Here is a 111,899-nt window from a genome sequence, read left to right on the forward strand (position 1 = left end):
GGAGGTAAACGCCGGGCTAACCCGGCAAGTTTGCGATCAATCAAAGAAAGTGTCGATTTATGTGCATCTTCATCGACACCCGGTTGTGCTGCTCTTAACCTTGTCACTCCGCAACTCAGATTAAGAGACAGGCCCCTCCTCTGGCGAACCAATGGCGAACAGAGGCAAACCGGTTGTCTCCTGCCTCTTAGCTCAATGTTGTCGTCCTGATTCCTGGCTTGTAGTAAGAGGCAAGTGCGACCATGCAACTGACACGATTTACCGACTACGCCCTGCGTACCCTGACCTTCCTAGCGGTGCAGCCGGGCGATCGCCTGTCGACCATTACCGAAGTGGCCGATACCTTCGGCATCTCTCGCAACCACGTGGTCAAGATAGTGCACCAGCTCGGCATCAAGGGGTACATCGAGACGGTACGTGGCAAGCATGGCGGTATCCGCCTCGGTCGCTCCGCGGTCTCCATCAACCTGCGCGATGTGGTGATGGATATGGAGCACGTGCTCTGTCCGGTCGACTGCAAGCGCGAGAACTGCCGTCTCTCCGGTGGCTGCCGCATTCAGGGCATTTTGCGCCGCGCCATGAACGCCTTCCTCGAAGTGCTGGGTGAGTACACCCTGGCCGATGCGGTGCGCGATCCGAACCGTCTCTGCCATCTGCTGGGCATCGAGCAGGAGTCAATTCTGGCGATGGCCTGATGGGCAGGAAGCAAGAACAGATATAGAAGGGGCCTGATGGCCCCTTTTGTTTGTCAGCGATTGCCCGGCTGGCGGATCAGGGTGATGGCGCCGTGCAGACAGGCGAGGCCGCAGGCGCCGCAGCCATTGCAGGCATCCATGTTGACGTTGATGCCATCGGCTGTGGCCTTGATTGCCTGCTGGGGACAGGCATCTTCACAGAGCAGGCAGTAGAAGCCCTGCCGTGCCTGACAGCTCTCTTCAATCTGCACCCGGGTCTGCACCTGACGACCCAGCTGCAGGTCGAGGGCGCCGGTGGGACAGGCTCTGGCGCAGCTGCCGCAGTAGCTGCACTGGCCACAGGCGAGATCGAGTACCGGCGTACCGGCGATGGGGCTCCCCTCGTACTCCTCCTGGGTGGCCGGTTTGAGCAGACCGCGCGGGCAGGCCTTGAAACACTCGCCACAGCGGCTGCAGAGGGAGAGGTACTGGGACTCCTCGATGGCCCATGGCGGGCGCGCTTCATGGCAAACCACGGCGGGCTTGCGGGAAGCTTGCCAACCTTGTGTCAGCCAACGGAGGAAATAGTGAGTCATGCTCGCCCCTGATACCTATTAGGGGTTAATTTTATCGAAGTTTCGGGAAGCAGGCCAGAGAATAGCGGCCGTCAGGATCGCAAGCGCAGTTGCCCTTGTGTAAGCTAGGCGGGTCTTTTTACGTGGTTGAATGAAAACATATGTGGCTATTTCTCTGGCGTGCGTCCCTGCTCTATGTCTTTCCCCTGCTGATGTGGGCCTACTGCCGCATCAAGGATATCGAGTTCGCCGAGCTCGATACCGGCGTCAACACCCACAAGTGGGTGGTGCTCGCCGCCTACCTCATCTACGTGCTGCTCTGGCTGCTGGCCAACCGCTATCTCGAACTCTTCCTGCGCCAGCGGAGCCGTAAATGATCGAGCCCGGGCTCTGGGTCATCCTGCTGCCAGCCGCCCTGCTGGCACTCGGCACAGGCTGGCTGATTGGCCGGCGCAGCAGCACAGCGCAGACTCAGGAGCTGCTGCTGGCAGAGGAGCGTTATCAGGCGCTGCAGGAGCGTTTTGACGAGTTGCAGGATGAGCGGCAACAGGGGCAGCAGAAGCTGGATCAGCAGCAGACCCTGCTCATCAAGCTCACCGCCCGTCTCAAGGATGCGGAAGCAACCCTGCGCAGCGAGCGGCTGGCCGCCGCCGAGAAGCTGCAACTGCAACAGGAGGCGGAGCAGCGCCTCAGCCAGCAGTTCGAGAACCTTGCCAACCGGATCTTCGAGCAAAACTCCGGCAACTTCCGTGAACTCAACCAGAACAGCCTCGATCTGCTGCTCACTCCACTCAAGGAGCAGCTGGAGGGCTTCCGCCGTCAGGTAGGGGAGACCCACGCGCAGGAGACGGCCCAGCGCCACAGTCTCAAGTTCGAGCTGGAGCGCCTCGCCGAGCTCAATGCTCGTATGACCGAAGAGGCTGCGGCCCTGACCCGCGCCCTCAAGGGCGACAGCAAGCAGCAGGGCAACTGGGGGGAAGTGGTGCTGGCGCGGATCCTCAGCGAGTGCGGTCTGCGCGAAGGTCACGAGTACCACACCCAGGTCAATATCGAGGTGGAGAAGGGCAAGCGTTACCAACCTGACGTCATCGTCCACCTGCCGCAGGAGAAGGACATCATCATCGACGCCAAGGTGTCGCTGACCGCCTACGAGCGCTGGTACAACGCTGAGGACGAGCTGGAGAAGGCGGTGGCGCTCAAGGAACACGTCGCCTCGGTGCGCAACCATATCCGCGAGCTGGGTCGCAAGGATTACCAGCAGTTGCCCGGGGTGCGCACCCTCGACTATGTGCTGATGTTCGTGGCGGTGGAGCCGGCCTTCCTTACCGCGATGGAGGCCGATCCCTCGCTGGTGCGTTACGGTCTCGACAACAACATCCTGCTGGTGAGCCCCACCAACCTGATGGTGGCGCTGCGCACCATCGAAAACCTGTGGCGCTACGAGCGGCAGAACCAGAATGCTCGCCAGATCGCCGAGCGGGCCGGTCGCCTCTACGAAAAGCTGCGGCTGTTTGTTGAGGAGATGCAGCAGATGGGCGGCAGCCTGCACAAGGCGCAGGAGAGCTACGACAAGGCGATGGGACGGCTGGTCAACGGCCGTGGCAACCTGATTGCCCAGGTCGAGCGTTTCCGCGAGCTGGGGGTGGAGGTGACCAAGAGCCTGCCCGAGCCGCTGGTGGAACGGGCGCTGGAGCGTGACAAGGAGCGGTAGTAGTTTCTACCTGCGCCGACATCAACAAAAGACCCAAACACTGTTTGGGTCTTTTGCTATCTGCCAGCTGGCCCAGTGCTTACTCATCATCAGAAATCCGCAAATAGAAACGGCCCACCGAAGTGGGCCGTTTCTATTTGCAGTGCCGGTGTGGATCAGCGGCTGGCGGCGCGGGCGCTCAGCTCGGCTTTCTCGCTATCGCTCAGGAAGGCCAGGGTCAGGCCGTTCTGCTGGGCGGTGCGGATTTCGCTCGCGGTCATGCCGGCGGCCGGAGCGGCCACTTCATATTCGTGGGGCAGGTCGATCCCTTCCACCGCCGGGTCGTCGGTGTTGAGGCAAGCCAGCACGCCAGCAGCCAGGAACTGGCGGATCGGGTGTTCGGTCAGGCTCGCCACCGTGGTGGTCTGGACGTTGGAGGTGAGGCAGGATTCGATGCCGATGCGGTGCTCGGCCAGATAGGCCATCAGGGCCGGATCCTGAATCGCTTTGACGCCGTGGCCGATACGCTCGGCGCCCAGCTCGCGAATGGCTTGCCACATGCTCTCGGGGCCAGCGGCTTCACCGGCGTGTACGGTGACGCGCATGCCTGCATCGCGCACCTGACGGAAGTGATCGACAAAGAGTTCCCCCGGGAAGCCCAGCTCGTCACCGGCCAGATCGATGGCGACCAGCTTGTCGCGGTGGGCCAGACAGGCGGCCAGCTCCCGATTGCACTGCTCGGTGCCGAAGGTGCGGCTCATGATGCCGATCAGGTTGGTCTTGATACCGAAATCGCGGCTGCCCGCGGCCACGCCGTCGATGATGGCTTCTACCACGCCCTGCGGGTGCAGCTTGTGGACCATCGCCATATAGGCCGGACTGAAACGCAGTTCGGCATAGTCGATACCGGCGCGCAGCAGATCTTCCACGTTCTCGTAGGCGACCCGGCGGCAGGCATCATAGTCGGCCAGCACGGCAACACCCCAGTCCAGCTTCTTCAGGAAGGCGACCAGGCTCGGCTCGTTCTCGACAATCTGTACGTGGGGGCGCAGCGCCTCCAGCTCGAAGGCGGGCAACTGAATGTTGTGTTGGCGACCCAGCTCGAGGATGGTTTGCGGGCGGATGTTGCCGTCCAGATGGCGGTGCAGGTCGGTCAGGGGGAGAGATCTGTCAATCATGGGGGCGCCCTCGTCGAGTCAGGTTTGAAAGCCTGCCATTCTAGGCGGGGCTTTCAAAAAAGATACCCCGTTTATGGTTAAACGGGGTTCTGGCGGGCGGTGATTTGTCAGGGCGTGATGGGAATCGTTTTTCCCCGGGACTCAGGAGAGATCGAGTTCCTTCAGCTTGCGGGTCAGGGTGTTGCGACCCCAACCGAGCAGGCGCGCCGCCTCCTGCTTGTGGCCGTGGGTGTGTTCCAGCGCCGTTTCCAGCATGATCCGTTCGAACTGAGGCATGGCATCTGCCAAGATGTCTGTCTCTCCCAGCGCCAGCTTGCTGGCCACCCACTCTTGCAACTGTTGCTGCCAGCAACCGGGCAACGCCGGTTGGCCCGGTTCGGCGTTGTGGGTGATGGGAGTGAGCAGCTCGGCAGGCAGGTCGCCGACCAGCACTTCTTGCCCCGAGGCCATCACGGTAAGCCAGCGGCAGACGTTCTCCAGCTGGCGCACGTTGCCCGGCCAGGGCAGGCGGCTGATATAGGCCTGGGTATCCGGGTGCAGGCTCTTGGCCTCGACGTTCAGCTCTTTGGCGGCGCGCAGCAGGAAGTGACGTGCCAGCTGGGGGATGTCCTCACGGCGCTCCTTGAGGGCGGGGATGTGGATGCGGATGACGTTGAGACGGTGGAACAGATCCTCGCGAAACTCGCCATCGGCGACCCGTTTCTCCAGATTCTGGTGGGTGGCGGCGATGATCCGTACATCCACCTGCACCGGCTGGTGGCCACCGATCCGGTAGAACTGGCCATCGGCCAAGACCCGCAGCAGCCGAGTCTGCACATCCAGCGGCATGTCGCCGATCTCGTCGAGAAACAGGGTGCCGCCGTCGGCCTGCTCGAAGCGGCCGTGGCGGATGTTGTTGGCGCCGGTAAAGGCCCCCTTCTCGTGACCGAACAGCTCGGATTCGATGAGATCTTTGGGGATGGCCGCCATGTTGAGGGCGATAAAGTTCTTGTGGGCGCGCGGGCTGTGCTTGTGCAGCGCATGAGCGACCAGCTCCTTGCCGGTACCGCTTTGGCCGTTGATCAGCACCGAGATACTGGAGCGAGACAGGCGGCCGATGGCACGGAACACCTCCTGCATCGCTGGTGCTTCACCGATGATCTCGGGAGTGGCGGTGGTCTCTTGCTGACGAGACTTGCGCTTGGTGCGCTGCTCCTTGAGGTGATTCTCGGCGCGGCGCACCAGGGTCACCGCTTCGTCGATGTCGAACGGCTTGGGCAGGTACTCGAAGGCGCCTCGCTGGTAGGCGTTGACCGCGCTGTCGAGATCCGAGTGGGCGGTCATGATGATGATGGGCAGATCGGCCTGACGGCGGTGGATCTGCTCAAGCAGGCTCAGGCCGTCGATGCCCGGCATCCGGATATCGGAGAGGATCACATCGGGCGAGCGCAGCTCAAGGGCGTGCAGCAGGGCTTCGCCATCGGCAAAGCTCTCGCAGTTGAAGCCTTCGCTGCCGAGAGTGCGCTCCAGCACCCAGCGGATAGAACTGTCGTCATCGACGATCCACACTTTGGCGGTCATGGGGTTCCCTTACTTGCGAAGCGGTAGAAAAATGGTGAATTCGGTGTGACCCGGCCAGCTGATGCAGTCAATTCGCCCTTTGTGCTGGTCGATCAGGTTCTGGGCGATGGAGAGGCCGAGCCCGGTTCCCCCCTCCTTGCCGGTGATCATCGGGTAGAACAGGGTGTCGCGAATGGCATCGGGAATGCCGGGGCCGTTGTCGATGATCTTGATCTCCGCCGCCAGCCGGTAACGCTGGCCGTGGATGGTGATCTGGAACGCGGTGCGGGTCTTGATACGGATAAGCCCGGTCTGATCCCCCAGTGCTTCGGCGGCGTTGCGCACTATGTTGAGAAACGCCTGCTGCAGCTGATCCGGCTCCATCTCGAATTCGGGGATGCTGGGATCGTAATCCCGCTCGATGCGAACAGAGGGAGGGAGTTCGAGCTCCACCAGTCGGCGTACCTGTTCCAGTACCGAATGGACATTGTGCATCTGGTGACGGCCGGGGCGCTGGGGGCCGAGCAGCCGATCGACCAGTACCCGCAGCCGATCGGCCTGTTCGATGATGATGCCGGTATATTCGCGCAGCGCCGGGTCGGGCAGCTCTTTTTGCAGCAGCTGGGCCGCGCCACGCAGGCCGCCGAGGGGATTCTTGATTTCGTGTGCCAGGCCGCGCACCAGCTCCTTGGCCGCCAGCTGCTGGGCATGTTGCTGCTGCTCCTGACTGATCTTCTTCTGCTGGTCGATCTTGCGCAGCTCCACGACCAGCAGACGCTGTTCGTGGTCGGCCATGGGGGTAGCGCTCAGCTCCACCAGTCGCGGTTCTCCCTCTACCACCAGAGTCACTTCGCTATCGGTAAAGCCTTGCCCTGAAACGAGGCACTGCTTGAGCCGTTGCAAATCGAGGGAGATATGTTCCAGCAGATGAGGTAGTTCGATGCCGATCAGCCGGCGTTCACTGAGGGAGAGCAGCTGTTCAGCCGCCGGGTTGACGAATTGGATGCAGAGCCGTTCATCCATCAGGATCACGGCGGTCAGCAAATTATCCAAGAGTGTTTTGGCGTTGTCCGAGCGGGTTGGCACAGGTTTCTCCCTAAAACGGTGCTACACACCTATTATGCACCGATATGGTGCATAGAGTTTACCCGCATCGGTGCGCTATATCACCCTTGGTTGGCTTTGGGGGTGGGTTTGGGAGCCGGAGTCACGGTCGCTCTATGCAGGTAAAAGGTGACTGGTGTGGATTTAGCAAGGATCGTACCGTCTTTGGCGAGCAGTTCTAGCTGAGCTTCGTGGGCACCGCGATCGACATTTTCGACCCGGATAGAGAGGCTGTTGCTGACGATGGGGGCTGCCTTGCCATCCAGGGTCAGGCGCACATCATACTGGGTTGGCGGTTTGGGGCTGATTTGACCCTGAAAGACGATATTGCCTGTGTTGTCGCGCAGGGTGCTGCCCTGTTCCGGGGAGAGCAGCTCGATCACCAGTTTGGCCGCCTCCTGCTCCTTCTTGGCATCGGCGCCAGTCAGGCTGTTGAAGTTGTCTACCTGTACCGAGCTGGGGGCGCTACCCAGCAGGGGAGCAGCCCGCAGATCCACCTCCTTTACGTTTTTGCCGGGAGGAGGGGCATCCGTGTAGTGGGTAATGCCATTGCCATCGACCCAGGAGTAGACCTTGGCCGCATGAGTACTGAATGAGGTCAGTAACAGGAGGGTAATTGCTCCTATGCCATGTATCTTGTTCATCCATCTCTCCTTGACGGTATCTTGCTTAATCCTATCAGAGAAAAAACCCGCCATCTGGCGGGTTTTGTCACGATTCGGCAAGCTGCCCCAATCTAAATGGGCTGTCTGCTGCGACTTAGACGGAGTAGTACAGTTCGAACTCCAGCGGGTGCGGAGTCATGCGCACACGGTCAACATCCTGCTGTTTCAGTTCCAGATAGGAGTTGATGAAGTCATCGCTGAACACGCCGCCACGGGTCAGGAACTCGCGGTCAGCATCCAGAGCGGCCAGGGCTTCGTCCAGAGAACCGGCAACGGTCGGTACTTCTGCGGCTTCTTCCGGCGGCAGGTCGTACAAGTTCTTGTCCATGGCATCGCCCGGATGGATCTTGTTGATGATACCGTCCAGACCGGCCATCAGCTGGGCTGCGAAGGCCAGGTACGGGTTGGCAGCCGGATCCGGGAAGCGCACTTCGATACGACGGGCTTTCGGGCTCGGTACCACAGGGATACGGATGGAGGCAGAGCGGTTGCGGGCAGAGTAGGCCAGCATGACCGGTGCTTCATAACCCGGAACCAGACGCTTGTAAGAGTTGGTGGTCGGGTTGGCGAAGGCGTTGATGGCCTTGGCGTGCTTGATGATACCGCCGATGTAGTGCAGAGCCATCTCGGACAGACCGCCGTACAGGTCACCAGCGAACAGGTTGACGCCGTTCTTGGCCAGAGACTGGTGGCAGTGCATGCCGGAGCCGTTGTCACCGAACATGGGTTTCGGCATGAAGGTAACAGTCTTGTTGTAGGCGTGGGCCACGTTGTGGATCACGTACTTCAGTACCTGTACTTCGTCAGCTTTCAGTGTAAGAGTGTTGAAGCGGGTAGCGATCTCGTTCTGACCGGCAGTGGCCACTTCGTGGTGGTGAGCTTCTACGACCTGGCCCATCTCTTCCAGCACCAGACACATGGCGGCGCGGATATCCTGGGAGGAGTCGACCGGTGCAACCGGGAAGTAACCGCCTTTCACGAACGGACGGTGACCCTTGTTGCCATGCTCATAGGCAGTGCCGGAGTTCCATGCGGCTTCTTCAGATTCGATTTTCACGAAGCTGTGGCCCATGGTGTTGGAGAAAGTAATGTTGTCGAACATGAAGAATTCCGGCTCCGGCCCGAACAGCACGGTGTCAGCGATGCCGCTGGACTTCAGGAAATCTTCTGCACGCTTGGCGATGGAGCGCGGATCGCGGTCGTAGCCCTGCATGGTGGCAGGCTCCAGCACGTCACAAACGATGTTCAGGGTGGTCTCTTCGGTGAACGGGTCCAGCTTGGCGGAGGCTGCGTCCGGCATCAGTACCATGTCGGATTCGTTGATGCCCTTCCAGCCGCCGATGGAGGAACCATCGAACATCTTGCCGTCTTCGAAGAAATCTTCATCAACCTGGTGAGCAGGGATGGATACATGCTGCTCTTTACCCTTGGTGTCGGTAAAGCGCAGATCAACAAACTTGACTTCGTGTTCCTGGATCAGGGCCAAAACGTTCTGGGCTGACATGCTAAGTAACCTCCGGTGTTAAAACTCTCTGGGTGAATGCGTCGTCGTATTCACATAAGCCAGTATCGTGCCAAGTTTGTGACAGCTTGATTTCAGGGCAATCTCGCTGAAGAGGCTCCCCAAAATCAGGCGATCTCGACTCGTGTTGCATCAATTTAGTGCGATGGTGGATCGTTTTGGTGCGCTGTAATGGTGCGCGCAATACGGTCACCGCCCATCTAAGCAGGGTTTGTCAGAGAGGTCTATGATCCAGATCTGTTGTTATGCGCGAATGTACTGCAATTCTGCTAGGCAGATCACAAAGGCAAGAGTACAATTAGCGCCCAATTTTACCCGGTGATTGAGGCGAGAATGTTAGAGAATTTACGCAATATTGCGATTATTGCGCACGTTGACCACGGCAAAACGACTCTGGTTGATAAGCTGCTGCAGCAGTCCGGCACCCTGGACCGCTCCACGGAAGGCCAGGAACGGATCATGGACTCCAATGATCTGGAACGGGAACGTGGCATCACCATTCTCGCCAAGAACACTGCGATCCGCTGGAATGACTACCGCATCAACATCGTTGATACCCCGGGTCACGCCGACTTCGGTGGTGAAGTAGAGCGCGTACTGTCCATGGTTGACTCCGTGCTGCTGCTGGTTGACGCCGTAGACGGCCCGATGCCGCAAACCCGTTTCGTGACCCAGAAAGCGTTCGCTCAGGGTCTGAAGCCGATCGTGGTCATCAACAAGGTTGACCGTCCGGGTGCTCGTCCTGACTGGGTAATGGATCAGGTATTCGACCTGTTCGACAACCTGGGCGCGACTGACGAACAGCTGGATTTCAAAGTTGTTTACGCCTCTGCACTGAACGGTTGGGCCACCATGGATCAGGACGTCGAGTCCGAAAACATGGAGCCGCTGTTCCAGGCCATCGTTGACAACGTTGAAGCGCCGAAGGCTGATGCCGAAGGTGGTTTCCAGATGCAGATCTCCCAGCTGGACTACAACTCCTACGTGGGCGTTATCGGTATCGGCCGCATCACTCGTGGTCGCGTCAAGACCAACCAGCAAGTCACCATCGTTGGTGCTGACGGCAAGACCCGTAATGGTAAAGTCGGTCAGGTGCTGGGTTACCTGGGTCTGTCCCGTACTGAAGTTGCCGACGCGCAAGCGGGTGACATCATCGCTATCACCGGTCTGGGCGAGCTGAAAATCTCCGACACCATCTGTGACAACGGTGCCGTTGAGGCCCTGCCGCCGCTCTCCGTTGACGAGCCGACCGTGAACATGACCTTCCAGGTCAACACCTCGCCGTTCGCCGGTAAAGAGGGCAAGTTCGTGACCTCCCGCAACATTCTGGAGCGTCTGAACCAGGAGCTGGTCCACAACGTGGCCCTGCGCGTGGAAGAGACTGATGATCCGGACAAGTTCCGCGTATCCGGTCGTGGTGAACTGCACCTCTCCATCCTGATCGAAAACATGCGTCGCGAAGGTTACGAGCTGGCGGTATCCCGTCCGGAAGTAATCCTGCGTACTGTTGACGGCGAACTGCAAGAACCGTTCGAAACCGTAACTGTGGACGTTGAAGAAGCGCACCAGGGTTCCGTGATGGAGCAACTGGGTCTGCGTAAAGGCGAAATGACCAACATGACTCCGGATGGTAAGGGTCGTGTCCGTCTGGACTTCATGATCCCGAGCCGTGGCCTGATCGGTTTCCAGACCGAGTTCATGACCATGACCTCAGGTACCGGTCTGCTGTACCACACCTTCGACCACTATGGTCCGCACAAGGGTGGCAGCATCGGTGAGCGTCAGAACGGCGTGCTGATCTCCAACGCTACCGGTAAGGCACTGACTTACGCCCTGTTCGGTCTGCAAGACCGCGGTCGTCTGTTCATCGGTCACGCGACCGAAGTGTACGAAGGTCAGGTGATAGGTATCCACTCCCGTTCCAACGACCTGACTGTTAACTGCCTGAAAGGCAAACAGCTGACCAACATGCGTGCCTCCGGTACCGACGAAGCTCAGGTTCTGACTCCGCCGATCCGCATGACTCTGGAACAGGCTCTCGAGTTCATCGATAACGATGAACTGGTAGAAGTGACTCCGAAGAACATCCGTATCCGCAAGAAATTGCTGACCGAGCTGGATCGTAAGCGCTCTGGCCGTGGTTAATGCCATGTGCTGAGTCTCGGCAGCCCTCGCGGCCGCTGACGGTTCACTGATAAACGGACCCAAACCTCTGGTTTGGGTCCGTTTTTTTATGCTTGTGATCCGCTCTGGCCATGCCGATGAGGTCGTTCAGGCCACCGGTAATGGGGCTGATGAGCGTTGAGGGAAAGTCGTGGGGATGGACGAGATAAAAAAGCCGCAGCGGGTGAACGCTGCGGCTTTTTGCTTGCTTACGGTGAGCGTTACTGGCGCCAGAAGGAGGGGAAGAAGAGCACGGCGACCGTCAGGATCTCCAGTCGTCCCAGCAGCATGCCGAATGACAGCAGCCATTTGGCCGATTCCGGCAGGCTGGCAAAGTTGGTGCTGGGGCCGACCACCGGGCCCATGCCCGGGCCGACGTTGGCAACGGCGGTGATGGAGCTGGATATGGCTGTCAGGGGGTCAAGCCCGATGGCGCCCAGCAGTGCGGCTATCATCAGAATGATGGCGAAGTAGGCCAGCACGAAGGAGATCATTGAGCGGATGATGGCGTCATTGACTGTCCGGCCGTTGTACTTCTGGGGAAATACGCCGGAAGGGTGCATCAGTTGGCGCATCTGCTTCTTGAACAGGGCAAAGGCCACTTGTACCCGGAAGATCTTGAGGCCGCCCGCAGTGGAGCCAGAGCAGGCCCCAAGAGCCAGCAGCACGATGAAGACGATGCTGGCGAGCGGCCCCCAGGTGCCGAAGTCACCAAGACCATAGCCGGTGGTGGTGAGTACCGAGACGATGTTGAAGCAGCTGATGCGCAGGGCATCCCAGAAGCCGAACAGATCTCTCTCCCACAGATAGAAGGTCATGATGACTGTGACCCACACCACCAGCCAGAAGAAGCCGCGCACCTGGGCATCCTTGAGCAGGCTGTAGTCCCTGTGGTTCAGGCTCTGCACATAGAGTAGAAAGGGCAGGCCGCCGAGGAACATGAACAGGGTGCCAATCCAGTGTGCCGAGTTGGAGAAGTGGGACATGGATTGATCGGAGGTGGAGTAGCCGCCGGTACTGAGGGTGGTCATGGCGTGGTTGATCGCCTCGAACATATTCATGCCGCTGGCCCAGTAGGCCATGAAGCAGAGCATGGAGAGCACCAGATAGACCACAACGATGTTGTTGGCGACCGTCTTGGCACGCGGGGCGCTTTTGTCTGACCAGTCCGAGCTCTCGGTCTGGAACAGCTTCATGCCGCCGACGTTGAGATAGGGCAGTACGGCAACCGCCATCACGATAAAGCCGACCCCCCCCAGCCACTGTAGGATGGATCGCCACAACAGGATGCTGTGGGCCATGTTGTCGAGGCCGGAGAGCACGGTAGAGCCCGTGGTGGTCACCCCCGACATGGTCTCGAAGTAGGCGTCGGTAAAGTTGATGTGGGTGATGAAGACAAAGGGCAGCGCCCCGAAGATACAGGCAACCACCCAAACCGAGGTGGTGAGCAGGAACATCTCCCGCACCCCCAGATGAAACTCCGCCTTGCGGCCGTAATGGAGGCAGAGCAGGGCGGCGCCGTGGGTGATCAGCACGGACTTGAGAAACTCGACAAATCCCTCTGACCCGGTGAGCAGTGCCAGCAAGGTGGGCAGCCACATGAAGAGCGCCAGCTTGGAGAGCACCAGCCCGAGGGTGAAGATAATGGGACGCAGTTTGATCATGTTCGATAACCTGGTCGTTGATTAACAAAAGACCCGGACCATCCCCTTGGAGGAGCTGAGCCGGGTCTGGTTTGACAGCCTGTGCGCATGAAGACGTTACAGGAAGAAGGGGCTTGGCTGGAACAGCCGCTCCACTTCCGGGATGTACTTCTTGTCCACCAGGAACATGACCACGTGGTCATCCTGCTGGATCTTGGTACGATCGTGGGCGATCAGCACCTCATCCCCGCGCACTACGGCACCGATAGTGGTACCCGGCGGCAGCTTGAGCTCGCCCACCGTCTTGCCGACCACCTTGGAGGTGTTCTCGTCACCGTGGGCAATCGCTTCGATCGCCTCGGCAGCGCCGCGGCGCAGGCTGTAGACGTTGGCGATATCGGCCCGGCGCACATGGGTCAGCAGGGCCGAGATGGTGGCCTGTTGGGGCGAGATGGCGATATCGATGGAGCCACCCTGCACCAGATCGACGTAGGCGCCGCGCTGGATCAGCACCATGGTCTTCTTGGCGCCCATCTTCTTGGCGAGCAGCGCCGACATGATGTTGGCCTCATCCTCGTTAGTCACGGCGATGAAGACGTCAATTTGATCGATATGCTCCTCGGCCAGCAGCTCCTGATCCGCCGCATCGCCGCAGAAGACGATGGTGTTCTCCAGCAGTTCGGAGAGCTGCTCCGCCCGCTTCTGGTTGCGCTCGATAAGCTTGACGCTGTAGCGCTTCTCCAGCTGACGGGCGAGGCCTGCGCCGATGTTGCCACCACCGACGATCATGATGCGGCGGTAGGGGCTCTCGAGGCGCTGCAGCTCAGACATCACGGCACGGATATGGCCCGCGGCGGCGACGAAGAAGACCTCGTCATCCGCTTCGATGATGGTGGTGCCTTGCGGACGGATCGGGCGGCCCTGACGGAAGATGGCCGCTACCCGGGTCTCGATGTTGGGCATGTGCTCACGCAGGGTGGAGAGGGCATTACCCACCAGCGGGCCACCGTAGTAGGCCTTGACCGCCACCAGACCAACGCGGCCACCTGCAAAATCAACCACTTGCAGGGCGCCCGGGTATTCGATCAGGCGACGCACATAGTCGGTCACCAGCTGCTCCGGCGCGATCAGGTGATCAACCGGTACCGATTCCGGCAGGAACAGGCGATCCCGCTCGGTCAGATAGGCTGGCGAGCGGATCCGTGCCACCTTGTTCGGGGTGTTGAACAGGGAGTAGGCCACCTGACAGGCGATCATGTTGGTCTCGTCACTGTTGGTGACGGCGACCAGCATGTCGGCATCCTGAGCCCCCGCTTCGCGCAGCACCTTGGGGTGAGCGCCGTGCCCGTTGACCACCCGCAGGTCAAACTTGTCCTGCAGTTCGCGCAGGCGCTCACTGTCGGTATCGACGATGGTGATGTCGTTGTTCTCCCCGGCCAGGTTCTCGGCCAGGGTGCCGCCGACTTGGCCGGCTCCCAAAATGATGATCTTCATAGGGAACGTCTACTCACGTTGATGCTGTAAAGGGGAGCGCCAGAACGGAGCTGGCAGCTCTCCCGAATGAGGTTTGTCATGCCAGGTTCAGAGCTTGACCAGTTTGGCGTAGTAGAAGCCATCCATCTCGGCTTCACCCGGCAGGAACTGGCGACCCGGGCAGTCCGGGGTATCCTGTTCGTGCAACGGTACCAATTTGGCATCTTTGGTCGCGGCAAGGAAGGCGCGGATCTGGTCGCGGTTCTCTTCCGGCAGGACGGAGCAGGTAGCGTAGAGCAGGGTGCCGCCGCTTTTCAGCTTGCCCCAGAGGGCATTGAGAATGCGGCGTTGCAACTCGGCCAGCTCGCGAATGTCCTGATCACGGCGTAGCCACTTGATGTCGGGATGGCGGCGGATCACGCCGGTGGCAGAGCAGGGGGCATCCAGCAGAATGCGGTCGAACTGGCCCTCCGGCCACCACTGTTCCGGTGCCGCGGCATCGCCGTGGATCACTTTGGCGGTCAGGCCGATGCGATCCAGGTTCTCCTGCACCCGCTTGAGGCGGTTTTCATCGGCATCGACGGCAACCACGCCAGCCAGTTTGGGTTGCCGCTCCAGCAGGTGGGCAGTCTTGCCACCGGGGGCCGCGCAGGCATCCAGCACCCACTCGCCCGGTTGCGGGTCGAGCAGTGCCGCAGCCTGTTGTGCTGCTCCATCCTGTACCGAGCAGTCACCCACTTCAAAGCCGGGCAGTTTGGTCACATCGCAAGGACGCTCCAGCAGGATGCAATCCTCGCCCTCTTCACCGGCCACTGCATTGATGCCAGCTTCGGCCATGCGAGCCAGCATGGCATCGCGGCTCTGGCGCTGGCTGTTGTTGCGGATCCACATGGGGGGGCGCTGGTTGTTCGCCTCCATGATGAATTCCCACTCATCGTGATAGGCCTGACGCAGGCGCTTGGTGAGCCACTCCGGATGACCGAGGCGAATGCTGGGAACGCGGTCGATGCGCAGCAGAATGACTTCGGCGCTGCGCTGGAAGTTGCGCAGTACGCCGTTGATGAGGCCACGCAGTGAGGTGCCTTTGAGCAGTTTGACGGCGTTGACGGTCTCGGCCACCGCGGCGTGAGCCGGAATGCGGGTGTAGATGAGCTGATAGAGACCGACCAGAATGAGGTAGTGGAAAATGCGGCTCTTGTTCTTGAGCGGCTTGTCCATCATCTCGTTGACTGCCGCATCGAGGCGGGGCAGCCAGCGCAGGGTGCCGTAGCAGAGTTCTTGCAGGAGAGCGCGATCGCGAGGCGCGACCTTCTCCTGGGCAGCAGGCAGAACAGCGGAGAGGGATTGACCCTGATCCAGCACCTGTTGAATAACGAGAGCGGCCTGTGCACGTGTTTTCATAGAGTTACCTTAGATGCGCAAGTCGGGGCCTGGGCCCCGCTTGTGTCAATTCAATCCAGTTCAATTCAATTGCGTGCCGGGTTCAAACCAGTCGCGGCGAGAGTTGAGCAGATCCGAAACGGACATCGCCTTCTTGCCGGGCGGTTGCAGGGTCAGCAGGCGCAGTACCCCTTTGCCGGTCGCGATATCGATCCCCTGCTTGTCGGCCTTGAGCAGGGTGCCGGCGGGTTGGCCGTGGTCGATGTCGATGACGGCGGCTTGCCATACCTTGACGGTCTGGTCAGCTACTTCAAACCAGCTGATGGGCCAGGGGTTGAACGAGCGAATACAGCGTTCGATGGCAACAGCTTCCATCGACCAGTCTATGCGGGCCTCTTCCTTGGAGAGCTTTTCGGCGTAGTTGGCCAGCGCATCATCTTGCGCCTCGGCAGCGGTTTCACCGGCAGCCATGGCACCGATGGTGTCGACCAGCGCCTGCGGACCCAGCTCTGCCAGCTTGTCATAGAGGCTGGCGGAGGTCTCGTCGGCGGCGATGGGGCAGCTTACCTTGCGGATCATGGCGCCGGTATCCAGCCCCACATCCATCTGCATGATGGTGACACCTGTTTCGGCATCGCCCGCCCAGATGGAGCGCTGGATCGGTGCCGCGCCACGCCAGCGGGGCAGCAGGGAGCCATGGACGTTGATGCAGCCCAGACGCGGGGTATCGAGTACCGCCTTGGGCAGGATCAAGCCATAGGCCACCACGACCATCAGGTCTGCGCCAAGGGCGGCCAGTTCGGCTTGCGCCTCTTCCTTGCGCAGGGTAGCGGGCTGGTAAACCGGCAGGTTGTGGGCCAGTGCCAGCTCTTTGACCGGGCTGGCGGTGAGCTTCTGGCCACGGCCGGCGGGCTTGTCGGGTTGGGTATAAACGGCAACGACCTCGTGGTCGGAAGACAACAACGCCGCCAGGTGACGGGCGGCGAAGTCGGGAGTACCGGCAAAAATCAGTTTCAGCTTATTCAACGGGGCAGATCCTCAGAGGACTTTGCGATCTTCACGGGCCATCTTTTCCAGCTTCTGGCGAATGCGCTGGCGCTTGAGCGGGGACAGGTAATCCACGAACAACTTGCCCATCAGGTGGTCCATCTCATGCTGGATACAGATGGCGAGCAGGTCGTCCGCTTCCAGCTCGAACGGTTTGCCGTGGCGATCCAGGGCGCGGATCTTGATCTGCTCAGCGCGAGGCACCAGAGCGCGGCTGCCAGGCACGGAGAGACAACCCTCTTCAATGCCGGTGCTGCCACACTGGGAGATCACTTCCGGATTGATCAATACCAGAGGATCTTCACGGTTTTCAGAGACATCGATCACTATGATGCGTTGATGAATATCCACCTGCGTTGCGGCCAGGCCAATGCCTTCCTCCGCATACATGGTTTCGAACATATCATCTACAATTTGTTGTAACTCGGGTGTAAAGGTCTCGACAGGGGCTGCGATAGTACGCAGACGCTCATCGGGAAAACGCAATACATCTAGAATGGCCATAGTTTTTTCTTTAGTTTCGTATAAATGCAGTCAATATTGGCGTAATTCTAGTCATTTACGCCGACAAAAAACAGCAACACTTTGCGCGCAGAGGTAACAGGGAGTGTTATGTATCTGAAGCAAACCATCCTCACCTGCCTGCTGGTGACCATGAGCCAAGCCGCTCTGGCCGATCAGCTGAGGTTGAAAGCGGGTTATCCCGAAAGCTATGTAGTGCAAAAAGGCGATACCCTGTGGGATATCTCCGGCAAATATCTCTCTGAGCCATGGCTGTGGCCCCGGCTCTGGAACATCAATCCACAGATTTCCAATCCGCACTGGATCTACCCAGGGGACGTGCTGCACCTGAGCTGGGTCAATGGTGAGCCCCGGCTGGGCAAAGCGATGCAGGGGGGCAAACAGGTCATCCGTCTCGGCCCGAAAACCCGTTATGAGAGCAAGGCAAATCCTATCCCTACTCTGCCCTTCAGCGAGATAGGCCCCTTTTTGCAGACGGACCATATCTTGGCCGACAGTCAGCAGCAGAAAATGCTGCCCTATTTGCTGGGTTCCGACGAAAAGCACATTGGAATGCTTGAGGGGGACACCCTCTATGTGCAGGGAGCTCTGATACCGGGCAAGATGTATGGCATCTATCATCCCGGGGTGGTCTACAAGGATCGCGAGACAGGTGAGCTTTTGGGTCAGGAGGCCATCTTTGCAGGCGTGGTGCGTGCGGTAGCGCTGCTGGATGGTGATCGGACCGAAGTGACTCTCACCCACAACCAGCGTGAAGTATTGCAAGGTGACAAGATTATGGAGCTGCCCCCTCAGGAGAACATGCCTGCGGTTTTCATGCCCAAGGCTGCCCCGGCGATTGCCCCTGGCTACATCATCGACTTGCCGAGCAAAGCCAGGGGAGGGGGCAAGTTTGATGTGGTCTTGATTAACAAAGGCGCTAGGGATCAACTCTCCGCGGGCGATGTGCTCGATGTTCGGCGTCCGGGGGTTGCGCTGGTCACCAAGAATGGTGCAGTGCAATACAAGGAGTTCTCCTCTGTCTACGACAAGGTGTTCTACAGTAGTGGCAACCAGAAGGCACCACTGCCCTCTGAAGCTATTGCCCGCGTCATGTTGTTCAAGGTGTATGACAAGCTGAGTTATGGCCTCATCATGCAGAGCAAGGACATGGTGAGCTCGGGTTATCAGGTCACTCACTTCTGACGTGAACTACCCCGATGAGCGCTTGGCGCTCTGGTTAACCCTCAATGCGGTTACCGGAATCGGCCCTGTAACCGCAGTTCGACTGCTGGAGCAGAGCGGTGGTTCGATTGATGCCCTGTTTCAGAGCGATGAAGCGCAACTGTATGGTATGGGGCTGTCGTCAGAGCAGGTCAGGCAACTGCGCTGGCCCTCGCCGGTGGTTGAGCAGAGCCTGGCTTGGGCCGCTTTGCCTGACAATATCCTTATTCCGCAAGATCACCCGATTTATCCACCCTTGTTGCGGGAAATTCCCGCAGCTCCCCTGTTGCTCTACTGTCGTGGCGATCTTGCTGCGCTGTCGCTACCCCAGCTGGCAATGGTGGGGACACGCCATCCTACCTATGCAGGTAAAGATAATGCCTCCCGCCTCTGTAGCGAGCTGGTTGGATGCGGGTTAGCCATCACCTCGGGTCTTGCGCTCGGTATCGATGGTGTTTGCCATCACCAAGCGCTGGCTTGTGGCGGTATCACCCTTGCCGTGTTGGGTTCCGGGCTGGATTGCCTCTACCCCAAACGCCACCAGGGGCTGGCAGGCCAGATTCTGGAGAGCGGTGGCTTGCTTATCTCCGAGCTGGCACCGGATAAAGGACCGCTGGCTGAACATTTTCCTCGTCGCAACCGTATTATCAGTGGTCTGTCGCTGGGAACTCTGGTGGTGGAGGCGACCGAGCAGAGCGGTTCGCTGATCACCGCCCGTTATGCGCTTGAGCAGGGGCGCGAAGTGTTTGCGGTACCCGGTGCCCTGCAAAACGCCCAGGCGATAGGGTGCAACAGATTAATTCAGCAGGGGGCCAAACTTGTGCTGAGTGCGGCCGATATAGTGGAAGAGCTGCCAGAGTGGATCGCACGGCCACATCCGTCGGTCATACCATCTGAGCAACCGCATAATAGCGAATTGCCTTATGCCGATTTGTTGGATAACGTAGATTATGAGACCACGAGCGTGGATACCGTTGCCGAGCGGGCCCAGCTTCCTGTCGAAGTGGTATTGGGCAGGTTGGTAGAGCTGGAGCTGGCCGGTGCAGTGATGGCGGTAGCCGGTGGATACGTCAGAGCGAGGAGGGCGAATCATGTTTGATGTATTGATGTACCTTTTCGAGACCTACATCCACAGCGATGCAGATGTGATGGTCGAGCAGGATGAGCTCACCGACGAGTTGAGCCGGGCCGGTTTCGATAAAGAAGAGATCGACAAGGCGCTCGACTGGCTGGAGCGGCTGGCCAATCTGCACGACAGCGAGCGGGAGGTCTATGTCACCGCCAGCGCGCAAGGCTCGATGCGTATCTATGCTCCGCAAGAGCTAGCACGCCTCAGCACCGAGTGCCGCGGCTTCCTGCTCTTTCTGGAACAGGCCCAGGTGCTGAATGCCGAAACCCGCGAGATCTGTATCGAGCGCCTGCTCGAACTGGACAAGCCGGATATCGAGCTGGATGACCTCAAGTGGGTCGTCATGATGGTGCTGTTCAACGTGCCGGGCAGTGAAAATGCCTACCAGCAGATGGAAGAGCTGGTGTTTGATGAGTCAGACGGCGTCATTCACTGACAGTCCGGTGCCGCGCTGGTAGAATTCAGGCCATCTGGTTTTCAAGGCGCGGCCCATGTCAAAAATCGATCATCACCTCTTTTCAGCCCACGAACATGCCTTCGAGCGCGAGCCGTGCCCGCAGTGCGGGGCCGAGCTGGTGATCCGCCAGGGCAAACATGGCCCCTTTCTCGGCTGTTCTGCCTATCCTGCCTGTGATTACATCCGCTCCCTGACGCCATCCGGCCGCGACATCGAAAAGGTGCTCGAAGGCTCTGCCTGTCCCGATTGCGGAGAGCCGCTGGCGATCAAGAAGGGGCGTTACGGTCTCTTTGTCGGTTGTACCCAGTATCCGGCCTGTCAGCACATCGAATCCCTGCAGGAGAGTGACGATACCCAGATACTCTGCCCCGAGTGCGGCAAGGGTCATCTGGTGAGCCGCACCTCCCGCTACGGCAAGCAGTTTTACTCTTGTGATGGCTATCCACACTGCAAATATGTGGTGAACGACAAACCGATCCCCATGCCTTGTCCCGCGTGTGGTTGGGGCATCATGGTAGAGAAAAAAGTGAGGGGAACTCTGCGTTGGGTCTGTCCGCAAAAGAAATGCGGCCACCAAAGTGAGCAGGTATAATCCCGCCGCCGCAACCGGATTGAAACGTTTTCGGTGAACTTCAACCCCCCACTTGGAGTAAGGAAATTCCCACCATGAATAAACCCTTTGTTGCCGTATTGATGGGCTCTGATTCTGATTTCCCCGTGATGCAGACCACCCTCGAGGTGCTCAAGTCATTTGATATCGCAGTGGAAGTCAAAGTCACCTCCGCGCACCGCACGCCAGCTGCGACCCATCAGTATGTGACCGATGCCGAGGCCCGTGGCTGCAAGGTCTTTATCTGTGCTGCCGGTCTGGCTGCGCATCTGGCGGGTGCCGTAGCCGGCATCACGACTCGTCCCGTGATCGGGGTGCCCATCGACGGTGGTCCGCTCAAGGGGCTGGATGCGCTGCTCTCCACCGTGCAGATGCCGGGTGGTGTACCGGTAGCGACCGTGGCGATCGGCAAAGCCGGTGCCAAGAACGCAGGTTATCTGGCAGCCCAGATGCTGGCAGTAGCCGATGATGAACTGGCGGCCAAGGTTCGGGCCGAACGCCAGAAGAATGCCGAAGAGGTGATGGCTAAGGATGCCGCCCTGCAGGCTCAACTCAAGTAAGTGAATAGGTGGCGATCCGGATGTGTCGTATTTTTCCTGTGCAACAGCAACACGTCACTTTGCCATGGTCGCCGCCATACGGATTCAACTTGCTACTAAGTGACGAGGCGGCAGCGTGGCTGCCGCATTTTTCCTATGCCAAATGAATTTGAACAGGCAGTTGCCGCCCTCCAGCAGGAAGGGGTGATTGCCTATGCGACCGAGGCCGTGTTTGGTCTGGGATGTGATCCCGACTCCGAAGTGGCGGTGCAGCGACTGCTGGCCATCAAACAGCGTCCGGTAGAGAAAGGGTTGATCCTGATTGCTGCCGACGTGGCGCAATTGCAGGATTACATCGATCTGAGCCAACTTAGCGGTGAACAACTGGCTCGGGTTGAAGCCAGCTGGCCCGGTCCTTTTACCTGGATCATGCCTGCCCGTGCGACGACGCCGGTCTGGCTGACCGGGCAGTTCGAGACCCTGGCGGTACGCGTGACGGCTCATCCTCAGGTGCAGGCGTTGTGCCGTGCCTTTGGTAAGCCGCTGGTCTCTACCAGTGCCAACTTGACCGGTGAGGAGCCTGCCCGTCGGGTGGCCGATATTGGTGAGCGGCTGGCAAGCAAGTTAGCCTATATCCTGCCCGGGGAAGTGGGTGGTCAAGCCAACCCATCAGAGATCAAGGACGCCCGAACCGGCGCCATTATTCGCCCCTCCTGAGCAGGCGGATACGTCATGATTTGCTATCAATCCGCTGAGCGGTGAGCTCATCGGATTGATTCAACTATAAAAATGGACAGGGCGTTCACGATCCTGCCTGACTGGAGACAAGATGAGCAAACCGGATGTGGCCCAGGTCAAGGCCTTCCTGTTGCAGTTGCAGGACGAGATCTGCCGGGGTCTGGAGCAGGCCGATGGCAGTGGACACTTTGTGGAAGATGCCTGGAGCCGTGAAGGCGGTGGCGGTGGTCGCACCCGTGTGCTGCGCCACGGTGCGGTGATCGAGCAGGGGGGCGTCAACTTCTCCCATGTGTATGGCGATGCCATGCCTGCCTCTGCTACAGCCCATCGGCCAGAGTTGGCCGGTCGCAAGTTCGAGGCGATGGGCGTGTCGCTGGTGATCCATCCGCACAACCCCTATGTGCCGACCAGCCACGCCAACGTCCGTTTCTTCATCGCCGAGAAAGAGGGTGAAGAGCCCATTTGGTGGTTTGGCGGTGGTTTCGATTTGACGCCTTTCTACCCGTTTGCCGAGGATGTCCGGCACTGGCATCAGGTCTCCCGTGATCTCTGCCAGCCATTTGGTGATGATATCTACCCAGAGTTCAAATCCTGGTGCGATCGCTACTTCTTCCTCAAACACCGCAACGAGACGCGGGGGGTGGGCGGTCTCTTCTTCGACGATCTGAATCGCTGGCCCTTTGCCGACTGCTTTGCCTTTATGCAGGCGGTCGGTCGGGGTTATCTCGATGCCTACCTGCCGATCATCGAGCGACGCAAGGCACTGCCCTATGGTGAGCGGGAGCGGGAGTTCCAGCTCTATCGTCGCGGTCGTTATGTGGAGTTCAATCTGGTGTATGACCGTGGCACCCTGTTCGGGCTGCAGACCGGCGGACGTACCGAGTCGATCCTGATGTCGATGCCACCGCTGGCACGTTGGGAGTATGACTGGCAGCCGGAGGTGGGCACTCCTGAAGCCTTGCTCTATACCGACTATCTCACGCCGCGAGAATGGCTGTGACCCGAGGGGCCATGATGGCCCCTTTTTACTGGCCGATATTCGGCTTGTTCCCGAGTGCGAAAACCCGTTAAATCGGAATATTGCCCTCTGATGGAACTCTTTGATGGATCGTTATCTGGTTTTTGGCCACCCGGTGCGCCACAGCAAGTCCCCCTTCATTCACACCCTGTTTGCCAGACAAACCCAGCAAGAGCTGGAGTATGGGCTGGCTGAACCCGCCGTCGACGAGTTTGCCCAAGCCCTGCGCACCTTCTTTGACCAAGGGGGCAAGGGATGCAATGTCACCGTTCCCTTCAAGGAGCAGGCATTCACTCTGGTCGATCACTTGAGCCCAAGGGCCAAGCGGGCGGGCGCGGTCAATACCATCAAGCTGACCGATGATGGCGTGTTGCTGGGGGATAATACCGATGGCGCCGGTCTGGTCGCCGATCTCAAGTCCCATGGTGTGACGCTGGCGGATAGCCGGATCCTGCTGCTGGGTGCCGGTGGCGCGGCTCGCGGTGCATTGGCGCCGCTACTGGCCGAGTTGCCGAGCGAGCTGGTGATCGCCAACCGCACCCACGCAAAAGCGCAACAGTTGGCTGCCGAATTCTGCGATCTGGGGCATGTGACTGCCCAGACCTATGAGCAGTTGGCAGGGTCATTCGATCTCGTCATCAACTCTACCTCCGCCAGCCTGCAAGGGGAGCTGCCGCCGTTGGCTCCCGCCCTGATCCACACGGATATTGCCATCTACGACATGATGTATGGCGCCTCGGATACGGCCTTTATCAGTTGGGCCAAACAGCATGGGGCCCGTCAAACCATGGATGGACTCGGCATGCTGGTGGAACAGGCCGCCGAAGCGTTTACCGTGTGGCGCGGAATTCGTCCCGGGACTAAACAGGTATTGAGAGAGTTGAAGCGTAACTTGGGGGTGATATGAACCAGGGGATTCTGTTTCCCGACCTGATGGAGTGGCAGGCTGACGAACAGCGGGTGCGTTTTCCTGCCCAGCAGATGGGGGCGCTGATAGATTGTTACATCAGCCATCGGCGACTGGAGAGAATGACAGGTCTGGCGCTGACGAGAGAGGATGACATCGTCAGAGCCTTCGAAAGTGTGCGTTTTGATATTGAAGATATTGCTGAAAAACTCATTGAAGAACAAGAGTTTGCTGAAGATGGCGCTATCTATCTCTGATTTTTCAAAGTTTTTTTGTTTTGTAGCGGAACTACTTTGAAATGGCGCTGACTAACTAGATAGTTGAGGAAGTGCTAGCTAGTCACCTTTATAACTCCCCGGTATTCGTACTGGGGATTTTTTTATCTGTATGAAAATAAAAGATTTTTTCTTAATCTGTAAGTTGTGAAACTAAATTACATAAATTACTTTCACTTTCTGCTGCTTTGCTGTACAGTTGTCCGCGTAGGGTACAGAGGTAAGATGTTCTATCTTTCAGACCTTTTATTTCACGTAATTGAATGTGGCTGAATAGCTGCCCCGATGAGATTCTCGTCGGGGTGTTTTTTTTATGCGCATAATTTAGAGTAAATGCTTTAAATTAGCGATGCATTTGATAGAATGAGGCTGCTTCTTGAGGAATACCTGTCGTCTGGTACTCAAGATTCAGCTTCTTCCCAATTTTTTGAACTTATTATTTCAGGCTGGATGGCATCACTGTCGTCCGGCCTCATTTTTATCCCTTTTGGTTAGATCTTGTAATTAAATTTCATTTTTGTCTATTTTTGTAATTATTGTTCGTTTTGAAAGAACGAATTTGAAAACGCTCTCAACGTCTTTAGATGTTAATTCCTTGCGTGAATCAACTACCTATCTATATGAACTGTAAGCAGTAATGGATATAGCCGGGGAGGCGAATGCGGGGTGTTTGTCGTGAGGCAGGTGAAAGCGGCAATCTGAAACCCTTTCAATCAGCGGAGGAGTGCTCCGCCAATTGCAAGGAGAGCGAGGAGTAGATTACTCCTCGGCAGGTTGCTGTTCGTCAGCGTTCAGCAGGTCGGTATCGTCACCACTGACGTACCATTCGGTCAGGGTTTTCGCCAGCTTTTCCACACCGATATTGGTGAGGGAGGAGAACGCTTCGACCTGGATCTGGGAACCGAGGTTGGCAACGGCCTGGCGCACCTTGATCACTTGGTTGTTGCGTGGGCCTGGGCTCAATTTGTCAGCCTTGGTCAGCAGCAGCATGACGGGCAACTGACGGTGCGAGCTCCACTCCAGCATGTTCATGTCGGTATCTTTGAGCGGGTGGCGGATGTCCATCAGGATCACCAGACCTTTCAATGACTCACGGCGCTGCAGATACTCTGCCAGTGACTTTTGCCACTTGAGCTTCATTTCCAGCGGAACTTGCGCATAACCATAACCCGGCAAGTCGACCAGACGCTTGCCCGGTTCCAGCTCAAACAGGTTGATCAGCTGGGTACGACCGGGTGTCTTACTGGTGCGCGCCAAGTTCTTGTGTTTGGTTAAGGTGTTCAATGCAGATGACTTACCGGCGTTGGAACGGCCGGCAAACGCGATCTCGACACCTCCATCATTTGGCAGGTGACGGATGTCGGGTGCGCTGGTCACAAAATGCACCTTATTGAAATTCAGAGTTTGTGTATCCAACGTAAATTCCCCATGGAGATAGAGGGTTATAGAGTTACTTTTTTGTAAAATGGTGTAAAATAGCGTCGCTTAAACGCGTTTATTTTAACATGCCTTCAGCGGCATGGGATCTGGAAGCCTAATAACGAAAAGTTGGAACGCCATGAAGAACCTAGTCATTACTCTTGCTCTGATGGTTGGCGTAACGGGGATGGCACAAGCCAAGGGCGATGCCGCTGCGGGACAGACCAAGGCTGCCGTTTGTGCGGCTTGTCATGGACCGGACGGAAACAGCCTGGTTGATATGTACCCCAAAATTGCTGGTCAGCACGCATCATATATCAAAAAACAGTTAGTTGAACTGAAGGCTGCCGCTTCTGGTCAAATTGGCCGGGTTGCGCCAGTGATGGGGCCGATGGCGTTACCTTTGTCGGAACAGGACATGGATGACCTGGCGGCTTATTTCTCCAGCCTGAAGGTTACCCCTATCGCTGTCCCTGACGACGTGGTCGAAGCGGGCAAGGCACTCTATATGGGTGGTGACATGAGTCGCGGTCTGGCAGCTTGTACGGCTTGCCATGGTCCCCGTGGCTCGGGTGTCGAACAGGCGAAGTATCCCAACCTGTCCGGCCAGCATCCTGCCTATATCAAGGCTCAGCTCACCGCATTCCGTGCCGGGACGCGTGACAACGATCCGAATGGCATGATGCGGGACGTTGCCAAGAAACTGACTGATCAGGATATCGAAGCCCTCTCCAAATATGTGGCGGGTCTGCACTGATATAGTCGATACGGTCGATTTGAGTTGAAACGGGGAGCTTGGGCTCCCCGTTGTTTTTATGGCTTTCAGATAATTCTCGGTTTAATCCCCCCGTTCTGTAAGAGATCTCCCATTCTCAAGGCAGGCCAAGGCTCATAAAATTGCATAAAATATTAAATAATCATTATTTATCAATGAATTATATAAATATTGATATTTTTCGACATGTTGAGAATGTTTTGAGTGGATTGAGCTGCTTTATAGAGTTGGTACAGTAGGCTTAATGGATTCACCCACGGATTGGGTGGCGGTTTCACGACAGGGTGTTGTGAGCAGAGGATGGCTGGCGTGGCGGGATGCCATGGGCTCGGATGAGCTGGCAAAGGATTGAAGGATCAGGATGGTGACCATCTCCGGAGCGGGATGGGGTTGCGGGATGCAGACTCCCCGGCACGATGGCAGGATGCGGTCGAGACGGGTCAAACAGGCACACGCACATTCAGGAACGACCAATATAAGGTCAGGATGACCACACAATGATATGATGCGGCGACAAGTTGTCACGGAGAGGACGAAACAGATTGTTTTGCCATTCAGGATGGCGCACGCATGAACATATCAAGGCAGCTTCGGCTGCCTTTTTTCTTTTGGGTCATTAACCCGATTAGCCATTCTGTGTCAAAATACCAGCAACATGCCCAGAGGATACCGATCCTGCGGTGTTCAGTGGCCTGATTGGGCCGGATTGGTGCGGGATCCTGCTCTTGTTCCAGCCTTACTGTTCCTCGCATCGTATCCCACCGGGTGAAATCATCCCGGGTACGGGTCAAACCAGTTATTTTTCGGAGTTAGCCATTCATGTCTGCCAAACAACCCACTCGCAAGCCTACTGGCAAGCGCAAAGAATCTGATGTCAGTGCTCAGGAAGGCCGTGAGCGTAAACGGGCTGCCAAGCGCAAAGGCCTGAAGGCTGGTTCTCGTCAGCAAGTTGAACAGCCGAAGAACAAGTCTGGCAACAGCCAGTCCACAGATCCGCGTATCGGTTCCCGCAAGCCGGTAGTTCTGGTGGTGGATGACAAACAGAAGAAGCCGGCAGCACCCAAGGCGGTGAAAGAGAAGAAGCTGGTGATGACGCCCGAGCAGGAGCTGGCTTCCATCGAAAACGATGACCGCTTGAATGATCTGCTGGATCGTCTTGATGCCGGTGAAACCCTGGAAGCGGCCGAGCAGGCCTGGGTTGATCAGCGTGTCGACCGTTATCAGGAGCTGATGGATGAGCTGGGCATCATCGACAACGACGATGATGAAGATGATGAGCTGCCGTTTGATGATGGCGATGACGCCGAGTTCGACGAGCAGAAACCGGCCTCCGAAGAGGAGTTGTGGGACCGTTTCAACCAGGTCGATTTCAAGCCGGAACCCAAGCCTGAGCCGAAGAAAAAGTGATGAGTGGATGGATGCTGGCCGCCCTGTTGGGCGGCCTGATTTTGTCAGGGTTGGCCATCTATGCAGGCATGCTGCTGGCCAGGCTGAGACGGCAGCAAGCGATGCAGTGGCGGGCTATTACTGCTCGCAATGAACGAATTCTGGAGAGCGTACGGGTCATTGCTCATGCGGTGCAGGAGGGGCAGTGCGATTACTCCGAAGGCGCCATTCGGCTGACCAATCTGCTGGATGCGTTGCAGATCAAGGGGGGACGAGCGTTCGTTGCCGAGTTCCCGGGTCTGTACGGGCTGTATGAGAAGGTGAAAGATATGCCGACCCATGAGGCCAGACGCGCCCTCAAGCGCAATGAAGTGATGAAGATGGATCTCGAACGCAGCGGCTACGAGGCCGAGCTGGAGGCTCAGATCCTCAAGGATGTGGCCCAGCTGAAGGATTTTCAGTTAGGTCCGTGAGCCAACAATAACAACAAGAGAGGAAGCGAGCGTGCAAGCAGAACAGATTGTGTGGGATCAGGCCCTGATCGAAAAATATAACTACAGTGGCCCGCGATACACCTCTTATCCTACTGCGCTGGAGTTCAACGAGAGCTTCGGCTATCCGGATTTTGTCCGCGCTGCCGGCCAGTATCCCGAGCGCAATCTGTCGCTCTACGTGCATATCCCTTTCTGTCACAAGCTCTGCTACTACTGCGGCTGCAACAAGGTCATTACCCGCCATCAGCACAAGGCTGACGAGTACCTCGACTACCTGGAGCAGGAGATCAAGGCGCAAGCCCCGCTCTTCAAGCATCGTCTGGTCACCCAACTGCACTGGGGTGGCGGTACACCCACCTATCTGGATGAAGCGCAAACGCGCCGTCTGATGGCCATGCTGCGTGAGCACTTCCATTTCGCCGAAGAGGGGGAGTTCAGCATCGAGGTCGATCCGCGCGAGATTGCCATTACCATGCTGGATGTGCTGCGAGATGTCGGCTTCAACCGCATCAGCCTCGGGGTGCAGGACTTCAACAAGGATGTGCAGGTCGCAGTCAACCGCGAGCAGGACAACGACTTTATTAAAGCGATGCTGGAACGGGCCCGTGAACTTGGCTTCCGCTCGACCAACCTCGACCTTATCTATGGCCTGCCGCATCAGGATCGTGCCAGCTTCCACCATACGCTGGAAGAGGTGCTCAAGACGGATCCGGCGCGCCTCTCCATCTTCAACTATGCCCATCTGCCGAGCCGCTTTGCCGCCCAGCGCAAGTTGAAAGAGGTGGATATGCCTGCGCCGCAGGAGAAACTGGCCATGCTGCAGGACACCATCGCCTTCCTGACCGGTCAGGGTTACCAGTTCATCGGTATGGACCATTTTGCCAAACCCGATGACGAGCTGGCAGTGGCGCAGCGCGAGGGCAAGCTGCACCGCAACTTCCAGGGCTATACCACCCAGGGAGATTGTGATCTGCTGGGGCTGGGGGTCTCCTCCATCAGCATGATCGGTGATGCCTATTCCCAGAACCAGAAAGAGCTCAAGGCTTATTACGCACAGGTTGCAGAGCTGGGTCATGCCCAGTGGAAAGGCTGCTCGCTCAATCAGGATGACCTGATCCGCCGTGAGGTGATCAAGCGGCTTATCTGTGATTTCCGTCTGAACTTTGCGTCTGTCGAGCAGGCGCACGGTCTCAATTTCAGAGAGTATTTTGCCGACGATCTCAAGCTGCTGCAGACCTTCATCAACGATGGATTGGTGCGTATGACGGAGGATGGTCTGGAGGTCTCCTCCACGGGGCAGCTGCTGATCCGCAATATCTGCATGTGTTTCGACGTGTACTTGCGCAACAAGGCGCGCCAGCAACAGTTCTCTCGCGTGATATAAGCTTGTTTGCCGATTAGAAAACAGAAAAGGGCGCCATCGTGGCGCCCTTTTCATATGTATTTTTGCTTAAGCAGCGGGTCGGAAAGGTTCTGGTAAGAAGTCTCTGCGCTGAGGCAAGCAATTGAGAGCCAAGCAAGGGGACGGTGAAATGCAGATAAAAAGATGGGGGCGACTTGCGTCGCCCCCGGTAGTCGTATCGCTCAGATCCTTGAACGAAGTTGCTCCCTGCAATCCCTGACTGTTTACCTCTTCCTTTAGGTTTCCCCTTCCCAATCCTTTGGGGTGTCCTTTAGCCATCTTGGCCTGACGAGTCATCCTGTCCCGTCGCACTTTCTCCGTCCCGGGAGGTGTCCTTTACCACATCCTGTGGTGAGTCCATTTGCCCAACCCTGGCAGCCAGTCTTCCTGACCGACTTCATTGCGTCCGTGCATGAGTAACTATAAGGATTTTCTAACCGGCTACAACGTCAGAATGGAAAACGTTTTTTCTATTAGCTGTTTCGAAAGTGGTGTGTTTCGATTTATTCATTTATAAACAGATACTTAAGTTAATCGCCTTCACGTTTTAAGATCCTATCTTCCGATTATCTCGAGGATCTTTTAGGCTGTTTACTTACATGTGGAATGGCAGATCTCTTACACGGGATTTTGGTTACTTTGGAAACAGATTCTGTGCTCTGATGGTGATCACCCAATGTGGGTGTGACGGCAGGAAAAGAGCAGTGAATGGGGTATTTATAGGTGCTGGTTGAGGCGCTCATAGATGGTTTGGCGCTCTTCAGGGGTGAGCGAAGAGAAGTAGTGGGTAAAGAGGCGCAGTAGCAGGGACTTGTTCATGCCGTCTTGTTGGGTCAGATTACCCAGCTCATCGATGGCCACTGTACTCATGGAGAAGGTCGCTTTTTTAAAACTGGGCTTCAGATGCTCACCACTCTCGATAAAGGCCAGTGCCGACAAGGCTTCATCCCTATGCAGACTCAACTCAAGGCTGACAACCTTGGGTTTACCCTTGGCGTAGAACTCAGCATCTTCGATAAATTCATCGACAGTGAACTTCTTCTGGTGATGCAGCTGATGCTTTTTCTTCAGATCCGCCAAGCCCATCTCATACCCCCACTTTCAGGAACTCTTTGGCGATGGCCCGGATCTCTTCGGCAGATTTGCCATCCGGTTCTATCTCCATCACCGATAATCCCTTTTCCTCACTATCGTCGTAGACGTTGCGGCCATAGGTGATGGAATTCAGTACATCGACTCCGAACGAGGCACATACCTCTTTGGCCTCGAGAATCCGCTTTACCTGATTGGGCAAAGATGGACATTGGGTCAACACAACGGCTGCATTGAGGGTCGGATTGACCATCTTGCAGGTGGTGATCAGATCTTCCATATGGGGCAGGGTCTTGAGGTCGCGGCGTTTCGGGCGCAAGGGGATCAGGGCGTGGGTGGCGACAGCCATGGTGGAGCGCAGTGCCCGGTTGTCTTGCCCGCCGCAATCGACGATGACGTAGTCATAGCGATTTTTCAGGCTAAGCAGATCGTTGCGAATATTGCCATAGAGCTGAACGCAGTTGATTTGTGGCAGATCCGGGTTGTCGTTGCGTTCCTGAATCCAGTCCGAGGTAGTGCGTTGCGGGTCGCAGTCGACCAGTAACACCTCTCCCTGAAATTGGGATCTGAGGTAGACCGCCAGATTTTGCGCCAGGCAGCTCTTGCCACTGCCACCCTTCTCCCCACCGACCAACAAGATCATGACGTTCCCCTATCCATGAGAAAACCGCTGATTTCAGTATAGGAGGGGGTTGGCTCATCACAAGGCGAGAGGAGTGATGCTCCTCTCGTTCTGCAGGTTAATAGTGAACACTGCCGCCATGCCAGCGGCAGACATAGTCGGGCACCAGCATCTGGGGAGCCTTGTCGACATGGCAGACCACCATGGGTATGGCAGGGGCTCCTTCAGCCTGACTGAGGGTGGGGAGCGCAGAGAGCAGCAAAGTCGCGAGTAACAGCATGGGTTTCATCTTCATAACAACTCCTTGGTAGTGTCATTCCTGTGTGATCCGGATCACTTTCTGAGTTAAGTCGAGGTTGGCGCCAGCGCAAGGTGAGGTGAATAAATTCAATTAATGAAAAAAGTATCAAAAGGCGTTGTGGTGACCGACGAGGATGGCTGCCCACCTTGATGCGGACTTTGTGCATATTAAGTTGAACCGCAAAAAGAGGCGGTGACTTATGAGGCTGGGCCTGATGGGGTTGGCGTCAATGCCATGATCTGGAACAAGAAAAGATTTATGCAGTGAATGTGGTCGATGTGAGTATTTATTTCTCCCGCGTTCCTCTCGTTACGGCGATGTATTCAATACACAGGTAGTAATATTCAGATATTATTTTAGTTGCCACCCATTTCATTGTTTTTTAATGGGTTTTTATTTTTTCTTTTAATCTTTCCAGTGAGTTGGCATGAATAAAAGTTGAATCAACCTGAAATATATCGGGGTGGTTTTGCATGAAGATTCAGGGTTTGCTGGGAGGAAAATGCGTAAATTGCTACTGGAGTCATAGATTGAAAGGTGAATATATTCAGTTCAAAGTGAATGTGATCAATGTCTAAGTTTATTGCTATTGGCAGGTCTAACCTCGGCTTCGAAAGGCAAGGGCAGGATAGAACATAAGCCGATTACCCTACATAAAGAATATCCCGCCTTAGCCACGAGCATGAATAGAAGGAATCTATTCAATCACTCGCAGGGACCACTGCTAGACGGAATATAATCATGAGCAAATTTTATGTAGGTTCTGAAGTTGGCCAATTGCGCCGTGTCATGTTGCACCGCCCCAACCTCAGTCTGAAGCGTCTGACTCCTTCCAACTGCCAGGATCTGCTGTTCGATGACGTCCTGTCTGTTGAACGTGCCGGTCAGGAGCACGACAAATTCGCTCAGGTACTGCGCGATCAGAATGTCGAAGTTTTCCTGCTGACCAATCTGCTGGCGGAAACCCTGGATGTGCCGGAAGCCAAAACCTGGCTGCTGCAACATCAGGTCTCCGACTATCGCCTCGGCTCTTCTTTTGCCAACGACGTGCGCTGCTTCCTGGCTGACATGCCGCATCGCGAATTGGCCCGCATTCTCTCCGGCGGCCTGACTTACTCCGAGATGCCCTACAGCGGTGTCAACATGGTAGTGGGCATGCACGCTCCGACCGATTTCATCATCGAGCCGCTGCCCAACCACCTCTTTACCCGTGACACCTCCTGCTGGGTTTATGGCGGCGTCTCCATCAACCCGATGGCCAAGCCGGCTCGTCGCCGCGAAACCAACCATGTGAAGGCCATCTACCGCTGGCACCCGATGTTTGCCGGTCAGGACTTCATCAAGTACTTCGGTGACGAGGAGCGTGACTACGACAACTCCACCATCGAGGGTGGCGACGTACTGGTGATCGGCCGCGGTGCCGTGCTGATCGGTATGTCCGAGCGCACCACCCCGCAAGGTGTCGAGCATCTGGCTCGCAGCCTGTTCAAACATGGTCAGGCTAAACAGGTCATCGCCATGGAGCTGCCGAAGCACCGCAGTTGCATGCATCTCGATACCGTCATGACCCACATGGACGTCGACACCTTCTCCGTCTATCCGGAAGTGATCCGCAAGGACGTGCAGTGCTGGAGCCTGACTCCGGGCGGCGCCACCGGTATGAACATTAAGGAAGAGGGTTACTTCGTCACCGCCATCGAGAAAGCGCTGGGCGTGGATCAGCTGAAGATCATCACCACTGGTGGTGACAGCTTCGAAGCCGAACGCGAGCAGTGGAACGACGCCAACAACGTGCTGACCGTACGTCCCGGCGTGGTGGTGGGTTACGAGCGCAATACCTACACCAACGAGAAGTATGACAAAGCCGGTATCACAGTTCTCTCCATCCCGGGTGATGAACTGGGCCGTGGCCGCGGCGGCGCCCGCTGCATGAGCTGCCCGATGGAACGCGACAGCATCTGATGAGACGGCGTGGCGCCGGCAGAAGCTGGCGCCACACAGAACCAAACTCGAGATTAACCACTATGAAAAAACCAACTGTCGTCGTCGCTCTGGGTGGCAATGCACTGCTCCGTCGTGGTGAGCCACTGGAAGCGGATATCCAGCGCAAAAACATCGCCACTGCGGCCAAGACCATCGCCCTGATCGCTCAGGAGTACAACGTGGTGCTGGTGCATGGCAACGGCCCGCAAGTCGGTCTGCTGGCCCTGCAAAACAGTGCCTACACCAAGGTATCCCCCTATCCGCTGGATGTGCTGGGTGCCGAGTCCCAGGGCATGATCGGTTACATGCTGATCCAGGAGCTGAAAAACCTGATGCCGAGCCGCAACGTCACCGCGCTGCTGACTCAGGTGCAGGTCGATCCCAAGGATCCGGCGTTTGCCAATCCGACCAAATTTATCGGCCCCGTCTACGAAGAGGCTGAAGCCCGCACCCTGGCAGAAGAGAAGCACTGGGTGGTCAAGGCTGACGGCAAGTTCTTCCGCCGCGTAGTGCCCTCCCCGCTGCCCCAGCGCATCGTTGAAGGCGACGCCATCGAAACTCTGATTGCCCAGGGCCACCTCATCATCTGTACCGGTGGTGGTGGCATCCCTGTGACCTGGGATGGCCAGAGCCTGACCGGTATCGAAGCCGTCATCGACAAGGACATGTCTGCCGCCTACCTGGCCAAGCAGATCAAGGCCGACGCCCTGCTGATCCTGACTGATGCCGATGCCGTCTATCTGGATTGGGGTAAACCGACCCAGCGTCCGCTGCGAGTCACCAGCCCGGACGAGCTGGCCGGAGTCAAGTTCGACGCAGGTTCCATGGGACCGAAAGTCGAAGCCTCCTGTGAATTTGTCAAAGCGACCGGCGGCATGGTCGGCATCGGCTCGCTGGAAGATGGCCTCGCCATCCTCAAGGGTGAAGCCGGCACCAATATCGTCGCCACCCGCACCGTACATGCGTAATTACCGATATCTGTACTGAGAATGCGTAGTCAACACTACTGCCCGAACTGGTCTGAAACATATATAGAGAGAACTCATCATGGCTTTTAATCTGCGTAACCGTAACTTCCTGAAACTGCTGGACTTCACCCCGCGCGAAATCCAATACATGATTGACCTGGCCATCGACCTGAAGAAAGCCAAATACGGTGGCTACGAGCGCAAACACCTGGCCGGCAAAAACATTGCCCTGATCTTCGAGAAGACCTCTACCCGCACCCGTTGTGCATTTGAAGTGGCGGCCTTCGACCAGGGCGCACAAGTCTCCTACCTTGGCCCAAGCGGTTCCCAAATCGGTCACAAGGAGTCCATGAAGGACACCGCCCGTGTACTGGGTCGCATGTATGACGGTATCGAATACCGCGGCTACGGTCAGGAGATCGTGGAAGAGCTGGGCGCCTACGCCGGTGTTCCGGTCTGGAACGGCCTGACCAACGAATTCCACCCGACCCAGATCCTGGCTGACTTCATGACCATGCTGGAGCACGGCAAGGGCAAGCGTCTGGATCAAATCAAGTTCGCCTACCTGGGTGATGCCCGCAACAACATGGGTAACTCCCTGATGGTCGGCGCCGCCAAAATGGGCATGGACATCCGTCTGGTCGCGCCGAAAGCCTTCTGGCCGGAAGAGGAGTTGGTTGCCAAGTGCCGCCTGATCGCCGAAGAGACCGGCGCACGCATCACCCTGACCGAAGATGTGAAAGAGGGTGTGCTGGGTGCTGACTTCCTCTACACCGACGTCTGGGTATCCATGGGTGAAGCGAAAGAAGCATGGGATCAGCGCGTCAAACTGATGACTCCGTATCAGGTCAACATGGATGTCATCAACGCCACCAAGAACCCGGATGTGAAATTCATGCACTGCCTGCCGGCGTTCCACAACGACGAGACCACCATGGGCAAGGAAGTAGCTGACAAATATGGCATGAAAGGCCTGGAAGTGACCGAGGACGTGTTCGAATCCGAGCACAGCATCGTGTTCGACGAGGCCGAAAACCGGATGCACACCATCAAGGCAGTGATGGTTGCTACGCTGGGCGACTAAGGTCGCAGTAGTGGTGCCGGGGGGCGACCCCCGGCTTTTCGACCATGTGACAGCGGCATAATACCTCTAACCCTACAACCCGCAGCCTGCATGGATACCACACCCACAGAAGGAAGCTGGACCATGACCAAATTCAAGTTCCCGTCAGCCTACACGATACTGTTTGTGCTGATCGCCCTGGTGGCCGCCCTGAGCTGGATAGTGCCGGCCGGCAAATATGAGATGACCATGAACGAAGCCCTCGGCAAAGAAGTGCCGGTGGCGGGTACCTACAAACTGGTGGAGGGGAATCCCCAGGGGATCGTCGACGTGCTGCTGGCACCTATCGATGGCCTCTACAACCACGACACCTATGAGGCAGGCGCCATCGACGTCTCCCTCTTTATCCTGATCATCGGTGGTTTTCTTGGCATTGTGACCAAGACCGGTGCCATCGATGCCGGTATTGAGCGTGTGACCGACCGCCTGCGCGGCCGGGAAGAGTGGATGATCCCGATCCTGATGGCGCTGTTCGCCGCAGGGGGCACCATCTACGGGATGGCCGAAGAGTCGCTGCCGTTCTACACCCTGCTAGTGCCGGTGATGATGGCCGCCCGCTTCGACCCCGTGGTGGCTGCTGCAACCGTATTGCTGGGTGCCGGTATCGGTACTCTCGGCTCCACCATCAACCCGTTTGCGACCGTTATTGCGGCCAACGCCGCGGGTATCTCCTTCACCGACGGTATCTGGCTGCGCGTCGCCATGCTGGTGGCTGGTTGGCTGCTCTGCGTCGCCTACGTCATGCGTTACGCCAAGATGGTGCGCAGCGATCCGAGCAAATCGCTGGTGGCTGACAAGTGGGAAGAGAACCGTGCCCACTTCCTTGGCAACAAGAGCGACCAGATGCTGGAGTTCACCCTGACCCGTAAAATCGTACTGGGTATCTTCGTCGCCGCCTTTGCCGTGATGATCTACGGTGTGGCCGTGCTGGGCTGGTGGATGGCGCAGATCTCCGGTGTGTTCCTGGCAGCCGCCATCATCGTTGGTCTCATCTCCCGCATGAGCGAGGAGGAGCTGACCTCCAACTTTATCGATGGTGCTCGCGACCTGCTGGGGGTGGCGCTGATTATCGGTATCGCCCGCGGTATCGTGGTAGTGATGGATAACGGCATGATCACTCACACCATTTTGCACAGTGCAGAAGGGATCGTGACCGGCCTCTCCACCATCGTCTTTATCAACGTGATGTTCGTGCTGGAAGTGGTGCTCTCCTTCCTGGTGCCGTCCTCCTCCGGTCTGGCCGTACTGACCATGCCGATCATGGCGCCGCTGGCCGACTTCGCCAACGTGGGCCGCGATCTGGTGGTGACTGCTTACCAGTCTGCCTCCGGTCTGGTGAACCTGGTGACCCCGACCTCCGCCGTGGTCATGGGTGGTCTGGCCATCGCCAAGGTGCCTTATGTGCGCTGGCTGAAATGGGTGGCTCCGCTGCTCGGTATCCTGACCGTGCTGATCGTGGTCTGCCTGAGCCTGGGTGCCGTGCTCTCCTGAGGGATGACATGCAAGATGAAGCGGGAGCCTGCGGGCTCCCGTTTTTTATGGGCGCAAGAAGTGATGGACACAAAGTCGCAGGCAACAAAAAGGCGACCCGCAGGTCGCCTCGATGCATTCGATGGAAGGGGTTAGCGGGCCTGCGCCAGGGTGCGCACCACGGCGGCGTGGGCCTGACGGGTGCGGCTGATATGGCGCGGCGCGACCAGCACAACGTCATTGCCCGCGACGGCGCCCATGATCTCGGGATTGGCGTTGCGATCCAGCAGGCGAGCCACCACGGTGGCGGCTCCCGGAGTGGTGTGGATCAGCACCATCTGCTGGTTGTGTACCACTTCGCGCACCATGTCGTGGATCGAGCGGGTGCTGCCGGCGGGTTCCAGCTGCTCGTCGACCAGGGTGTAGACCTTCTTGCCGTTGGCATTTTGGGCCTTGGCCACGCCGAGGCGGCGCAGCAGGCGGGAGATGGTGGACTGGCTGATGTCGGCAAAGCCGCGCTCCGACAGCTCGCGGCGGATCTCTTCCTGGGTGCTGTAGCAGTGCTGACCGATGATCTGGCGACAGGCATCCAGCTGGGCCAGATCGGGCTCTTGGGCAACGGGACGACTGAGGGTTTTGACCACGGCGAATTCCTTTGATAATGACCGGAGGTAAACGCGCGATATCTGCCATAGCAGTCAGTTATCAGGTAAAAACACTGATAATCAGCCTATATGCAGGGAATGAGCGGGCATTACCATCTTGCGATGGCAAATTATAGCTGACTGGAAATTCGGTGATGTGACAGGGTTCAAAAATGGGCCCCGCGGGGCCCAATCAGATATCAGTAACGCTCGCTGACGATGTCCTGAGTGAAGGACTTCTCGCAATATTTGCACTTCATCCGCACCACGCCTTTCACTTCGCGCACCCGGAAGTAGCTGTCCACCGGCTCATTGTGGGAGATGCAGTTGGAGTTGGGGCAGTGGAACACCCCGGCGATGAACTCCGGCAGCTCCAGCTGGTGCTTCTTCACCACATTGAAGTCTTCGATGATGTTGACGGTCGCTTTAGGGGCGAACAGCGCAAGCTGGTTGGCTTGTTGCTCGGTCAGGCGGGTGTTCTCAATCTTGATGAGATCCTTCTTGCCCAGTGCGCCGGATTTCAGGTTGAAGCCGACGGTGATCCGCTCCTGGGTTTCGACCAGCTGGAACAGCTTGAGGATCTTGATGCCCTGGCCAGCGGGGATGTGATCGATGACGGAGCCGTGACGGATGGCTTCGACTTGCAGTTGGTTCTTGTCAGACATGATATTCCCCTAAGCTCAGACAGTTTCGTTCAGTACCAGTGCCAGCAGCGCCTGGCGTGCATAGACCCCGTTCTCCGCCTGCTGGAAGTAGCAAGCGTGGGGAGTCTTGTCGACCGCCACATCGATCTCGTCGACGCGGGGCAGGGGATGCAGGATCTTCATGGTGGGCTTGGCCCCTTCCAGGGTTGCCAGCTCCAGAATGAACTTGGCGGCCATGTGCTTGTATTCGGTCTCGTCGAAGCGCTCTTTCTGGACGCGGGTCATGTAGAGGATGTCCAGCTCCGGCATCACCTCTTCCATGGTCTGGTGGACGCTGAACTGGATACCCTTCTCTTCCAGCTCTTCGCAGATGTAGTCCGGCATCGCCAGCGCTTCCGGGGAGATGAAGAAGAAGCGGCAGTTGAACAGGCTGAGGGCCTGGGCCAGCGAGTGCACGGTGCGGCCATATTTCAGGTCACCGACGAAGGCGACGTTGAGGTTGTCCAGACGACCCTGGGTCTCATGGATGGTGAACAGGTCGAGCAGGGTCTGGCTCGGATGCTGGTTGGAGCCGTCGCCGCCGTTGATGACCGGCACGCGGGAGAATTCGGAGGCTAGACGGGCCGCACCCTCTTTCGGGTGGCGCATCACCACCGCATCGGAGTAGGAGCCGATGATCTTGATGGAGTCAGCCAGCGTCTCGCCCTTCTTGGCGCTGGTGTTGCCACCGTCGGCGAAGCCGATGATGTTGCCGCCAAGGCGCTGTACCGCGGTCTCGAACGAGAGGCGGGTGCGGGTGGAGGCTTCGAAGAAGCAGCTGGCAACCAGCTTGTCTTTCAACAGGCTGGTGTCAGGTTCAGCCTTCAACCGTTGTGCGGTTGAGACTACCAGTTCCATTTCTGACCGGGTCAGGTCCGAAATGGAGATGACATGTTTCTTATAGAGTGGATTGGTCATCGTCTGCATTCCCTTTGACATCATTGGAGGTTTTTCGGGCACAAAAAAAAGCCCCTGAAACAGGGGCTTTTTTTAAAAATAACTGGGGATCGTTGGGGTGGGAACCGGAAACAACGGGGCCGCTCTGGTGCGCACCACCCGTCTGCAAGGCTGTTTTCTGAATCAAAAACTGCATCGTTTCGTCCCGACCTTTTTCAAAACCGGACAGATTATAGGGCCGCTTTTTTAATTATCAAAATTTTATTTACGATGCCAATTTCAGCATGAAAAACGTTTAAGTGACGGAAACATGACGACAAATCCACACCTTGTGCGTCTCTTGCAGCGATTCCCCATCGCGGGCCATGGCGCGCAAATAACCGAGTCTGTGGTGTCCTTCCAGCAGGCAGTAGGGGCGGGGTAGGGGATGACCGTTCGGGTAGCTGGCTCCCTCTTCCGGCACCAGCACGATGACAGGTTCGGGCCAGGTGCCGTCGTTTAGCATCTTCTCGCCGAGCCAGGAGCGGCGGACATAGCGGTTGCTGCGCAGCATCTCGCCCCAGCGCTCGATCACCTCCATATGGCGGGAGTCTATCTGCTCGATAATCTGCGCGGTGGGCCAGCTTTCGCATGCGAACTGGTGGCTGGCGAGATCGATAAAGCTCCAGTTGGACTCAAAACCGCGCCAATGACGGTAAATCCACTGGGAAAGCACATTTTCGGGGATGAAGGGCACCAGCGGGGCGACCCGGGCCAGGTAGTCGGGCAGGGACTCTGTTTTGCGTTCGTCCCTGAAGTTGAGGGGCGCAAGTTGTTGGAGCAGTCGGTAATTGAGCATAAGTGGCCTCCCGGTACCTGATTTCACCCTACCCCCATTTATGCCCCATTCCTACCCCGCTGAGTCTGGAAATACAGCAAGTTACCCCTCGTTGCTGCACAAATCGGCGCGACTTGTTCGGGATTTGTGCAATCGCATTAAAAGTGTGAAAAAAGCCTTTACCTTTGAAACCCGCTTTGTATACTACGCCTCGTTTGTTGCAGGGGCGTAGTTCCAATTGGTAGAACAGCGGTCTCCAAAACCGATGGTTGCGGGTTCGAGTCCTGCCGCCCCTGCCATTTTCAGAAAGGCCAGCTCATTGAGCTGGCCTTTCGCATTTCCGGCGTTCGCCAATTTATCCCTCTCTCCTTTCTCTTCTCCTTCTTGCCGCTAGCTCTCGGTGACTGTGGCCACATTGATCTCTATGTCTGCCGCAAGAGCGTTCAATGTGCAGCAACCCGCTGTTTCAGGACGGTGACCAGCCGCTGGTGGCGGGCGGGGAGCGGCCACTCGGCGCGGTAGATCAGCCAGAGGGTGTCGATCACCTCAATACTGCTCTGGATCACCCGGATTTTCTCCTGTTGGGCAAAGGCGGTGACGGCGAAGCGGGGCAGCACGGTAAAGCCGAGGCCGCGGGCGACCGGCTCCAGGATCAGGCCGATCTGGTTGGTAAAGCCGCGCTGCGGGATCTCGTCAACGCGCTGGCCGGGGTAGCGTCGTCCCAACAGGCGTTGTGCCATGCTGCGGCCATCCGGGTGGTCGATAAAGCCGAGCTGACAGAGGTACTGCCAGCTCGGCTCCTTGCCATCGTTGGGCACCACCAGACAGAGGGGTTCGCGGGCGAAGGGCTCGGCGGCGATGCTGAGGTGTTCAGGCGGCTGATCCACCAGTCCCAGATCGCTGCGCCCCGCCAGTACCGCCTGCACTATGTCGGGGGTGGGGGCAAAGCGGTGCTGGATGGTGAGTCCGGGGTGCTCCTGTTGCTGGTCGAGCAGCAGGGGATAGAGCAGCAGACCGATGCTGCCGGGGGTGGTGAGGGTGATGGCGCCGCGGTGAGGGTCGTCGTCAGAGAGGCGCGCTCGCAGCTGTTCGGCTGCCTGCGCCTGCTGGCGGGCAAAGTCGAGCAGCACCAGCCCGCGCGGAGTGAGCTCCAGCTGACGGGGCTTGCGCAGCAGCAGGGTGCCAAATTCGGCCTCGAGACGCGAGATATGCTGACTGACGGCGGCCTGAGTGAGATCCAGCCGCTCGGCGGCGCGGGTAAAACTGCCGGTTTCATGCACCACCACCAGGGTGTGGAGCCAGAGTGGATTAACCATAAATTTAATTTATGCCTTCCATTAGTTTGACCTTATTTTTCATTATGTCGCCCCTTCCTATCATGTCACCTGTTTCCCACACACAATTTCAAGGTGACGTATGACCTATCCACGCAACTTCTCCCACATCGGCATCACGGTGACTGACCTCGACAAAGCGGTCGAGTTCTATACCAAGGTGATGGGCTGGTATCTCATCATGCCGGCGACCACCATCACCGAGGATGACTCCGCCATCGGCGTGATGTGCAACGACGTGTTTGGCCCGGGCTGGGGCTCCTTCCGCATCGCTCATCTCTCCACCGGCGACAAGATCGGCATCGAGCTGTTCGAGTTCCCCAACAGCGAGCAGCGCGAAAACAACTTCGAATTCTGGAAGACCGGGGTGTTCCACTTCAGCGTGCAGGATCCGGATGTCGAGGGGCTGGCGGCGCGCATCGTCGCGGCGGGCGGCAAACAGCGGATGCCGGTGCGTGAGTACTACCCGGGCGAGAAGCCCTACCGCATGGTCTACATGGAAGATCCCTTCGGCAACATCATTGAGATCTACAGCCACAGCTATGAGCTGACCTACTCCGCCGGTGCATATCAGGGGTAAGTGACAGGCCGCCTTCGGGCGGCCTGCTGCTTTGTTGTGGTGATGGTCAGTAGCATGGAATAGCGATCTTGCTCACACGGATAGCGGCTTCTGTTGTTGATAGATGTAAAAGTATACAGATTCACTAAAGTCTGTTCAGAGAGTGGCCGATAGCCTCTATTACATCAGGGTCTTTCCCTGCTTCGTCACAACAACAAGGATCTGTCGTCATGACCCTCTCTTTGCGCGGCAAGCTGCTGGCAACCAGTCTCGGGGTGGTGCTGCTGATGGCATCACTGCTCGGCATCGTTGCCTTTCACACCCTCAAATCCCGCACCATGAGCGCCATCCAGAGCGAGGCGGTCAACTATGGTCACGCCTACTCGGTTGCCATCGGCGACTGGATGGCGGATCGCAAGAACACGGTGCACGCGCTGGTGAACCTGATCGCCGACAACCCGCAGGCCGAGCTGGTGCCACACCTGAAGCAGGCCTACACCTCGGGCGGCTTCGGCCTCACCTACTTTGGTTCGACTCAGGGGGTGATGACCCGCCAGGACCCTTCCCTCAACACCGGCAACTATGACCCGCGCGAGCGCCCCTGGTATCAGGATGCGGTGAAGGCGGGACAGCTCATCGTCACCGCTCCCTATGTCAGCGTCACCATGCAGAAGCTGGTGGTGACCCTCTCCGAGCCGGTGCGCCATCAGGGCGAGCTGGTCGGCGCCGTGGGGGCCAACCTGGCGCTCGACAAGCTGATCGACGAGGTGCTGGCGATGCAGGTGCAGGGCGAGGGGTACGCCATGCTGCTCGACAGCAGCGGCCTCATCGTCGGTCACCCTAACAAGGAGCTGGCGCTCAAGCAGATTGGCGAGCTCTCCCCCGATCTGTCGGCGGCCACCTTCCAGCAGTGGGGCCGCGAGAACAACGAGCTGCACGCCGCCACCCTCGACGGGCGCGATGTGCTGCTGGCGGTACAGCCGGTGCCGGGCACCGACTGGCTGCTGGCCATGGTGATGTATCGCGACGTGCTGGAGGCACCGCTCGCCTCCCTGCTGTGGCAGCTGGTGGGGCTGACGCTGGTGCTGATGCTGGTGTTCAGCGCCCTGCTCACCGCCATGTTCAAGTATCTGTTTGCCGACCTGGGCCGGGTGGCCGGTGCGCTGCACGACATCGCCCACGGCGAGGGGGATCTCACCGTCCATATCGACACCCGCAGTCAGGATGAGGTGGGTCAGCTGGCACGCAACTTCAACCAGTTCGTGGCCCGGCTGCACGGTATTGTCAGCAGGCTGCGCGATGTCACCGTCGAGCTGGCTGCCCAGTCCCGCGCTCAGGCGGCCGGCGCCCACTCCCGCAGCCAGCGGGTGCGTCAGCAGCAGGACGAGATCGTGATGGTGGCGACCGCGGTGACCGAGATGGCCTCCGCCACTCAGGAGATCGCCGGCAACGCCGAGTTTGCCGCCACCACCTCCGGCGAGGCGGTCAAGCTGGCGGTCGCGGGTCAGTCGCAGGTCGGTCAGAGCCAGCGCAGCATTACCGGGCTCGCGGATGAGGTGGCCGATGCCAGCCAGATCATCAATGAGCTGGATGCCCACGCCCAGAAGATCAGCGGCATTCTGGCCACCATCAGCGGCATCGCCGAGCAGACCAACCTGCTGGCGCTCAACGCCGCCATCGAGGCGGCGCGGGCCGGTGAGCAGGGGCGCGGCTTCGCGGTAGTGGCGGACGAGGTGCGGGTGCTGTCGCGCCGCACCCACGACTCCACCGACGAGATCCAGCAGATGATCGAGACCCTGCAGCAGACCACCCGCCGCGCCGTGGGCGGCATGGAGACCAGTCGCCAGCTGGCGGGCACCAGCGTCGAGGATGCGGAGTCCGCCAACCAGAGTCTGGCGCGGATCAACGAGGCGATCGGCTCCATCAGCGACATGGCGACCCAGATCGCGGCGGCGGCGGAAGAGCAGACCTCGGTGACCAGCGAGATCAGCCGCAACACCGAGAATATCCGCCACGTCTCGCAAGAGCTGGCCGAGCAGGCCAATCAGGAGGCGGCGCAGGCGGCCGAGCTGAAGGCGCTGACCGAGCGGCTGGAGCAGGAGATCGGCCGTTTCCGGCTCTGATCCTCAGGCCATCTTCCATGAAAAAGGGCAGCCCGCGGGCTGCCCTTTGTTATTGTCGCTGACCGTCAGGCTGCGCTCTCCAGCTGCGCCAGATGGAAGGCTCGCCAGTTGCCGTCGGGCAGGTAGTGCTTGCCCTGCAGCCACCTGGGATCGTGCTGCACCACGTAGCGGTAGTGGTAGGCCTGCTGCTGGCCGACATAACGCCCCTGCGCCGGGTCGAAGATCTCCACCTCGATGAGCTGGCGCAGATATTCGCTCTGGGGATCATCCTCGCCGTGGAAGTTCTCCATCTCGTCGAGGGCCGCGATGGCGGCAGGGAAGTCGTCCAGCACAAACAGCTCGCCATAGACCCAGCCATCCCCTTGCAGCAGGGCGGGGTAGCCCTTGTGCTGCAGGTGATAGAGGGCGCCGCGCACCCGGGCGCGTCGCGGCGTCTGGCTCACGTGGTGAGCCAGATAGCGGCGGTAGTTGAACAGCCCGTCCATCAGGCTGCCGTAGACGAACAGCGGGCGTGGCTGGCAAAGGCTCATGAGATCTCGCCGCCCACGACCTTGATATCGCCATCCTGCTGCAGCACCACCGCCTCGATGGCCAGCGCCAGCGCGCGGGTAATCTCGCTCATGGCGAGGCAGGGCTGGTTCACCTTGTCCGCTACCTGCTCGGTGATGTAGGGAACGTGGATAAAGCCGCCACGCACCGCCGGGAACTCTTTCTCAATCAGGTAGTGCAGCTGGTACATGATGTGGTTGCAGACGAAGGTGCCGGCGGTGTTGGAGACCGCCGCCGGAATGCCGTTCTCCTTGATGCGTTGCACCATCCCCTTGAGGGGCAGACGGGAGAAGTAGGCCGGTGCGCCATCGGCCTGAATCACTTCGTCGATGGGTTGCTGCTGCTCGTTGTCGGGGATACGGGCATCGTCGATGTTGATGGCGACCCGCTCCGGGGTAATGGCGAAGCGGCCGCCCGCCTGGCCGACGTTGATCACCACGTCGGGCTGGTGCTGGCGCATCAGCTCCGCCAGCAGGGTGGCTGACTTGCCAAAGACGGTGGGGATCTGCGCCTTGATCACGGTGGCGTCCAGAATGGTCTCTGGCAGGCGCTTGACCGCCTCCCATGCCGGGTTGATGGGCTCGCCGCCGAAGGGGTCAAAACCGGTAATCAGTACTTTCATCATCTTCTCCCGAATGGTCAGAATGCCCAGAAATACATGAGTGCGATATGGATCAGCACCAGCGTCAGCGCCATCGGCACCTGCACCTTGATCACCTTGTTGAGATCCTTCATCTCCAGCAGGGCGGCGGGCAGGGCGTTGAAGTTGGCGGCCATGGGGGTCATCAGGGTGCCGCAGAAGCCGGCGGTCATCGCCAGCGCACCGGCCACCACCGGGTCACCGCCCTGGGCGATGACGAAGGGGATGCCGATGCCGGCGGTGATGACGGTGAAGGCGGCGTAGGCGTTGCCCATGATCATGGTGAAGACCATCATACCGAGGCAGTAGGCCACCACCCCGACGAAGGGGCTGCCGACCGGTACCACGGTGGAGATGCCGTGGGAGATGACATCGCCGACGCCGGACTTGTTGAAGATCACCCCGAGCGCGGCCAGTAGTTGCGGCAGAATGCCGGTGATGCCGACCTGCTGGATCATCCGGTCGGAGTCACCCACCACGGTAGCGGGGGTGGCACGAGTCAGCAGTACCGTGATGACGAAGGCGATGACCGCTGCCAGACCGATACCGACCTGACCGCCAAGGGGGGTGAACTGGGCGATCACCACCGCCAGCACGGCCAGCAGGATGCAGGGGAGGAAGATCCGGTTGCCGATGCGGTTGGCGTGGCGCTGGGACTCCTCCTCGCTCGCCTGCTCCAGCTTGCCGATCTTCACCTGCTTGAGCAGGGTGATGACCCCCATGGCGAGGATCAGCACGCCATTGATTACATTGGGGATATAGCTGCCGAAGGCGAACAGCACACCCAGGATGGTCCAGAACAGGGCGGTACCGATTTTGGCCGGGTGGCTGGGGTCACGCAGGACGCGCCAGGCGCTGCTGAACAGGATGACACCGATCAGCACATAAAAGAATTCGAGCATGTTGGGGATGAGGGTCGCCATTATTGCTGCCCCTCCTTGTCGCTGCTCACGGTATATGTCTTGGCCATCTGGCGGTCGAACCACATATTGGAAATAGCCACCATCAGCAGGGCGATAATGGCGATCGGCATTGATGCCTTGGCAATATCGACGGCAGAGATACTATATCCAAGAGATTCAAATGTGCCGACGATCAGCAATACCCCGGCGGAGGCGACGAAGGTATTCTGGGCAAAGAAGTTGCCGTAGTTTTCGGTGGCGGAAACCCGCGCCTTGATATATTCCTCGTCCTCTTCGCTTAATTTGCCGTGCACCTTGGTGGCGGCTGCCTGAGTCATGGGGTTGACCAGCGGACGAATAAACTGGGTGTGACCCTGAACCCGCACCGAGAAGAGACCGGCCAGTTCGCGGATAAACATATAGAGGGTCATGAACTTGCCCGGGGTGAGCTTCTTGATCCGCTCGATCAGGGTGACAGCCTGCTGTTTGAGGCCGTAGCGTTCACAGATGCCGATCATCGGCAGGGTCAGCAGAAACAGCGTCACCATGCGGTTGGAGACGAAGGCTTCCCCCAGCAGGGAGAGGCAATCGGTCATGGAGAGACCGGAGACCAGCGCCGTGGTGACGGCGGCCACCAGTACGACGGCCAGAGTGTCGAGTTTGAAATAAAAACCCAACAAAATAATAAGAATGCCGCTCAGTTTAATCCATTCCAATTAGCCACCTCGTTAAAGTGAATATTTATGTGTAATTTTTGGTAGCCGAGTTGTTTATCACCAGACTCCGGGGATGGCAACAAATAATCACTTTGGTGGGATTCGTTTGGTTTTTAATTACGTTTTGCTGTTGGTTTATTGCTCTCTGGTCAACGGTGAATCCCGTTATTTCGACGCTATTTCGTTTCACCTTAATCAGCGGTGGCAATGATTGGCGGTGCCTGCGTGACAAGGCAGAACTGACAATATGGCTATTATTTGTTGCGTTATTGGCAGGGACGGGTGCAGCTCCGCAATATATTTGCAACAACCGACCGGCGGTATTTTTATGGCCGCGAAGGTAGCGTTGGGATATTAACTGGAAATGAAAAACAAGCCGGTGGCGAAGGCGCTTCGCCACCGGTAGCGGGGTCAATGACTCTGTTTGACCCAGATAAGCTGGTTGGTGGCAAAGCCCAGCGACTTCGCTTTGGCGACCAGCGCATCCATCTTCGCCTTGGGCGGGTTGGGTGAGCGGGAGAGGATCCAGAGGTAGTCGTGGTTGTAGCTGGTCACCAGCGAGAGCTGGTAATCGGGGTCGAGGTCGATGACGTTGTAGCCGCCGTAGAAGGGGCCGAAGAAACTCACCTTGAGCCGCGCCTCGTCCGGGTTGCCGACGAAGTAGGCCTTGCCTTCGGCTTCGTGCCAGCTGCCATCGCGCTGCTTGCCGCGGTTGAGCACCTTGACGCCGCCATCGTCCCGCAGGCTGTAGGTGGCGCTCACCTGCTCCAGCCCCCGTTCGAAGCTGTGGTCGAGGCGGGCGATTTCGTACCAGGTGCCAAGATAACGGTCGAGCTGGAAGCCGGTAACGGGGCGAATGCCGTCGGCAATCCCGGTACAGGCCGTCAGCAGCAAAGCGGTGAACAGGCAAAGCAGTGAACGCATAAGTAATCCCTCTCTTGTTATCCCTCAATGATGCGCAGCTGGCCATCCCGGAAGCGGGAGGCCTGATCCGTCGGCGTGCTGCCGAAGAAGCGCTTGTACTCCCGACTGAACTGGGAGTTGCTCTCGTAACCGACTCTGGCCGCCGCGGTGCCCGCCTTGATGCCGTCGTGCAACATCATCATCCGCGCCTTGTGGAGGCGAAACGACTTGATGTACTGCAGCGGCGAGGTAGCGGTGACCGCCTTGAAGTGGTGGTGAAAGGCGGAGACGCTCATGTTCACCTCCCGCGCCAGCTCCTCCATGGTGAGGTTGTCGGCATAACGGGACTCTATCATACGCAGCACCCGGGCGATCTGGCCCACATGGTTGTGGCGATTGGCGAGCGCCTGCAGCGCCGGGCCGCCCCCCTCGGTGAGGGCGTGGAACAGCATCTCCCGCACCGTTTGCGGCCCCAGCACCCTGGCGTGCAGCGGATTGTCCATCAGCTCTATCAGCCGCTCGGCGGCGCAGAACATGGTCTCCGACAGGGGGACCGAGTGGACGCCGCTCTTTTGCGGGGCGGGGGCGGGCAGGGCATCGCCCAGCTCCAGCAGCAGCTCTTGCAGGGTGACCAGATCGATCTCGATGGTAAAACCGATAAGCGGCTGCTCGGGGGAGGCGAAGCACTCGCACTCGCAGGGGAGCGGCAGGGTCATCAGCAGATAGTGGTTGGGGTCGTAGCGAAACACCTGATCCGCCAGATAACCCACCTTGTGCCCCTGCAGGATCACTATCATCCGCGGTTGGTAGAGCACCGGGGTGCGGCCATGGTGTTCGGTGGTATAGATGAGGTTGACCTGTTTCACCGGTGATGGGGTGATGCCGGGGGCGGTGACGTGGCGGGTCAATCTGGTTGCGAGGTCGCTGTAACGGTTTTGCATGGGTGCTCTTTGATTCGACTGTTCCGGTTTTTGCTGCTTTGTAGAAATAGGCAAGAATCAAGCAGGATGTTGTCTTGATGGTAGGGTGGTTCTGGAGAAAAATGCAATCACGATTTCGCGGCCTGGCCGCCCTGACTATCAGAAGAAGGCAATGTCGATGAACAACTTTACTCTCCATACCCCGACCAAAATCCTGTTCGGCCAAGGGCAGATCGCCCAGTTGCGCGAGCAGCTCCCGAGCGATGCCCGCGTCATGATCACCTATGGCGGCGGCAGCGTGGTGCGCAGCGGCTTGCTGGAGCAGATCCGCAACGAGCTGGCTGGCATGACCCTGTTTGAATTTGGCGGCATCGAACCGAACCCGGCCTACGAGACCCTGATGGGCGCCGTGGAGCTGGCCCGTGCCGAGCGGGTCGATTTCCTGCTCGCCGTTGGCGGCGGCTCGGTGCTCGATGGCACCAAGTTTATCGCTGCTGCCGCACACTACGATCCGGCCAAGGATCCCTGGCACATTCTCGAGACCGTCGGCAGCGAAGTGCGTTCCGCCATCCCGCTCGGTTCCGTGCTGACCCTGCCTGCGACCGGTTCCGAAATGAACATGGGCGCCGTCATCACCCGTCGCAGCAGTGGCGACAAGGTGCACTTCTTCTCGCCGTTCGTGATGCCGCGCTTTGCCGTGCTGGATCCGGTGCTCACCTACACCCTGCCCGAGCGTCAGGTGGCGAACGGGGTGGTGGATGCTTTCGTCCATATCGTGGAGCAGTACCTCACCTATCCGGTCAATGCCAAGGTGCAGGATCGCTTCGCTGAAGGCTTGCTGCTGACCCTGCTCGAAGAGGGCCCCAAGGCGCTGGCCGAGCCGCACAACTACGAGGTACGCGCCAACATCATGTGGAGCGCCACCATGGCGTTGAACGGCCTGATCGGTGCCGGGGTGCCACAGGATTGGGCCACCCACATGCTGGGTCACGAGCTGACTGCCCTGCACGGCCTCGACCACGCCCAGACTCTGGCTGTGGTGCTGCCTGCCCTGCTGCAGGCCAAGCGCAAACAGAAGCATGCCAAGCTGCTGCAATACGCAGAGCGGGTGTGGGGTCTGCACAGCGGCAGCGAAGCGGAGCGCATCGACGATGCCATCGCCGCGACCCGCGACTTCTTCGAGCGGATGGGGGTCAAGACCCGACTGCGCGACTACGGTCTCAAAGATCTGGGTATCGACACCCTGATCGGCAAGCTGGGTGAGCACGGCATGACCCGTCTGGGCGAGCACGGCGATATCGAGCTGGTGCAGAGCCAGCATATTTATGAAGCGGCCTGGTAAGGGCCGCCAATCGGTGCCAAACGGGCGAAACGATTGAATTGCCGGGGTCCTCTTCCGCCATCTGGCGGCTGAGCGGCCCCGCTTTTGTTGGGAAAATGTTACTTTTCGGCGTTTCGCTGCGAGAAGTGCGACGAAAGCGGATTTCGTAAGAACAAAAAACGCTAAGATAGAGGGCCGGTAAAACATTTTTTTTGACTGGTTGGATCACTTTTTTCAGCCGTTTTTACTGGTATAAGCCTCTAATTTGGTTTGTTTTTTTTAATCGTAGCTAGGGATGGGCTGAATTCTGTACGAGTGCCGTCGGGACTGCGGTTGTAATAAAACTCCAAAATTTGATACTAATCACCTTCGCGCCTGAAAAGCGGGGGCCTGACCATGACAGGAGGTTGAGGTAAAGCCTACTGATTTTCATAACAAAGAGCCCTGGACCTGCACTTTGGTCATGTCTTGTTTCGTCAGAAGTGAGACACTGGGCAGCGATTGTTTATTAACCATCAGGGAATAGTCATGCAGATTGGAATACCGAGAGAGAGTCTCGCCGGTGAGACCCGGGTCGCAGCGACCCCGGCTACCGTCGAGCAGCTGAAAAAGCTCGGCTTCGAGGCCGCCATCGAGACCGGCGCAGGCCTGTCGGCCAGCTTCGATGATGCCGCCTTCGAGGCTGCCGGTGCCAGCGTGGTGCCGAATGTCTGGCAAGCCGACCTTATCTTCAAGGTCAATGCGCCGACCGATGCCGAGATCGCACAAATTAAAGATGGCGCCACTCTGGTGAGCTTCATCTGGCCTGCCCAGAACCCCGAGCTGGTCAAGAAGCTGTCCGAGCGCAACATCAATGTGATGGCGATGGATATGGTGCCGCGGATCTCCCGTGCCCAGTCCCTCGATGCCCTCTCCTCCATGGCCAACATCGGTGGCTATCGCGCCGTGGTTGAAGCTGCGCACCAGTTCGGTCGCTTCTTCACCGGTCAAATCACCGCAGCCGGTAAAGTGCCGCCTGCCAAGGTACTGGTGATCGGTGCCGGTGTTGCCGGTCTGGCTGCCATCGGTACTGCCGGTTCTCTCGGCGCCATCGTGCGTGCATTCGACACCCGTCTGGAAGTGGCCGAGCAGATCGAATCCATGGGTGGGGAATTCCTCAAGCTGGACTTCGGTGGCGAAGACGGCGCATCCAGCGATGGTTACGCCAAAGTGATGTCCGATGAGTTCATCAAGGCCGAGATGGAGCTGTTCGCCCAGCAGGCCAAAGAGGTGGACATCATCATCACCACCGCCCTGATCCCGGGCAAGCCGGCTCCCAAGCTGATCACCAAAGAGATGGTCGACAGCATGAAGCCGGGCTCCGTCATTGTGGACATGGCCGCTCAGGCTGGCGGTAACTGTGAATACACAGTGCCGGGCGAACTGCATGTCACCGACAACGGCGTCAAGGTGATCGGTTACACCGATCTGCCGGGCCGTCTGCCTGCCCAATCCTCCCAGCTCTACGGTACCAACCTGGTCAACCTGATGAAGCTGATGTGCAAGGAGAAGGACGGCAACGTTGCCATCGACTTCGAAGATGTGGTTCAGCGCAACATGACGGTGATCCAGGCCGGTGAAGTGACCTTCCCGCCGCCCGCCATCTCCGTCTCTGCTGCCCCGCAGAAACCGGCCGCCGCCAAACCGGCAGCCAAGAAGGAAGAGGTCAAGCCTTCCAACAAGAAGTTCGTGTTCGGTGCCCTCGGCATCGCCGCCTTCGGCTGGATCGCCTCCGTTGCCCCGGCAGCCTTCCTCTCCCACTTCACCGTATTCATCCTGGCCTGTGTGGTCGGTTACTACGTGGTGTGGAACGTATCGCACGCCCTGCATACGCCGCTGATGTCGGTCACCAATGCCATCTCCGGCATTATCGTGGTCGGTGCCCTGCTGCAGATCGGGCAAGGGTCGACTCTGGTTACCGCATTGGCCTTCATCGCCGTGCTGATTGCCAGTATCAACATCTTCGGCGGCTTCACCGTCACTCAGCGCATGCTGAAGATGTTCCGTAAGGATTAAGGGGGTTTAACGTGTCTCAAGGACTGGTAACAGCATCCTATATCGTTGCCGCCGTGCTCTTCATCCTCAGTCTCGCGGGACTGTCGAAGCAAGAAACGGCCAAGCATGGCAACCTGTTCGGTATCGCGGGTATGGCTATCGCCCTGCTCGCTACCGTATTCAACCCGGAGACCAGCGGTGTTCACTGGATCATCCTGGCCATGGTGATTGGCGGTGCCATCGGCGTGCGTCTGGCACTCAAGGTCGAGATGACCGAGATGCCCGAGCTGGTGGCCGTGCTGCACAGCTTCGTGGGTATGGCGGCAGTGCTGGTGGGCTTCAACAGCTTCATCGATCTGCACCCCTCTGCACCTGCTGAGGTGGTCGTCTCCGTCGGTTCCAACCTGGATGCCACCCTGGCAGCCGCCCGTGCGGCGTTCGAGCAGGCCAACAGCGTTGCTCAGGTCGAGCACCTGACCGGCGCCATGCTGAACATCCATTTGGTCGAGATCTTCCTGGGCGTCTTCATCGGTGCCGTGACCTTCACCGGTTCCGTGGTTGCCTTCGGCAAACTGCGCGGTCTGATCTCCTCCAAGCCGCTGATGCTGCCGCACCGCCACAAGCTGAACCTGCTGGCCGTGGTCGCTTCTCTGGCGCTGATGGTCTACTTCGTCAACGCGGGCGGCTCTACCTTCGCCCTGCTGGTGATGACCTTGATCTCCTTCGCCTTCGGCTGGCATCTGGTTGCCTCCATCGGTGGCGCAGACATGCCGGTGGTGGTCTCCATGCTGAACTCCTACTCCGGTTGGGCGGCGGCGGCGGCGGGCTTCATGCTCTCCAATGACCTGCTGATCGTCACCGGTGCCCTGGTGGGTTCCTCCGGTGCGATCCTCTCTTACATCATGTGTAAGGCGATGAACCGCTCCTTCATCTCCGTGATCGCCGGTGGCTTCGGCTCCGATGGCGTGGCCTCCACGGCTGATCAGGAGATGGGCGAATACCGCGAAACCAGCGCCGAGGAAGTGGCTGACCTACTGAAGAACTCCAGCTCCGTCATCATCACCCCGGGCTACGGTATGGCGGTGGCACAGGCTCAGTATCCGGTTGCCGAGATCACCCAGAAGCTGCGTGACCGCGGCGTCAAGGTGCGCTTCGGTATCCACCCGGTTGCCGGTCGTCTGCCTGGCCACATGAACGTGCTGCTGGCGGAAGCGAAAGTCCCGTATGACATCGTGCTGGAAATGGACGAGATCAACGAGGACTTCGCCGATACCGACACCGTGCTGGTGATCGGTGCCAACGACACCGTCAACCCGGCCGCGATGGAAGATCCGGGCAGCCCGATCGCCGGTATGCCGGTGCTGGAAGTGTGGAAAGCGCAGAATGTCATCGGCTTCAAGCGCTCCATGAACACTGGCTACGCCGGTGTCCAGAACCCGCTGTTCTTCAAGGAAAATACCCAGATGCTGTTTGGCGATGCCAAGGCCAGCGTCGAGGCAATCCTGAAAGCACTGTAAGTGCCATTCAGAGAGTGGATATCAAGGAGGCTTTGGCCTCCTTTTTTATTGCCCATCCCTTGTATATCCTCAATCCATACGGACCATGAGGGATCTCCATGATGTGGTGTCAGGGTTGGCGAAGGATCGGGTGGTACGGCTGGCTGCTGGCATCTCTTCTCGTCGGTGGCATGGCTATGGCTCATGACAAGCCGACCCTGACCATATTGACAGAACTGTGGCCCCCCTATGTGATGCACAGCGACAAGGGGGAGCTGGTGGGCGCAGATCTCGAGCTGGCTCGCACCGTGCTGCAGCAGCTCGGCTATCGCACCGAGGTGAAGGTGCTGCCATGGAAGCGGGTGTTGCAACAGGCCCGCCTCGGGCAGGGGGATGCGGTACTCGACGTCTTCTATAACAAGGATCGCCAAGAGTGGCTCCACTATCCCGAAGAGCCGCTCTCTCGTAGTGGCGAAGTGCTCTTCTATCCGGTGGATCGTCCGGTGAAATTCGAGCAATTATCCGACCTCAAGGGGTTGCGGATCGGCATTCAGGCCGACTATGCCTACAGCCCCGATTTTCTGGCCGATGAAGGGGTGATCAGGGTCGCCATGACGGGCGATGGCAAGATGGTCAAGCAGTTGCATCTGATGATGGCCGGCCGACTGGATGGTGTCGTGCTCAATGAACAAGTTGGTCGTTATCTGCTGCGTACCCAGGGGCTGCAGGATCAGGTGTTCAATGGTCGCCGCCTGCTGACCGACGATAACCGCAACTTTCTCGGATTTACCCACAAGCCCGGCCATGACCAGTTGGCGAGGCGCTTCTCGGCCGCCTTGAAACAGTTCAAGCAGACCCCGGCCTACCAGCAGCTGCTGGCCCGCTATCATCTCTAGGTGACTCCATCGTCTGTGCGTTGCATCACAAATTGTCGCGCTTTGTTAAAAGACGGGCATAATGGCGCTAAAAAAGCGATGTTGCGCAACTTAATTTGATTTTATTGATATTAGAATCAAATTAAGTTGATTTGCATGGGGCAGTCATCAGACGGCCACCTCTCTCGCGACGCCTTGGCGACGCGCTCCTGCTTGATGTTGATCCCGTGTCACCCTTTTTTGCCATGCTGTTGCCTGTGGCGATGACAGGCATTGCGCCACCAAGATGAGAATGCACAGATGAAACCACAATGGACCGACTTTATTACCCTGCTCAAGCGTGAAGTGGTGCCGGCACTGGGCTGTACCGAGCCGATGTCGGTGGCGCTGGCAGCGGCCAACTGCCGCAAGCTGCTGGGGGAGACCCCGACCCGCATCAGCGTCTGGGTCAGTGGCAATCTGTTCAAGAACGGCATGGGGGTCGGGGTGCCGGGTACCGGCATGATCGGTTTGCCGGTGGCCGCTGCGGTCGGCATCACCGGCGGCAATCCCGATGCCGGGCTGGAGGTGCTCAAGACCCTCACACCAGAACAGGTGGAAGCGGCCAAGGCATTGCTGCCGGTCATCAAGGTGGATGTGAAGGATGTGCCTGACGTGCTCTACGCCGAGGTGCTGGCCGAAGTGGAGGGCCATAGCGCCCGGGTGGTGATCTGTACCGACCACACCCGCATCATCCTGATGGAGAAGGATGGCGAGGTTCTGATGGAGCAGGCCAGTGCCCCCGGCGTGCAGATCCAGCCAGCCAAATCCGCCAAACCGGCCATGACCCTGCGGGAGATCGTCGATTTTGCATTGGAAGTGCCGCTGGCGGAGATCGACTTTATCCGCGAGGCCGCCACCATGAATCAGGCGCTGGCGGACGAAGGGTTGCAGGGTTACGGCCTGAAGATCGGCAAGATCCTCACCGAGCAGGTGGAGCGCAAGCTGCTCTCCGATGACCTGATGACCCTGGCGATGCGCCTCTCCTCCGCTGCCTCCGATGCGCGGATGGATGGTGCCATGCTGCCCGCCATGTCCAACTCCGGTTCCGGCAATCAGGGCATTGCCGCCACCATGCCTGTGGTCGCGGCTGCCCGCTTCCTCAAGGCGAGCGACGAGCAGCTGACCCGGGCACTGGTGATGAGCCATCTGGTGGCCATCTACATCAAGACCTATCAGAACAAGCTGTCGGCCCTCTGTGCCGCCAGTACCGCCGCCATGGGGGCCGGTGCCGCCATCACCTGGCTGCTGGGCGGCCAGTTCGAGCAGATCAGCCACTGCATCAACAACATGATTGGCGATGTCTCCGGCATCATCTGTGACGGCGCCGGCAGCGCCTGCTCCATGAAGGTCTCGACCTCGACCTCGGCGGCGGTGAAATCCTCCCTGATGGCCATCAACAACCTGCATGTGCCCCAGAGCGAGGGGATCGTCTCCGACGATGTGGACCAGACCATCGCCAATCTGGGCCGCCTCTCCAAAGAGGGGATGCTGGATACGGATATCGAGATCATCAACATCATGCGAGCGAAACAGCAGAAGCCATAAGTTTGTAGAAACAAAGGGGGCTCAGACCCCCTTGTTTATGTCGTGACGGGTCAGGCCGTCCGACACGATTGCCAGGGCATGCGTCGTGCTTGCTCTTGTTTCCCGGGCATTGCCCGCTTTTTGGGGGGTCATCTCATGACACTTAGCGTTATCGGTAATCTGGCCATTGCGGCCTTCTTGCTGTTCTTCCTCTATCGGTTGCAGCAAAAACATGTGAGCTTCACCCGCCGGGTGTTTGCCGGTCTGGGGCTGGGTATCCTGTTCGGGGCCGCCCTGCAGCTGCTCTACGGAGCGGGTTCTGCGGTGATTGGCCAGACCATCGACTATCTCGATATCGTCGGCAGCGGCTATGTGAAGCTGCTGCAGATGATCATCATCCCGCTCATCATGGTCTCCATCATCAGCGCCATCCTCAAGCTCAACGGCGGTACCGCCCTTGGCAAGATCAGCGCCATGACCATCGGCGTGCTGATCTTCACCACCGCTATCGCGGCAGGGGCTGGCATCCTGATGTCCAACCTGTTTGGTCTGACTGCGGAAGGGCTCACTGCCGGTGCTGCAGAAAGCGCTCGTGGTGCTGCGCTGCAGAGCACCCTCGGCAGCGTCGAGAGCATGTCATTTGCCAAGATGGTGCTGGAGTTCATTCCGGCCAACCCCTTCCTCGACATGACCGGCGGTCGCAAGACCTCCACCATCGCCGTGGTGATCTTCTCCATCTTCATCGGTCTGTCGGCTACCGGCATTGCCCGCAAGAAGCCGGAGATCTTCGCCAGCTTCAGCCACTTCATCGCCGTGGCCCACGCCATCGTGATGCGGATGGTGACCCTGGTGCTGCGCCTGACCCCGTTCGGTGTGCTGGCCCTGATGACCAAGGTGGTGTCCGGTTCCAACTACGCTGACATCATCAATCTGCTCAGCTTCGTGATGGCCTCTTACGGCGCGATTGCCATCATGTTCGCCGTGCACCTGCTGCTGGTCGGCATGGTCGGCATCAACCCGGCCCGCTTCCTCAAGAAGATCACGCCGGTGCTGGCCTTTGCCTTCACCTCCCGTACCAGTGCGGGCTCCATCCCGATGAACGTGCAGACCCAGACCAAGTCGCTGGGTATTCCGGAGGGGATCGCCAACTTCGCCGCCTCTTTCGGTTCCACCATCGGCCAGAACGGCTGTGCCGGTATCTATCCGGCCATGCTGGCTGTGATGATTGCACCGACTGTCGGGGTCAACCCGATGGACCCGAGCTTCATCATGACCCTGATCGCCATCATCACCGTCAGCTCCTTCGGGGTGGCCGGGATTGGCGGCGGCGCCACCTTTGCCGCGCTGATCGTGCTCTCCGCGCTGGACTTCCCGGTGGCGCTGGCCGGTCTGCTCATCTCCATCGAGCCGCTGATCGACATGGGCCGTACCGCGCTCAACGTCTCCGGCTCCATCACCGCGGGCACGGTTACCAGCCGCCTGCTGGGGGAGACCGACATGAACGTATTCAACAGCGATCACGAAGTGAGTCTGGACGGCGAAGAGTCCACCATCTGATCCGCTGCGGGAGGGGCAACCTTCCCGCCATCAACCACAGGGAGGGCGTGCCCTCCCTGCGCCATTGAGAGGAAAAACAATGAGAATTCTGATCATCGGTGGCGAAGCCGCCGGTATGAGTGCTGCCGCCAAGGCGCGTCGACTGGCCATCGATGCCGAAATCGTGGTGTATGAGGCATCCGAGGTGATCTCCTTCGGTGCCTGCGGCCTGCCCTACTTCGTCGGCGACGAGTTTCAGGAGCCCGGCTACATGGCCGAGTTCACCCCGGAGCAGTTCGCCGCCAAGGGGATCGAGGTCAAGATTGGCCACCGGGTGCTGAGTCTGGATGCTGTCGCGCAGACGCTGACGGTCGAGCACAACGGCGACACCTTCACCGATCGCTACGATCGGCTGATGATCGCCACCGGTGCCCGCGAAGTGATGCCACCCATCCCCGGTTTGCAGCAGGAGGGGGTATTCGGTCTGCGCCGGATGGCCGATGGACTGGCGCTGAAGGCGGCGGTACAGGACAAGAACAATCGCCGCGCCGTGGTGATCGGTTCCGGCTTTATCGGGCTGGAAGTGGTCGAGGCGCTGGTTCATCAGGGCAAGGAGGTGCGTCTCATCGAGCTGGCGGATCGGGTTATTCCCGATGCGTTTGATGGCGAGATCACCCAGCACATCGAAACCGAACTGCGCGAGCAGGGAGTCTCTCTCCATCTTGGTGAGCGGGTTGAAGCGCTGCTGGGGGATGGCCGGGTGACCGGCGTGCGTACCAGCCAGGGTGAGTACGAGGCCGATATCGTGGTGGTCTGCACCGGGGTCAAGCCCAACACCGAGTTTCTGGCCGATACCGGCATCGAGCGACTCGGCAACGGCGCCATCAAAGTTGACCGTCAGGGGCGCAGCTCGCTGGCCAACGTCTGGTCGGCCGGTGACTGTGCCAGCGTCTGGCACGCCGTGAAGCAGCAGCAGGTCTATGTGCCGCTCGCCACCATCGCCAACAAGCTGGGGCGCATGGTAGGCGAGAATCTCGCAGGTGCCGAGCAGGAGTTCCCCGGCACTCTGGGTTCCGCCGCGCTCAAGGTGCTGGGGCTGGAGGCGGGCCGTACCGGCCTCTCCGAGCAGGAAGCCAAGGCGATGGGGACCGACTATCGCACCGTGGTGATCAAGGACAAGTGCCACACCAACTACTGCCCGGGTCAGTCCGACATTCACGTCAAGCTGGTCTATGAGGCGGGCAGCAAGCGGCTGCTGGGCGGCCAGATCCTCGGTCGCAAGGGTGCGGTACACCGCATCGATGCGCTGGCGGTCGCCATCACCATGGGGGTAACCACCGAGCAGCTCGGCATGCTGGACTTTGCCTACGCGCCGCCCTTCTCCCGCACCTGGGATGCCCTCAACGTGGCGGGCAACGTCGCGAAGTAACAGGCGCTGACCATGCGGAAATGAGAAGAGGCAGCACAGGGGGCCGCCTCTTCTTTTTGCTTAAAACTGCCTCAGGGATCGGCAGGGGAAGCTTGCCGCTCCGGCTTGCCTGTCGCCGGTTTGCTGCCGACCAGCACGGCGCCGAAGAAGATAAGCGCAACACCTGCCGCCTTGCTTGCCACCAGCGGTTCGGCAAAGACCGGCATGCTCACCGCCAGCAGATAGACCAGCCCGTAACTGGTGCTGAGCAGTGGGTAGGCGATATTGAGCGGTGTGGAGTGCAGCGCGGCCAGCCAGCAGAGCAGCGATAGCCCGTAGCAGAGGATGCCGATGACGATGGTGAGGAGTGGCAGGGGGTGAGCCAGCATCACGGCGGGATCGGCCTGCCATGCAGGGAGGCTGATCGCTCCCCACTTCATGCAGAGCTGCGCCACCGTCACCAGCACTATGCTGCCTAACACGTAGAGATAGCCCTTCATCGCAGGCCTCCCAGCAGCAGGGCGCCGACGATGATGGTGGCAGCCCCCAGCCAGTTGTGGCTGCTCACCGGCTCGTGGAAAAAGAGGCGTGAGCCGAGCAGCACCAGCACTAGATTAATGCTGAGCATGGGGTAGGCCATGCTCAGCGGCAGTCGTTGCAACAGATAAATCCAGAGCAGCATGCCACTGCCAAGTGCTGCCACGCTGGCAACAAGCCAGGGGGAACGCAGCTTTTGCAGGTGGTTACAGGGGTTACGCTGCCAGCAGATAACGGCCTGCTTTTGCAGCATCTGGCCGCTGCTGGTCAGCAGGCACACCAGTAATAGCAGCACTATATCCATCAGCGTACTCCATGGTAGATGAGCAGGGTCAGCCGGTGGCTGACGAGGGTCTCGTCGGCAGGGGGCAGAGGGCCGGTCTCTCCGTCGTGATCGGTCTTCATCAGCAGGGCAACTTGCCCCTTCTCGCGCGCTTGTGCCAACCATCTCGGGAACTCTGCACGGGCAACATAGCGGCCCTTGGCATCCGGATAGCCCAGGCCGTAAGCTAGCTCTCCTTTGTCGTCGAACAGCATGATCTCGCCGCGCCGGGTGCTCCGGGCGAGAGCGGATGCCAGTCCCGGATCGCTGGCCAGCAGAGTCTCTGAACCCTGCAGCACGGCCTGATTGGTCTCGATGAAACGCTCTGGCAGCTTTGAGTCGATCAGTGATTGCGGCAGCGCCCAGGGCAGGCCGATGGCCAGTATCATGGGGCAGAGCGCGCTCAGGACCCAGCGGCGACTGACCGCCTGCAACTGGATGAGTCCGAGCAGGGACCAGCCGATAAAGATGGCCATGGCCACCGACAGTGCCCCGTGATCCTCTTCACCGTAGATGGCTTGGTCGCGGGATAAAGCCAGCACGGTCAGCACTACCAGTCCGATGAGGCCGAACAGGCCGTTCAGCCAGGCGTTGAGTTTGAAGGCCCGCTCTTTACCTTCCTTGATTTTGTCCACGGCGCTGGTGGCCATCAGCATGGCCAGCGGGGCGAAACAGGGCAGGATATAGGTGAGCAGCTTGCCTTTGGCAATGCTGAAGAAGAGCAGCGGCAACACCACCCAGGCCAACAGATAGAGGGTTTCCGGGCTGTTCTTGCGCGCTTGCCATCCTTGCTTCAGTGCCCCCGGCAGCAGGCCGAGCCAGGGCAGGGTGCCGAGCAGCCCCATCGGCAGGTAGTACCAGAATGGCGCCTTGTGCTGCGCATCTTCCGAGGCGAAGCGATGGATGTGCTCAATCCAGAAGAAGTAGTGCCAGTAGTCCGGCTCGCGCAGGTGTACGGCGATGGCCCAGGGGGCGACCAGCAGAGCCGCGCTAAGGATGGCCAGCGGCCCGAAACATACCAGCTCGCGCAGGCGGCGCTGATAGATGGCGTAGGGCATGATGGCTACCACGGGTACCGCCAGTGCGATAAAGCCTTTGGTGAGAAAGCCCATGCCGCAGGCGAGGCCGAACAGCAGATAGCCTGCCACTCTGCGACCGGGCGGCCCTTCTTGCCGGATGAGGTAGAAGCTCACCATGGCGGCATTGAGCCAGAGGGTGACCATGGCATCCAGCACGCTGTAGGTGCCGATGCCGTAGACGATCAGGGTCGAGAGATAGATCAGGCTGGCGAACCACGCTGTACGCCGGCACTGCCACAGCTGCAGAGCGAACCAGAAGATCAGCAGGGCGCTCAGGCCGGTGGCTGCGGCCGAGGCGAAGCGGACCGCAAAGTTGCTCTCGCCAAACAGCAGCTGGCTGAGGCTGTTGAACCAGTAACCGGCGATGGGTTTCTCGAAGTAGCGCAGGCCAAGGAAGTGGGGCACCACCCAGTCACCCGTGGTGATCATCTCCCGGCTGATCTCGGCGTAACGGTTTTCGTCCGGGCTCCACAGCATCCGCTGGTTGAGTGGCAGCAGGTAAAAGGCGAGGAAGAAAAGGGGCAGGGCCCATCGGGTCATCTTCATGAGATTCTCTGTTGCAATCTGGCGAGCGGGTTCATGGCGTCATCTTGCAACCGAGCCACCCTTCGCGTCCTGGCAGGGAGCCGCGCAGCAGATGGCTGGTCGGCAAGAGGGCTGGGTCGGGGGGAAGCAGGTTGCCAAGGGGGATGAAGTGGATGCCGCGCGACCTGGCTTCATCGAGCAGGAGATCGAACTGCTCGGCCATGACGATCCCCTCCACCTCGGCGTGGATGGTGTAGACATGGGGGCCCGGTTGCGGTGCCGCAGTCAGCTGCTCCAGCAGGAAGTGGTTGAAGCGCTCGGCCGTCACCTGGCTGCCAATCACCTCGTCAAAGGTGGGCAGGTTGACCGGGATCTGCGGGGTGCCGGGCCGACCATCCTCCAGAATGGGACGGAACAGGCCGCAGCCACGGCAGTCACTGTTGTAGCGAAAGCCGAACTGCTCCTTGGCCTGGGTGGTGAGGGGATCGGCTCGCCAGCCGGCGGCGGCGGAGCAATCCACTTCGCGCCCCAGGATCTCGCTCAGGGCATCGACTCCGAGCCGGGTCTGGCGGATCAGTTCGGCTTCGTCCCAGCGACCGGTATTGGCCTGCCAGCCGTGGTGATCCCAGGCATGCAGCCCCACCTCATGGTGCGCCTTATCGGTGTCGCGCATCAGGGAACCCAGCTCTCTGCCGATGGACTTGCCGGGCCAGGCGGTGCCAGCCAGCAGGATATCGAGCCCATAGAGGGATGCGGCGTTGGAACGCAGCATCTTGAGCAGGAAGCGGGGTTTTAGCAGGCGCCACAGGTGGCGCCCCATGTTGTCCGGACCGACCGAGAAGAAGAAACTCCCCTTCACCTGATGCTTGTCGAGCAGTTGCAGCAGGCGGGGAACCCCGTCACGGGTTCCCCTGAAGGTATCGACGTCGATCCGCAGACCCACTTCAGTCATGCTCGACTCCCGTCGTGACCGCCCCCTGCAGGAAGAAGTCCAGCGTCTTGCCGATGGTCTCTTCCATCTCGATGGTCGGTTCCCAGTCGATCAGCTTGCGGGCATTACGGATGCTCGGGCGGCGGTGGGAGACATCCTGATAGCCGTCGCCGTAGAAGGACTTGCTCTCCACCAGATTGAAGCCGGCAAATGGCGGGAAGTGGTGGCGCAACGGGTGGGCCTCGAACTTGGCGAGCAGCACCTCGGCCATCTCGCGAATGCTCGCCTCGTTATCCGGGTTGCCGATGTTGATGATCTGGCCGTTGCAGCGATTGCCACTGTTTTCGACGATGCGGAACAGGGCTTCAATGCCATCCTCGATATCGGTGAAGCAGCGTTTCTGGGCGCCGCCATCCACCAGCTGGATCGGGGTGCCGTCCACCAGATTGAGGATCAGTTGGGTGATGGCGCGGGAACTGCCGATGCGGGCAGAGTCCAGGCTGTCGAGGCGTGGGCCCATCCAGTTGAAGGGACGGAACAGTGTGAAGTTGAGCCCCTCTTTTTTGCCGTAGGCCCAGATCACCCTATCCAGCAGCTGCTTGGAGACCGAGTAGATCCAGCGCTGTTTGTTGATGGGGCCGACGATGAGGCGGGATTCATCTTCGTCGAAGCTGTGGTCGTCGCACATCCCGTACACCTCGGAGGTGGAGGGGAAGATGATGCGCTTGTGGTACTTGACGCAGTAGCGGACGATCTTGAGGTTCTCTTCAAAGTCGAGTTCGAACACCCGCAGCGGGTTGCGGGTGTACTCGATGGGGGTGGCGATGGCCACCAGCGGCAGGATCACGTCGCACTTCTTGATGTGGTACTCGATCCACTCGGTGTGGATGCTGATGTCCCCCTCCACGAAGTGGAAGTGGGGGTGGCCGATGAAGCGTTCCACTGCGCTGGAGCCAATATCGAGGCCATAGACCTCGTAGCCGCCATCCTTGAGCAGACGCTCGGTGAGGTGGTTGCCGATAAAGCCGTTGACGCCGAGGATCAACACCCGGGTCAGCCGTGCCTTGCGCATGGCCTTGCTCGCCTTGTGGCCGATCTTCATCCCTTCCATCAGCCCCAGCTCGCGGGCAAGTTGGGCGCCGCGTACATAGAGCCCTCCTTCGGCCTGGCCTGTCAGGATCTCCAGCACCCCTTCACCACAGGCCACCTGCAGCGGGTCGTGGGAGATAATGGTGCCCGGCTGCTGGTCGCTCTGGATCGCCAGCGGCTTTGCCTGCCAGACCGTCAGCTTGCGATCACCGGCGAAGCTGAAGGCCCCCGGGTAGGGCTGGGTAACGGCACGTACCAGGTTATAGAGATCCCTGGCGGGCTTATCCCAGCGCAGCTCGCCATCGGCCGGGGTGCGGCGACCATAGTAGCTTGCCTTGTTCTCGTCCTGCGGGGTGAAGGTGGCGTCACCGCGCTTGAGTTTGACCAGCTCCCCTTCCAGCAGGGCGTGGGCTGCCTGGCGCATCTTGCCATGCAGGGTCAGTGCGGTGTCATCGTGGGCAATGGTTACTGCCTGCTGGGCAAGGATATCGCCGGCATCGGCACGGGCTGTCATCCGGTGCAGGGTCATGCCGGTTTCGCGCTCGCCGTTGACCAGACACCAGTTGATGGGCGCCCGGCCACGATAGGCAGGCAGCAGGGCTCCATGCAGATTGAAGGCCCCGACGGTCGGGATATCGAGGAGTTCCTGCTTGAGCAGGTTGCGGTAGTAGAAGGAGAAGATGGCCTCGGGCGCCAGTTCGCGGATACGCTCGACCCAGAGCGGGTGGTTCACGTCTTCGGGAGAGTAGACCGGCAGGTCATGTTCGGCGCAGAGCTGGGCCACCGAACCGAAGAAGCGGTTCTCGCCCGGATCATCGGCGTGGGTGAAGACCGCCTGGATCTGATAACCGGCCTGAAGCAGTGACTCGATACCGGTGCAGCCGATATCGTGATAGGCAAAGACGACAACGTTCATGATTGAGTTTCCTGTTGCGAAGCATCCGGTGTGGAGCGAACGATTTGGTGAATGAAGTAGCGGGGGCGGGCGCGCACATCGGTATACATGCGGCCTATGTACTCACCCAGCAGCCCCATCCCGATCAGCTGTACGCCGACAAAGGTGAAGAGAATGGCAAACAGGGTGAAGACGCCATCTGCTGCCCAGTCGGCGCCCAGTAACAGACGCAGCAGCAGCAGCAGGATCGAGAAGGTGAAGCCGATCCCCGCCACCAGGCTGCCAACGATGCTGAGCAGGCGCAGCGGGGCCGTGGTCATGCAGGTGACCAGGTCGTACATCAGGTTGATAAGGTGCATCAGGCCATATTTGGATTCGCCGTGGGCCCGCTCGGCGTGGCCCACCTCCAGCTCGGTGGTGCGGCGGGCAAAGCTGTTGGCCAGGATGGGGATGAAGGTGCTGCGCTCCTGACAGCAGAGCATGGCGTCGATGATGTGGCGGCGATAGGCACGCAGCATGCAGCCGTAGTCGCTCATCTGGACGCCGGTGGCCCGCTGTACCGACTTGTTGATAAAGCGTGAGGCTGTCTTGCGAAACCATGAATCCTGCCGGTTGCGGCGGATGGTGCCGACCACGTCATACCCTTCCATGGCGGTGGCGACCAGCCGCGGGATCTCTTCCGGCGGGTTCTGCAGATCGGCATCCAGGGTGATCACCAGATCCCCTGTTGCCGTCTCGAAGCCGGCCATGATTGCGGCATGCTGGCCATAGTTGCGGTTGAGCAGCACGGCGACCAGCTTGCTCCCTTCGCGATTGGCGGCTTCGCTGATGATGGTGGCGGATCGGTCGTTGCTGCCGTCGTCGATCAGGATCACTTCGTAATCCTGGCTCAGCTGCTCGCAGGTGTCGGTCACCCGTTGCAGCAGTTCCGGCAGGCTCGCCTCCTCGTTGTAGACGGGAATGATGACTGAGACCCGTTTGATGTCGTTATGGTTCACGTATTGTTACTCCAGTATGTCGGTCAGGGCTGCCACAACCCGATCCACGTCGGAGAGCGTCATGTCGGGGAAGAGGGGCAGGGTGCAGAGCCGTGACGAGTTCCACTCTGTGTTGGGTAGCGAAAGATCCGGATAGCGCTCCCGGTAGTACTTCTGGGTGTGGGCGGCGCGAAAATGCAGGCCACTGCCGATGCCTCGCTCCTGCAGCGCCTGCATCAGCTGATCGCGATCGAGGCCGCACTGCTCGGGGTCGACCCGCACCATGAAGAGGTGCCAGGCATGCAGATGGGGGTAGGTGGGGATGGCCAGCGGTGCCAGCGGCAGGTTGGCCAGACGTTCATGGTAGCGAGACACCAGTTCTACCCGCTTGGCATTGAGCTCGGGCAGGCGGGCCAGCTGCACCAGGGCGATGGCGGCGTTGATGTCGGCCAGGTTGTATTTGAAGCCCGGCATGATCACCTCCGCCTGCGGCTTGCGTCCCTGCGTCATGCGGTCGAAGGCATCGACTCCCAGGCCGTGAAATTTCAGCATGCGAGCCTTGTCGGCCAGCGCCTGGTCATCGGTCACCAGCATTCCTCCCTCGGCACAGGTAAGATTTTTGATGGCGTGGAAAGAGAAGATGGCGGTGCCGGTTTCCCCGACCCAGCGCGCGCGATAGCGGGTGCCGACTGCATGGGCGGCATCTTCGATGACTGGAATATCGTGCTGGCGACCCAGGGCGAGGATGGGGTCGAGGTCGACCGGTGCCCCTGCGTAGTGGACCGGGATGATGGCCCGGGTGTTGGGGGTGATGAGCGGCGCTATCTGGTCGGCGCTGACCATCAGAGTATCCCTGTCCACATCGACAAAGACCGGGGTGGCCCCCAGCAGGGTGATGATGTTGATGGTGGAGACCCAGGTCTGGGAGGGCGTGATCACCTCGTCACCCGGGCCAATCCCCAGCGCCATCAGGGTGACATGCATGCCCGCGGTCGCGGAGCAAAGCGCGACCGCATGCTGGCAGCCAAAGGTCTCGCAGAAACGCTGCTCCAGCTCATGATTTTTCGGGCCCGTGGTGATCCATCCCGATTGCAACACCTCGCTGACGGCACGGATCTCGGCCTCGCCCATGGCAGGCTTTGAGAATGGCAGAAAGTCTTTCATACGACTCCGGTCTTAATGTCGCAAAAAATAAAATGACGATGAAAATCTGCATTGCTGATTTTCACTGGAAATATGCCTGGGGAAAGTGTCGAGATTGCTCGATATATTTTGAAAGTAGCTGAATAACGAGTTTTTATTCAAGCGCACAGCAACACTTGGTAACAATTACTGCCGTTTTGATGGCGTGGCTTAATATGGAAATATCTCGTAACAAAAAATCGCTTGGCTTTATTTTAGGTTGGTGTTTAGCCACTTTTTTGACTGTCGCCATCTAAATCATCTGCTATTGATCAACAGGTTGGGTGTCATTCAGAATTGACATTGCTTGTTACAAATTGCCCGTAGTGCAATTGAGTAAAGGATGTAAAGTTTCCATCATTACGCATTATGGAAAAATCGTTATGAATATCACAGTGTTTGGCAGTGGCTATGTCGGACTGGTACAGGCAATTGTATTGGCAGATGTAGGGCACCAGGTTGTTTGTATCGATCTCGATGCAGATAAAATAAATAGATTATCCCATGGCGAATTACCAATATATGAGCCGGGACTGGATGTGTTATTACACCAGACATTGCAAAATGGCTCGCTGACATTCACCACGGATATTCCCATGGCGGTTACCCATGGTGACGTGCAATTTATCGCCGTCGGTACGCCCCCTGATGAGGATGGTTCGGCCGATCTGAGCGCCATCAGGGCGGTGGCGAGATCGATTGCCCAGCATCGTGCAGATGAGGTGATCATCGTCAACAAATCCACCGTGCCGGTTGGTACGGCAGACAAGGTGTTTTACTGGGTCAGGGAGCAGCAGGCCGAACTTGGCAAGCAGTTTGAATTCGATGTGGTCTCCAATCCGGAATTTCTGAAAGAGGGGGCGGCCGTCAGGGATTGCCAGCGCCCGGATCGCATTGTTATCGGCACCGGCAAGGAGCGTTCCAGAGCCGTGATGCGCGAGTTGTATGAGCCATTTAATCGCAATCACGACCGCATTCTGTTTATGGATGTTCGCAGTGCCGAGCTGACCAAATACGCCGCCAACTGCATGCTGGCCACCAAGATCAGCTTTATCAACGAGATGGCCGGGCTGGCCGAGCGGGTCGGTGCCGATATCGAACTGGTGCGGCAGGGGATTGGTGCCGACCAGCGCATCGGCTACCAGTTTATCTATCCCGGTTGTGGTTATGGCGGATCCTGTTTCCCCAAGGATGTGAGGGCATTTCTGGCGACTGCAGCGGCCCTCGACTACGACACGCCGCTTATTCGTGCGGTGGAGCGGGTCAACGAGCGGCAGAAGTTCAAGCTCTTCGACACCCTGGCCTGCCACTTTCACGAGCGAGGCGAGTCGCTGGCGGGCAAGACCATCGCCATCTGGGGACTCGCCTTCAAGCCCAATACGGATGACATGCGCGAAGCGCCGAGCCGGGTGTTGATGGAGGCGCTCTGGCAGGAGGGGGCCCGGGTGCAGGCCTTCGATCCGGTGGCGATGAAGGAGGCACAGCGTATCTATGGTTGCCAGCCCGAGCTGTCGCTGATGGGGACCAGGGAGGCAGCGCTGGCGGGGGCGGATGCGTTGGTCATCTGTACCGAGTGGAACGAGTTCAAGGCGCCCGATTTTGCCCAGATCAGGAAGATGCTGGCGCACCCCCTCATCGTCGATGGTCGCAATCTCTACGATCCGCTCAAGATGAAGGGGCTGGGCTTTTCCTACTATGCCATCGGGCGTGGGGAGACCATTACAGAAGGTATGAGCCATGCAGAGTGCTGATATTTCGGAGCGCACGCTCTGCTGGATGTTGCTGCTGGTTACGCTGGTGCTGCTGTCTGGCCAGTTTGACCATCAGCTCTGGACCCCTGACGAGCCGCGTGAGGCAGCCATTGCACTCGAGATGTACCGCAATGGCGATTGGGTGGTACCGACCCTTGGCGGGCACAGCTTTATCGAGAAGCCGCCGCTCTTCTATATGGCCGCTCTGCCGTTTCTTGATGGGTTTGAATCCTGGCTGGGGGTGACCAATAGCCTGCGGTTGGCGGGCGTGGTCTGGGCGGCGGGTATGCTGCTCTTTACCGGCCTGCTGGCCTATCGCCTGCTTGGCAATAGATCGGCCGCGATCTGGTCGGTGATCGCACTGGGCACCATGGAAGGATTTATCATCAACACGCACTGGATTAGAACGGACAGTGCGCTTGCCTTCTTTGTCATATTTACCCTTTGGGCATTTTCAGAATATTACCTTGTAAGCCGTCGGTGGATGGCGATACTGGCCGGAATAGGGTTGGCGGGCTGTTTTATGGCAAAAGGTCCTATTGGGCCACTGACAGTTTTTTTTGGCTGGTTCCCGCTATTCTTCTTCGCTGCAAGATGTGCCGCCATCGACAAAAAACTGCCAGGATTTATCTGGCAGCATCTGCTGATGCTGCTCTGTTTTATATTGCCAGTGGCAGCGTGGATTCGTGAATTAATTAATCATGTCGATGGCGATGCTTTATGGAATGAGTGGTTCTGGCAGAATCAGGTAGGCCGCCTGACAGGCACCTCGACCGAACTCGGCCACATCAAGAAAGGGGCATATCTTTATTATTTATGGGGGATGTCTGAATATACCATCCCCTGGTTGCCATTCATTTTCTATTGGGGTTGGCAAACCATCAAACAGCGACGCTGGAGTCGTGAGAGGTTATTTCTGTTGTGCTGGGCAGTGGGCACCCTTTTGCTGTTAACCCTCTCATCCACCAAGCGCACCCTCTATCTTTTTCCGTTGTTGCCGGTATTTGCCATCATGCTGGGTCAGGTCAGCCTGAACTGGCCGGGATGGACGGCTCGCTATGGTCGGGGATGGCTCTGTTTCATGCTGCTGTTCTGTGTCGTGGTCATAGGGCTACCTCTGCTGGGCCCTTCACTACCGGTGGCCAGTCATGTTCCGGCAGACGTGCTACAGGTCGCCAGCAAGCTGGGGTGGCGTTATATCCCCGCCAGTATGCTCTTCGTGATTGCGCTGGCGCTGTTGTTGCGGCGCAAGGAGGTGCATGGCGCTACTCATGTTGCCAGCTCGGTGGCCATCATGTTTCTGCTCACCTTTACACTGGTTTACCCCTTGATCGATGCCGCCAAGGGAGTATCGGGAAAGATGGCCCGGTTGCTTGAGGGAATACCGCTCGAGAAGCGGGATCGCATCGCCGGCTGGCAATTGGGGGAGACGGAGCTTGGTCTGCTCTCTGCCTATGAGCAGATGCAGGTAATGAATCTGGACAGGGAGAAAGTGAGGGATGTGGTTGCCTGTCGTGATGCCCGGTTTGATGCCGTGTTGGTCAATGGTACGGCCGGGGAGAGGGTCAAGCTGCTGGAGGGGATTCCCTATCAGTTGCTGGCCCAGACCGCTCTGCGCTCGGACAAGGGGCAACTACTGACTCTGGTGACAGGATTACAGTGCCATTAAGCCATCTATTCCCATTCAGGGGCACTGTATGAGGCAATATGGCCGTGTGGTGACGGTTCCGCTCTTCCCGGCCTAGCGTCGGGCTGACAGCGGGTTTGCAACCCTTGGTGATAAGCGAACTTCACGATGCGGCCATCTCGCAGGTGGCTAATGAATGGGATAGATGGGGTGTGAGGGGCCGCGACCGCTATGGGTTGCAGGAACTTCACCCAGCCGGATTGGTGGATTGCAAAGATAAAAAAACCGATGCCTTGGCATCGGTTTTTTTATTACCGGTTTATCCGTATCACTCAGCCACGGCCGAGGCGGTTCTCCGGGTAGTTCTTGGCCAGCACTTCGCGGGCATGCTTGGCCAGCTGCGGCATCTTCAGGGCGTCGTAAGACTCGACCATGATCTCCAGTGCCTTCTCGGTTTCGGCTGTGTCGGGGTAGGTCTCGACAATCAGCTTGGCCCGGTTGGCGGCCGCGACCAGTGCATCACGCTTCACGTAATACTCGGCCACGCTCAGGTCATATCGGGCCAGACGATTCTTCAGGCCAATCATGCGAGCGCGGGCATCGGCGGCATAGACGCTGTTGGGGTAGTTTTGCAGCAGGGTCTTGAAATCCTGGAATGCCTGACGGGCATAAGCCGGGTCTTTGTCGTCACGACCGATACCGAACAGGCTCTGGAAGAAGTTGTAATCCGCCGCCATGTTGGTCAGGCCGCGCATATAGAATACGTAATCGATATTTTTATGCGCCGGATTGAGGCGGATAAAACGGTCGATATTGGCGATCGCCTGAGCGGTATCATCCTGCTTGTAGTAGGCATAGATGAGGTCAAGCTGTACCTGGTTAGAGTAGGCGCCGAACGGGTAGCGAGAGTCCAAAGCCTCAAGTAATTCAGTGGCTTGCACGTAATTGCCAACGTCCAGTTTGAGGCGTGCTTTCTGGTACAGGGTCTCCGGCGGTTCGTCGGGTACCTTGGGTTTGGTGCTGGAACAGCCTGTGATCAAGGTAGCGACCAAGGCGAACGACATCAGCAGGTGAGACTTCTTTCCCATCAACAACATCCGGTCCATTTCCACGAAATTGGCAAAGTATCCGTTATGCTTGGCTAAAAGAAAAGCTAGAATACCCGGATTATTTCGAATTGATACCCCCCGCTCAAGAGACCATACATGAGCCAGCATATTGAACTGACAGGCGAATTCCAGGATCACCAATTCGGGCAGCGACTCGACCAGGCCCTGGCCGAATTGTTTCCAGACTACTCCCGCACCCGCATCAAGGAGTGGATTTTACAGGACAGAGTGACCCTGGACGGTCAGGTTGCCAACACCCCGCGCGAGAAGATTTTGGCCGGGCAGCAGGTGCATGTGAATGTCGAGCTGGAAGATGATACTCGCTGGGATGCCCAGGATATCGAGCTCAACATCGTTTATGAAGATGAACACATTCTGGTGATCGACAAACCAGCCGGTCTGGTGGTTCACCCGGGCGCAGGCACGCCGGATGGCACCATCCTCAACGCCCTGCTGCACCGCTACCCCGGCATTGCCGAGGTACCCCGCGCCGGTATCGTGCATCGTCTGGATAAAGACACCACAGGTTTGATGGTGGTTGCCAAAACCGTACCCGCCCAGACCCATCTGGTGGAAGCGTTGCAGGCGCGCCAGATCACCCGTGAGTACGAAGCGATCGCCATCGGTCACATGACCGCAGGTGGTACGGTTGATGCGCCCATAGGCCGTCACCCGACCCAGCGTACCCATATGGCCGTGGTGCCCAATGGCCGCCCCTCTGTGACCCACTACCGGGTGCACGAGAAGTTCCGTGGCCACACCCGTCTGCGTCTGCGTCTGGAAACCGGCCGTACCCACCAGATCCGTGTCCACATGGCGCACATCAAACACCCGCTGGTGGGGGATCCCGCCTACGGTGGCCGTCTGCGCCCGCTGCGCAACGCGACCCCCGAGCTGACCGAGGCGCTGCGCAACTTCCATCGTCAGGCGCTGCACGCCACCATGCTGCAGCTGGCTCATCCCATCACGGGTGAAGTGATGCAGTGGCACTCCCCCACGCCGCAAGACATGGTGGCGCTGATGGAGGTGCTGCGTGCCGACACCCTCGCCAATCCGGATGAATTGGTCTGGAAATAGTGCTTGATTGAGGCACTGCACTCCTGAATAGCCCTCGCCAACCTGGACGAGCTGGTCTGGAAAGGGTGATGAATCTGGCGGTATTGCGACAACTTCTGCCGTAACCCGCCGATACAGCGCGTAGCACACAGAACCTTGAAACGGGGCGTCTTGACTGGTTGCAGCCAAGCGCCCCGTTTCCATTTGAACGATAGAGCGTGAAGGAGTGAGCAATGAAATGGCTTGAACCCGACTGGCCGGCACCAGCGTGCGTCCGTGCCCTTTCGACCACCCGGGATGGCGGAGTAAGTGAAGGGGTCTTTACCGGCCTCAATCTGGGGGCCCACGTGGGTGACGAACCGGTGCGAGTCGAGGCCAATCGGGCCCGGCTGCAGCAGGCGGTTGCCATCCCGGGGCCCCTCAACTGGCTTAATCAGGTGCACGGCACCGTGGTTCATCAGGTCAGCAGCCATTATCAGCAGGCGCCGGATGCTGATGCTGCCTGCGCCCATGAGGCGGAGCAGGCCTGCATCGTGATGACTGCTGACTGTCTGCCGGTGTTGTTCTGCGATCGGGCCGGTACCGTGGTCGCAGCGGCCCACGCAGGCTGGCGTGGACTGAAAGAGGGCGTGCTGGAGGCGAGCATCGCCGTCATGGGTTGCGAGCCGGGCGAGATCCTGGCCTGGATGGGCCCGGCCATCGGCCCCACAGCGTTTGAAGTGGGTGGCGAGGTGCGCGAAGCCTTTATGGCTGAGCAGGCTGAAGCAGAAGCGGCGTTCGTCCCTTCGTCCAACGATGGCAAATGGTTGGCGGATATCTACCAGCTGGCGCGGTTGCGCCTCGCCCGTGCTGGCGTTACCGCCGTCTATGGCGGCGAATACTGCACCTTCAGCGATAGCGAGCAGTTCTACTCCTATCGTCGCGACGGTCAGACCGGCCGGATGGCCTCCCTCATCTGGTTGGCCCGCTAAGCAATCACCCGCCAAGTAATAGCCCGTCTCTCTCAAGAACAGATCCGTATGAGAGAGGCGGTGATCCTGCCCTCTCCCCGCTTTGCAGAAAAAATAACCAGCCCATGCCCTTGAAATAGCCCGTACGGGCCTCATCTTTCATCTCAGAAAGTTATGTTGTTTGCCGCGTAAGCGGCGTCTGCCTGTTTGAAGGGGGAGTGCAATGCGCCTCGATCGCCTTACCAGCAAATTCCAGATTGCTATTTCCGATGCCCAGTCTCTTGCGCTGGGTCGTGACCACCAATTCATCGAACCCGTTCACCTGATGACCGCACTGGTCAATCAGGATGGCGGCTCTATCCGTCCGCTGCTCACCCTGACCGGGATGGATATCAACGCCCTGCGCTCCCGCCTTGGCGAGGAGCTGGATCGCCTGCCGCGCGTGAGCGGCGTAGAAGGGGACGTGCAGCTCTCCAACGGCCTCGGCCGCCTGCTCAACGTCTGCGACAAACTGGCCCAGCAGCGCAAGGATCAGTTCATCTCCTCCGAACTGTTCGTGCTGGCTGCCCTCGACGACAAGGGTACGCTGGGCGAGCTGTTGCGCGCCCAAGGGCTGACCAAGGAGAAACTGGAAGCGGCCATCGACAAGGTGCGTGGCGGCAAGAAGGTGGAAGATGCCAACGCCGAGGAGAACCGTCAGGCGCTGGAGAAGTACACCATCGATCTGACCGAGCGGGCCGAGATCGGCAAACTTGACCCGGTGATCGGCCGTGATGACGAGATCCGCCGTACCATTCAGGTACTGCAACGCCGTACCAAGAACAACCCCGTGCTGATCGGTGCTCCCGGTGTCGGTAAAACCGCCATTGTCGAGGGGCTGGCCCAGCGCATCATCAACGGCGAAGTGCCGGAAGGGCTCAAGAACAAGCGGGTGCTGTCGCTGGACATGGGGGCGCTGGTGGCCGGCGCCAAGTATCGCGGCGAGTTTGAAGAGCGGCTCAAGGCCGTGCTGACCGATCTCGCCAAGGAGGAGGGCAACGTCATCCTCTTTATCGACGAGCTGCACACCATGGTCGGCGCCGGCAAGGGCGAAGGGGCAATGGACGCGGGCAACATGCTCAAACCTGCGCTGGCCCGTGGCGACCTGCACTGCGTCGGCGCCACCACCCTGGATGAGTACCGTCAGTACATCGAAAAAGATGCCGCGCTGGAGCGTCGCTTCCAGAAGGTGCTGGTGGAAGAGCCGACAGTCGAAGACACCATTGCCATCCTGCGCGGTCTGAAGGAGCGTTACGAGCTGCACCACCATGTGCAGATCACCGACCCCGCCATCGTGGCTGCGGCCCAGCTGTCGCACCGTTACATTGCAGATCGCCAGCTGCCGGACAAAGCCATCGATCTCATCGACGAGGCGGCAGCCAGCATCCGGTTGCAGATCGACTCCAAGCCGGAAGCGCTCGATCGCCTCGAGCGGCGCATCATCCAGCTCAAGCTGGAGCAGCAGGCGTTGATGAAAGAGGACGACGACGCCAGCCGCAAGCGTCTGGAGCTGATCAATCAGGAGATTGGTGAGAAGGATCGGGAATACAACGAGCTGGACGAAGTGTGGAAGGCCGAGAAGGCCGCCCTCGCCGGCACCCAGCATATCAAGGCTGCGCTGGAGCAGGCCCGTCAGGATCTCGATGTGGCGCGCCGCGCAGGCGACCTGGGCCGGATGTCCGAGCTGCAGTACGGCCGCATTCCGGAGCTGGAGAAGCAGCTGGATCTCGCCACTCAAGCCGAGATGCAGGAGACCAGTCTGCTGCGCAATCGGGTCACCGATGTGGAGATCGCAGACGTCCTGGCCCGCTGGACCGGTATTCCGGTCGCCCGCATGTTGGAAGGGGAGCGCGACAAGCTGCTGCGGATGGAAGATCAGCTGCACAGCCGGGTGATTGGTCAGGAAGAGGCGGTCGATGCGGTCTCCAACGCCATTCGTCGCTCCCGTGCCGGTCTCTCCGACCCTAACCGCCCCATCGGCTCCTTCCTGTTCCTGGGGCCCACCGGGGTGGGCAAGACCGAGCTGTGCAAGGCGCTGGCCGAGTTCCTGTTCGATACCCAGGATGCCATGGTGCGGATCGACATGTCGGAGTTCATGGAGAAACACAGCGTGGCCCGTCTGGTGGGGGCGCCTCCCGGATACGTGGGTTATGAAGAGGGTGGTTATCTGACCGAGGCGGTGCGCCGTCGTCCCTACTCGGTGATCCTGCTGGACGAGGTGGAGAAGGCACATCCGGATGTGTTCAACATCCTGTTGCAGGTGCTTGATGATGGCCGCCTGACCGATGGTCAGGGTCGCACCGTCGATTTCCGCAACTCGGTGGTGATCATGACCTCCAACCTCGGGTCGGATCTGATTCAGGAGCACCACTCCGAGAAGGATTACGACGAGATGAAGGCCATGCTGATGGATGTGCTGACCCGCAGTTTCCGGCCGGAGTTTATCAACCGGATCGACGAGACCGTGGTGTTCCATCCACTCGGCGAGGAGCACATCAAGTCCATCGCCCGGATCCAGCTCAAGAGCCTGATGGGCCGTCTGGAGGCTCAGGGTTACGAGGTGGAGGTGAGCGAAGCGCTGCTCGAGAAGCTGGTGCATGCCGGGTTCGACCCCGTCTACGGGGCACGACCCCTCAAGCGGGCGATCCAGCAGAAGGTGGAGAACCCGCTGGCGCAGGCGCTGCTCTCCGGTCGCATCGTTCCCGGCAAGAAACTGCTGCTGGGAGCCGACAGCAACGGCCTCACCATGACCCAGTAATGGGATTGTCGATGAAAAACGCAGGCCTTGTGCCTGCGTTTTGTTTTCAGGGGAAGCGAGATGCTGAAGTTTTCCGTGCTGGTGGATGACGACGTTCATCTGCCAGGCTGTCTGCCCGAGCGAGGGTTGGCGCTGCTGCTGGAGTGTGACGGCCTCAGGGTGCTGTTTGATAGCGGCCGTGGCCGGGCGCTGTGCCACAACGCCGCCGTGATGGGGATCGATCTCGCCTCGCTCACCCATGTGGTGCTCTCCCACGGTCATTATGACCATGTGGGCGGGGTCGGCTCGCTGCCCGTCTATCCAAGACCCATCCCGCTCATCGCCTGTCCGGACGTGTTTTGCGAGCGGGGCTACTTCCTGTCGCTGCCCTTCTGGCGACGCAACCTCTATCGCCTGTCGGGGGCGCTGGCTCGGGAGTCGCTGCCGGCCAGAGGCTTGCTTCCCCACTGCTCAGCCGAGCCGGTGTGGCTCTCGGATCGTCTGGTGTTCCTCGGCAGCATTGTGCGGCGCGACCGGGCTGCGCCTTCGCTGCTCGGCTACATAGTGCGGGGTGGGCGGGTGGAGAAAGACCTCATCAGCGACGACTCGGCACTGGCTTTTAAGAGCTCCAAGGGCCTTATCGTCTTTATCGGCTGCGGTCACGCCGGGGTCGAGAACATCGTCGAGTGGGCCAAGGAGGTGTGTGGTGACGAGCGGATCCACGCCGTCATCGGCGGCCTGCACCTGAAGTTTTCCGGCCCACAGCGGGCGGTGGCGCTCGGTACCTATCTGCAGGCAGAGGCGGTAGAGCTGTTGTTTGCCTGCCACTGCACTGGCAGCAGAAAGGCGGGGTTGCCGCGCCAGCGCCAGATCGGGGCGGGTTTTGAGCACAGTTTTTCGGCGTAAAAAAAACGGCAATCCGAAGATTGCCGGGAGGAATGTAGTGACGCGACCTGGCGTGGGTTGAGCGGGTCGCAGGGGCAAGCCCCCGATTGCGAAGCGCGGCCACTGCTGGCCTCGCTTCTTACAGCCTGCTGGGGATGCGCTCGCTCAACCCCGACGGCCACCTGCCTGTTGCCATGCCCGCGCGATGACGCCGGCATGGCCTTCATTCGTTACAGCATGCCTTGCACGGCGGCTTTCATCTCGGCCGGCCAGACACCGACCTGCACCTGACCGATATGCTCTTTTTGCAGCAGCAGCATGGCCAGACGGGATTGGCCGATGCCGCCGCCGATGGTTTGCGGCATCCGTGCTGCCAGCAGATCCTGATGCCAGTCGTACTGCAGGCGATCCTCGTCGCCTGTGATGGCCAGTTGGCGGCGCAGTGCCTCGGCATCGACCCGGATCCCCATGGAGGAGATCTCGAAGCTGTCTTGCAGTACCGGGTTCCACACCAGAATGTCGCCGTTCAGACCTGCCAGTCCCAGCTCGCTGTGGCTGCTCCAGTCGTCGTAGTCCGGGGCACGCACATCGTGGCGCTCGCCGTGGGAGAGGGCACCGCCGATGCCGATCAGGAACACGGCCCCCAGCTCTTTGGCGATGGCCCGCTCGCGCCCCTTGGCATCGAGATCCGGGTAGCGGGCCAGCAGCTCTTCACTGTGCAGGAACTGGATCTCCGCCGGCAGGAAGGGGGTCAGTTCATGCTCGGCACAGACTGCGCGCTCGGTGGCCTTGATGGCGGCCCAGATGCCGCGCACGGTTTCCTGCAGATAGGCCAGATCGCGGCGCTCGCTCGGCATCACCTTCTCCCAGTCCCACTGATCCACGTAGACCGAGTGGATAGGGGTGAGCTTGTCTTCATCCGGACGCAGTGCCTTCATGTGGGTGTAGATCCCTTCGCCCGGGCCGAAACCAAAGCGACCCAGGGTCTGGCGCTTCCATTTGGCCAGTGAATGGACCACTTCGTAGCTGTGATCCGGCAGGGTTTTTACTTTGACCTTCACTGCATTCTCGTGGCCAGAGAGGTTGTCCTGAGTACCATCACCGACCCGGCTCAGAATGGGGGCTTGCACCTCCATCAGACCCAGTTGCTGGGCGAGTTGGCGGGAGAACATCTCTTTGACGAAGCTGATCTGCTGTTGGCTGCGAATGTAGTGCTGTTTCATGCTGAATTCCTGTTTCAAACCCCGTTGGATGTGGTGATTCTTCAACGGAATGCCAGCTAAATTCAATATTCGATAATAGAAATAGGTTTTGTGTGTTTTTTTCTTCAAAATAAGCCGTTATTTAATGAGGTATCGTCAATGGGAGTGCAAAAAAATGCCGGAAAATTACCGGATCGATAATCTCGATCAGGCCATCCTCACCGCTCTGATGGAGAATGCGCGGATCCCTTACGCCGAACTTGCGAAACAACTGGCGGTCAGCCCGGGCACCATCCATGTGCGGGTGGAGAAGATGAAACAGGCGGGGATCATCGAGGGGACACGGGTGCAGGTTAACCCCAAGAAGCTGGGTTACGACGTCTGCTGCTTTATCGGGATCAATCTGAAGAGTGCCAAGGATTATCCCTCGGCACTGGCCAAGCTGCAGGCGCTGGACGAGGTAGTGGAGGCTTACTACACCACCGGCCACTACAGCATCTTCATGAAGGTGATGACCCGCTCCATCGACGAGCTGCAGATAGTGCTGATCAACAAGATCCAGACCATCGACGAGATCCAGTCCACTGAAACCCTGATCTCGCTGCAAAACCCTATCCTGCGGGATGTGAAGCCTTGAGGTGGGTTGTATAAGGGGTAGGGCGTAGAGATCCATCTCCCGTGCGAAACCCTGACCCCTTGATCAGGGTTCGATATAGGGGATGGCGTACTTGTCGTAGAGGGCCTTGAGGCTGCCGTTGCGCTTCATGCGCAGCAGTTCGGCATCGTAGGCGGCCATCAGAGCTGGGGTCTGTGCATCCGCTCGTGCGCGGGCCCAGGTGTTGAAGTAGGGGCTGCTCTTGAGCGGTTTGGGCAGGTAATCGACCTTGCCCGTCAGCCCCTCCTCCTTGATCTGGGTGAAGGCGGTGACCAGCGGCATGGGCACGGTATCGATGCGTCCGGCCAGCAGTTTGCGCAGTTGCAGCTGGTTCATGGTGATCTCCTGAAACTGATAGGCCGGGTCGGTCATGGCCGCTGCCAGTTCAGGGGTGTAGGAGAAATCCTTAGTTACCCCGATGCGCCAGGGTTTGAGATCGGCCAGCGTTTCGTAGCGGATCTTCATCAGGTCCGCCTTACGCACGAAGAAGTGCCAGCTGTGGCGAAGATGGGCCTGTTGGGGATAGATGAGATAACTCTCCCGCTCCGCCTTGTAGGAGTGGGTCATCACCAGGTCGCAGGCGCCGGTTTCGGCATTACGGGTGAGGCGGGCGCCGGAGTCGGCCAGCTCGATCCGAAAGGGCGTCTCCAGCTTGTCGAAGATGGCGGTGACGATGTCGATATCGAGTCCGCGGGGTTTCTGATCGGCATCGAGAAACTTGAGCGGGGGCTCCATGGTGCCGCAGATCACCAGCTCTTTGGCGGGCAATCCGAGTGGAAACAGCAACCAAAACAGGGGGATCACACGCAAACTACGTCTCCTGAGCCCGTTTGAAGATATTCCAAGACCTGATTCCAGTATATTGGATGGCACCTGATCCGTTAGAAGCGACTGTTTATGGCAAATCCTGAAATCGAGAGCCCGCTGGACGGGATCGACAAGTTGACCGTCTCGCTCTACCGCCTTGGCTTGAGTGCGGCTGCCCTGTTGCTGCTTTGCCGCGGTGCGGCGCTGCTGAGCGGGATGGCACTGCTTCCGTCGGCACAATGGTTGATGTCGCTGGCAGTGGCAAGCGCAATCTGCGGCTTCTCGCTGCATATCTACGACAAGCGGATTCGCCTGATTCTGCAGGGATTTGGTTGGGGCGCGCTGGCCCTGGCTGCGGTAGGAGCGCCGGATGCGCTGGTGCTGGGAGCGGCCTTGGCGACCCTCTCCGGGCTGGCGTTCAAGGAGCAGTTTTGCTTCTCGATTCCCGGCATCAAACTGGTGCCCATTTTGCTGCCGGCGTTATGGCTGCTGGAGTGGTTGCGGGTGGAGTGGGCCGCCGCATTGGTGGCGCTGGTATGCGGGGCCCTGTTGACCTTGCTGGCGCTGGCCAAGTGGCGGATGCCCCTGCACTTCGATATCGGTGACAAGGGGCGTTACCAGATCTAGGTCTGCTGGCACACCTTCATCTGCTGGTTGAGGGCCTGCATCACCTGACGGCGGCTGATGATGCCGATCACCTTGCCCTGTTGCAGCACCGGGTAGATCTTGGGCTTGGCATCGGCCATCTGGCGAGCCAGATCCAGAATGCTCTCATCCGGCCCGACCGAGAGGGGCGAGCGGTTTATCAGATCCTCCACCCTGGTGCGGGTATCGCAGTGGTAGCTGCCGGTGAGCAGGCTGGGAATGCAGTCTTGTTCGGAAAGAAAGCCGATAAGCCGTTTTTGCTCATCCAGCACCGGCAGGCCGCCAAGACCCGATTGATGCAGGCGATCCAGCGCCTCGGCCAGGCCGAGTCCGGCAGTGAGGGAGTGGGTCAGGCGACCCATGTGGTGGTGTACTTTCAGCATGGTGGTGACTCCGCAAGAGGGGGATGCCGCCACTATGACGCGGGTGGGTGGCCCGCGACCAATGGCTTGTGCCGCAGAGATTGATAGGCACCGGCCATCGGCGGTGATCCGCTGGCAGGCGGGCTTCGTTCATGCAAGACCATGAAAGGGAAAGGAGATCATATGCGTGCATTGGTAACGGGCTGTGGCCGTCGACTCGGATTTTATCTCTGTGAACAGCTGGTGGCAGCGGGTTGGCAGGTGACGGGCAGCTATCGCAGCGAGCGGCCGGAGCTGGCCACGCTGGCGGCATTGGGGGTCGAACTGGTGCAGGCGGATTTTGGCCGGGAAGAGGACGTTGGCAAGCTGATCGATGTGCTGGCTGCCCATCAGGATCTGGCGCTGGTGATCCACAACGCCTCTGCTTTCGAACCTCAGGCAACTGATCCGGCGGCGCAACTGGCCCAGTTCGAGCAGTTCTACCGGGTACACATGGCGGCCCCCTTCCAGCTTAACCGGGCGCTGGCCCCTCAGCTTGCCAGCAACCCCAACGCCAGCATCATTCACATCACCGATATCTATATCCATGCCCCGGCCCCCCGTTTTGCCAGCTATGTGGCCACCAAGGCGGGAGCCCATTCGCTGGCCATGAGCTTTGCCCGCGAGCTGGCGCCCACGGTTCGGGTCAACACCATAGAGCCAGGGCCGATCCTGTTTCTCGATGAACATGACGAGAGCTGGCGCCAGCAGGTGTTGGCGAAAACGCCGCTGGCGCGGGAGGGGGGACTGGAGCCCATCTGGCAGGCGGTGCAGCTACTGGTGGGGAACAGTTATATGACGGGTGCCAGCATCAAGGTAGATGGCGGGCGTGCTCTGGCCAACCTCTGAGGGGTTGCCGAGCACCAGCGGCCCCAGCCCGACCTGCCGGGTCAGCAAGCCCTTGCCGGGTTTTAGCTTGCCCGACTGGGCGGGGAGCGTCACTTGCAGCGCCACCTTGGGGTCATGCACCTCGCCATGGCCGTAGAGCTCTGCCAGCAGCTCCGCCAGATAGGAATCGACCTCTGCCGAGGCAAAGTCACCGCTCCTGTTGCTGGCCAGAATATCGATGTCGAGTGGCCGGTCGTGCACCTTGCAGAGCGGATCGCTGCGATCACGGCCGTGAGCCACCTCGAGGGCGACAAAGTGCTGCTTGAGGCGGGCGGCATCGAGCGGGCTCTCCACCACCAGCAGGCAGTTGAGAAAGTCGTGGCTGGAGTGCATTCCCACCGGCTTGGTGAGGATCACCGAACTCAGCCGAAGGGGACCGACGTTCTCAAACAGCTCGGCCAGCGCGCGGCTGACATGGATATGCGGGTCAATATTGGAACCAATGCTACACAGATAGAACATGCTCACCTTCCCGGGGTTGGGCTCATCTGAAATGTATACGCAGCTCACGGTTATCGGATTAACTATGGCTTAACATTGTCTTATCTATTGTGATCCGGCACTGATTGGCAGAAAGGAGGTTTGCATGAGTGTGGAGCTGAAATGGGCGCTGTTGACCGCTTCGGGTGCGCTGGCGCTGATCATGATTATCTGTCTGGCCTCTGTCGCGTTGGCGTGAATCACCACAATCCAGATAATCCAAACCGGCCTGTTGGCCGGTTTTGTTTTTCTGGGCGGTGCAGCTATGCTGGCGCACCGGTGAGAACGCAAGAGAAGAGATGATGACCAAGGTTCGCCCACGCTCCCTGCTGCAGGTGGTATTGATGGGATTCGTGCTGGTATTGATGCCGCTGGGCGGCATGATCTGGCACAACAGCACCTCCCTTGCCCACCTCAGCCAACTCACCAGCGACGAGATGGAGCGGGCGGTCAAGGATACCCGCCGCGCCACCCTGCTGACGGCGCAGGCCATCGATATCGAACGCACCTTGCGCCGCTTCGCGGTGCTGGGTGATCGCCGCAGCCTCACCAGCTACCAGCAGCAACTCGACGGGTATCGGGTGTTGCTGGCAGAACATCGCAGCTCTATCTCCGACGGTCAGCTCTACAGGGGGCTCGATCAGGGGCTGGCCTGGCTCGACAGCTTGCAGGATGCCGCGCTGGCCCAGGCTGCGGTGGCGGGGGACAAGCTAGAGCTGTTTAACGATGCCAACAAGCAGCTTGAGATGGTCACCCGCAGCCGGGTTGACGAACACATGGAGCGGGTGCGACTCACCATCGCCGGACTGACCAGGGAGCTCTGGTGGGTGAGCGGCGCTGTAGCGGCGCTCAGCCTGCTGATGGTCTTTATCTTCACCTACCTGATCATCCACCCGGTACGACAGATTGAGTCGCGCATCTTGAGCCTAGGGGCGGGGGTCGAGCCGGATCCAAGGCCGGTAGATGGCCCCGCCGAGCTGGTGTTGCTGGGGGAGCGGATCCTCTGGCTTTACGACAAGCTCAAGGAGCTGGAGCAGCAAAAGTACCAGTTTCTGCGTCATGTTTCCCACGAGCTCAAGACCCCGCTAGCGGTGCTGCGGGAGGGGTCGGATCTGCTCTGCGAGCAGCTGGTCGGGCCGTTGACGCCGGATCAGCTGGAGATCTGCCAGATGCTGGACGAGAGCAGTCGGCGTTTGCAGACCCTGATCGAGCGGCTGCTCGACTTCAACCGGCTCAGTCAGCAGGAGGCCTTCGAACTGGAGCCCGTCCCCCTGCTGCCCATGCTGTCAGAACTCACCATCGAGTACCGGTTGGCATTGGAGTCCAAGCAGATCCGTGTACACTTGCCGACCGGGCCGGTTACCCTGTGGGCGGAGCCCTACCGGTTGAGACTGATCCTCGATAACCTCTTCTCCAACGCAGTCAGTTACGGCGCCAGCGGGGGCAATATCTGGATCAGGGCAGGGCAGGATGAACAGACAAGCTGGCTGGAGGTAGCCAACGAGGGGCCAGAGATCCCCGCTGCCGATCAGCAACGTATTTTTGAACCCTTCGAACAGGGCAGTACAGTGCGGCAAGGTGTATTGAAAGGCTCTGGTATGGGTCTCTCTATCGCCCGTGAGTCTGCCCATAGCCTCGGAGGTGAGTTGGTTCTGGTAAGAGATGAACAGGCAGATGTCTGCTTCAGGTTGACGTTGAAAAGAGAACTATGAAGATACAGCGCGTATTTCCAGCCCTGATGATGGGGTTGCTCGCGGGTTGCGGCCTGCTGCCACAGCACGAGCAGCAGAACACCTCCGATATCGCTTTTGCCAAGCGGATGGAGTTTGCCAACAAGGAGATGCAGGTACGTCTGCAATACTCCGACTGGTTGCTGGCCAGCCATCCCCAGCAGCGTGTGCAGGAGCGTCAACGCCTGAAAGGGGCGGGAGATCTTGAGAGCCGGGTCAGTCTGGCGATGGTGGATTCCCACCCGGCCGAATCGGTGGCCAATCGTACTGCCGGGCTGGTGCGCCTGAAGCAGATGCTGCCCGAGCTGGGTCTTGATGCACAGGCTTTTTTGCGCAGCTGGATCGCTCTCGGAGAGCAGTTGCTGGCTCGCGACAGCCGGCGTGATGATCAGAGTCAGGAGATCCAGCGGCTGCGTCGTCAGATCGAGCAGCTGACTGCCATCGATGACCAGCTCAACCAGCGCAAGCTGAACGAGAATCGTGAGGCTATACCATGAGCCGGATCCTGTTGGTGGATGACGACGTCAGCCTGCTCAAACTGATGAGCATGCGGCTGCGCAGTCAGGGTTATGAGGTGGATACCGCCGACAGTGCGGAGGGAGCCCTTGATCGGCTGCGCCAGCAGCGGGCCGATCTGGTGTTGAGCGATTTGCGGATGGGGGGGATGGATGGCCTTGCTCTATTCGAGCGGATCCAGGCCCAGTGGTTGGGGCTGCCGGTCATCATCATGACTGCCCACGGCACCATACCGGACGCTATTCAGGCCACCCGCTCCGGCGTCTTCAGCTTTTTGACCAAGCCCATTGACAAGGATGAGCTGCTGGCCACCATAGAGCATGCTCTCAGCCTGACCCGGCCGAAACAGCAGCAGGAGTGGCAGTCACTGATCCTGACCCGCAATCCCCAGTTGGAACAGTTACTGATCCAGGCTCACAGCATCGCCACCATGGAGGTGCCGGTACTGATCATGGGGCCGTCAGGCTCCGGCAAGGGGGCGATGGCGCAGGCGCTGCACCAGGCCAGCCAGCGCCGCGACAAGCCGCTCCATACCATCAACTGCGCCGCCATTCCGTGGGCGTCACTCGACTTGCAGCTGTTTGGTGAAGATGGCCAATCCGGTCTGTTCGAGCAGGCCAAGGGGGCGACCCTGTTTCTCGACGAAATTGGCAGCCTGTCGGAATCCTTGCAGGCCAAGCTGCTGCAGGTGATGGAGGAGTATGGCCAGGGCACGCCGGAGGTGCGTGTGCTCAGCTCCAGCCATCAGGATCTGGTCAAGGCGATGGAGGAGGGACGCTTTCGGGAAGATCTCTTCTATCGTCTCAACGTCGCCAATATCACCTTGCCGTCTCTCAGTGCCCGCAGTGAAGACATTCCGCTGCTGGCCAGACAGGCGCTGGATGATTATCGCTGCCGCCACAGCGACTGCGCCGCCATGGGCTTCTCGCCGGAGGCGCTGGCGATGCTGGCCGCCGCTGCCTGGCCCGGTAACGTGCGTCAGCTCTGCAATCTGGTGGAGCAACTCGCCAGCCTCTGTTGCAGCCCGGTGATCGGGGTCTCCATGGTGGAGTCCGCCCTGAGCGGCGGCGGTGGTGGCATCCCTTCCTTCAACGAGGCTCGTGCCGAATTCGAGAAGGAGTATCTGATCCGTTTGCTGCGCACTACCGAAGGCAACGTGACTCTGGCGGCCAACCTGGCGGGCAGAAACCGTACCGATTTTTACAAGTTATTGAATCGGCACGGTATCGAAGCAGCAAACTTCAAATCGAAGGGATAAATCAGGCGGGATCAACCACCGCCGGAGCGGCATCGGCTTTTTGGGTTTTATGGGAGAGCCAGAGGCCGCTCGCCTTCATCAGGTAACCGAACAAGGCGCCAATGATGAGGGAGGGCAGGATCAGCCGCCACTCGCCAGCCGCCCCGAAGGTGGCACAGCAACCGGCAAAGGTGCCGGGAATGTAGCCGAGCCACTGCTGCTTGGCCTGTACGCACATCAGGGTTGCGACCACCCCCGTCATCACATAACCCGCCACACCCGCTCCCCACAGACTATCGCCATGGATCAGCAGCAGTGCCCACAGCATGCCGCTGGTGTTGCAGAAGATGGTCTGCAGCAGCGCCTTGTAGCCACCGCTTGACGCGAAATAGCTGGTGCAGCCGAGAAAGCCGACCCAGGAGATAAGGCCGAACGCGACGGCAATCCAGCCCCAGACGGCGGAGAGAATTCCAGTGGTGATGGCGATGGCGATCAGTGGGCTCATGGGCGACTCTTCAGTTGGCTTCGCAAAATGGGCAGCCTACCCCCGGCAATCGGGGCGGCAAGCGGGGGCCGAATTGTGTGTGATCTTCATCACCCTTTTCAACTCAGGAATACGCTTGCGCTCGCGAAAAAAATTCATTGGTGACCGGCCTGACAGTCGGCCATAGTTAGAGGCCCTGTCCTGCTCATGGAGTGAGTCTGATGGCGCCAAATGTGATCGTTCCCCTGCTGGTGTTCGTAGTCCTGTTTCTGGTCGGCACCATGGCCAAGGCACTGCCCCTGCACCACATGATGTAAATTTGTGTGAAATAAAAATCTGCCGGGGCGGGTCTTATCCATACTGCCTCACTCAGCCCCGGGAGCTTTTCATGTTGATCAAGCGTCGTACCGCCCACCCCCTCACCGAACAGGATGTCACCCCGGAAGCCGTCTATCAGGACCGCCGCCTTATTCTCAAAGGGCTGGGTCTGGGCGCGGCTACTCTGGCGTTTCCCACTCAGGCCGGAGTGCTCGACCTGCTGCGTGGTAAAGAGGATGCTCCCCAGTTAGCCACCAAGCCGCTCAACAGCAAGCCTGCCGAGCGCCCGGCCAATCTGGTACTGACACCGGAAGAGAAGGCCACCAGTTACAACAACTTCTATGAGCTGGGCACCGACAAGTCCGACCCGGCTCGCAACGGCCATTACCTCAAGCCCGAACCCTGGACCCTCAAGGTGGAGGGGGAGGTGGCCAAGCCTTTTACCCTCGATGTGTGGGATCTCATCAACAAGAGCGAGCTGGAGGAGCGGATCTACCGGCTGCGCTGCGTCGAAGCCTGGTCCATGGTTCTGCCCTGGAATGGCATCTCGCTGGCGGAGATCATCCGCCGTGCCGAGCCCACCGGTCGTGCCAAGTTTGTCGCCTTCGAAACCCTGTTTGATCCGAAACAGCTGCCGGGGCAGGCCTCCAGTTTGGGGGGCGGCATCGAGTATCCCTACGTCGAAGGGCTGCGTATCGACGAGGCGATGCACCCTCTCTCTTTCCTTGCGATGGGACTCTACGGCAAGACCCTGCCCGCCCAGAATGGCGCGCCTATCCGGTTGGTAGTGCCGTGGAAGTACGGCTTCAAGAGCATCAAGAGCATCGTCTCGATCCGGTTGGTGGAGGAGATGCCGCCGACCACCTGGAACCTGCTGGCTCCCAACGAATATGGCTTCTACGCCAACGTCAACCCGCAGGTGGATCATCCGCGCTGGAGTCAGGCCAGCGAGCGCTTTATCGGCGAGGGCGGGGTGTTTGGCGCCAAGCGTCAGCCGACCCTGATGTTCAACGGCTATGGTGACGAAGTCGCCTCGCTCTATCAGGGGATGGATCTGCGCCAATGGTACTGAGATTGAAACCGGCCCATATCAACGGCTTGCGGGCACTGGTGCATCTGGGCGCTCTCGGCTTCCTGCTCTGGCTGGGGTTTGCCATTCCGGCAGGCCTGCTGGGGGGCGATCCGGTGCCCGAGCTTATCCACTACCTCGGCAAGGGGGCGCTCAACCTGCTGCTGCTCACCCTGCTGGTGTCACCGCTGGCCAAGCGCTGGCGGCAGGGGCAGCTCATCAAGCTGCGCCGCCCCCTCGGGCTCTGGTGTTTTGCCTGGGCGCTGCTCCACTTCATGGCGTGGCTGGGGCTGGATCTGCAGTTTGACTGGGGGCTGATTGGCGGCGAGCTGATCAAGCGCAGCTACATAGTGGTGGGGATGGTGGCATTGCTGCTGCTGGCCGCCCTCAGCATCACTTCGCTGCCCGCATTGCAGCGCCGCATGGGCGCCGCATGGCAGAAGCTGCACAACTGGGTCTATGCCATCGCCCTGCTGGTGCCGGTGCACTACTGGTGGTCGCTCAAGAGCGGTTGGGGGGAGCCCCTCGTCTACCTGCTGCTGGCCTGCGCCCTGCTCTGGCCGAGACGGGAGAAGCTGCTGCGCCCCATGCGGGGACGCTGGAATGCAAAAGAGGCCTAATCGGCCTCTTGTTGTTTGATCTCGCCGGTGTAGGCATCGACGATGAGATATACCGTCTGATCCTGGCGATTGAGGGTTTTGACCTCGAATTTGTCCCCTTCCAGCTCCACTTCCCGAATGTCGTGATACCCTTGCGCCAGCAGGAGTTTGACCAGCCCGGCCATATCGAGACGGCTCTGTGCCGCCCAGCTTGTGGCGCTCAACAGGCAAAGGATCAGCAGGAAACTGCGCGGGATCATATTCATTCCGGATTCATGGCTGGCAGACTATAAACGCCATTATGTTAGGTTTTTGGAGATGAATCATCCATGAATAGAGCGCTCCCTCTGCTCGGGTTATTGCTGCCGGTGCTGGCACAGGCGGTCACGCCTGATGAAGCCCAGCTGCAGCAAGCTGTCCATGAGGGACGGGTTCGGCCCTTCCATGAAATGATGGAGGTGGCGGCCAGGTTGCCGGTACGGGTGTTGCGGGTGGATCTGGGAGAAGAGGATGGTATCTGGCTCTATGAACTGCGCGTCATCGATCGGGAAAACAGCGTGATCAAGGTAGCCTATCGGGCCGACAACCTTGAGCTGGTGTGGGCCAAGGGCCACCACCTGGAGCGTCTGTTCGAACCGCCTGTCTCTCCGATCGAGGATGATGAATAACCCCAGAGTGGAAATCTGTTCATGCGAATTCTGATTGTTGAAGATGAAAAAATCCTGGCCGGCCAGCTGGCTGAGCAGTTGCGCCTCTCCGGCTTTGTCACCGACCTCTGCCATGATGGCAACGAGGCCGGTTTTCTCGGCGAGACCGAACCCTACGATGCCATCATTCTCGACCTCGGCCTGCCTGGACGCGATGGCCTGAGCGTGTTGAAGGAGTGGCGCAGCAAGGGGATCGATACGCCGGTGCTGGTGCTGACCGCCCGTGGCCAACTGCACGAGAAGATTGAGGGGCTAAACGCCGGTGCCGATGACTACCTCACCAAGCCGTTCCAGGTGGCCGAGTTGGTGGCGCGGGTCCATGCGCTGGTGCGACGGGCTGCCGGCAATGCCAGCTCCGTTCTGGAGATTGGCGGGGTGCGGCTCGATATGGCGGCCTCCCAGGTGTGGTACGAAGGGACCCCCATCAAGCTGACCGCCCACGAGTTCCGGGTGCTGGGTTATCTGATGCAGCACAGGGGCAAGGTGGTATCGCGCAGCGAGCTGATCGACCACATCTATGCCCAGGATTTCGATCGTGACTCCAACACCGTTGAGGTGTTCATCGGCCGGATCCGCAAGAAGACCCATCCAGACTTGATTGAGACAGTGCGTGGTCTCGGATACCGGATCAACGAATGAGGTTGGTCCGAACCCTTCGGGGGCGGCTGCTTGCCATTGCGCTGGTGTGGTGCGGGCTGTTTCTGTTCGCTACCGGCTTCAGCCTGCAGACCATGATGCGCAACTACTGGCAGGAGGCAGAGGCTGACGGCTTGCGCCTGCAACTCTACGATCTGCTCTCCCGGTTGGAGGTGGAGAAGAGTGGTCTGCCTGTGGTGATCGAACCGATGGCCGATCCCCGTTTCAGCCAACCTTACTCCGGCTACTACTGGCAGCTGGAACTGGGGGAAAATGTGGTGGGCCGCTCCCGCTCCCTGTGGGACACCCATCTGGTGAGCCATGGCCTCAAGTCTGCCTTTGGCGATCCTGACCTCTTTTTTGGCAAGGGACCCAACAAGGAGCCGCTGCTGATCATGACCCGTACCGTGCTGTTGCCCGGTTCGGATCGGGTCTTTACCCTGGTGATGGCCAAGGACAGCAGCACCCTGATCCAGACCCTGAAGAAAACCCGCATCAGCCTGTTCCTCGGTCTCGGTTTTGCCGCCGCCGGTCTGGTGCTCGGCTTCATGTTCCAGATCGTCTACGGTTTGCGGCCGCTGCACCTGCTACGCCGTGAACTGGGGCGGGTTCACGAGGGTCATCAGGAGGGATTTCGGCTGCGCTATCCGCTGGAGATCCAGCCGCTGGTGGAGGATATCAACCGGCTGCTGCACCACTACGGCGAGCTGCTGCAGCGGGCCCGTGCCCACACCGGCAATCTTGCTCACGCCCTCAAGACGCCGCTCAGCATCATGCGCAATCAGGTGGCACAGTTGCCGCCGGAGGATCAGGCCGCCATCGGCGAGCAACTCGACCAGATCCAGCGCCATATCGACTATCACCTCGGCAAGGCGCGGGTGACCGGCGCTGCCAAGATCCTCGGGGTGTCGACCCCGGTGCGGGCGCGGGTGGAGTATATCTGCCGCGCTTTCTCCCGCCTCTATCCGGGCAAGGCGGTGGATCTGCAGGTGCCCGCCAATCTGGCGGTCGGGGTGGAGGAGCAGGATTTCGACGAGATGGTGGGCAATTTGCTGGAGAACGCCTTCAAGTGGTCAGCCAGCGAGCTGCGTATCTCCAGCGCCGAGCTGGGGGGCTGGATCACCCTGCGTATCGAGGATGACGGCCCCGGCATGAGCGAGGATCAGATCGCCAAGGCGGTGCTGCGCGGGGTGCGGCTCGACGAGAAGGTGCCGGGTTCCGGTCTCGGCCTCAACATCGTATCCGATCTGGCGGAAGCCTATCGAGGCAGCTTTATTATGGGCCGCGCCGAACTGGGCGGGCTGGCCGCCTCCCTCTCGTTGCCCAAGGTGGCAAGGGTCGAGAGCTAGGCATAAGATATGGCATTTGTTTTAGCCTGAGGAAGAGAACCATGACCGACGATCCGTGGGCCCTGTGCCATCTTGACGATTCATTCGATGCCTCTGTACTGGGGGTCAAGGGCGCCCAGATCCAGTGGTTTGAAGATCGGGATGGCCTGATTGCCTATCTGCTGGAAGATTATGCCGATCTGCTGGCCGATGTGGGCGAGCTGGACGAGGAGCAGACTGAACAGGCGCGTGAGCGCTTCACCCTGCTGGTGGAGCAGAGCTTTGACGATCGCACCCTGATGGATGCTATCAACGATCTCGCCTCCGGCTTGCGCCGCATCGCCTGGTTGGGGCCACTCTCGGAGCTGGCGGAGATCAGCGACGACTTTGCTTCCGGTCTGCGCCGTTACTTCTGGAGCCAGTACGATGGCGATGAAGATGACCCGGACGCCTGGGTGCCGGAAGAGCTGTGGCCGCAGCTGGTGGAGTGCGCGCAGGAGTATATGGAAGAGGGGGATTTTTAAATCTGTCCGGACTATGTGTGCTCTTTGGCAGACAGATAAAGAAACGGCGCCTTGATGGCGCCGTTTTTATTGGGTGGCAATCGCCTTAGCCGTTGGCCGGTACCGCGTGGGCGGTGTTGGCCAGCACAGGTCCTGTGTACTTCTCGATCTGCAACTGGGCCATGTGGCCGCAGTTGCCCTGTGCCAGACTGGACGAGCCTTCGTCGAAGGTGAGGCAGTTGACGTTGCCGTTCTTGCAGATGCTGCCCGCTTCGCCCGGCTTGGCCGGGTCGTACCAGGCCCCTTCGCAGATCCGCACCACCCCTTGGCGCACATCTTCGGAGAGCAGGGCGCCCACCAGGATCTGGCCGCGCTCGTTGAAGGCACGCACCAGATCCCCCTGGGCGATACCACGAGCCTTGGCATCCAGCGGATGGATCATGATCGCCTCGCGGTCGGCGATGGCGAACTTGTCCCGCAGCGGAGTGTTGTCGAGCTGGGAGTGCAGCCGCTGGGTCGGGTGGGAGGTGTTGAGCGACAGCGGATAGCGCGCCGCCACCTCGCTCTTCACCCACTCTTTGGGCTCATACCACTTGGGATGGCCGGCGCAGTCGGCATAACCCATCCCGGCTACCGTGTTGGAGAAGATCTCGATCTTGCCGGATGGGGTACCGAGCGGGTTGAGCAGCGGGTTCTCGCGAAAATCGGCGTGACGGATCCACTGGCGGTTGGCCTCCGGGATCGGGAAGCGGATGTAGTTGTTGGACTCCCAGAACATGTTGAACGGCGGCAGCGCTACCCGGGCACCACGGGCCTGCGCCGCCATGCCGTCGTACATCTGCTTGAGCCACAGCATCTCGTCCTTCCCTTCGGTGTACTGCTCCTGCACACCCAGCTTGGCGGCGATGGCGCTGAAGATGTCGAAGTCGTTGCGGGCTTCAAACTGGGGCGGCACGCACTGATGCATCGGGAAGACATAGCGCTGGGAGTAGTCGCCACCCATCTCCAGATCGTTGCGCTCGTAGCTGGTGGTGACCGGCAGCACGATATCGGCGTGCTTGGCAGTCGCCGTCCAGTAGGGCTCGTGAACGATCACTGTCTGCGGCTTGCGCCACGCTTGCAGCAGGTTGTTGGTGTCCTGATGGTGGTGGAAGGGGTTGCCGCCCGCCACGTAGACCAGCTTGATGTCCGGATAGGTCACCTTGCGGCCGTTGAAGTCGATGGTCTTGCCCGGGTTGGCGAGACAGTCGGCAATGCGGGCCACCGGGATCGGTGCCGGGCTGTTCTTCGGTGCGTTGCCGGCGGAGATACCCGCCAGAATGCCGCCCTTGGCGGTGGGGCTGCCACCGGAGGAGTAGTGGTAGCTGAAGCCGTAGCCGCCGCCCGGCAGGCCGATCTGGCCCAGCATGGAAGCCAGGGTCACCAGCATCCAGTTCGGCTGTTCGCCATGCTGCTGACGCTGCATGCCCCAACCGGCCATGATCATGGTGCGCTTGGCGGCCATGTCGAGAGCCAGCTGGCGGATCACCTTGGCATCGACGCCGCAGACGCTGCTCGCCCATTCGGCGCTCTTCGGTTGGCCGTCATCCTTGCCGAGCAGATAGTCCAGAAACTTGTCGAAGCCGACGGTGTAGCGATCTAGGAAAGCCTGATCGTGCTTCTTCTCGCTGTAGAGGGTGTGAGCCACACCCAGCATCATGGCCACGTCGGTGTAGGCGTTCGGCGCAATCCACTCGGCACCGACCAGCTTGGCGGTCTCGTTGTAGATGGGGTCGATGCTGATGACGCGGGTGCCCTTCTCTTTCAGCGCCATGAAGCCGGCCTGACCTTCGTGATCCGGCATGTTCCAGCTGTTCTTCAGAGTTACTTGAGCGTTGACCCCCCACAGCACCACCAGTTCGGCGTTTTCCACCACATTCGGCCAGGCGGTCTGCTGCTCGTACACCTCGATGGAGCCCATCACGTGGGACATGATCACCTGGGCCGCGCCCGTGGAGTAGTCACCGGCATAACCGGTGAAACCGCCGGAGAGGTTCATCAGGCGGTGCAGCAGGGTGCGGCTGTTGTGGAACATGCCGACACTCTTCCAGCCGTAGGAACCGGCGTGGATCGCCTGCGGGCCGAAGTCACTCTGCACGCGCTGGATTTCACCGGCCACCAGTTCGATCGCCTTGTCCCAGCTCACTCGCACCCACTCGTCGGCACCGCGCAGCTCCGGCTTGGCGCCCGGGCCATGCTCCAGCCAGCTCTTGCGTACCATGGGGTATTTGATGCGGTTCTTGGCGTGCACCTGGAACGGCGCCATGTCGATGAGATCGTTCGGCGCCGGATCATCGGCCACCGGCTGGACGCGCACCATGCGGCCATCTTCGACGATCGCCTCGAAAGCACCCCAGTGGGCGCCGGTCAGAATGCCCTTCTGGGCGGGAACCAGGGTCGGGAACTGGCTCAATGCGGTGCTGATGGCTTGCGCCAGCGCACTCTTGGGAAAAATACCGCCGAGCAGGGGCAGGGCTGCGCAGGCGCCGAGCCCCTTGAGCAGGTTGCGGCGGGACAGATTGGTCTTCTTGTCATTGAAAAAAGTCATAACGGTTTTCCTCTGTGCCAGCCTTAGTGGGCCGCGCTCATGTCACTGGCGTGTTTCTGGACATACTGGGTCAACATGCGAGCCTGTTCCGGGGTCAGGGAGGTGCGAGATTCCATCCCCTTGATGACGCCGATCCACTGGTTGGCATTGAAGTGATCCAGCGCGGTGAGGCCGTGGCAGCCGGTACAGTTGTTGGACATCAGGGTGGAGGCGTATTGCCACAGCTTGCCCTGATCGCCGATAAGCTGGCTCTGGTCGACCCAGGCGGTCAGCTTGACCTGATGCCAGGTGAGGTTGGTGGCGCTGTCGGTTTCGCTCTGGCCGGTGACCAGCGCTTTCTTGGCGGCATCGCCGACCAGTACGCTGAGGATCCGTTTGCCCGGTGCGGCGTAGAATACTTCGCTCACACCATCCTGTTGCCAGCCTTCGATCTGCACCTTGGCGCGGCCGTTTTCGTTGGCCAGCACTTCCACCTTGGTCGAAGGCATCAGGGTACCTTCGTCGGTCTTGGCGGCGGCATCGAGGAACAGCGGGGTGGTGGCGATGGCGTAACGGGTGGTGACGTTGGCCGGGGTCTGGGCCGCAGCCTGCGCCAGCTCGCTGGCACCGGCGGCAGCCAGGCCGCTCATGTCAGGCATGATGTGGGCGACACCGCGGTGGCAGTCGATACAGGTCTGGCCTTCCTTGATGGCGACCGGGTGCTCGGCACGGGCATTGGGGCGCTGGGCCAGAATGTCCATCGCCTCGTAGCTGTGGCAGCTGCGGCAGGTGGCGGAGTCGTTGGCTTTCAGCTCGTCCCAGACGGACTGGGCCATCCGCAGCTTGTGGGCTTCATACTTTTCCGGGGTATCCAGCGTGCCGATCGCCTCGTGATAGATATCCTTCACGGCGCGGATCTTGGTCCACAGGTAGGAGGTGGGGTCGCCCGGGATGTGGCAGTCGGCGCACTCGGCGCGGATCCCCTTGGTGTTCTGGAAGTGGACACTGCCCTGATACTCGGCGAGCGGAGTCTGCATGGAGTGGCAGGAGACGCAGAATTCGGTGGAGCTGGTCTTGTGCAGCACGGTCACGGTGACACCCAGTGCCGCGACACCCAGCAGGGCCCCGAGCAGCAGGAGCCAGAACCAGGTTTTTCTTATCAGTTTTCCAATCATGGCGGCGTTTTCCTACGGTCAATAATTACCTACATAGTACTAGTCCAATAGTAGTAGTAATGACAGGGATAAGGCGTTGACCTCCATCATGGTTTATATTTTTGATTATTGTCACATTTTGTCTTTTGTTTTGTTATTGATTTAATTGTCGAATTAAGTTCAGTTGTTTTCTGTTTTATCTATTTGTGCACTTTCCGCGACAGCTGTTAGCCCCCTCGCAAAACCCCACAAGATTCGCTGATATAGTGAGCAGTGAGCCTCAACGGAGTGTCGCTGATGAGCCCTTTCTCGCTGCTGTGTGTCGCCGCCAACGTGCAACTGCTGGCCGAATTCGAACAGGAGTTGGCTCCGCTGCTCGGCCATTTCGCGCTGGTGGTGGTGGTCGGTCAGGGGTCGGCGGAGCTGGCCTTGGACGAGTTGGATCGCAAGGGGCAGCCACCCGCCGTGGTGGTGTGTGACAGCGAGCTGGGGGATGGGCGAGGGGCCGATTTTCTGATCCGCCTCGGCAGCCGTCACGAGGCGTGCCGCAAGATCCTGCTGGGCAGCCAGCCGGAGATGAAATCGATCATCGAGGCGGTGAACCTCGGTCGTCTCGACTACTACCTGCAACGCCCCTGGCGCGATGGCAGCCTGCGCCGGGCGGTGATTGAGCAGGCGAGCCACTTTGTATTGCAGCGTCCCGAGGCGGACCTGCTGAGCTATGCCGCCGTGCTCGACAACCAGAAGCTGCTGCGAGCCCACGTCGATCGCCAGTTGGCAGCCTATCGGCAGGGCTTTATGGATTACACCCACTGCAGCGATGAAGAGCTGTCGCGGGTGGTGATCGACGGCCTCTACCAGTTTTTCGAGGGCAATGACGAGGAGCGGGTCTGCCGTCACTACAGTCCGGGCCATGTGCTGACCCGCGAGGGGGAGCCCAACAGCTTCCTCTGGTTTATCGCCAAGGGGGAGGTGGTGCTGCGCAAGCGGGACGAGCAGGGGATCGATCAGGAGGTGGTGCACTACCGTACCGGTTCGCTGGTGGGGGGCATGTCCTTTGTGACTGGCGAACCCGCCTTCACCACCGGCGTGACCCTGACCGGTGCCGAGGTGATCAAGCTCGACAAGCTGCAATTCTCCCGGGTGATGCAGGCGCGCAGCGAACTGCTCCCCTCCTTTACCAACCTGCTGCTGCGCCACTTCAACCGCCGTCTGCAAAACAGCATCCGCACCGAGATGCGGCTGCAACAGACCCTCAACTCACTCGATGCCGCTCACGCCCAGCTGGTGGAGAGCGAAAAAATGGCGATGCTGGGTCAACTGGTGGCCGGTGTCGCCCACGAGCTGAACAACCCGGTGGCGGCCATTATCCGTGGCAGCGAGACCCTGCGGGCCGCCATCCCCGATCTGGTCAATCTCGAGCTGCCAGCAACCATCAAGGGGCTGGGCAACCAGACCCTCTGTCAGGCGCTCTCCTCCCAGCCGGTCTCGACCAGCGAGATCCGTGACAAGACCCGGCTGGCGGAGGGGCGCTTTGGCGATCGTCAGCAGGCGCGGCTGGCGGTGCAGATGAATCTGGATGACGAGCTGAACTGGCAGCGCTGGTTTGCCAGCCGCACTGCCGACGAGCGAGAGGCGTTGCTCTCCCGGCTGGAGCTGTTCCAGCAGACCGGCAGCTTCCTGCGCAATATCGAAGTGTGTGCCCGTCGCATCGGCGATCTGGTCAAGAGCCTCAAGCAGTATGCCCGGCAGGATCGGGCCGAGCCCTCGCTGGTGGACCTGCACGAGGGGCTGGAAGATACCCTGATGATTTTCGAAAACCGCCTCAAGCATCATGAGCTCTGCAAGGAGTACCAGCCGCTGCCGCTGGTGCGCTGTCACCCCATCGCCCTGCAACAGGTGTGGACCAACCTCATCGCCAACAGTCTGGATGCCATGAGCGGCCCGGGGCGACTCACCATTCGCACCGGATTGCTGGATCCCGAGTGGGTCATGGTAGAGATCGAGGATAGCGGTTGCGGCATCGAGCCCGAGCTGTGGCAGCGGATCTTCGATCTCAACTTCACCACCAAGCGGGAGGGCCATTTCGGCCTCGGTATCGGTCTGAGCGTTTCGCTGCAGATAGTTCAGCAGCACCACGGCCGGATTGAGGTGGCCTCCGAACCGGGCCGTTACACCCGGATGCGGGTCTGTCTGCCGCTGGACGGCATGGGGCAGGCCGGTTACGGGGGCGAACCTCATCATAACAAGGAGCATGCGGCCTGAGCCGTCGCCAGCATCAATCGCGCGGCGTGCCAAACCATGTCGCCAAGGAGGAGCAATGAACAAACACTATCTGATCCTGTGTGTGGACGATGAGCGGGAGGTGCTGGATGCGGTGATCCACGATCTCGCCCCGTTCCGTTCCCACTTCGAACTGGAAGCCGCCGAGAGCGTCGATGAGGCGCGAGCGGTGGTGGAGGAGTGGGAGCGCGACGGCAACAAGCTGGCGCTGATCCTCTGTGACCACATCATGCCGGGAACCCTGGGGGTCGATTTTCTGGTGGAGCTGAACCGGCGAGCCTCCACCCGTGCCAGCCGCAAATTGCTGCTGACCGGACAAGCGGGGCTGGAGGCCACTGTCGAAGCGGTCAATCGCGGCGGGTTGCACTACTACCTCGCCAAGCCGTGGAAGCTGGAGACCCTGCAAGAGGCGGTGCGCGAACAGCTGACCGACTATCTGCTGGCGGAAGATGGCGAAAATGCCTTCCACTATGCGCCGCTGCTCAATCAGGCGCGGCTGTTTGCCGCCATCCACGATCACCCGTTCGACGAATAGGGGCAGTTGGGCTTTCGCGGTGGCAGTTGTATACTGTCTGCATATACAGTATTGCAGGTAGCCACCGATGCGACTCTTTATCGCCGAGAAGCCCACGCTGGGCCGCGCCATTGCCGATGCCCTGCCCAAGCCCCACAAGAAGGGCGACGGTTTTATCGAAACAGCCCAAGGGGATGTGGTCACCTGGTGTATCGGCCATCTGCTGGAGCAGGCCGAGCCCGATGCCTATGACGCCGCCTTCAAGCAGTGGCGGATGGAGCATCTCCCCATCATCCCCGCCCAGTGGCAGCTGGTGGCCAAGCCCAAGACCAAAACCCAGCTCACCGTCATCAAGCGGCTGATCAAGCAGGCGGACTGCGTGGTCAACGCCGGTGACCCGGATAGGGAAGGCCAACTGCTGGTGGACGAGGTGATCGACTTTCTCGGCTACCCGAAAACCAAGCCGGTGCAGCGTTGTCTCATCAGCGATCTCAACCCGCCCGCGGTGCGCCGCGCCCTCGAGAAGCTGCGGGACAACAAGGAGTTCGTGCCGCTGGCGGTCTCCGCGCTGGCTCGCAGTCGGGCTGACTGGCTCTATGGCATCAACATGACCCGCGCCTACACCCTGCTCGGACGCAAGGCGGGTTGCAGTGAGCTGCTCTCGGTTGGCCGGGTGCAGACCCCGCTGCTGGGGCTGGTGGTGCGGCGGGATCTCGAGATCGAGGCCTTCGTGCCCAAACCCTTCTACGAGGTGCTGGCCCATCTGCTGACCGAGGGCAACGAGCGCTTCACCGCCAAGTGGCTGCCATCGGAAGCCTGTCTGCCGTGGCAGGACGAGGAGGGGCGGGTGCTCAACCGGGCGCTGGCCGACAAGGTGGTGAGCCGGATCAACGGCCAGCCTGCGCAAGTCGAATCGGTGGAGGAGCAGGCCCGCAAGCAGGCGGCGCCGCTGCCTTACAACCTCTCCAGCCTGCAGATCGATGCCGCCAAGCGCTTCGGCATGGATGCCAAGCGGGTGCTCGATATCTGCCAGAGCCTCTACGAGCGCCACAAGCTCATCACCTATCCGCGCTCCGATAGCCGCTATCTGCCGACCGACCATTTCAAGCGGGCCGAGCAGGTGCGCGGCGCCATCGCCGCTACTGCGCCCGCGCTGGCCAAGGCGGTGAGCGAGGCAGACGGCAAGATCCGCAGCAAGGCGTGGAACGACAGCAAGGTGGATGCCCACCACGCCATTATCCCCACCGAGAAGCAGGGCAACCCCGCCACGCTGGGGGCCGACGAGGCGAAGCTCTATGGCCTGATTGCCCGCCAGTACCTGCTGCAGTTCTATCCCCCGTTCGAATACAACGACAGCAAGGTGCTGCTGCGCATCGCTGGTGGTCTGTTTCAGGCCAAGGCACGGCGCATTCTCAAAGCGGGCTGGAAGGCGCTGCTCGGAGTGGAGGAGGATGACGACGAAGAGAAGGCGGGCACGCTGCCTGCGCTGAAAGAGGGAGAGCAACTGCTGTGCGAGCGGGGCGAACTGCAGGAGAAGATGACCCAGCCGCCCAAGTCGTTCACCGATGCCACCCTGCTGGCGGCTATGACCGGCATCGCTCGTTATGTGCAGGATCCCGAGATCCGCAAGACCCTGCGCGACACCGATGGCCTCGGCACAGAAGCGACCCGGGCGGGTATCATCGACCTGCTGTTCAAGCGCCGCTTTCTGGTGCGTCAGGGCAAGAGCATCAAGGCGACCCCGACCGGGCGGGCGCTGGTGCAGGCGCTGCCTGCTACTGCCACCACGCCGGATATGACGGCGCTGTGGGAGCAGAGCCTCGGCCAGATCGCCGAGCGTCACGGCAGCTACCAGCAGTTTATGGGGCCGCTCACCGAGCAGCTCAACGGCCTGATTGAAGGGGCGCGGCAGGACTCCGGCGCCAGCTTCAGCGCCCTGCCCAAGGAGGCGCCGGGTGCCGGCAAGCGGCGTTTTACCAGGCGCAAGAGTCCGGCGGCCAGCACGACTGGCGGGCCCCGACCGCGCAAGACGGCCAGCAAGCACCAGACCAGGGCTGCATAACGAAAAAAGGCGCCCATCCCGGGCGCCAAAGGCATTGTTGTCAGGCTGCCTGAGTGGACAAGCTGGCACGGATCCTGTGCTGGTAGTGCAGAACCACACCGAGAAACACCAGATCCTTGAACAGGAAGAACTCGGTGACTGGCACGCCATCAACCACTTTCCAGACACCTGTCAGGGTCAGCAGGAAGCTCAGCGTCGCCAGGAAGGTGACGATAGCCCCCATGCTGCACCAGTAACCGATGCGAGGTTGCCACAGACCCACGACCAGCCCGATGGCGATCACTATCTCGACCACCCCGATCAGGTTCGATACGCTCTGTTCCGACAGGGGGCCATAGAGCCAGCTCATCAAGGGGTGGCTGGCTACCAGTGGTTTGATGGCGGCTGCCTCTGTCGGGGTAAACTTGAAGACGCCGATCCAGAGCAGGGTCAATACCACGCCCGCCAGGGCGACCAGAAAGCCTTTGTCATGTTGCTGCATGGGGGGGCTCCTTGTTTAAGGGGTCAGAGTGACGGGCGGGAAGTCGATCTCGGTCGCCGCCAGGTGGTTGCCATAGTTGGTCAGGGTATTGACCACCACCTGGCCGAGCACCTCCAGCAGCAGCTCGTCATCTACGCCTGCGGCACGGGCGCTAGCAAGCTGCTCGTCACTGATCACCCCGCGCTGACTGACCAGCGCTGTTGCCAGTTGCAGCAGGGCGTGATCAAGGGGAGCCGAGGCCTGGCCGAGTCGGGCAGCCCGGATCTCCTGGGCCGAGAATCCGGCCTTGCCCGCCAGTAGTGTGTGGGCAGACAAACAGTATTGGCAGGCGTTGGCTTGACCTATGGCCAGTGCCAGCAACTCCCGTTGTGGGGCTGTGAGGCGCCCCTTGCCAAGCGCCTCGGCAAAGGCCAGGAAGCCATTGAGCAGGGCTGGCGAGTGGGCCAGAGTGGCGTAGAGGTTGGGCACCATGCCCAGATTGCGTTGCAGGGTAGCCAGGGTCTGGGCGGCTGCGGGTTGCGGTTGGGATACGGGTTGGATACGGCTCATGATCTTCTCCTGTGGTAGTGAAGGTACGGGAGACAGTGTGCCGTCATTCGTGATACGGTTTATCACTCATCGTCTGCAAATAAATACTATTCGTCTCAAATATGGATCCGCTCTCCGCCCTGTTGGTTCATGCCTCCCCCGAAGCCAAGATCTTCTTCGCCGGCAACCTGTGCCAGAACTCCTCCAGTGATGATTATCCGAGTGGCGGACATCTTCATCTGCTGCGCAGTGGCGCCGTCATGTTGCGTGAAGAGGGGGGCGCCAGCTTGCTACTCGAGGAGCCGACCCTGATCCTGTTCCCCCGGGGACGTCCTCACAAGCTTGAACCCAGAACGCTGGGGGGTTGTGATTTGGTGTGCGCCAATGTCGCATTCGGCAAGGGGGGATCATCGCCGTTGCAACTGGCATTGCCGGGCTCGCTGGTGCTGCCGCTACGTGAGTTGCCTGCCCTGACGCCGGTGCTGAACCAGTTGTTTGACGAGGCGTTTCACCCCCGCTACGGGCAGGATCCGCTGATCTCCCGCTTGCTGGAGGTACTGTTGATCCTGCTGCTGCGTCATCTGGTCGAGCAAGGGGGGTGTCAGCAGGGGATGCTGGCAGGTATTTCCGATCCCCAGTTGGCCAAGGCGATCTCGGTGATGCATCAGCGTGGGGATGAACCCTGGACGGTGGCCACGCTGGCGCGGGAGGCCGGCATGTCGCGGGCCCGCTTTGCCGCGAGGTTTCAGGAGCGGGTCGGTCAAGCGCCGCTTGGTTATCTGACCCACTGGCGCATGGCGCGCGCCTGCCAGCAACTGCTGGCGGGGGAGCCCATGGTGCAGGTGGCGCTGGGTGCGGGATACAGCAGCAGTGTTGCCTTTGGTCGGGCATTCGAGCGGGAGCTGGGGGTGAGCCCGGGGCGCTGGCTCAAGACGCAACAACAAGCCGAATAAAAAATGGGGCAGCCAGTGGCTGCCCCGAGTTCATAACCGGTCAGCCGGTATAGACGTTCTCTTCCGGATAACGGATGCGGGTCTCGACCGGGCGGGCCAGCATAAAGGCCAGGGTCAGGGGGCCGAGACGGCCGCAGATCATCACCAGCACCAGGATCAGCTTGCCCGGCTCGCTCAGGGAGGCGGTGATGCCGGTGGAGAGGCCGACGGTGGCAAATGCCGAGATGGTCTCGAACATGATTTTGTCGAACGGCAGATCCTCGGTCACCATCAGCAGGAACATCGCCAGCATCAGCACCATGGTGCTGACGATGATGATGGCCAGCGATCGGGTCACGATCTGGGGCGACAGGGTGCGGCCAAAAGCGGTGACATGGGGCCGTTTGGTCAGAAACGCCTTGGTTGCCAGCAGCACGACTGCGAAGGTGGTGACTTTGATGCCGCCACCGGTGGAGGTGGCACCGGCACCGATAAACATCAGCATCATCAGAAACAGCAGCGCCGCCGGGGTCATCTGCCCGATATCTATGGTATTGAAACCGGCGGTACGGGCACTGGCAGACTGGAAGAAGGCAGCCAGCAGCTGGCCACCGACACCGGCCTTGCCGAGGGTGCCGGGGTTGTTGTGTTCCAGCAGCCAGAACATCAGGGTACCGGCCAGCAGCAGCGCCGGGGTCATCAGCAGCATCAGCTTGCTGTGCAGCTTCAGCTTGCGCCAGCGGCGGTTGCGCACCAGATCGACGATGACGGTAAAGCCGATCCCCCCCAGGATCAGCAGACCGGCGATGGTCAGGCTGATGATGGGGTCGTCCCTATAGTCCATGAGGTTGTTGGCAAACAGCGAAAACCCGGCGTTGTTGAAGGCCGATACTGCGTGGAAGAAGCTGACATAGAGGCCGTGCACCCACCCCATCTCGGGCACCCAGCGGATCGCCATGATGCCGGTGCCGATTAGCTGGGCAATAAAGGCGAACAGCACGATGCGTTTGACCAGCTGAATGATGTTGACCGAGCCCTCCTGTCCCAGCGCCTCCTTGGCCAGTACCTGTTGGCGCAGACCGACCCGCTTGCTGAAGATGGCGATCAGCAGCAGGGTCATGGTCATCTGGCCCAGACCGCCGATCTCCATCAGCATCAACAGGAAAATCTGCCCCTGCAGGGTGAAGGCGGTGCCGGTATCCACCACGCCAAGACCTGTCACGCTGATGGCCGAGGTGGCGGTAAACAGGGCGTTGACGAAGGTAACCTCGCCATTGTGGCTGGAGGGTTGCACCAGAAAGATGGTGCCAATCAGCAGAATGATCAGAAAGCTGCCGAGGATCAGCCGGGCTTCGCTCCAGCGAGAGTCCTGCTCCCGATGGAGGGCGAAGGCGTAGCTGCTGCGCCAGTTGATCATAGGGTTTCGAGCCAGTGGTCGATGGCGTGCTTGTTGCCCGCCAGGATCAGGATGTCGCCCAGTTGCAGCTCCATCTTGCCGGTCAGCACGTTGTGCAGCACGTCACCACGCTTGATGGCGAGCAGCTGGAAATCGCTCTGTTGCAGCAGATGGAAGTCGCCTAGTTCCCGGCCATTCTGTTGCAGGCCAATCACGAACTCGGTCAGCACCATGTCGTGGCCCAGCTCCAGATAGTCGAACAGCCGGTTGTCCAGCATGCTCTGGGCGACCCGGCGGCCCATGTCCCACTCCGGGTTGATCACCTTGTCGGCGCCCACTTTCTGCAGGATCTTGGCGTGGAACTTGTCGCGCGCCTTGACCCACACCTTCTTCACGCCCGCCTCTTTCAAGACGAGGGTGGTGAGGATGCTGGTCTCCAGGTTGTCACCGATGGCAACGAAGACGATATCGAAATTGGCCAGTCCCAGCTCGGCCACGGTGGCCTCATCGGTGGCGTCGGCCACGATAACGTGATTGCAGAGGGCGGCGATTTGCCGGGTCTTGCTCTCGTCGATATCGATGGCCAGTACTTCGGCATCTTGCCGTTGCAGCTCTTCGCACAGCGCGCTGCCAAACAGGCCCAGGCCGATGACGGCAAACTGGTTGTTCATGAGTTATTCCTCAGCAGTTGAAGTCGCCTACTCTAAACCACTGCTATTCCCCCGAAAAGGGCTCGGGTTTTTCGTCATGGGGCAACTTGAGGTAGACTGCGCCCTTGCACCAAGCCGGGATAGACCGATGAAACTGAATGCCAACGCCTCCTTGTTGAAGCTCAACACCCTTGCCCTCGATGCGTATTGCCTCTGGCTGGCCGAGGTGGAGCAGGTTGCCGATCTGGCGACCCTGCGTGCTGATCCACAACTCAACCAGTTGCCTCGCCTCAATCTGGGCGGCGGCAGCAATATGCTCTTCACCACCGATTTTCTCGGTCTGGTGGTGCTCAACCGGCTCAAGGGGATTACCGCTGAAGATGGTGGCGATCACTGGTTGCTCCATGTGGCGGCCGGTGAAGATTGGCATCAGCTGGTGCGCCATACCTTGCAACAGGGCTGGTTCGGGCTAGAGAATCTGGCGCTCATTCCCGGTACGGTCGGTGCCGCGCCGGTGCAGAACATCGGTGCCTATGGCGTTGAGCTGGCCGACTTCTGCGCCTATGTCGAGGCGTTCAACTGGCAGAGTGGCGAGATTGAACGGATCGCGGCGGCAGAGTGCCGCTTCGGTTATCGCGACAGCATCTTCAAACACGAGTATCAGGATTCCCACCTGATCACCGCCGTCGGGCTCAAACTGCCCAAGGCGTGGCAACCGGTGCAGGGCTATGGCCCACTGGCTGCGCTCGGTGACGCGCCTTCGGCGCAGGCCATCTTCGATACCGTCTGTGCCACCCGCATGGCCAAGCTGCCGGATCCTGCGGTGCTCGGCAATGCGGGCAGCTTCTTCAAGAATCCGGTGGTGCCTGCCGCGCTGGCGGAGAATCTCAAGGCGCGCTATCCGCAGATGCCCTGCTATCCGGCTGGAGAAGGGCAGGCCAAGCTGGCGGCGGGCTGGCTCATCGATCAGTGCGGTTTGAAAGGTTTCGCCATTGGCCGTGCCGCTGTTCATCAGGAGCAGGCGCTGGTGCTGGTCAATCTGGGGGGCGCCAGTGCCATGGAGCTGATCGCGCTGGCGGCTCATGTCCGCGACAGCGTGGAGCAGACGTTTGGCGTGGTGCTGGAGCACGAGGTGCGCTTTATGGGTGCGCATGGTGAAACCTGGCTCGACGAGGTGCTCTCATGACGTTGACTCCCATCAGACAGACCCTGATCACCCTGCTTAGCGACGGCCAGTTTCACTCCGGCGAACAGCTGGGTGAGCAGCTCGGCATCAGCCGGGCGGCGGTGAGCAAACACATGGCGGCGCTCAAGGAGCTGGGGTTGGATCTCTTTAGCCTGACCGGCAAGGGCTACCGGTTGGCGGTGCCGATGGCGCTCTATGATCAGGCTACCTTGCAGGCACTGGCCCCGATGGCACCGGTGCACTGTTTTCCGGTCATTGGCTCGACCAATCAACACCTGCTGGATCGGGTCAATGAGCTGCGCTCTGGCGAGAGCTGTCTGGCCGAGTGTCAGACAGCCGGGCGCGGTCGTCGTGGCAAACCCTGGATTTCGCCGTTTGGTTGCCAGCTGATCCTCAGCATGTACTGGCGACTCGAACAAGGCATGGCGGCGGCCATGGGGCTGAGTCTGGCGGTCGGCGTGGCAGTGGTTGAAGCGCTGGAGAGCCTTGGTTATCAAGGTGTTGAGCTCAAGTGGCCGAACGACCTCTACTATCAGGGCCGCAAGCTGGCGGGCATTCTGGTAGAGATGAGCGGTAGCGCCGGGGCCAGCTGTCATCTGGTGATCGGCATCGGTCTCAATCTGGCGATGCCTGCCCGCGAAGGTGAGAAGATCGATCAGGCCTGGGCCGAGCTGCGCCACATCAATCCCGAGCTGGTCGATCGCAATCAGTTGGCAGCCCGGATGATCGTCCATCTGCAGCGGGCGCTGCACACCTTTGAGCAGCAGGGGCTGGCAAGCTTTGTCGATGAGTGGAACCGGCTCGATCACTTTGCCGGTCGCCCGGTGCGCCTGCTGATGGGGGATCAGGAGATCCGCGGCATCGCTCGTGGCATCGACGATCGCGGCGCCCTGCGACTGGATACGGAGGAGGGCACCAAGTTCTATCTGGGTGGTGAACTCTCCCTGCGCCGGGGCGACTGAGGGTCAGCAAGGCCGCTCATGATACCAAACAAGAAGAGGGGGCCCGCGGGCCCCCTCTTCGTTATCCGGCAACTGCAGTCATCATTTGCGCAGCTTGATCTGTTCGATGGCGTGCTCATGGCCCTTGGTCATGATCAGGTTGGCACGCTCACGCGTTGGCAGGATATTTTCTTGCAAATTCAGATAGTTGATATCTTGCCAGATGTTGCTGGCGATCTGGGTCGCCTCACTCTCCGCCAGCTTGGCGTAGTTATGGAAGTAGGAGTCGGGATCCGAGAAGGCGCCGCTGCGGAATTTCAGGAAGCGTTCGATATACCAGGTACGCAGCAGTTCGGCATCGGCATCCACATAGATGGAGAAGTCGACAAAGTCCGACACGAAGACCCGATGGGGCTCCTGAGGATAATCCATGCCGCTTTGCAGCACATTGAGCCCTTCCAGGATCAGAATGTCCGGCTGCTCCACCACCTTCTTCTCATCGGGAATGATGTCGTAGATAAGGTGGGAGTAAACCGGCGCTTCGACCTTCTCGTGACCAGCGCGGATGTTGGCGACAAATTCCACCAGATGGCGGATGTCGTAGGATTCCGGGAACCCCTTGCGGCGCATCAGGCCGCGCTCTTCCAGTACCTTGTTGGGATAGAGGAAGCCGTCGGTGGTGACCAGCTCCACCCGCGGATGTTCCGGCCAGCGCTCCAACAGGGCCTGCAGAATACGGGCCGTGGTGCTTTTGCCCCCCGCCACGCTGCCGGCAATGCTGATAATATAGGTGCCCTTGCCGCGGGACTGGCCGAGAAACTGCTCCAGCACCCGGCTGCGACGCTGTTTGGCTTTGACATAGAGATTGAGCAGGCGGGAGAGAGGCAGATAGATCTCTTCCACTTCCCGCAATGACACCTTCTCGTTGATCCCGCGCAGGGTCTGCAGATCGTGTTCGGTCAGGGTCAGGGGGACCGAATCGCGCAATAACGCCCATTGTTCGCGGGTGAATTGCAGATAGGGGTTATGCTCTGTCGTCATGGTGTCATCACTGTTTCTTGGGCACGGCGACCATACACCAAGGGTGGGGGAGCGACAAGGGACGCAGCAGGATTGGCTTGTTTGCCCCCGCTTTTTTGCAAACTTCCCAGCAATAAAGCATATTTTGCCGGGTTCAATGGTTGCATCCCCCAAAACCTTACAATAAAATGCGCGACGCTTGACTGTCTGTCGTCTATTTGCCGTGCAAAAGCGATAAACACAACGGGTGCAAGCAGAATTACCGTTGTGACAATCTGGCGTCTGGAGGGGTTCCCGAGCGGCCAAAGGGATCAGACTGTAAATCTGACGGCTCTGCCTTCGAAGGTTCGAATCCTTCTCCCTCCACCATATTTCTCTGCGGTTTGAGTTCTTTGGGTTAGAGAAATGCGGGCATCGTATAATGGCTATTACCTCAGCCTTCCAAGCTGATGATGCGGGTTCGATTCCCGCTGCCCGCTCCAAGATGCTGATATGGCTCAGGCGTTAGCAGAGCCGCACCCTAGGGTGAGTTCGGCAAGCGAACCAGCCATCAGTACCTCTCTCTTTCCCACCAGATTCAAATCCATCATATAAACTGTTCTGTGGTTAGCTTGCCACCGCGTACTCAGCGTTAGTTTAGAGGGACGATCATGTCTAAAGAAAAATTTGAGCGTAATAAACCGCACGTTAACGTGGGTACCATCGGCCACGTTGACCACGGTAAAACCACCCTGACTGCAGCTATCACCAACGTGCTGGCCAAGCACTTCGGTGGTAAAGCTTTCGCCTTCGACCAGATCGACAAGGCACCGGAAGAGCGTGAGCGTGGTATCACCATCAACACCTCCCACGTAGAATACGACACCGCTACCCGTCACTACGCACACGTAGACTGCCCGGGTCACGCCGACTACGTTAAAAACATGATCACCGGTGCTGCCCAGATGGACGGCGCGATCCTGGTAGTAGCAGCGACTGACGGCCCGATGCCGCAGACTCGTGAGCACATCCTGCTGGGTCGTCAGGTAGGCGTTCCGTACATCATCGTGTTCATGAACAAGTGTGACATGGTAGATGACGAAGAGCTGCTGGAACTGGTCGAGATGGAAGTTCGCGAACTGCTGTCCGAGTACGACTTCCCGGGTGATGACCTGCCGGTAGTCCGTGGTTCCGCACTGAAAGCGCTGGAAGGCGAAGCTCAGTGGGAAGAGAAGATCCTGGAACTGGCTGGCCACCTGGACAGCTACATTCCGGAGCCGGAGCGTGCGATTGACCAGCCGTTCCTGATGCCGATCGAAGACGTATTCTCTATCGCTGGCCGTGGTACCGTAGTAACCGGTCGTGTAGAGCGCGGTATCGTTAAAGTTGGTGAAGAAGTGGAAATCGTGGGTATCAAAGATACCACCAAGACCACCTGTACCGGCGTTGAAATGTTCCGTAAGCTGCTGGACGAAGGTCGTGCAGGCGAGAACATCGGTGCACTGCTGCGTGGCGTGAAGCGTGAAGACGTAGAGCGTGGTCAGGTACTGGCCAAGCCGGGCACCATCAAGCCGCACACCAAGTTCGAATCTGAAGTGTACGTACTGTCCAAAGAAGAAGGTGGTCGTCATACCCCGTTCTTCAAAGGCTACCGTCCGCAGTTCTACTTCCGTACTACCGACGTGACCGGTACCATCGAACTGCCGGAAGGCGTAGAGATGGTAATGCCGGGCGACAACATCAAGATGGTTGTTACCCTGATTGCGCCGATCGCGATGGATGACGGCCTGCGTTTCGCTATCCGTGAAGGTGGCCGTACCGTAGGTGCTGGTGTTGTAGCTAAAGTTATCGCTTAATCTTTGGCTTACATAAATAAAGCAAAGCCCCTATAATAGGGGCTTTCTTATGCAGGGGCGTAGTTCGAATTGGTAGAACAGCGGTCTCCAAAACCGATGGTTGCGGGTTCGAGTCCTGCCGCCCCTGCCATATACCTCGTCTCGTACGGGGCTTTTGTGTCTTTGGTTACGTCAGATACAGGTGGGTTGTATGAGTGTTAGTTCTGAGAACCAGGGCGGAAGCAAGGATACCCTGCTTTGGGGCCTGGTTTTCATTATCCTGGTGGCCGCTGTAGTAGGTAATTATCTACTGAGCGATGTTATTGCTGCCGTCCGCGCCTTGGGTGTGGTCATTGTCATCGCTGCTGCCGGTGCAGTAGCCCTGCAAACCACCAAAGGGAAGGCAACACTGGCATTCGCCCGTGAGTCTCGCCTGGAAGTCCGCAAGGTCGTATGGCCAACCCGTCAGGAAGCCATTCAGACAACCCTGATTGTGCTGGCTGTGACCGCCGTGATGGGGCTGCTGCTGTTCGTTCTGGACGGCGCCTTGGTCTGGTTGGTCAACCTGATTACCGGTGTGTAAGGATAAGCCATGACTGAACAACGTGAACAGCGTATGAGATGGTATGTCGTGCAGGCGTTTTCCGGCTATGAAGGCCGTGTCGCCAAATCCCTGCGCGAGCATATCAAGATGCATGGCATGGAAGACATGTTCGGTGAAGTACTGGTCCCGACCGAAGAAGTGGTCGAGATGCGTGCAGGCCAGAAGCGCAAGAGTGAGCGCAAGTTTTTCCCGGGCTATGTCCTGGTTCAGATGATCATGGATGAAACCACATGGCACCTGGTGCGTAACGTACCGCGCGTCATGGGCTTCATCGGCGGTACTTCCGACCGTCCGGCACCGATCTCCGACAAAGAGGCCGATGCCATCCTGAACCGTCTGCAGGATGCCCACGACAAGCCGCGTCCGAAAACCCTGTTTGAACCGGGTGAAATGGTGCGGGTTGCCGATGGTCCGTTTGCCGACTTCAATGGAACCGTTGAAGAGGTGGACTACGAGAAGAGCCGCGTGAAGGTTTCTGTACTGATCTTCGGTCGTTCTACTCCCGTTGAGCTGGATTTCGGTCAGGTCGAAAAGGGCTGATTGATTTCTGTTCACTCAACAGTTGTCAGGGGCAGCGAATATCTCTATAATTCGCTGCCCCTTTATTAGTTGGGGAGCCGTTTGCAGGAGCATGTCTCCGAGGCGCTAGAACCCATTTTTGAGGTAATTTCCTAATGGCTAAGAAAGTCACAGCTTATATCAAGCTGCAGGTTGCTGCTGGTGCAGCCAACCCGTCTCCTCCCGTTGGTCCTGCACTGGGTCAACACGGTGTTAACATCATGGAATTCTGTAAGGCGTTCAACGCTCGTACAGAAAAGCTGGAAAAAGGTTCACCGACCCCGGTCGTGATCACCGTTTACAGCGACCGTTCCTTCACCTTCGAAACCAAGACTCCGCCTGCTTCCTTCCTGCTGAAGAAAGCTGCTGGCATCAAGTCTGGTTCTGCCAAGCCGAACAAAGACAAGGTTGGTAAGGTGACCGTAGCCCAGCTGCAAGAAATCGCCAAGACCAAAGAACCGGATATGACCGGTGCCGATCTGGATGCAAAAGTACGTTGCATCGCAGGCTCCGCTCGTTCCATGGGTCTGGTAGTGGAGGATTAAGACAATGGCTAAACTTTCCAAGCGTATGCGCGTTATTCGCGAAAAAGTTGACGGTACCAAAGAGTACTCCATCAACGAAGCCATTGCCCTGCTGAAAGAACTGGCTACCGCCAAGTTCGTTGAAAGCGTTGACGTTGCTGTCAACCTGGGTATCGACGCTCGTAAATCTGACCAGAACGTACGTGGTGCTACTGTACTGCCGCACGGTACCGGTCGTGATGTACGCGTTGCCGTATTTACCCAAGGTGCCAATGCCGAAGCAGCTAAAGCTGCCGGTGCTGACCTGGTAGGTATGGATGACCTGGCCGATCTGGTTAAGAAAGGCGAGATGAACTTCGACGTAGTTATCGCATCCCCGGATGCCATGCGCGTTGTTGGTCAACTGGGTCAAATCCTGGGCCCGCGCGGCCTGATGCCGAACCCGAAAGTTGGTACTGTAACTCCTAACGTTGCCGAAGCTGTCAAGAACGCCAAGGCTGGTCAGGTTCGTTACCGTAACGACAAGAATGGTATCATCCATACCACTCTGGGTAAGGTTTCTTTCAACGAAGTTCAGCTGAAAGAAAACTTGGAAGCTCTGCTGGTTGCCCTGAAAAAAGGCAAGCCCTCTTCCGCCAAAGGTCAATTCATCAAGAAAGTCAGCATCTCCACCACCATGGGTGCCGGTGTTGCCGTAGACCAAGCTTCTCTGGAAGCTCAGGCCTAATTGATGGGTTTTACAAGGCGCAAAATTTAATCTATAATTTTGCGCCTTGATTGGTTGGGGGTTTCGACCTCCGTCCAAGACCGCAGGAGGCTGTAAAGCCTTAATGTTTCCTGCGTAGACGGTGCCGGAAACCCAGCGAGAAAGATTCTTTCTCTTCTGGAATCCTGCTACCGCATCGTTCCCCTCTGTTGTAAAGGTAGGGGGGATGTGTCAGTACTGGGTCATTTGACCCGGATTCAATCCAGGAGTTAAGCCAATGGCATTGGGACTCGAAGACAAAAAGGCAATTGTTGCTGAAGTCAACGAAGCTGCCAAAGGCGCTCTTTCTGCAGTTGTTGCCGATTCTCGCGGTGTCACTGTAGACAAGATGACCGTCCTGCGTAAAACCGCTCGTGAAGCCGGTGTGTACATGCGCGTTGTGCGTAACACCCTGCTGCGTCGCGCGGTAGAAGGTACCGAATACGAGTGCCTGAACGACGCATTTACCGGTCCTACCTTGATTGCTTTCTCTAACGAACACCCGGGCGCTGCTGCTCGTCTGTTCAAAGAGTTTGCCAAAGCGAACCAAAAGTTCGAAATCAAGGCTGGCGCTTTTAACGGTGAGTTTATCGCCGCAGCACAAATTGATCGTCTGGCCACGCTGCCGACCTACGACGAAGCAATTGCGAAGTTGATGGCGACTATGAAAGAAGCCTCTGCTGGCAAGCTGGTTCGTACCATCGCTGCTGTGCGTGATCAGAAGCAAGCTGCTGCTTGATTCTCGCCTATTTAGGCTGTTTGAGTTTATTCAACATCAGGAATTTTTGTCATGTCTATCACTAAAGACCAAATCATCGAAGCCGTTGCTTCCATGTCCGTAATGGAAGTTGTTGAGCTGATCGAAGCTATGGAAGAGAAATTCGGTGTTTCTGCCGCTGTTGCTGTTGCTGCCGGTCCGGCCGCTGAAGCAGTAGAAGAGAAGACCGAGTTCGACGTAGTTCTGACTGCTGCCGGTGCCAACAAAGTTGCCGTCATCAAAGCCGTTCGTGGCGCCACCGGTCTGGGCCTGAAAGAA

The 111,899-nt window shown here is 59.3% G+C and carries 110 protein-coding genes and 4 tRNA genes (1 of these 114 only partly in view); 66 read left to right on the forward strand and 48 right to left on the reverse strand.

Annotated elements, in window-relative coordinates:
• The first annotated feature begins 242 nt into the window (after positions 1-242).
• A complete protein-coding gene (locus G5315_RS07775) occupies positions 243-695 on the forward strand; it encodes an Rrf2 family transcriptional regulator (RefSeq protein ID WP_033114760.1) in 453 nt (150 codons plus the stop codon).
• A 53-nt stretch (positions 696-748) separates the two neighbouring features.
• Here G5315_RS07775 and G5315_RS07780 read toward each other — a convergent pair whose 3' ends face one another.
• The gene (locus G5315_RS07780) at positions 749-1,270 is read right to left on the reverse strand and encodes a ferredoxin-type protein NapF (RefSeq protein WP_216952305.1); all 522 of its coding nucleotides are present in this window, start codon (positions 1,268-1,270) and stop codon (positions 749-751) included.
• A gap of 140 nt (positions 1,271-1,410) precedes the next feature.
• On the opposite strand from G5315_RS07780, the gene G5315_RS07785 reads away from it, so the two are divergent.
• Together G5315_RS07785 and rmuC are read left to right on the forward strand one after the other, a co-directional pair.
• On the forward strand, positions 1,411-1,626 hold the full coding sequence (locus G5315_RS07785) for a hypothetical protein (RefSeq protein ID WP_421332845.1): 216 nt from the start codon (positions 1,411-1,413) through the stop codon (positions 1,624-1,626).
• Complete coding sequence (rmuC, locus tag G5315_RS07790; protein WP_421332846.1) at positions 1,623-2,960, forward strand: DNA recombination protein RmuC; 1,338 nt, start codon at positions 1,623-1,625, stop codon at positions 2,958-2,960. The genes G5315_RS07785 and rmuC overlap by 4 nt, the downstream gene beginning before the upstream one ends.
• A gap of 155 nt (positions 2,961-3,115) precedes the next feature.
• Here rmuC and add read toward each other — a convergent pair whose 3' ends face one another.
• From add to glnA, 5 genes are all read right to left on the reverse strand, one after another.
• Positions 3,116-4,117: an adenosine deaminase gene (gene add / locus G5315_RS07795; RefSeq protein WP_421332847.1), complete on the reverse strand. Its 1,002-nt coding sequence runs from the start codon at positions 4,115-4,117 to the stop codon at positions 3,116-3,118.
• A gap of 141 nt (positions 4,118-4,258) precedes the next feature.
• The gene (gene glnG, locus G5315_RS07800) at positions 4,259-5,677 is read right to left on the reverse strand and encodes a nitrogen regulation protein NR(I) (RefSeq protein WP_421332848.1); all 1,419 of its coding nucleotides are present in this window, start codon (positions 5,675-5,677) and stop codon (positions 4,259-4,261) included.
• A 9-nt stretch (positions 5,678-5,686) separates the two neighbouring features.
• Positions 5,687-6,742: a nitrogen regulation protein NR(II) gene (glnL, locus tag G5315_RS07805; RefSeq protein ID WP_005356202.1), complete on the reverse strand. Its 1,056-nt coding sequence runs from the start codon at positions 6,740-6,742 to the stop codon at positions 5,687-5,689.
• An 80-nt stretch (positions 6,743-6,822) separates the two neighbouring features.
• Positions 6,823-7,404: a DUF4124 domain-containing protein gene (locus G5315_RS07810; protein ID WP_100647086.1), complete on the reverse strand. Its 582-nt coding sequence runs from the start codon at positions 7,402-7,404 to the stop codon at positions 6,823-6,825.
• A 115-nt stretch (positions 7,405-7,519) separates the two neighbouring features.
• Positions 7,520-8,929 carry a glutamate--ammonia ligase gene (glnA, locus tag G5315_RS07815; protein WP_005339672.1) on the reverse strand — a complete coding sequence of 470 codons (1,410 nt, stop codon included), beginning with the start codon at positions 8,927-8,929 and terminating at the stop codon, positions 7,520-7,522.
• 351 nt (positions 8,930-9,280) lie between these two features.
• Here glnA and typA point away from each other — a divergent pair, with 351 nt between their 5' ends.
• Entirely contained in the window at positions 9,281-11,092 is a 1,812-nt protein-coding gene (gene typA, locus G5315_RS07820) for a translational GTPase TypA (protein WP_106844305.1), read from the forward strand.
• Between the two features lie 239 nt (positions 11,093-11,331).
• Here typA and G5315_RS07825 read toward each other — a convergent pair whose 3' ends face one another.
• The 5 genes from G5315_RS07825 to def all read right to left on the reverse strand — a co-directional run bounded on the left by G5315_RS07825 (position 11,332) and on the right by def (position 17,157).
• Complete coding sequence (locus G5315_RS07825; RefSeq protein ID WP_216952300.1) at positions 11,332-12,774, reverse strand: TrkH family potassium uptake protein; 1,443 nt, start codon at positions 12,772-12,774, stop codon at positions 11,332-11,334.
• A 96-nt stretch (positions 12,775-12,870) separates the two neighbouring features.
• Positions 12,871-14,247 (reverse strand): Trk system potassium transporter TrkA, encoded by a 1,377-nt coding sequence (trkA, locus tag G5315_RS07830; protein ID WP_005339689.1) that lies wholly within the window; start codon positions 14,245-14,247, stop codon positions 12,871-12,873.
• An 87-nt stretch (positions 14,248-14,334) separates the two neighbouring features.
• On the reverse strand, positions 14,335-15,627 hold the full coding sequence (gene rsmB, locus G5315_RS07835) for a 16S rRNA (cytosine(967)-C(5))-methyltransferase RsmB (RefSeq protein ID WP_005341964.1): 1,293 nt from the start codon (positions 15,625-15,627) through the stop codon (positions 14,335-14,337).
• Positions 15,628-15,687: 60 nt separating this feature from the next.
• Positions 15,688-16,632, reverse strand: coding sequence for a methionyl-tRNA formyltransferase (gene fmt, locus G5315_RS07840; protein WP_368227063.1), 945 nt, complete (start codon positions 16,630-16,632; stop codon positions 15,688-15,690).
• A 12-nt stretch (positions 16,633-16,644) separates the two neighbouring features.
• Entirely contained in the window at positions 16,645-17,157 is a 513-nt protein-coding gene (def, locus tag G5315_RS07845; protein WP_216952294.1) for a peptide deformylase, read from the reverse strand.
• Between the two features lie 108 nt (positions 17,158-17,265).
• Here def and G5315_RS07850 point away from each other — a divergent pair, with 108 nt between their 5' ends.
• The 9 genes from G5315_RS07850 to G5315_RS07890 all read left to right on the forward strand — a co-directional run bounded on the left by G5315_RS07850 (position 17,266) and on the right by G5315_RS07890 (position 24,033).
• Complete coding sequence (locus G5315_RS07850) at positions 17,266-18,360, forward strand: LysM peptidoglycan-binding domain-containing protein (protein ID WP_421263271.1); 1,095 nt, start codon at positions 17,266-17,268, stop codon at positions 18,358-18,360.
• A gap of 1 nt (position 18,361) precedes the next feature.
• Positions 18,362-19,477, forward strand: coding sequence for a DNA-processing protein DprA (dprA, locus tag G5315_RS07855; protein ID WP_421255738.1), 1,116 nt, complete (start codon positions 18,362-18,364; stop codon positions 19,475-19,477).
• The gene (locus tag G5315_RS07860) at positions 19,470-19,943 is read left to right on the forward strand and encodes a DUF494 family protein (RefSeq protein WP_005339699.1); all 474 of its coding nucleotides are present in this window, start codon (positions 19,470-19,472) and stop codon (positions 19,941-19,943) included. Before dprA ends, G5315_RS07860 begins: the two co-directional genes overlap by 8 nt.
• 55 nt (positions 19,944-19,998) lie before the next feature.
• Positions 19,999-20,556, forward strand: coding sequence for a type I DNA topoisomerase (locus tag G5315_RS07865; RefSeq protein ID WP_005339702.1), 558 nt, complete (start codon positions 19,999-20,001; stop codon positions 20,554-20,556).
• Between the two features lie 74 nt (positions 20,557-20,630).
• Positions 20,631-21,134 (forward strand): 5-(carboxyamino)imidazole ribonucleotide mutase, encoded by a 504-nt coding sequence (purE, locus tag G5315_RS07870; RefSeq protein WP_005339704.1) that lies wholly within the window; start codon positions 20,631-20,633, stop codon positions 21,132-21,134.
• 135 nt (positions 21,135-21,269) lie between these two features.
• Positions 21,270-21,830, forward strand: coding sequence for a Sua5/YciO/YrdC/YwlC family protein (locus tag G5315_RS07875; protein WP_421263270.1), 561 nt, complete (start codon positions 21,270-21,272; stop codon positions 21,828-21,830).
• Positions 21,831-21,942: 112 nt separating this feature from the next.
• A complete protein-coding gene (hemF, locus tag G5315_RS07880) occupies positions 21,943-22,851 on the forward strand; it encodes an oxygen-dependent coproporphyrinogen oxidase (RefSeq protein WP_421332849.1) in 909 nt (302 codons plus the stop codon).
• A 103-nt stretch (positions 22,852-22,954) separates the two neighbouring features.
• Positions 22,955-23,776, forward strand: a complete 822-nt coding sequence (aroE, locus tag G5315_RS07885) for a shikimate dehydrogenase (protein ID WP_421332850.1) — start codon at positions 22,955-22,957, stop codon at positions 23,774-23,776.
• Positions 23,773-24,033 carry a DUF1488 domain-containing protein gene (locus G5315_RS07890; RefSeq protein WP_069555578.1) on the forward strand — a complete coding sequence of 87 codons (261 nt, stop codon included), beginning with the start codon at positions 23,773-23,775 and terminating at the stop codon, positions 24,031-24,033. The genes aroE and G5315_RS07890 overlap by 4 nt, the downstream gene beginning before the upstream one ends.
• A gap of 777 nt (positions 24,034-24,810) precedes the next feature.
• Here the strand turns inward: G5315_RS07890 and yihA are convergent.
• On the reverse strand, positions 24,811-25,467 hold the full coding sequence (gene yihA / locus G5315_RS07895) for a ribosome biogenesis GTP-binding protein YihA/YsxC (RefSeq protein WP_064337553.1): 657 nt from the start codon (positions 25,465-25,467) through the stop codon (positions 24,811-24,813).
• A gap of 142 nt (positions 25,468-25,609) precedes the next feature.
• Between yihA and G5315_RS07900 the strand changes: the two genes are divergently transcribed.
• From G5315_RS07900 to hemN, 4 genes are all read left to right on the forward strand, one after another.
• Entirely contained in the window at positions 25,610-26,227 is a 618-nt protein-coding gene (locus tag G5315_RS07900) for a c-type cytochrome (RefSeq protein ID WP_005339710.1), read from the forward strand.
• Positions 26,228-27,064: 837 nt separating this feature from the next.
• Positions 27,065-27,652, forward strand: coding sequence for a Der GTPase-activating protein YihI (yihI, locus tag G5315_RS07905; protein WP_266135229.1), 588 nt, complete (start codon positions 27,065-27,067; stop codon positions 27,650-27,652).
• Between the two features lie 11 nt (positions 27,653-27,663).
• Positions 27,664-28,104, forward strand: a complete 441-nt coding sequence (locus tag G5315_RS07910; protein ID WP_421332881.1) for a DUF2489 domain-containing protein — start codon at positions 27,664-27,666, stop codon at positions 28,102-28,104.
• A gap of 31 nt (positions 28,105-28,135) precedes the next feature.
• Positions 28,136-29,509, forward strand: coding sequence for an oxygen-independent coproporphyrinogen III oxidase (gene hemN / locus G5315_RS07915; protein WP_266135228.1), 1,374 nt, complete (start codon positions 28,136-28,138; stop codon positions 29,507-29,509).
• Between the two features lie 735 nt (positions 29,510-30,244).
• Here hemN and G5315_RS07920 read toward each other — a convergent pair.
• From G5315_RS07920 to G5315_RS07930, 3 genes are all read right to left on the reverse strand, one after another.
• Positions 30,245-30,613: a CopG family transcriptional regulator gene (locus G5315_RS07920; protein WP_216952276.1), complete on the reverse strand. Its 369-nt coding sequence runs from the start codon at positions 30,611-30,613 to the stop codon at positions 30,245-30,247.
• Between the two features lies 1 nt (position 30,614).
• On the reverse strand, positions 30,615-31,262 hold the full coding sequence (locus G5315_RS07925; protein WP_216952274.1) for an AAA family ATPase: 648 nt from the start codon (positions 31,260-31,262) through the stop codon (positions 30,615-30,617).
• A gap of 97 nt (positions 31,263-31,359) precedes the next feature.
• Positions 31,360-31,536, reverse strand: coding sequence for a hypothetical protein (locus G5315_RS07930; RefSeq protein ID WP_421172631.1), 177 nt, complete (start codon positions 31,534-31,536; stop codon positions 31,360-31,362).
• A gap of 747 nt (positions 31,537-32,283) precedes the next feature.
• Between G5315_RS07930 and arcA the strand changes: the two genes are divergently transcribed.
• From arcA to G5315_RS07950, 4 genes are all read left to right on the forward strand, one after another.
• Positions 32,284-33,504: an arginine deiminase gene (gene arcA, locus G5315_RS07935; RefSeq protein ID WP_043850716.1), complete on the forward strand. Its 1,221-nt coding sequence runs from the start codon at positions 32,284-32,286 to the stop codon at positions 33,502-33,504.
• A 62-nt stretch (positions 33,505-33,566) separates the two neighbouring features.
• On the forward strand, positions 33,567-34,493 hold the full coding sequence (gene arcC / locus G5315_RS07940; protein ID WP_005339719.1) for a carbamate kinase: 927 nt from the start codon (positions 33,567-33,569) through the stop codon (positions 34,491-34,493).
• A gap of 79 nt (positions 34,494-34,572) precedes the next feature.
• Positions 34,573-35,577 (forward strand): ornithine carbamoyltransferase, encoded by a 1,005-nt coding sequence (gene argF / locus G5315_RS07945; RefSeq protein ID WP_421209090.1) that lies wholly within the window; start codon positions 34,573-34,575, stop codon positions 35,575-35,577.
• Between the two features lie 123 nt (positions 35,578-35,700).
• Entirely contained in the window at positions 35,701-37,107 is a 1,407-nt protein-coding gene (locus G5315_RS07950; RefSeq protein WP_005339725.1) for a YfcC family protein, read from the forward strand.
• A gap of 131 nt (positions 37,108-37,238) precedes the next feature.
• Here G5315_RS07950 and G5315_RS07955 read toward each other — a convergent pair whose 3' ends face one another.
• The 5 genes from G5315_RS07955 to G5315_RS07975 all read right to left on the reverse strand — a co-directional run bounded on the left by G5315_RS07955 (position 37,239) and on the right by G5315_RS07975 (position 40,148).
• On the reverse strand, positions 37,239-37,730 hold the full coding sequence (locus G5315_RS07955; RefSeq protein ID WP_005339728.1) for an arginine repressor: 492 nt from the start codon (positions 37,728-37,730) through the stop codon (positions 37,239-37,241).
• A gap of 200 nt (positions 37,731-37,930) precedes the next feature.
• Positions 37,931-38,395: an aspartate carbamoyltransferase regulatory subunit gene (gene pyrI, locus G5315_RS07960; protein ID WP_005339730.1), complete on the reverse strand. Its 465-nt coding sequence runs from the start codon at positions 38,393-38,395 to the stop codon at positions 37,931-37,933.
• 15 nt (positions 38,396-38,410) lie between these two features.
• Positions 38,411-39,331: an aspartate carbamoyltransferase gene (gene pyrB, locus G5315_RS07965; RefSeq protein WP_005339735.1), complete on the reverse strand. Its 921-nt coding sequence runs from the start codon at positions 39,329-39,331 to the stop codon at positions 38,411-38,413.
• Positions 39,312-39,506 carry a hypothetical protein gene (locus G5315_RS07970; RefSeq protein ID WP_013724188.1) on the reverse strand — a complete coding sequence of 65 codons (195 nt, stop codon included), beginning with the start codon at positions 39,504-39,506 and terminating at the stop codon, positions 39,312-39,314. The genes pyrB and G5315_RS07970 overlap by 20 nt, the downstream gene beginning before the upstream one ends.
• A 99-nt stretch (positions 39,507-39,605) precedes the next feature.
• Entirely contained in the window at positions 39,606-40,148 is a 543-nt protein-coding gene (locus G5315_RS07975; RefSeq protein ID WP_335865244.1) for a hypothetical protein, read from the reverse strand.
• Between the two features lie 201 nt (positions 40,149-40,349).
• Here G5315_RS07975 and G5315_RS07980 point away from each other — a divergent pair.
• A tRNA-Trp gene (locus tag G5315_RS07980) sits at positions 40,350-40,426 on the forward strand.
• Between the two features lie 144 nt (positions 40,427-40,570).
• Here G5315_RS07980 and G5315_RS07985 read toward each other — a convergent pair.
• Complete coding sequence (locus G5315_RS07985; protein ID WP_421332851.1) at positions 40,571-41,443, reverse strand: LysR family transcriptional regulator; 873 nt, start codon at positions 41,441-41,443, stop codon at positions 40,571-40,573.
• 100 nt (positions 41,444-41,543) lie between these two features.
• Here G5315_RS07985 and G5315_RS07990 point away from each other — a divergent pair, with 100 nt between their 5' ends.
• Both G5315_RS07990 and G5315_RS07995 read left to right on the forward strand, forming a co-directional pair.
• Complete coding sequence (locus tag G5315_RS07990) at positions 41,544-42,041, forward strand: lactoylglutathione lyase family protein (RefSeq protein WP_041209527.1); 498 nt, start codon at positions 41,544-41,546, stop codon at positions 42,039-42,041.
• Positions 42,042-42,250: 209 nt separating this feature from the next.
• Positions 42,251-44,143 (forward strand): methyl-accepting chemotaxis protein, encoded by a 1,893-nt coding sequence (locus G5315_RS07995; protein WP_071913785.1) that lies wholly within the window; start codon positions 42,251-42,253, stop codon positions 44,141-44,143.
• Between the two features lie 65 nt (positions 44,144-44,208).
• Here the strand turns inward: G5315_RS07995 and G5315_RS08000 are convergent, their stop codons facing one another.
• The 6 genes from G5315_RS08000 to G5315_RS08025 all read right to left on the reverse strand — a co-directional run bounded on the left by G5315_RS08000 (position 44,209) and on the right by G5315_RS08025 (position 48,794).
• Complete coding sequence (locus G5315_RS08000) at positions 44,209-44,673, reverse strand: gamma-glutamylcyclotransferase family protein (RefSeq protein ID WP_421332852.1); 465 nt, start codon at positions 44,671-44,673, stop codon at positions 44,209-44,211.
• A complete protein-coding gene (pcp, locus tag G5315_RS08005) occupies positions 44,670-45,317 on the reverse strand; it encodes a pyroglutamyl-peptidase I (RefSeq protein ID WP_244463207.1) in 648 nt (215 codons plus the stop codon). Before pcp ends, G5315_RS08000 begins: the two co-directional genes overlap by 4 nt.
• A 14-nt stretch (positions 45,318-45,331) precedes the next feature.
• Entirely contained in the window at positions 45,332-46,255 is a 924-nt protein-coding gene (locus tag G5315_RS08010) for a DUF979 domain-containing protein (protein ID WP_041209531.1), read from the reverse strand.
• Positions 46,255-46,950: a DUF969 domain-containing protein gene (locus G5315_RS08015; RefSeq protein WP_421332853.1), complete on the reverse strand. Its 696-nt coding sequence runs from the start codon at positions 46,948-46,950 to the stop codon at positions 46,255-46,257. Before G5315_RS08015 ends, G5315_RS08010 begins: the two co-directional genes overlap by 1 nt.
• A gap of 411 nt (positions 46,951-47,361) precedes the next feature.
• Positions 47,362-47,874 (reverse strand): lipocalin family protein, encoded by a 513-nt coding sequence (locus G5315_RS08020; RefSeq protein WP_421332854.1) that lies wholly within the window; start codon positions 47,872-47,874, stop codon positions 47,362-47,364.
• Between the two features lie 17 nt (positions 47,875-47,891).
• Positions 47,892-48,794 (reverse strand): AraC family transcriptional regulator, encoded by a 903-nt coding sequence (locus G5315_RS08025; RefSeq protein ID WP_005339751.1) that lies wholly within the window; start codon positions 48,792-48,794, stop codon positions 47,892-47,894.
• A 157-nt stretch (positions 48,795-48,951) separates the two neighbouring features.
• Here G5315_RS08025 and yqhD point away from each other — a divergent pair, with 157 nt between their 5' ends.
• The 7 genes from yqhD (at position 48,952) to G5315_RS08060 (ending at position 59,030) form a co-directional block, all read left to right on the forward strand.
• Entirely contained in the window at positions 48,952-50,115 is a 1,164-nt protein-coding gene (gene yqhD / locus G5315_RS08030) for an alcohol dehydrogenase (RefSeq protein ID WP_421332855.1), read from the forward strand.
• A 507-nt stretch (positions 50,116-50,622) separates the two neighbouring features.
• Positions 50,623-52,149, forward strand: coding sequence for a Re/Si-specific NAD(P)(+) transhydrogenase subunit alpha (gene pntA, locus G5315_RS08035; protein WP_421332856.1), 1,527 nt, complete (start codon positions 50,623-50,625; stop codon positions 52,147-52,149).
• Positions 52,150-52,160: 11 nt separating this feature from the next.
• Positions 52,161-53,645, forward strand: coding sequence for a Re/Si-specific NAD(P)(+) transhydrogenase subunit beta (gene pntB, locus G5315_RS08040; RefSeq protein WP_421332857.1), 1,485 nt, complete (start codon positions 52,161-52,163; stop codon positions 53,643-53,645).
• Positions 53,646-53,743: 98 nt separating this feature from the next.
• Positions 53,744-54,520 carry a substrate-binding periplasmic protein gene (locus tag G5315_RS08045; RefSeq protein WP_047440371.1) on the forward strand — a complete coding sequence of 259 codons (777 nt, stop codon included), beginning with the start codon at positions 53,744-53,746 and terminating at the stop codon, positions 54,518-54,520.
• A gap of 279 nt (positions 54,521-54,799) precedes the next feature.
• The gene (locus G5315_RS08050; RefSeq protein WP_421332858.1) at positions 54,800-56,086 is read left to right on the forward strand and encodes a serine dehydratase subunit alpha family protein; all 1,287 of its coding nucleotides are present in this window, start codon (positions 54,800-54,802) and stop codon (positions 56,084-56,086) included.
• 135 nt (positions 56,087-56,221) lie between these two features.
• Positions 56,222-57,622, forward strand: a complete 1,401-nt coding sequence (locus tag G5315_RS08055; RefSeq protein ID WP_042031893.1) for an L-cystine transporter — start codon at positions 56,222-56,224, stop codon at positions 57,620-57,622.
• A 79-nt stretch (positions 57,623-57,701) separates the two neighbouring features.
• The gene (locus G5315_RS08060; RefSeq protein WP_421332859.1) at positions 57,702-59,030 is read left to right on the forward strand and encodes a CoA-disulfide reductase; all 1,329 of its coding nucleotides are present in this window, start codon (positions 57,702-57,704) and stop codon (positions 59,028-59,030) included.
• Positions 59,031-59,101: 71 nt separating this feature from the next.
• Here G5315_RS08060 and arnF read toward each other — a convergent pair whose 3' ends face one another.
• Genes arnF through arnB form a run of 7 tightly spaced genes read right to left on the reverse strand, consistent with a single transcriptional unit; the run spans position 59,102 to position 66,528 of the window.
• Positions 59,102-59,509, reverse strand: a complete 408-nt coding sequence (arnF, locus tag G5315_RS08065) for a 4-amino-4-deoxy-L-arabinose-phosphoundecaprenol flippase subunit ArnF (RefSeq protein ID WP_421332860.1) — start codon at positions 59,507-59,509, stop codon at positions 59,102-59,104.
• Positions 59,506-59,850, reverse strand: coding sequence for an EamA family transporter (locus G5315_RS08070; RefSeq protein WP_216952259.1), 345 nt, complete (start codon positions 59,848-59,850; stop codon positions 59,506-59,508). Before G5315_RS08070 ends, arnF begins: the two co-directional genes overlap by 4 nt.
• Positions 59,850-61,493 (reverse strand): lipid IV(A) 4-amino-4-deoxy-L-arabinosyltransferase, encoded by a 1,644-nt coding sequence (arnT, locus tag G5315_RS08075; protein WP_421332861.1) that lies wholly within the window; start codon positions 61,491-61,493, stop codon positions 59,850-59,852. The genes G5315_RS08070 and arnT overlap by 1 nt, the downstream gene beginning before the upstream one ends.
• 31 nt (positions 61,494-61,524) lie before the next feature.
• Positions 61,525-62,424 (reverse strand): 4-deoxy-4-formamido-L-arabinose-phosphoundecaprenol deformylase, encoded by a 900-nt coding sequence (arnD, locus tag G5315_RS08080; RefSeq protein ID WP_216952257.1) that lies wholly within the window; start codon positions 62,422-62,424, stop codon positions 61,525-61,527.
• Positions 62,417-64,408: a bifunctional UDP-4-amino-4-deoxy-L-arabinose formyltransferase/UDP-glucuronic acid oxidase ArnA gene (arnA, locus tag G5315_RS08085; protein ID WP_421332862.1), complete on the reverse strand. Its 1,992-nt coding sequence runs from the start codon at positions 64,406-64,408 to the stop codon at positions 62,417-62,419. The genes arnD and arnA overlap by 8 nt, the downstream gene beginning before the upstream one ends.
• Positions 64,405-65,385 (reverse strand): undecaprenyl-phosphate 4-deoxy-4-formamido-L-arabinose transferase, encoded by a 981-nt coding sequence (gene arnC, locus G5315_RS08090; RefSeq protein ID WP_421172616.1) that lies wholly within the window; start codon positions 65,383-65,385, stop codon positions 64,405-64,407. Before arnC ends, arnA begins: the two co-directional genes overlap by 4 nt.
• 6 nt (positions 65,386-65,391) lie before the next feature.
• A complete protein-coding gene (gene arnB / locus G5315_RS08095; protein ID WP_216952254.1) occupies positions 65,392-66,528 on the reverse strand; it encodes a UDP-4-amino-4-deoxy-L-arabinose aminotransferase in 1,137 nt (378 codons plus the stop codon).
• A gap of 401 nt (positions 66,529-66,929) precedes the next feature.
• Here arnB and G5315_RS08100 point away from each other — a divergent pair, with 401 nt between their 5' ends.
• Together G5315_RS08100 and G5315_RS08105 are read left to right on the forward strand one after the other, a co-directional pair.
• Complete coding sequence (locus G5315_RS08100; protein ID WP_421332863.1) at positions 66,930-68,297, forward strand: UDP-glucose dehydrogenase family protein; 1,368 nt, start codon at positions 66,930-66,932, stop codon at positions 68,295-68,297.
• Positions 68,284-69,966, forward strand: a complete 1,683-nt coding sequence (locus G5315_RS08105; protein ID WP_421332864.1) for an ArnT family glycosyltransferase — start codon at positions 68,284-68,286, stop codon at positions 69,964-69,966. The genes G5315_RS08100 and G5315_RS08105 overlap by 14 nt, the downstream gene beginning before the upstream one ends.
• Positions 69,967-70,256: 290 nt before the next feature.
• Here G5315_RS08105 and G5315_RS08110 read toward each other — a convergent pair whose 3' ends face one another.
• A complete protein-coding gene (locus tag G5315_RS08110) occupies positions 70,257-71,012 on the reverse strand; it encodes an outer membrane protein assembly factor BamD (protein ID WP_421332865.1) in 756 nt (251 codons plus the stop codon).
• A gap of 117 nt (positions 71,013-71,129) precedes the next feature.
• Here G5315_RS08110 and rluD point away from each other — a divergent pair, with 117 nt between their 5' ends.
• The 4 genes from rluD (at position 71,130) to G5315_RS08130 (ending at position 76,721) form a co-directional block, all read left to right on the forward strand.
• On the forward strand, positions 71,130-72,110 hold the full coding sequence (rluD, locus tag G5315_RS08115) for a 23S rRNA pseudouridine(1911/1915/1917) synthase RluD (RefSeq protein ID WP_227341786.1): 981 nt from the start codon (positions 71,130-71,132) through the stop codon (positions 72,108-72,110).
• A gap of 212 nt (positions 72,111-72,322) precedes the next feature.
• Positions 72,323-73,060: a peptidoglycan editing factor PgeF gene (pgeF, locus tag G5315_RS08120; RefSeq protein WP_421332866.1), complete on the forward strand. Its 738-nt coding sequence runs from the start codon at positions 72,323-72,325 to the stop codon at positions 73,058-73,060.
• A gap of 202 nt (positions 73,061-73,262) precedes the next feature.
• The gene (clpB, locus tag G5315_RS08125) at positions 73,263-75,836 is read left to right on the forward strand and encodes an ATP-dependent chaperone ClpB (protein ID WP_139734462.1); all 2,574 of its coding nucleotides are present in this window, start codon (positions 73,263-73,265) and stop codon (positions 75,834-75,836) included.
• A gap of 60 nt (positions 75,837-75,896) precedes the next feature.
• Positions 75,897-76,721, forward strand: a complete 825-nt coding sequence (locus G5315_RS08130; protein ID WP_421332867.1) for an MBL fold metallo-hydrolase — start codon at positions 75,897-75,899, stop codon at positions 76,719-76,721.
• A 209-nt stretch (positions 76,722-76,930) separates the two neighbouring features.
• Here G5315_RS08130 and asnA read toward each other — a convergent pair whose 3' ends face one another.
• Positions 76,931-77,923 carry an aspartate--ammonia ligase gene (gene asnA / locus G5315_RS08135; RefSeq protein WP_421332868.1) on the reverse strand — a complete coding sequence of 331 codons (993 nt, stop codon included), beginning with the start codon at positions 77,921-77,923 and terminating at the stop codon, positions 76,931-76,933.
• A gap of 154 nt (positions 77,924-78,077) precedes the next feature.
• On the opposite strand from asnA, the gene asnC reads away from it, so the two are divergent.
• Positions 78,078-78,539, forward strand: coding sequence for a transcriptional regulator AsnC (gene asnC / locus G5315_RS08140; protein ID WP_005339783.1), 462 nt, complete (start codon positions 78,078-78,080; stop codon positions 78,537-78,539).
• 63 nt (positions 78,540-78,602) lie between these two features.
• Here asnC and G5315_RS08145 read toward each other — a convergent pair whose 3' ends face one another.
• Complete coding sequence (locus G5315_RS08145; protein WP_139741276.1) at positions 78,603-79,367, reverse strand: substrate-binding periplasmic protein; 765 nt, start codon at positions 79,365-79,367, stop codon at positions 78,603-78,605.
• Between the two features lie 87 nt (positions 79,368-79,454).
• Between G5315_RS08145 and G5315_RS08150 the strand changes: the two genes are divergently transcribed.
• Positions 79,455-79,991 carry a DUF2301 domain-containing membrane protein gene (locus tag G5315_RS08150; protein WP_213388076.1) on the forward strand — a complete coding sequence of 179 codons (537 nt, stop codon included), beginning with the start codon at positions 79,455-79,457 and terminating at the stop codon, positions 79,989-79,991.
• On the opposite strand, the gene G5315_RS08155 is transcribed toward G5315_RS08150, so the two are convergent.
• Positions 79,988-80,392 carry a CBS domain-containing protein gene (locus G5315_RS08155; protein ID WP_421263258.1) on the reverse strand — a complete coding sequence of 135 codons (405 nt, stop codon included), beginning with the start codon at positions 80,390-80,392 and terminating at the stop codon, positions 79,988-79,990. The genes G5315_RS08150 and G5315_RS08155 overlap by 4 nt on opposite strands.
• A 162-nt stretch (positions 80,393-80,554) precedes the next feature.
• Between G5315_RS08155 and G5315_RS08160 the strand changes: the two genes are divergently transcribed.
• A complete protein-coding gene (locus G5315_RS08160) occupies positions 80,555-81,259 on the forward strand; it encodes an SDR family oxidoreductase (RefSeq protein ID WP_421231100.1) in 705 nt (234 codons plus the stop codon).
• Here the strand turns inward: G5315_RS08160 and G5315_RS08165 are convergent.
• A complete protein-coding gene (locus G5315_RS08165; protein ID WP_421263257.1) occupies positions 81,185-81,760 on the reverse strand; it encodes a 2-amino-4-hydroxy-6-hydroxymethyldihydropteridine diphosphokinase in 576 nt (191 codons plus the stop codon). The two genes, G5315_RS08160 and G5315_RS08165, sit on opposite strands and share 75 nt — an antisense overlap.
• 124 nt (positions 81,761-81,884) lie before the next feature.
• Here G5315_RS08165 and G5315_RS08170 point away from each other — a divergent pair, with 124 nt between their 5' ends.
• The 4 genes from G5315_RS08170 (at position 81,885) to G5315_RS08185 (ending at position 85,282) form a co-directional block, all read left to right on the forward strand.
• Positions 81,885-81,977 (forward strand): YnhF family membrane protein, encoded by a 93-nt coding sequence (locus G5315_RS08170; protein ID WP_216952243.1) that lies wholly within the window; start codon positions 81,885-81,887, stop codon positions 81,975-81,977.
• A 103-nt stretch (positions 81,978-82,080) separates the two neighbouring features.
• Positions 82,081-83,490, forward strand: a complete 1,410-nt coding sequence (locus G5315_RS08175; RefSeq protein WP_421209119.1) for a sensor histidine kinase — start codon at positions 82,081-82,083, stop codon at positions 83,488-83,490.
• Positions 83,487-84,005: a hypothetical protein gene (locus tag G5315_RS08180; RefSeq protein WP_421332869.1), complete on the forward strand. Its 519-nt coding sequence runs from the start codon at positions 83,487-83,489 to the stop codon at positions 84,003-84,005. The genes G5315_RS08175 and G5315_RS08180 overlap by 4 nt, the downstream gene beginning before the upstream one ends.
• On the forward strand, positions 84,002-85,282 hold the full coding sequence (locus G5315_RS08185) for a sigma 54-interacting transcriptional regulator (protein WP_216952241.1): 1,281 nt from the start codon (positions 84,002-84,004) through the stop codon (positions 85,280-85,282). The genes G5315_RS08180 and G5315_RS08185 overlap by 4 nt, the downstream gene beginning before the upstream one ends.
• Position 85,283: 1 nt before the next feature.
• Here the strand turns inward: G5315_RS08185 and G5315_RS08190 are convergent, their stop codons facing one another.
• Positions 85,284-85,766 carry a DUF1097 domain-containing protein gene (locus tag G5315_RS08190; protein WP_005339809.1) on the reverse strand — a complete coding sequence of 161 codons (483 nt, stop codon included), beginning with the start codon at positions 85,764-85,766 and terminating at the stop codon, positions 85,284-85,286.
• A 367-nt stretch (positions 85,767-86,133) separates the two neighbouring features.
• Here G5315_RS08190 and msrP point away from each other — a divergent pair, with 367 nt between their 5' ends.
• Both msrP and msrQ read left to right on the forward strand, forming a co-directional pair.
• The gene (msrP, locus tag G5315_RS08195; protein WP_421332870.1) at positions 86,134-87,135 is read left to right on the forward strand and encodes a protein-methionine-sulfoxide reductase catalytic subunit MsrP; all 1,002 of its coding nucleotides are present in this window, start codon (positions 86,134-86,136) and stop codon (positions 87,133-87,135) included.
• Positions 87,126-87,752 carry a protein-methionine-sulfoxide reductase heme-binding subunit MsrQ gene (gene msrQ / locus G5315_RS08200; protein ID WP_421332871.1) on the forward strand — a complete coding sequence of 209 codons (627 nt, stop codon included), beginning with the start codon at positions 87,126-87,128 and terminating at the stop codon, positions 87,750-87,752. The genes msrP and msrQ overlap by 10 nt, the downstream gene beginning before the upstream one ends.
• Here the strand turns inward: msrQ and G5315_RS08205 are convergent.
• Positions 87,749-87,997: a PepSY domain-containing protein gene (locus G5315_RS08205; protein WP_041234022.1), complete on the reverse strand. Its 249-nt coding sequence runs from the start codon at positions 87,995-87,997 to the stop codon at positions 87,749-87,751. The genes msrQ and G5315_RS08205 overlap by 4 nt on opposite strands.
• Before the next feature lie 63 nt (positions 87,998-88,060).
• Between G5315_RS08205 and G5315_RS08210 the strand changes: the two genes are divergently transcribed.
• The 4 genes from G5315_RS08210 to G5315_RS08225 are packed head-to-tail and all read left to right on the forward strand — an operon-like array spanning position 88,061 to position 90,926.
• Complete coding sequence (locus tag G5315_RS08210; protein ID WP_139741269.1) at positions 88,061-88,399, forward strand: PepSY domain-containing protein; 339 nt, start codon at positions 88,061-88,063, stop codon at positions 88,397-88,399.
• A gap of 21 nt (positions 88,400-88,420) precedes the next feature.
• Positions 88,421-89,077: a response regulator transcription factor gene (locus G5315_RS08215; protein WP_005341873.1), complete on the forward strand. Its 657-nt coding sequence runs from the start codon at positions 88,421-88,423 to the stop codon at positions 89,075-89,077.
• Complete coding sequence (locus G5315_RS08220) at positions 89,074-90,423, forward strand: sensor histidine kinase (RefSeq protein ID WP_421332872.1); 1,350 nt, start codon at positions 89,074-89,076, stop codon at positions 90,421-90,423. Before G5315_RS08215 ends, G5315_RS08220 begins: the two co-directional genes overlap by 4 nt.
• Before the next feature lie 41 nt (positions 90,424-90,464).
• Positions 90,465-90,926 carry a hypothetical protein gene (locus G5315_RS08225; protein WP_421332873.1) on the forward strand — a complete coding sequence of 154 codons (462 nt, stop codon included), beginning with the start codon at positions 90,465-90,467 and terminating at the stop codon, positions 90,924-90,926.
• An 85-nt stretch (positions 90,927-91,011) separates the two neighbouring features.
• On the opposite strand, the gene torA is transcribed toward G5315_RS08225, so the two are convergent.
• The gene (gene torA / locus G5315_RS08230; protein ID WP_236767348.1) at positions 91,012-93,492 is read right to left on the reverse strand and encodes a trimethylamine-N-oxide reductase TorA; all 2,481 of its coding nucleotides are present in this window, start codon (positions 93,490-93,492) and stop codon (positions 91,012-91,014) included.
• A 23-nt stretch (positions 93,493-93,515) separates the two neighbouring features.
• The gene (locus G5315_RS08235; protein ID WP_005339847.1) at positions 93,516-94,646 is read right to left on the reverse strand and encodes a NapC/NirT family cytochrome c; all 1,131 of its coding nucleotides are present in this window, start codon (positions 94,644-94,646) and stop codon (positions 93,516-93,518) included.
• Between the two features lie 276 nt (positions 94,647-94,922).
• Here G5315_RS08235 and G5315_RS08240 point away from each other — a divergent pair, with 276 nt between their 5' ends.
• From G5315_RS08240 to G5315_RS08250, 3 genes are all read left to right on the forward strand, one after another.
• Positions 94,923-96,890, forward strand: coding sequence for an ATP-binding protein (locus G5315_RS08240; protein ID WP_421332874.1), 1,968 nt, complete (start codon positions 94,923-94,925; stop codon positions 96,888-96,890).
• 55 nt (positions 96,891-96,945) lie between these two features.
• Positions 96,946-97,443 (forward strand): response regulator, encoded by a 498-nt coding sequence (locus G5315_RS08245; RefSeq protein ID WP_005341867.1) that lies wholly within the window; start codon positions 96,946-96,948, stop codon positions 97,441-97,443.
• 67 nt (positions 97,444-97,510) lie between these two features.
• Complete coding sequence (locus tag G5315_RS08250) at positions 97,511-99,484, forward strand: DNA topoisomerase III (RefSeq protein WP_421332875.1); 1,974 nt, start codon at positions 97,511-97,513, stop codon at positions 99,482-99,484.
• Between the two features lie 40 nt (positions 99,485-99,524).
• Here the strand turns inward: G5315_RS08250 and G5315_RS08255 are convergent, their stop codons facing one another.
• Together G5315_RS08255 and G5315_RS08260 are read right to left on the reverse strand one after the other, a co-directional pair.
• On the reverse strand, positions 99,525-99,965 hold the full coding sequence (locus G5315_RS08255) for a DUF417 family protein (protein ID WP_005341854.1): 441 nt from the start codon (positions 99,963-99,965) through the stop codon (positions 99,525-99,527).
• 15 nt (positions 99,966-99,980) lie between these two features.
• Positions 99,981-100,514 carry a carboxymuconolactone decarboxylase family protein gene (locus tag G5315_RS08260; protein WP_139412137.1) on the reverse strand — a complete coding sequence of 178 codons (534 nt, stop codon included), beginning with the start codon at positions 100,512-100,514 and terminating at the stop codon, positions 99,981-99,983.
• Positions 100,515-100,615: 101 nt separating this feature from the next.
• On the opposite strand from G5315_RS08260, the gene G5315_RS08265 reads away from it, so the two are divergent.
• A complete protein-coding gene (locus G5315_RS08265) occupies positions 100,616-101,446 on the forward strand; it encodes a cupin domain-containing protein (protein ID WP_421332876.1) in 831 nt (276 codons plus the stop codon).
• 40 nt (positions 101,447-101,486) lie between these two features.
• On the opposite strand, the gene G5315_RS08270 is transcribed toward G5315_RS08265, so the two are convergent.
• A complete protein-coding gene (locus G5315_RS08270) occupies positions 101,487-102,842 on the reverse strand; it encodes a TrkH family potassium uptake protein (RefSeq protein WP_421332877.1) in 1,356 nt (451 codons plus the stop codon).
• Positions 102,839-103,492 (reverse strand): potassium channel family protein, encoded by a 654-nt coding sequence (locus tag G5315_RS08275; RefSeq protein WP_005339863.1) that lies wholly within the window; start codon positions 103,490-103,492, stop codon positions 102,839-102,841. Before G5315_RS08275 ends, G5315_RS08270 begins: the two co-directional genes overlap by 4 nt.
• A 127-nt stretch (positions 103,493-103,619) precedes the next feature.
• Between G5315_RS08275 and murB the strand changes: the two genes are divergently transcribed.
• Both murB and birA read left to right on the forward strand, forming a co-directional pair.
• The gene (gene murB, locus G5315_RS08280) at positions 103,620-104,657 is read left to right on the forward strand and encodes a UDP-N-acetylmuramate dehydrogenase (protein WP_158110830.1); all 1,038 of its coding nucleotides are present in this window, start codon (positions 103,620-103,622) and stop codon (positions 104,655-104,657) included.
• Complete coding sequence (gene birA / locus G5315_RS08285) at positions 104,654-105,619, forward strand: bifunctional biotin--[acetyl-CoA-carboxylase] ligase/biotin operon repressor BirA (protein ID WP_127007063.1); 966 nt, start codon at positions 104,654-104,656, stop codon at positions 105,617-105,619. Before murB ends, birA begins: the two co-directional genes overlap by 4 nt.
• A gap of 81 nt (positions 105,620-105,700) precedes the next feature.
• On the opposite strand, the gene coaA is transcribed toward birA, so the two are convergent.
• Positions 105,701-106,639, reverse strand: coding sequence for a type I pantothenate kinase (gene coaA / locus G5315_RS08290; protein ID WP_005339877.1), 939 nt, complete (start codon positions 106,637-106,639; stop codon positions 105,701-105,703).
• Between the two features lie 263 nt (positions 106,640-106,902).
• On the opposite strand from coaA, the gene G5315_RS08295 reads away from it, so the two are divergent.
• The 10 genes from G5315_RS08295 to rplL all read left to right on the forward strand — a co-directional run.
• Positions 106,903-106,987: transfer RNA gene (locus G5315_RS08295), tRNA-Tyr, on the forward strand.
• 38 nt (positions 106,988-107,025) lie between these two features.
• Positions 107,026-107,100 (forward strand) — tRNA-Gly (locus tag G5315_RS08300).
• Between the two features lie 168 nt (positions 107,101-107,268).
• The gene (tuf, locus tag G5315_RS08305; protein ID WP_074042664.1) at positions 107,269-108,453 is read left to right on the forward strand and encodes an elongation factor Tu; all 1,185 of its coding nucleotides are present in this window, start codon (positions 107,269-107,271) and stop codon (positions 108,451-108,453) included.
• A 53-nt stretch (positions 108,454-108,506) separates the two neighbouring features.
• Positions 108,507-108,583: transfer RNA gene (locus G5315_RS08310), tRNA-Trp, on the forward strand.
• Positions 108,584-108,643: 60 nt separating this feature from the next.
• A complete protein-coding gene (secE, locus tag G5315_RS08315; RefSeq protein ID WP_005341843.1) occupies positions 108,644-109,015 on the forward strand; it encodes a preprotein translocase subunit SecE in 372 nt (123 codons plus the stop codon).
• Positions 109,016-109,048: 33 nt separating this feature from the next.
• Positions 109,049-109,576 (forward strand): transcription termination/antitermination protein NusG, encoded by a 528-nt coding sequence (gene nusG / locus G5315_RS08320; protein ID WP_019840195.1) that lies wholly within the window; start codon positions 109,049-109,051, stop codon positions 109,574-109,576.
• 134 nt (positions 109,577-109,710) lie between these two features.
• Complete coding sequence (gene rplK / locus G5315_RS08325) at positions 109,711-110,139, forward strand: 50S ribosomal protein L11 (protein ID WP_026456244.1); 429 nt, start codon at positions 109,711-109,713, stop codon at positions 110,137-110,139.
• A gap of 4 nt (positions 110,140-110,143) precedes the next feature.
• On the forward strand, positions 110,144-110,845 hold the full coding sequence (gene rplA, locus G5315_RS08330; RefSeq protein ID WP_005339888.1) for a 50S ribosomal protein L1: 702 nt from the start codon (positions 110,144-110,146) through the stop codon (positions 110,843-110,845).
• A 256-nt stretch (positions 110,846-111,101) separates the two neighbouring features.
• On the forward strand, positions 111,102-111,602 hold the full coding sequence (gene rplJ, locus G5315_RS08335; RefSeq protein WP_216952230.1) for a 50S ribosomal protein L10: 501 nt from the start codon (positions 111,102-111,104) through the stop codon (positions 111,600-111,602).
• 51 nt (positions 111,603-111,653) lie between these two features.
• On the forward strand, positions 111,654-111,899 hold the 5' portion of the coding sequence (gene rplL / locus G5315_RS08340) for a 50S ribosomal protein L7/L12 (protein ID WP_005341840.1). Its footprint extends 117 nt past the window's final position; the window shows 246 of its 363 coding nt (coding positions 1-246); the start codon lies at positions 111,654-111,656; the stop codon falls past the right edge of the window.

This window comes from Aeromonas sp. 603607 (assembly GCF_049171595.1).
Classification (GTDB): domain Bacteria; phylum Pseudomonadota; class Gammaproteobacteria; order Enterobacterales; family Aeromonadaceae; genus Aeromonas; species Aeromonas veronii.

Coding starts and splice junctions, on each gene's coding strand:
- G5315_RS07775 (WP_033114760.1), top strand. CDS start 243: ATGCAACTGACACGATTTACCGACTACGCCCTGCGTACCCTGACCTTC.
- G5315_RS07780 (WP_216952305.1), bottom strand. CDS start 1,270: ATGACTCACTATTTCCTCCGTTGGCTGACACAAGGTTGGCAAGCTTCC.
- G5315_RS07785 (WP_421332845.1), top strand. CDS start 1,411: ATGTGGCTATTTCTCTGGCGTGCGTCCCTGCTCTATGTCTTTCCCCTG.
- rmuC (WP_421332846.1), top strand. CDS start 1,623: ATGATCGAGCCCGGGCTCTGGGTCATCCTGCTGCCAGCCGCCCTGCTG.
- add (WP_421332847.1), bottom strand. CDS start 4,117: ATGATTGACAGATCTCTCCCCCTGACCGACCTGCACCGCCATCTGGAC.
- glnG (WP_421332848.1), bottom strand. CDS start 5,677: ATGACCGCCAAAGTGTGGATCGTCGATGACGACAGTTCTATCCGCTGG.
- G5315_RS07810 (WP_100647086.1), bottom strand. CDS start 7,404: ATGAACAAGATACATGGCATAGGAGCAATTACCCTCCTGTTACTGACC.
- glnA (WP_005339672.1), bottom strand. CDS start 8,929: ATGTCAGCCCAGAACGTTTTGGCCCTGATCCAGGAACACGAAGTCAAG.
- typA (WP_106844305.1), top strand. CDS start 9,281: ATGTTAGAGAATTTACGCAATATTGCGATTATTGCGCACGTTGACCAC.
- G5315_RS07825 (WP_216952300.1), bottom strand. CDS start 12,774: ATGATCAAACTGCGTCCCATTATCTTCACCCTCGGGCTGGTGCTCTCC.
- trkA (WP_005339689.1), bottom strand. CDS start 14,247: ATGAAGATCATCATTTTGGGAGCCGGCCAAGTCGGCGGCACCCTGGCC.
- rsmB (WP_005341964.1), bottom strand. CDS start 15,627: ATGAAAACACGTGCACAGGCCGCTCTCGTTATTCAACAGGTGCTGGAT.
- def (WP_216952294.1), bottom strand. CDS start 17,157: ATGGCCATTCTAGATGTATTGCGTTTTCCCGATGAGCGTCTGCGTACT.
- G5315_RS07850 (WP_421263271.1), top strand. CDS start 17,266: ATGTATCTGAAGCAAACCATCCTCACCTGCCTGCTGGTGACCATGAGC.
- G5315_RS07860 (WP_005339699.1), top strand. CDS start 19,470: ATGTTTGATGTATTGATGTACCTTTTCGAGACCTACATCCACAGCGAT.
- G5315_RS07865 (WP_005339702.1), top strand. CDS start 19,999: ATGTCAAAAATCGATCATCACCTCTTTTCAGCCCACGAACATGCCTTC.
- purE (WP_005339704.1), top strand. CDS start 20,631: ATGAATAAACCCTTTGTTGCCGTATTGATGGGCTCTGATTCTGATTTC.
- G5315_RS07875 (WP_421263270.1), top strand. CDS start 21,270: ATGCCAAATGAATTTGAACAGGCAGTTGCCGCCCTCCAGCAGGAAGGG.
- hemF (WP_421332849.1), top strand. CDS start 21,943: ATGAGCAAACCGGATGTGGCCCAGGTCAAGGCCTTCCTGTTGCAGTTG.
- aroE (WP_421332850.1), top strand. CDS start 22,955: ATGGATCGTTATCTGGTTTTTGGCCACCCGGTGCGCCACAGCAAGTCC.
- G5315_RS07890 (WP_069555578.1), top strand. CDS start 23,773: ATGAACCAGGGGATTCTGTTTCCCGACCTGATGGAGTGGCAGGCTGAC.
- G5315_RS07900 (WP_005339710.1), top strand. CDS start 25,610: ATGAAGAACCTAGTCATTACTCTTGCTCTGATGGTTGGCGTAACGGGG.
- yihI (WP_266135229.1), top strand. CDS start 27,065: ATGTCTGCCAAACAACCCACTCGCAAGCCTACTGGCAAGCGCAAAGAA.
- G5315_RS07910 (WP_421332881.1), top strand. CDS start 27,664: ATGCTGGCCGCCCTGTTGGGCGGCCTGATTTTGTCAGGGTTGGCCATC.
- G5315_RS07920 (WP_216952276.1), bottom strand. CDS start 30,613: ATGGGCTTGGCGGATCTGAAGAAAAAGCATCAGCTGCATCACCAGAAG.
- G5315_RS07925 (WP_216952274.1), bottom strand. CDS start 31,262: ATGATCTTGTTGGTCGGTGGGGAGAAGGGTGGCAGTGGCAAGAGCTGC.
- G5315_RS07930 (WP_421172631.1), bottom strand. CDS start 31,536: ATGAAGATGAAACCCATGCTGTTACTCGCGACTTTGCTGCTCTCTGCG.
- arcA (WP_043850716.1), top strand. CDS start 32,284: ATGAGCAAATTTTATGTAGGTTCTGAAGTTGGCCAATTGCGCCGTGTC.
- arcC (WP_005339719.1), top strand. CDS start 33,567: ATGAAAAAACCAACTGTCGTCGTCGCTCTGGGTGGCAATGCACTGCTC.
- argF (WP_421209090.1), top strand. CDS start 34,573: ATGGCTTTTAATCTGCGTAACCGTAACTTCCTGAAACTGCTGGACTTC.
- G5315_RS07950 (WP_005339725.1), top strand. CDS start 35,701: ATGACCAAATTCAAGTTCCCGTCAGCCTACACGATACTGTTTGTGCTG.
- pyrI (WP_005339730.1), bottom strand. CDS start 38,395: ATGTCTGACAAGAACCAACTGCAAGTCGAAGCCATCCGTCACGGCTCC.
- pyrB (WP_005339735.1), bottom strand. CDS start 39,331: ATGACCAATCCACTCTATAAGAAACATGTCATCTCCATTTCGGACCTG.
- G5315_RS07970 (WP_013724188.1), bottom strand. CDS start 39,506: ATGCAGTTTTTGATTCAGAAAACAGCCTTGCAGACGGGTGGTGCGCAC.
- G5315_RS07975 (WP_335865244.1), bottom strand. CDS start 40,148: ATGCTCAATTACCGACTGCTCCAACAACTTGCGCCCCTCAACTTCAGG.
- G5315_RS07985 (WP_421332851.1), bottom strand. CDS start 41,443: ATGGTTAATCCACTCTGGCTCCACACCCTGGTGGTGGTGCATGAAACC.
- G5315_RS07990 (WP_041209527.1), top strand. CDS start 41,544: ATGACCTATCCACGCAACTTCTCCCACATCGGCATCACGGTGACTGAC.
- G5315_RS07995 (WP_071913785.1), top strand. CDS start 42,251: ATGACCCTCTCTTTGCGCGGCAAGCTGCTGGCAACCAGTCTCGGGGTG.
- G5315_RS08000 (WP_421332852.1), bottom strand. CDS start 44,673: ATGAGCCTTTGCCAGCCACGCCCGCTGTTCGTCTACGGCAGCCTGATG.
- pcp (WP_244463207.1), bottom strand. CDS start 45,317: ATGATGAAAGTACTGATTACCGGTTTTGACCCCTTCGGCGGCGAGCCC.
- G5315_RS08010 (WP_041209531.1), bottom strand. CDS start 46,255: ATGGCGACCCTCATCCCCAACATGCTCGAATTCTTTTATGTGCTGATC.
- G5315_RS08020 (WP_421332854.1), bottom strand. CDS start 47,874: ATGCGTTCACTGCTTTGCCTGTTCACCGCTTTGCTGCTGACGGCCTGT.
- G5315_RS08025 (WP_005339751.1), bottom strand. CDS start 48,794: ATGCAAAACCGTTACAGCGACCTCGCAACCAGATTGACCCGCCACGTC.
- yqhD (WP_421332855.1), top strand. CDS start 48,952: ATGAACAACTTTACTCTCCATACCCCGACCAAAATCCTGTTCGGCCAA.
- pntA (WP_421332856.1), top strand. CDS start 50,623: ATGCAGATTGGAATACCGAGAGAGAGTCTCGCCGGTGAGACCCGGGTC.
- G5315_RS08045 (WP_047440371.1), top strand. CDS start 53,744: ATGATGTGGTGTCAGGGTTGGCGAAGGATCGGGTGGTACGGCTGGCTG.
- G5315_RS08050 (WP_421332858.1), top strand. CDS start 54,800: ATGAAACCACAATGGACCGACTTTATTACCCTGCTCAAGCGTGAAGTG.
- G5315_RS08055 (WP_042031893.1), top strand. CDS start 56,222: ATGACACTTAGCGTTATCGGTAATCTGGCCATTGCGGCCTTCTTGCTG.
- G5315_RS08060 (WP_421332859.1), top strand. CDS start 57,702: ATGAGAATTCTGATCATCGGTGGCGAAGCCGCCGGTATGAGTGCTGCC.
- arnF (WP_421332860.1), bottom strand. CDS start 59,509: ATGAAGGGCTATCTCTACGTGTTAGGCAGCATAGTGCTGGTGACGGTG.
- G5315_RS08070 (WP_216952259.1), bottom strand. CDS start 59,850: ATGGATATAGTGCTGCTATTACTGGTGTGCCTGCTGACCAGCAGCGGC.
- arnT (WP_421332861.1), bottom strand. CDS start 61,493: ATGAAGATGACCCGATGGGCCCTGCCCCTTTTCTTCCTCGCCTTTTAC.
- arnD (WP_216952257.1), bottom strand. CDS start 62,424: ATGACTGAAGTGGGTCTGCGGATCGACGTCGATACCTTCAGGGGAACC.
- arnA (WP_421332862.1), bottom strand. CDS start 64,408: ATGAACGTTGTCGTCTTTGCCTATCACGATATCGGCTGCACCGGTATC.
- arnB (WP_216952254.1), bottom strand. CDS start 66,528: ATGAAAGACTTTCTGCCATTCTCAAAGCCTGCCATGGGCGAGGCCGAG.
- G5315_RS08100 (WP_421332863.1), top strand. CDS start 66,930: ATGAATATCACAGTGTTTGGCAGTGGCTATGTCGGACTGGTACAGGCA.
- G5315_RS08105 (WP_421332864.1), top strand. CDS start 68,284: ATGCAGAGTGCTGATATTTCGGAGCGCACGCTCTGCTGGATGTTGCTG.
- G5315_RS08110 (WP_421332865.1), bottom strand. CDS start 71,012: ATGGGAAAGAAGTCTCACCTGCTGATGTCGTTCGCCTTGGTCGCTACC.
- rluD (WP_227341786.1), top strand. CDS start 71,130: ATGAGCCAGCATATTGAACTGACAGGCGAATTCCAGGATCACCAATTC.
- pgeF (WP_421332866.1), top strand. CDS start 72,323: ATGAAATGGCTTGAACCCGACTGGCCGGCACCAGCGTGCGTCCGTGCC.
- clpB (WP_139734462.1), top strand. CDS start 73,263: ATGCGCCTCGATCGCCTTACCAGCAAATTCCAGATTGCTATTTCCGAT.
- G5315_RS08130 (WP_421332867.1), top strand. CDS start 75,897: ATGCTGAAGTTTTCCGTGCTGGTGGATGACGACGTTCATCTGCCAGGC.
- asnA (WP_421332868.1), bottom strand. CDS start 77,923: ATGAAACAGCACTACATTCGCAGCCAACAGCAGATCAGCTTCGTCAAA.
- asnC (WP_005339783.1), top strand. CDS start 78,078: ATGCCGGAAAATTACCGGATCGATAATCTCGATCAGGCCATCCTCACC.
- G5315_RS08150 (WP_213388076.1), top strand. CDS start 79,455: ATGGCAAATCCTGAAATCGAGAGCCCGCTGGACGGGATCGACAAGTTG.
- G5315_RS08155 (WP_421263258.1), bottom strand. CDS start 80,392: ATGCTGAAAGTACACCACCACATGGGTCGCCTGACCCACTCCCTCACT.
- G5315_RS08160 (WP_421231100.1), top strand. CDS start 80,555: ATGCGTGCATTGGTAACGGGCTGTGGCCGTCGACTCGGATTTTATCTC.
- G5315_RS08165 (WP_421263257.1), bottom strand. CDS start 81,760: ATGTTCTATCTGTGTAGCATTGGTTCCAATATTGACCCGCATATCCAT.
- G5315_RS08170 (WP_216952243.1), top strand. CDS start 81,885: ATGAGTGTGGAGCTGAAATGGGCGCTGTTGACCGCTTCGGGTGCGCTG.
- G5315_RS08175 (WP_421209119.1), top strand. CDS start 82,081: ATGACCAAGGTTCGCCCACGCTCCCTGCTGCAGGTGGTATTGATGGGA.
- G5315_RS08180 (WP_421332869.1), top strand. CDS start 83,487: ATGAAGATACAGCGCGTATTTCCAGCCCTGATGATGGGGTTGCTCGCG.
- G5315_RS08185 (WP_216952241.1), top strand. CDS start 84,002: ATGAGCCGGATCCTGTTGGTGGATGACGACGTCAGCCTGCTCAAACTG.
- G5315_RS08190 (WP_005339809.1), bottom strand. CDS start 85,766: ATGAGCCCACTGATCGCCATCGCCATCACCACTGGAATTCTCTCCGCC.
- msrP (WP_421332870.1), top strand. CDS start 86,134: ATGTTGATCAAGCGTCGTACCGCCCACCCCCTCACCGAACAGGATGTC.
- msrQ (WP_421332871.1), top strand. CDS start 87,126: ATGGTACTGAGATTGAAACCGGCCCATATCAACGGCTTGCGGGCACTG.
- G5315_RS08205 (WP_041234022.1), bottom strand. CDS start 87,997: ATGAATATGATCCCGCGCAGTTTCCTGCTGATCCTTTGCCTGTTGAGC.
- G5315_RS08210 (WP_139741269.1), top strand. CDS start 88,061: ATGAATAGAGCGCTCCCTCTGCTCGGGTTATTGCTGCCGGTGCTGGCA.
- G5315_RS08215 (WP_005341873.1), top strand. CDS start 88,421: ATGCGAATTCTGATTGTTGAAGATGAAAAAATCCTGGCCGGCCAGCTG.
- G5315_RS08220 (WP_421332872.1), top strand. CDS start 89,074: ATGAGGTTGGTCCGAACCCTTCGGGGGCGGCTGCTTGCCATTGCGCTG.
- G5315_RS08225 (WP_421332873.1), top strand. CDS start 90,465: ATGACCGACGATCCGTGGGCCCTGTGCCATCTTGACGATTCATTCGAT.
- torA (WP_236767348.1), bottom strand. CDS start 93,492: ATGACTTTTTTCAATGACAAGAAGACCAATCTGTCCCGCCGCAACCTG.
- G5315_RS08235 (WP_005339847.1), bottom strand. CDS start 94,646: ATGATTGGAAAACTGATAAGAAAAACCTGGTTCTGGCTCCTGCTGCTC.
- G5315_RS08240 (WP_421332874.1), top strand. CDS start 94,923: ATGAGCCCTTTCTCGCTGCTGTGTGTCGCCGCCAACGTGCAACTGCTG.
- G5315_RS08245 (WP_005341867.1), top strand. CDS start 96,946: ATGAACAAACACTATCTGATCCTGTGTGTGGACGATGAGCGGGAGGTG.
- G5315_RS08250 (WP_421332875.1), top strand. CDS start 97,511: ATGCGACTCTTTATCGCCGAGAAGCCCACGCTGGGCCGCGCCATTGCC.
- G5315_RS08255 (WP_005341854.1), bottom strand. CDS start 99,965: ATGCAGCAACATGACAAAGGCTTTCTGGTCGCCCTGGCGGGCGTGGTA.
- G5315_RS08260 (WP_139412137.1), bottom strand. CDS start 100,514: ATGAGCCGTATCCAACCCGTATCCCAACCGCAACCCGCAGCCGCCCAG.
- G5315_RS08265 (WP_421332876.1), top strand. CDS start 100,616: ATGGATCCGCTCTCCGCCCTGTTGGTTCATGCCTCCCCCGAAGCCAAG.
- G5315_RS08270 (WP_421332877.1), bottom strand. CDS start 102,842: ATGATCAACTGGCGCAGCAGCTACGCCTTCGCCCTCCATCGGGAGCAG.
- G5315_RS08275 (WP_005339863.1), bottom strand. CDS start 103,492: ATGAACAACCAGTTTGCCGTCATCGGCCTGGGCCTGTTTGGCAGCGCG.
- murB (WP_158110830.1), top strand. CDS start 103,620: ATGAAACTGAATGCCAACGCCTCCTTGTTGAAGCTCAACACCCTTGCC.
- birA (WP_127007063.1), top strand. CDS start 104,654: ATGACGTTGACTCCCATCAGACAGACCCTGATCACCCTGCTTAGCGAC.
- coaA (WP_005339877.1), bottom strand. CDS start 106,639: ATGACGACAGAGCATAACCCCTATCTGCAATTCACCCGCGAACAATGG.
- tuf (WP_074042664.1), top strand. CDS start 107,269: ATGTCTAAAGAAAAATTTGAGCGTAATAAACCGCACGTTAACGTGGGT.
- secE (WP_005341843.1), top strand. CDS start 108,644: ATGAGTGTTAGTTCTGAGAACCAGGGCGGAAGCAAGGATACCCTGCTT.
- nusG (WP_019840195.1), top strand. CDS start 109,049: ATGAGATGGTATGTCGTGCAGGCGTTTTCCGGCTATGAAGGCCGTGTC.
- rplK (WP_026456244.1), top strand. CDS start 109,711: ATGGCTAAGAAAGTCACAGCTTATATCAAGCTGCAGGTTGCTGCTGGT.
- rplA (WP_005339888.1), top strand. CDS start 110,144: ATGGCTAAACTTTCCAAGCGTATGCGCGTTATTCGCGAAAAAGTTGAC.
- rplJ (WP_216952230.1), top strand. CDS start 111,102: ATGGCATTGGGACTCGAAGACAAAAAGGCAATTGTTGCTGAAGTCAAC.